Annotated in this window: 117 protein-coding genes, 1 tRNA gene and 8 pseudogenes; 21 read left to right on the plus strand and 105 right to left on the minus strand. The window is 33.3% G+C overall.

The window, feature by feature from the left end; translation table 11 throughout:
* The coding region (locus IGJ04_RS14680; RefSeq protein ID WP_438840360.1) for a replication initiator protein A at positions 1 to 553 on the minus strand (553 nt) is incomplete at its 3' end.
* Between the two features lie 660 nt (positions 554 to 1213).
* Between IGJ04_RS14680 and IGJ04_RS14685 the strand changes: the two genes are divergently transcribed.
* Positions 1214 to 2065, plus strand: a complete 852-nt coding sequence (locus tag IGJ04_RS14685; RefSeq protein WP_438840361.1) for a ParA family protein — start codon at positions 1214 to 1216, stop codon at positions 2063 to 2065.
* A gap of 9 nt (positions 2066 to 2074) precedes the next feature.
* Positions 2075 to 2617, plus strand: coding sequence for a hypothetical protein (locus IGJ04_RS14690; RefSeq protein ID WP_438840362.1), 543 nt, complete (start codon positions 2075 to 2077; stop codon positions 2615 to 2617).
* A 376-nt stretch (positions 2618 to 2993) separates the two neighbouring features.
* On the opposite strand, the pseudogene IGJ04_RS14695 reads toward IGJ04_RS14690, so the two are convergent.
* Together IGJ04_RS14695 and IGJ04_RS14700 are read right to left on the minus strand one after the other, a co-directional pair.
* Positions 2994 to 3293, minus strand: a pseudogene (locus IGJ04_RS14695) (type III secretion system protein PrgN).
* A gap of 257 nt (positions 3294 to 3550) precedes the next feature.
* Entirely contained in the window at positions 3551 to 3637 is an 87-nt protein-coding gene (locus IGJ04_RS14700; protein ID WP_012881081.1) for a type I toxin-antitoxin system Fst family toxin, read from the minus strand.
* A 274-nt stretch (positions 3638 to 3911) separates the two neighbouring features.
* Between IGJ04_RS14700 and IGJ04_RS14705 the strand changes: the two are divergent.
* Together IGJ04_RS14705 and IGJ04_RS14710 are read left to right on the plus strand one after the other, a co-directional pair.
* Positions 3912 to 4823: pseudogene (locus tag IGJ04_RS14705) on the plus strand (ParA family protein).
* A 157-nt stretch (positions 4824 to 4980) separates the two neighbouring features.
* The gene (locus IGJ04_RS14710; RefSeq protein ID WP_438840363.1) at positions 4981 to 5190 is read left to right on the plus strand and encodes a hypothetical protein; all 210 of its coding nucleotides are present in this window, start codon (positions 4981 to 4983) and stop codon (positions 5188 to 5190) included.
* 469 nt (positions 5191 to 5659) lie between these two features.
* On the opposite strand, the gene IGJ04_RS14715 is transcribed toward IGJ04_RS14710, so the two are convergent.
* The 5 genes from IGJ04_RS14715 to IGJ04_RS14735 all read right to left on the minus strand — a co-directional run bounded on the left by IGJ04_RS14715 (position 5660) and on the right by IGJ04_RS14735 (position 8308).
* The gene (locus tag IGJ04_RS14715) at positions 5660 to 6976 is read right to left on the minus strand and encodes a Y-family DNA polymerase (protein ID WP_438840364.1); all 1317 of its coding nucleotides are present in this window, start codon (positions 6974 to 6976) and stop codon (positions 5660 to 5662) included.
* 186 nt (positions 6977 to 7162) lie between these two features.
* On the minus strand, positions 7163 to 7447 hold the full coding sequence (locus IGJ04_RS14720) for a bacteriocin immunity protein (RefSeq protein ID WP_016617332.1): 285 nt from the start codon (positions 7445 to 7447) through the stop codon (positions 7163 to 7165).
* Between the two features lie 12 nt (positions 7448 to 7459).
* Positions 7460 to 7678, minus strand: coding sequence for a leucocin A/sakacin P family class II bacteriocin (locus IGJ04_RS14725; RefSeq protein ID WP_101731860.1), 219 nt, complete (start codon positions 7676 to 7678; stop codon positions 7460 to 7462).
* Positions 7679 to 7776: 98 nt separating this feature from the next.
* A complete protein-coding gene (locus IGJ04_RS14730) occupies positions 7777 to 8088 on the minus strand; it encodes a hypothetical protein (protein ID WP_010818069.1) in 312 nt (103 codons plus the stop codon).
* On the minus strand, positions 8078 to 8308 hold the full coding sequence (locus IGJ04_RS14735; RefSeq protein ID WP_070363756.1) for a leucocin A/sakacin P family class II bacteriocin: 231 nt from the start codon (positions 8306 to 8308) through the stop codon (positions 8078 to 8080). The genes IGJ04_RS14730 and IGJ04_RS14735 overlap by 11 nt, the downstream gene beginning before the upstream one ends.
* Positions 8309 to 8560: 252 nt before the next feature.
* On the opposite strand from IGJ04_RS14735, the gene yajC reads away from it, so the two are divergent.
* Positions 8561 to 8809: a preprotein translocase subunit YajC gene (yajC, locus tag IGJ04_RS14740; protein ID WP_438840365.1), complete on the plus strand. Its 249-nt coding sequence runs from the start codon at positions 8561 to 8563 to the stop codon at positions 8807 to 8809.
* Between the two features lie 22 nt (positions 8810 to 8831).
* Here the strand turns inward: yajC and IGJ04_RS14745 are convergent, their stop codons facing one another.
* The 5 genes from IGJ04_RS14745 to IGJ04_RS14765 form a co-directional block, all read right to left on the minus strand.
* Positions 8832 to 9032: a hypothetical protein gene (locus tag IGJ04_RS14745; RefSeq protein ID WP_438709815.1), complete on the minus strand. Its 201-nt coding sequence runs from the start codon at positions 9030 to 9032 to the stop codon at positions 8832 to 8834.
* Between the two features lie 323 nt (positions 9033 to 9355).
* On the minus strand, positions 9356 to 10024 hold the full coding sequence (locus IGJ04_RS14750) for a hypothetical protein (protein WP_289868199.1): 669 nt from the start codon (positions 10022 to 10024) through the stop codon (positions 9356 to 9358).
* Between the two features lie 225 nt (positions 10025 to 10249).
* Positions 10250 to 10456 carry a hypothetical protein gene (locus IGJ04_RS14755; protein ID WP_431449889.1) on the minus strand — a complete coding sequence of 69 codons (207 nt, stop codon included), beginning with the start codon at positions 10454 to 10456 and terminating at the stop codon, positions 10250 to 10252.
* 1 nt (position 10457) lies between these two features.
* Complete coding sequence (locus IGJ04_RS14760; protein ID WP_438709942.1) at positions 10458 to 10742, minus strand: hypothetical protein; 285 nt, start codon at positions 10740 to 10742, stop codon at positions 10458 to 10460.
* A gap of 16 nt (positions 10743 to 10758) precedes the next feature.
* Positions 10759 to 11379, minus strand: coding sequence for a recombinase family protein (locus IGJ04_RS14765; protein WP_431449887.1), 621 nt, complete (start codon positions 11377 to 11379; stop codon positions 10759 to 10761).
* Positions 11380 to 11582: 203 nt separating this feature from the next.
* Between IGJ04_RS14765 and mazE the strand changes: the two genes are divergently transcribed.
* The 6 genes and pseudogenes from mazE to IGJ04_RS14795 all read left to right on the plus strand — a co-directional run bounded on the left by mazE (position 11583) and on the right by IGJ04_RS14795 (position 15303).
* Positions 11583 to 11813, plus strand: coding sequence for a type II toxin-antitoxin system PemI/MazE family antitoxin (gene mazE, locus IGJ04_RS14770; RefSeq protein WP_000958277.1), 231 nt, complete (start codon positions 11583 to 11585; stop codon positions 11811 to 11813).
* On the plus strand, positions 11813 to 12154 hold the full coding sequence (locus IGJ04_RS14775; protein ID WP_438840366.1) for a type II toxin-antitoxin system PemK/MazF family toxin: 342 nt from the start codon (positions 11813 to 11815) through the stop codon (positions 12152 to 12154). The genes mazE and IGJ04_RS14775 overlap by 1 nt, the downstream gene beginning before the upstream one ends.
* Positions 12155 to 12265: 111 nt before the next feature.
* Positions 12266 to 13204 (plus strand): hypothetical protein, encoded by a 939-nt coding sequence (locus IGJ04_RS14780; RefSeq protein WP_438840367.1) that lies wholly within the window; start codon positions 12266 to 12268, stop codon positions 13202 to 13204.
* Between the two features lie 267 nt (positions 13205 to 13471).
* A complete protein-coding gene (gene fic / locus IGJ04_RS14785; RefSeq protein WP_438840368.1) occupies positions 13472 to 14074 on the plus strand; it encodes a protein adenylyltransferase Fic in 603 nt (200 codons plus the stop codon).
* 694 nt (positions 14075 to 14768) lie between these two features.
* Positions 14769 to 15035: a type II toxin-antitoxin system RelB/DinJ family antitoxin gene (locus IGJ04_RS14790; RefSeq protein ID WP_438840369.1), complete on the plus strand. Its 267-nt coding sequence runs from the start codon at positions 14769 to 14771 to the stop codon at positions 15033 to 15035.
* Positions 15028 to 15303: pseudogene (locus tag IGJ04_RS14795) on the plus strand (type II toxin-antitoxin system YafQ family toxin). Before IGJ04_RS14790 ends, IGJ04_RS14795 begins: the two are co-directional and overlap by 8 nt.
* Positions 15304 to 16251: 948 nt before the next feature.
* On the opposite strand, the gene IGJ04_RS14800 reads toward IGJ04_RS14795, so the two are convergent.
* The 3 genes from IGJ04_RS14800 to IGJ04_RS14810 are packed head-to-tail and all read right to left on the minus strand — an operon-like array spanning position 16252 to position 21547.
* Positions 16252 to 17544, minus strand: coding sequence for a glycoside hydrolase family 125 protein (locus tag IGJ04_RS14800; RefSeq protein ID WP_438840370.1), 1293 nt, complete (start codon positions 17542 to 17544; stop codon positions 16252 to 16254).
* Between the two features lie 19 nt (positions 17545 to 17563).
* Positions 17564 to 20182, minus strand: coding sequence for a glycoside hydrolase family 38 C-terminal domain-containing protein (locus tag IGJ04_RS14805; protein ID WP_192411292.1), 2619 nt, complete (start codon positions 20180 to 20182; stop codon positions 17564 to 17566).
* Between the two features lie 30 nt (positions 20183 to 20212).
* Positions 20213 to 21547 carry a PTS sugar transporter subunit IIC gene (locus IGJ04_RS14810; protein WP_104680790.1) on the minus strand — a complete coding sequence of 445 codons (1335 nt, stop codon included), beginning with the start codon at positions 21545 to 21547 and terminating at the stop codon, positions 20213 to 20215.
* Positions 21548 to 21704: 157 nt separating this feature from the next.
* Here IGJ04_RS14810 and IGJ04_RS14815 point away from each other — a divergent pair, with 157 nt between their 5' ends.
* A complete protein-coding gene (locus IGJ04_RS14815; protein WP_174114384.1) occupies positions 21705 to 22421 on the plus strand; it encodes a GntR family transcriptional regulator in 717 nt (238 codons plus the stop codon).
* 234 nt (positions 22422 to 22655) lie between these two features.
* Here the strand turns inward: IGJ04_RS14815 and IGJ04_RS14820 are convergent, their stop codons facing one another.
* The 5 genes and pseudogenes from IGJ04_RS14820 to IGJ04_RS14840 form a co-directional block, all read right to left on the minus strand.
* Complete coding sequence (locus IGJ04_RS14820; protein ID WP_192411291.1) at positions 22656 to 22928, minus strand: bacteriocin immunity protein; 273 nt, start codon at positions 22926 to 22928, stop codon at positions 22656 to 22658.
* A gap of 24 nt (positions 22929 to 22952) precedes the next feature.
* Positions 22953 to 23237: a bacteriocin immunity protein gene (locus IGJ04_RS14825; protein WP_192411290.1), complete on the minus strand. Its 285-nt coding sequence runs from the start codon at positions 23235 to 23237 to the stop codon at positions 22953 to 22955.
* 113 nt (positions 23238 to 23350) lie between these two features.
* The gene (locus IGJ04_RS14830) at positions 23351 to 24154 is read right to left on the minus strand and encodes a lysostaphin resistance A-like protein (RefSeq protein WP_438840371.1); all 804 of its coding nucleotides are present in this window, start codon (positions 24152 to 24154) and stop codon (positions 23351 to 23353) included.
* Positions 24155 to 24288: 134 nt separating this feature from the next.
* On the minus strand, positions 24289 to 24576 hold the full coding sequence (locus tag IGJ04_RS14835) for a bacteriocin immunity protein (RefSeq protein WP_225624574.1): 288 nt from the start codon (positions 24574 to 24576) through the stop codon (positions 24289 to 24291).
* Positions 24577 to 24707: 131 nt separating this feature from the next.
* A pseudogene (locus IGJ04_RS14840) lies at positions 24708 to 24845 on the minus strand (leucocin A/sakacin P family class II bacteriocin); the annotation flags it as partial.
* Between the two features lie 229 nt (positions 24846 to 25074).
* On the opposite strand from IGJ04_RS14840, the gene IGJ04_RS14845 reads away from it, so the two are divergent.
* Positions 25075 to 25344, plus strand: coding sequence for a preprotein translocase subunit YajC (locus tag IGJ04_RS14845; RefSeq protein ID WP_438840404.1), 270 nt, complete (start codon positions 25075 to 25077; stop codon positions 25342 to 25344).
* 22 nt (positions 25345 to 25366) lie between these two features.
* Here the strand turns inward: IGJ04_RS14845 and IGJ04_RS14850 are convergent, their stop codons facing one another.
* From IGJ04_RS14850 to IGJ04_RS14905, 12 genes are all read right to left on the minus strand, one after another.
* Positions 25367 to 25567, minus strand: coding sequence for a hypothetical protein (locus tag IGJ04_RS14850; protein WP_010709164.1), 201 nt, complete (start codon positions 25565 to 25567; stop codon positions 25367 to 25369).
* A gap of 434 nt (positions 25568 to 26001) precedes the next feature.
* Entirely contained in the window at positions 26002 to 27015 is a 1014-nt protein-coding gene (locus tag IGJ04_RS14855) for a DUF916 and DUF3324 domain-containing protein (RefSeq protein ID WP_438840372.1), read from the minus strand.
* Complete coding sequence (locus tag IGJ04_RS14860; protein WP_104680817.1) at positions 27012 to 27218, minus strand: hypothetical protein; 207 nt, start codon at positions 27216 to 27218, stop codon at positions 27012 to 27014. Before IGJ04_RS14860 ends, IGJ04_RS14855 begins: the two co-directional genes overlap by 4 nt.
* 22 nt (positions 27219 to 27240) lie before the next feature.
* A complete protein-coding gene (locus IGJ04_RS14865) occupies positions 27241 to 27567 on the minus strand; it encodes a hypothetical protein (protein WP_192411286.1) in 327 nt (108 codons plus the stop codon).
* Positions 27568 to 27661: 94 nt separating this feature from the next.
* Entirely contained in the window at positions 27662 to 28234 is a 573-nt protein-coding gene (locus IGJ04_RS14870; RefSeq protein ID WP_438840373.1) for a WxL domain-containing protein, read from the minus strand.
* Positions 28235 to 28313: 79 nt separating this feature from the next.
* Positions 28314 to 28883 carry a WxL domain-containing protein gene (locus IGJ04_RS14875; RefSeq protein ID WP_289868208.1) on the minus strand — a complete coding sequence of 190 codons (570 nt, stop codon included), beginning with the start codon at positions 28881 to 28883 and terminating at the stop codon, positions 28314 to 28316.
* Between the two features lie 30 nt (positions 28884 to 28913).
* On the minus strand, positions 28914 to 29540 hold the full coding sequence (locus IGJ04_RS14880; protein WP_431449891.1) for a SpaA isopeptide-forming pilin-related protein: 627 nt from the start codon (positions 29538 to 29540) through the stop codon (positions 28914 to 28916).
* A gap of 15 nt (positions 29541 to 29555) precedes the next feature.
* Positions 29556 to 32333 (minus strand): leucine-rich repeat protein, encoded by a 2778-nt coding sequence (locus tag IGJ04_RS14885; RefSeq protein WP_438840374.1) that lies wholly within the window; start codon positions 32331 to 32333, stop codon positions 29556 to 29558.
* A gap of 246 nt (positions 32334 to 32579) precedes the next feature.
* The gene (locus IGJ04_RS14890) at positions 32580 to 32735 is read right to left on the minus strand and encodes a hypothetical protein (RefSeq protein ID WP_181034005.1); all 156 of its coding nucleotides are present in this window, start codon (positions 32733 to 32735) and stop codon (positions 32580 to 32582) included.
* Positions 32732 to 33685 carry a hypothetical protein gene (locus IGJ04_RS14895; RefSeq protein WP_438840375.1) on the minus strand — a complete coding sequence of 318 codons (954 nt, stop codon included), beginning with the start codon at positions 33683 to 33685 and terminating at the stop codon, positions 32732 to 32734. Before IGJ04_RS14895 ends, IGJ04_RS14890 begins: the two co-directional genes overlap by 4 nt.
* Positions 33686 to 33804: 119 nt before the next feature.
* Positions 33805 to 34488 carry a LytR/AlgR family response regulator transcription factor gene (locus tag IGJ04_RS14900; RefSeq protein ID WP_430605195.1) on the minus strand — a complete coding sequence of 228 codons (684 nt, stop codon included), beginning with the start codon at positions 34486 to 34488 and terminating at the stop codon, positions 33805 to 33807.
* Positions 34489 to 34926 carry a hypothetical protein gene (locus tag IGJ04_RS14905; RefSeq protein ID WP_431449894.1) on the minus strand — a complete coding sequence of 146 codons (438 nt, stop codon included), beginning with the start codon at positions 34924 to 34926 and terminating at the stop codon, positions 34489 to 34491.
* Between the two features lie 484 nt (positions 34927 to 35410).
* Here IGJ04_RS14905 and IGJ04_RS14910 point away from each other — a divergent pair, with 484 nt between their 5' ends.
* Positions 35411 to 35665, plus strand: a complete 255-nt coding sequence (locus IGJ04_RS14910; RefSeq protein ID WP_104680800.1) for a hypothetical protein — start codon at positions 35411 to 35413, stop codon at positions 35663 to 35665.
* Positions 35666 to 35711: 46 nt separating this feature from the next.
* On the opposite strand, the gene IGJ04_RS14915 is transcribed toward IGJ04_RS14910, so the two are convergent.
* Positions 35712 to 35879 carry a hypothetical protein gene (locus IGJ04_RS14915; protein WP_438840376.1) on the minus strand — a complete coding sequence of 56 codons (168 nt, stop codon included), beginning with the start codon at positions 35877 to 35879 and terminating at the stop codon, positions 35712 to 35714.
* 161 nt (positions 35880 to 36040) lie between these two features.
* On the opposite strand from IGJ04_RS14915, the gene IGJ04_RS14920 reads away from it, so the two are divergent.
* Entirely contained in the window at positions 36041 to 36352 is a 312-nt protein-coding gene (locus tag IGJ04_RS14920) for a DUF3784 domain-containing protein (protein ID WP_258076852.1), read from the plus strand.
* A gap of 115 nt (positions 36353 to 36467) precedes the next feature.
* Here IGJ04_RS14920 and IGJ04_RS14925 read toward each other — a convergent pair whose 3' ends face one another.
* The 6 genes from IGJ04_RS14925 to IGJ04_RS14950 all read right to left on the minus strand — a co-directional run bounded on the left by IGJ04_RS14925 (position 36468) and on the right by IGJ04_RS14950 (position 41095).
* Positions 36468 to 37481: a DUF916 and DUF3324 domain-containing protein gene (locus IGJ04_RS14925; RefSeq protein ID WP_438840377.1), complete on the minus strand. Its 1014-nt coding sequence runs from the start codon at positions 37479 to 37481 to the stop codon at positions 36468 to 36470.
* Positions 37478 to 37684: a hypothetical protein gene (locus IGJ04_RS14930; protein WP_202579669.1), complete on the minus strand. Its 207-nt coding sequence runs from the start codon at positions 37682 to 37684 to the stop codon at positions 37478 to 37480. Before IGJ04_RS14930 ends, IGJ04_RS14925 begins: the two co-directional genes overlap by 4 nt.
* 22 nt (positions 37685 to 37706) lie before the next feature.
* Positions 37707 to 38033 carry a hypothetical protein gene (locus IGJ04_RS14935; RefSeq protein ID WP_438840378.1) on the minus strand — a complete coding sequence of 109 codons (327 nt, stop codon included), beginning with the start codon at positions 38031 to 38033 and terminating at the stop codon, positions 37707 to 37709.
* 97 nt (positions 38034 to 38130) lie between these two features.
* Positions 38131 to 38697 (minus strand): WxL domain-containing protein, encoded by a 567-nt coding sequence (locus IGJ04_RS14940; protein WP_202579671.1) that lies wholly within the window; start codon positions 38695 to 38697, stop codon positions 38131 to 38133.
* Between the two features lie 73 nt (positions 38698 to 38770).
* On the minus strand, positions 38771 to 39409 hold the full coding sequence (locus IGJ04_RS14945) for a SpaA isopeptide-forming pilin-related protein (RefSeq protein ID WP_202579640.1): 639 nt from the start codon (positions 39407 to 39409) through the stop codon (positions 38771 to 38773).
* 15 nt (positions 39410 to 39424) lie between these two features.
* Positions 39425 to 41095: a bacterial Ig-like domain-containing protein gene (locus tag IGJ04_RS14950; RefSeq protein WP_438839919.1), complete on the minus strand. Its 1671-nt coding sequence runs from the start codon at positions 41093 to 41095 to the stop codon at positions 39425 to 39427.
* Positions 41096 to 42296: 1201 nt separating this feature from the next.
* On the opposite strand from IGJ04_RS14950, the gene dltB reads away from it, so the two are divergent.
* Both dltB and IGJ04_RS14960 read left to right on the plus strand, forming a co-directional pair.
* A complete protein-coding gene (gene dltB, locus IGJ04_RS14955; RefSeq protein ID WP_181034001.1) occupies positions 42297 to 43496 on the plus strand; it encodes a D-alanyl-lipoteichoic acid biosynthesis protein DltB in 1200 nt (399 codons plus the stop codon).
* 798 nt (positions 43497 to 44294) lie between these two features.
* On the plus strand, positions 44295 to 44852 hold the full coding sequence (locus IGJ04_RS14960; RefSeq protein ID WP_181034000.1) for a DUF805 domain-containing protein: 558 nt from the start codon (positions 44295 to 44297) through the stop codon (positions 44850 to 44852).
* Between the two features lie 1028 nt (positions 44853 to 45880).
* Here the strand turns inward: IGJ04_RS14960 and IGJ04_RS14965 are convergent.
* From IGJ04_RS14965 to IGJ04_RS14990, 6 genes are all read right to left on the minus strand, one after another.
* A complete protein-coding gene (locus IGJ04_RS14965) occupies positions 45881 to 46480 on the minus strand; it encodes a tyrosine-type recombinase/integrase (RefSeq protein ID WP_192411281.1) in 600 nt (199 codons plus the stop codon).
* Between the two features lie 131 nt (positions 46481 to 46611).
* The gene (locus IGJ04_RS14970) at positions 46612 to 46818 is read right to left on the minus strand and encodes a hypothetical protein (protein ID WP_010818055.1); all 207 of its coding nucleotides are present in this window, start codon (positions 46816 to 46818) and stop codon (positions 46612 to 46614) included.
* A gap of 1 nt (position 46819) precedes the next feature.
* Positions 46820 to 47104: a hypothetical protein gene (locus tag IGJ04_RS14975; protein WP_438840344.1), complete on the minus strand. Its 285-nt coding sequence runs from the start codon at positions 47102 to 47104 to the stop codon at positions 46820 to 46822.
* Positions 47105 to 47117: 13 nt separating this feature from the next.
* Entirely contained in the window at positions 47118 to 47702 is a 585-nt protein-coding gene (locus tag IGJ04_RS14980; RefSeq protein WP_431449856.1) for a recombinase family protein, read from the minus strand.
* Between the two features lie 459 nt (positions 47703 to 48161).
* Entirely contained in the window at positions 48162 to 48821 is a 660-nt protein-coding gene (locus tag IGJ04_RS14985) for an ABC transporter ATP-binding protein (protein ID WP_016632537.1), read from the minus strand.
* Positions 48822 to 48839: 18 nt separating this feature from the next.
* Positions 48840 to 50336 carry an ABC transporter permease gene (locus IGJ04_RS14990; RefSeq protein ID WP_438840379.1) on the minus strand — a complete coding sequence of 499 codons (1497 nt, stop codon included), beginning with the start codon at positions 50334 to 50336 and terminating at the stop codon, positions 48840 to 48842.
* A gap of 141 nt (positions 50337 to 50477) precedes the next feature.
* Between IGJ04_RS14990 and IGJ04_RS14995 the strand changes: the two genes are divergently transcribed.
* Together IGJ04_RS14995 and IGJ04_RS15000 are read left to right on the plus strand one after the other, a co-directional pair.
* Entirely contained in the window at positions 50478 to 51152 is a 675-nt protein-coding gene (locus IGJ04_RS14995) for a response regulator transcription factor (protein WP_207492792.1), read from the plus strand.
* Between the two features lie 4 nt (positions 51153 to 51156).
* Positions 51157 to 52473: a sensor histidine kinase gene (locus tag IGJ04_RS15000; protein ID WP_431449854.1), complete on the plus strand. Its 1317-nt coding sequence runs from the start codon at positions 51157 to 51159 to the stop codon at positions 52471 to 52473.
* Between the two features lie 848 nt (positions 52474 to 53321).
* Here IGJ04_RS15000 and IGJ04_RS15005 read toward each other — a convergent pair.
* The 20 genes from IGJ04_RS15005 to IGJ04_RS15100 form a co-directional block, all read right to left on the minus strand.
* A complete protein-coding gene (locus IGJ04_RS15005; RefSeq protein WP_431449853.1) occupies positions 53322 to 53600 on the minus strand; it encodes a hypothetical protein in 279 nt (92 codons plus the stop codon).
* On the minus strand, positions 53590 to 54162 hold the full coding sequence (locus IGJ04_RS15010) for a hypothetical protein (RefSeq protein WP_431449852.1): 573 nt from the start codon (positions 54160 to 54162) through the stop codon (positions 53590 to 53592). The genes IGJ04_RS15005 and IGJ04_RS15010 overlap by 11 nt, the downstream gene beginning before the upstream one ends.
* A gap of 241 nt (positions 54163 to 54403) precedes the next feature.
* Positions 54404 to 55420 carry a hypothetical protein gene (locus IGJ04_RS15015; protein ID WP_431449851.1) on the minus strand — a complete coding sequence of 339 codons (1017 nt, stop codon included), beginning with the start codon at positions 55418 to 55420 and terminating at the stop codon, positions 54404 to 54406.
* Between the two features lie 82 nt (positions 55421 to 55502).
* Entirely contained in the window at positions 55503 to 56273 is a 771-nt protein-coding gene (locus IGJ04_RS15020) for a Fic family protein (protein ID WP_438840380.1), read from the minus strand.
* A gap of 31 nt (positions 56274 to 56304) precedes the next feature.
* Positions 56305 to 56691, minus strand: a complete 387-nt coding sequence (locus IGJ04_RS15025; protein WP_172689726.1) for a type II toxin-antitoxin system HicB family antitoxin — start codon at positions 56689 to 56691, stop codon at positions 56305 to 56307.
* 39 nt (positions 56692 to 56730) lie between these two features.
* Positions 56731 to 56928, minus strand: coding sequence for a type II toxin-antitoxin system HicA family toxin (locus IGJ04_RS15030; RefSeq protein WP_170965540.1), 198 nt, complete (start codon positions 56926 to 56928; stop codon positions 56731 to 56733).
* 61 nt (positions 56929 to 56989) lie between these two features.
* Positions 56990 to 57739, minus strand: a complete 750-nt coding sequence (locus IGJ04_RS15035) for a DNA-methyltransferase (protein ID WP_113844426.1) — start codon at positions 57737 to 57739, stop codon at positions 56990 to 56992.
* 124 nt (positions 57740 to 57863) lie between these two features.
* Positions 57864 to 59135, minus strand: a complete 1272-nt coding sequence (locus IGJ04_RS15040) for a DNA cytosine methyltransferase (protein ID WP_113844425.1) — start codon at positions 59133 to 59135, stop codon at positions 57864 to 57866.
* 110 nt (positions 59136 to 59245) lie between these two features.
* The gene (locus IGJ04_RS15045; RefSeq protein WP_113844424.1) at positions 59246 to 59707 is read right to left on the minus strand and encodes a transcriptional regulator, ArpU family protein; all 462 of its coding nucleotides are present in this window, start codon (positions 59705 to 59707) and stop codon (positions 59246 to 59248) included.
* Positions 59708 to 59720: 13 nt separating this feature from the next.
* Positions 59721 to 60047, minus strand: coding sequence for a hypothetical protein (locus IGJ04_RS15050; RefSeq protein ID WP_431449848.1), 327 nt, complete (start codon positions 60045 to 60047; stop codon positions 59721 to 59723).
* 132 nt (positions 60048 to 60179) lie between these two features.
* Positions 60180 to 60434 carry a hypothetical protein gene (locus tag IGJ04_RS15055; RefSeq protein WP_014862514.1) on the minus strand — a complete coding sequence of 85 codons (255 nt, stop codon included), beginning with the start codon at positions 60432 to 60434 and terminating at the stop codon, positions 60180 to 60182.
* An 18-nt stretch (positions 60435 to 60452) separates the two neighbouring features.
* Positions 60453 to 61112 (minus strand): DUF2786 domain-containing protein, encoded by a 660-nt coding sequence (locus IGJ04_RS15060; RefSeq protein WP_431449847.1) that lies wholly within the window; start codon positions 61110 to 61112, stop codon positions 60453 to 60455.
* Entirely contained in the window at positions 61102 to 61344 is a 243-nt protein-coding gene (locus IGJ04_RS15065) for a hypothetical protein (RefSeq protein ID WP_113851341.1), read from the minus strand. Before IGJ04_RS15065 ends, IGJ04_RS15060 begins: the two co-directional genes overlap by 11 nt.
* Positions 61345 to 61380: 36 nt before the next feature.
* Positions 61381 to 61695 carry a hypothetical protein gene (locus IGJ04_RS15070; protein WP_113851342.1) on the minus strand — a complete coding sequence of 105 codons (315 nt, stop codon included), beginning with the start codon at positions 61693 to 61695 and terminating at the stop codon, positions 61381 to 61383.
* Positions 61682 to 61936 (minus strand): hypothetical protein, encoded by a 255-nt coding sequence (locus tag IGJ04_RS15075; RefSeq protein WP_438709831.1) that lies wholly within the window; start codon positions 61934 to 61936, stop codon positions 61682 to 61684. Before IGJ04_RS15075 ends, IGJ04_RS15070 begins: the two co-directional genes overlap by 14 nt.
* A gap of 43 nt (positions 61937 to 61979) precedes the next feature.
* Positions 61980 to 62540, minus strand: a complete 561-nt coding sequence (locus tag IGJ04_RS15080; protein ID WP_431449846.1) for a thermonuclease family protein — start codon at positions 62538 to 62540, stop codon at positions 61980 to 61982.
* A 91-nt stretch (positions 62541 to 62631) separates the two neighbouring features.
* Positions 62632 to 63111 (minus strand): single-stranded DNA-binding protein, encoded by a 480-nt coding sequence (gene ssb, locus IGJ04_RS15085; RefSeq protein ID WP_431449845.1) that lies wholly within the window; start codon positions 63109 to 63111, stop codon positions 62632 to 62634.
* 28 nt (positions 63112 to 63139) lie between these two features.
* Entirely contained in the window at positions 63140 to 63484 is a 345-nt protein-coding gene (locus IGJ04_RS15090; protein ID WP_181953466.1) for a hypothetical protein, read from the minus strand.
* 5 nt (positions 63485 to 63489) lie between these two features.
* Positions 63490 to 63858, minus strand: a complete 369-nt coding sequence (locus IGJ04_RS15095) for a hypothetical protein (protein ID WP_202579695.1) — start codon at positions 63856 to 63858, stop codon at positions 63490 to 63492.
* Between the two features lie 47 nt (positions 63859 to 63905).
* Positions 63906 to 64172 carry a hypothetical protein gene (locus tag IGJ04_RS15100; protein ID WP_174115638.1) on the minus strand — a complete coding sequence of 89 codons (267 nt, stop codon included), beginning with the start codon at positions 64170 to 64172 and terminating at the stop codon, positions 63906 to 63908.
* A gap of 118 nt (positions 64173 to 64290) precedes the next feature.
* On the opposite strand from IGJ04_RS15100, the gene IGJ04_RS15105 reads away from it, so the two are divergent.
* On the plus strand, positions 64291 to 64515 hold the full coding sequence (locus tag IGJ04_RS15105; RefSeq protein WP_202579696.1) for a hypothetical protein: 225 nt from the start codon (positions 64291 to 64293) through the stop codon (positions 64513 to 64515).
* Positions 64516 to 64690: 175 nt separating this feature from the next.
* Here the strand turns inward: IGJ04_RS15105 and IGJ04_RS15110 are convergent, their stop codons facing one another.
* The 5 genes from IGJ04_RS15110 to IGJ04_RS15130 form a co-directional block, all read right to left on the minus strand.
* Positions 64691 to 64774 (minus strand): putative holin-like toxin, encoded by an 84-nt coding sequence (locus IGJ04_RS15110; RefSeq protein ID WP_225624570.1) that lies wholly within the window; start codon positions 64772 to 64774, stop codon positions 64691 to 64693.
* Between the two features lie 214 nt (positions 64775 to 64988).
* Positions 64989 to 67316, minus strand: coding sequence for a hypothetical protein (locus IGJ04_RS15115; RefSeq protein WP_113844423.1), 2328 nt, complete (start codon positions 67314 to 67316; stop codon positions 64989 to 64991).
* On the minus strand, positions 67316 to 67615 hold the full coding sequence (locus IGJ04_RS15120; RefSeq protein ID WP_438840381.1) for a hypothetical protein: 300 nt from the start codon (positions 67613 to 67615) through the stop codon (positions 67316 to 67318). Before IGJ04_RS15120 ends, IGJ04_RS15115 begins: the two co-directional genes overlap by 1 nt.
* A 222-nt stretch (positions 67616 to 67837) precedes the next feature.
* Positions 67838 to 67924, minus strand: a complete 87-nt coding sequence (locus IGJ04_RS15125) for a putative holin-like toxin (protein ID WP_219376566.1) — start codon at positions 67922 to 67924, stop codon at positions 67838 to 67840.
* 110 nt (positions 67925 to 68034) lie between these two features.
* A complete protein-coding gene (locus IGJ04_RS15130) occupies positions 68035 to 68514 on the minus strand; it encodes a hypothetical protein (RefSeq protein ID WP_016617536.1) in 480 nt (159 codons plus the stop codon).
* 130 nt (positions 68515 to 68644) lie between these two features.
* Between IGJ04_RS15130 and IGJ04_RS15135 the strand changes: the two genes are divergently transcribed.
* Positions 68645 to 68740, plus strand: coding sequence for a type I toxin-antitoxin system Fst family toxin (locus tag IGJ04_RS15135; protein WP_438840382.1), 96 nt, complete (start codon positions 68645 to 68647; stop codon positions 68738 to 68740).
* A gap of 185 nt (positions 68741 to 68925) precedes the next feature.
* Here IGJ04_RS15135 and IGJ04_RS15140 read toward each other — a convergent pair whose 3' ends face one another.
* The 34 genes and pseudogenes from IGJ04_RS15140 to IGJ04_RS15305 form a co-directional block, all read right to left on the minus strand.
* Positions 68926 to 70497 carry a DUF3991 domain-containing protein gene (locus tag IGJ04_RS15140; RefSeq protein WP_438840383.1) on the minus strand — a complete coding sequence of 524 codons (1572 nt, stop codon included), beginning with the start codon at positions 70495 to 70497 and terminating at the stop codon, positions 68926 to 68928.
* A 63-nt stretch (positions 70498 to 70560) separates the two neighbouring features.
* Positions 70561 to 71805 (minus strand): MobP2 family relaxase, encoded by a 1245-nt coding sequence (gene mobP2, locus IGJ04_RS15145; RefSeq protein WP_438840384.1) that lies wholly within the window; start codon positions 71803 to 71805, stop codon positions 70561 to 70563.
* Positions 71802 to 72245 carry a hypothetical protein gene (locus IGJ04_RS15150; RefSeq protein WP_438760870.1) on the minus strand — a complete coding sequence of 148 codons (444 nt, stop codon included), beginning with the start codon at positions 72243 to 72245 and terminating at the stop codon, positions 71802 to 71804. The genes mobP2 and IGJ04_RS15150 overlap by 4 nt, the downstream gene beginning before the upstream one ends.
* Entirely contained in the window at positions 72246 to 72512 is a 267-nt protein-coding gene (locus IGJ04_RS15155; protein WP_438840385.1) for a 50S ribosomal protein L7/L12, read from the minus strand.
* 310 nt (positions 72513 to 72822) lie between these two features.
* The gene (locus IGJ04_RS15160) at positions 72823 to 73530 is read right to left on the minus strand and encodes a hypothetical protein (protein WP_438840386.1); all 708 of its coding nucleotides are present in this window, start codon (positions 73528 to 73530) and stop codon (positions 72823 to 72825) included.
* 21 nt (positions 73531 to 73551) lie between these two features.
* Positions 73552 to 74663: pseudogene (locus tag IGJ04_RS15165) on the minus strand (lysozyme family protein).
* 6 nt (positions 74664 to 74669) lie between these two features.
* A complete protein-coding gene (locus tag IGJ04_RS15170) occupies positions 74670 to 75251 on the minus strand; it encodes a hypothetical protein (protein WP_438840387.1) in 582 nt (193 codons plus the stop codon).
* Positions 75251 to 77197 (minus strand): VirB4 family type IV secretion system protein, encoded by a 1947-nt coding sequence (locus IGJ04_RS15175; protein WP_438840388.1) that lies wholly within the window; start codon positions 77195 to 77197, stop codon positions 75251 to 75253. Before IGJ04_RS15175 ends, IGJ04_RS15170 begins: the two co-directional genes overlap by 1 nt.
* A complete protein-coding gene (locus IGJ04_RS15180; RefSeq protein ID WP_438840389.1) occupies positions 77181 to 77771 on the minus strand; it encodes a hypothetical protein in 591 nt (196 codons plus the stop codon). The genes IGJ04_RS15175 and IGJ04_RS15180 overlap by 17 nt, the downstream gene beginning before the upstream one ends.
* On the minus strand, positions 77761 to 78042 hold the full coding sequence (locus tag IGJ04_RS15185; protein WP_438840390.1) for a hypothetical protein: 282 nt from the start codon (positions 78040 to 78042) through the stop codon (positions 77761 to 77763). Before IGJ04_RS15185 ends, IGJ04_RS15180 begins: the two co-directional genes overlap by 11 nt.
* Positions 78043 to 78068: 26 nt before the next feature.
* Entirely contained in the window at positions 78069 to 79991 is a 1923-nt protein-coding gene (locus IGJ04_RS15190) for a pLS20_p028 family conjugation system transmembrane protein (RefSeq protein WP_438840391.1), read from the minus strand.
* A 19-nt stretch (positions 79992 to 80010) separates the two neighbouring features.
* Positions 80011 to 81351, minus strand: coding sequence for a type IV secretory system conjugative DNA transfer family protein (locus IGJ04_RS15195; RefSeq protein ID WP_438840392.1), 1341 nt, complete (start codon positions 81349 to 81351; stop codon positions 80011 to 80013).
* Positions 81351 to 82367, minus strand: a complete 1017-nt coding sequence (locus tag IGJ04_RS15200; protein WP_438840393.1) for a type IV secretory system conjugative DNA transfer family protein — start codon at positions 82365 to 82367, stop codon at positions 81351 to 81353. The genes IGJ04_RS15195 and IGJ04_RS15200 overlap by 1 nt, the downstream gene beginning before the upstream one ends.
* A gap of 12 nt (positions 82368 to 82379) precedes the next feature.
* Entirely contained in the window at positions 82380 to 83498 is a 1119-nt protein-coding gene (locus tag IGJ04_RS15205) for an ArdC-like ssDNA-binding domain-containing protein (protein ID WP_438840394.1), read from the minus strand.
* Positions 83491 to 83685 carry a hypothetical protein gene (locus tag IGJ04_RS15210; protein WP_016616835.1) on the minus strand — a complete coding sequence of 65 codons (195 nt, stop codon included), beginning with the start codon at positions 83683 to 83685 and terminating at the stop codon, positions 83491 to 83493. The genes IGJ04_RS15205 and IGJ04_RS15210 overlap by 8 nt, the downstream gene beginning before the upstream one ends.
* 91 nt (positions 83686 to 83776) lie before the next feature.
* Positions 83777 to 85405, minus strand: a complete 1629-nt coding sequence (locus IGJ04_RS15215) for a hypothetical protein (RefSeq protein WP_438840395.1) — start codon at positions 85403 to 85405, stop codon at positions 83777 to 83779.
* Positions 85392 to 85793 (minus strand): hypothetical protein, encoded by a 402-nt coding sequence (locus IGJ04_RS15220; RefSeq protein WP_438840396.1) that lies wholly within the window; start codon positions 85791 to 85793, stop codon positions 85392 to 85394. Before IGJ04_RS15220 ends, IGJ04_RS15215 begins: the two co-directional genes overlap by 14 nt.
* A 9-nt stretch (positions 85794 to 85802) precedes the next feature.
* Positions 85803 to 86465, minus strand: a complete 663-nt coding sequence (locus IGJ04_RS15225; RefSeq protein WP_438840397.1) for a hypothetical protein — start codon at positions 86463 to 86465, stop codon at positions 85803 to 85805.
* 43 nt (positions 86466 to 86508) lie between these two features.
* Positions 86509 to 86727 (minus strand): hypothetical protein, encoded by a 219-nt coding sequence (locus tag IGJ04_RS15230; RefSeq protein ID WP_202576302.1) that lies wholly within the window; start codon positions 86725 to 86727, stop codon positions 86509 to 86511.
* The gene (locus IGJ04_RS15235; RefSeq protein WP_202576300.1) at positions 86727 to 86960 is read right to left on the minus strand and encodes a hypothetical protein; all 234 of its coding nucleotides are present in this window, start codon (positions 86958 to 86960) and stop codon (positions 86727 to 86729) included. The genes IGJ04_RS15230 and IGJ04_RS15235 overlap by 1 nt, the downstream gene beginning before the upstream one ends.
* Before the next feature lie 15 nt (positions 86961 to 86975).
* Positions 86976 to 87578, minus strand: coding sequence for a hypothetical protein (locus tag IGJ04_RS15240; protein WP_438840398.1), 603 nt, complete (start codon positions 87576 to 87578; stop codon positions 86976 to 86978).
* A 10-nt stretch (positions 87579 to 87588) separates the two neighbouring features.
* Positions 87589 to 87864, minus strand: coding sequence for a hypothetical protein (locus IGJ04_RS15245; RefSeq protein ID WP_438840399.1), 276 nt, complete (start codon positions 87862 to 87864; stop codon positions 87589 to 87591).
* Positions 87865 to 88622: 758 nt separating this feature from the next.
* Positions 88623 to 89462, minus strand: coding sequence for a hypothetical protein (locus tag IGJ04_RS15250; RefSeq protein WP_438760890.1), 840 nt, complete (start codon positions 89460 to 89462; stop codon positions 88623 to 88625).
* Complete coding sequence (locus tag IGJ04_RS15255; RefSeq protein ID WP_202579714.1) at positions 89452 to 89733, minus strand: hypothetical protein; 282 nt, start codon at positions 89731 to 89733, stop codon at positions 89452 to 89454. Before IGJ04_RS15255 ends, IGJ04_RS15250 begins: the two co-directional genes overlap by 11 nt.
* A gap of 66 nt (positions 89734 to 89799) precedes the next feature.
* Positions 89800 to 91278, minus strand: coding sequence for a glucosaminidase domain-containing protein (locus IGJ04_RS15260; RefSeq protein WP_438840400.1), 1479 nt, complete (start codon positions 91276 to 91278; stop codon positions 89800 to 89802).
* A 104-nt stretch (positions 91279 to 91382) separates the two neighbouring features.
* On the minus strand, positions 91383 to 91784 hold the full coding sequence (locus IGJ04_RS15265; RefSeq protein WP_137274120.1) for a hypothetical protein: 402 nt from the start codon (positions 91782 to 91784) through the stop codon (positions 91383 to 91385).
* Positions 91760 to 92086 carry a hypothetical protein gene (locus tag IGJ04_RS15270; protein WP_101732215.1) on the minus strand — a complete coding sequence of 109 codons (327 nt, stop codon included), beginning with the start codon at positions 92084 to 92086 and terminating at the stop codon, positions 91760 to 91762. The genes IGJ04_RS15265 and IGJ04_RS15270 overlap by 25 nt, the downstream gene beginning before the upstream one ends.
* A 154-nt stretch (positions 92087 to 92240) precedes the next feature.
* Entirely contained in the window at positions 92241 to 92366 is a 126-nt protein-coding gene (locus IGJ04_RS15275) for a hypothetical protein (RefSeq protein WP_438840401.1), read from the minus strand.
* Between the two features lie 83 nt (positions 92367 to 92449).
* A pseudogene (locus IGJ04_RS15280) lies at positions 92450 to 92623 on the minus strand (DUF1642 domain-containing protein); the annotation flags it as partial.
* A gap of 13 nt (positions 92624 to 92636) precedes the next feature.
* Positions 92637 to 92981: pseudogene (locus IGJ04_RS15285) on the minus strand (hypothetical protein); the annotation flags it as partial.
* A 62-nt stretch (positions 92982 to 93043) separates the two neighbouring features.
* Positions 93044 to 93114, minus strand: a tRNA-Arg gene (locus IGJ04_RS15290).
* 582 nt (positions 93115 to 93696) lie between these two features.
* On the minus strand, positions 93697 to 93930 hold the full coding sequence (locus IGJ04_RS15295; protein ID WP_438840402.1) for a hypothetical protein: 234 nt from the start codon (positions 93928 to 93930) through the stop codon (positions 93697 to 93699).
* Positions 93931 to 94505: 575 nt separating this feature from the next.
* Positions 94506 to 94850, minus strand: coding sequence for a type IV conjugative transfer system protein TraE (gene traE / locus IGJ04_RS15300; protein ID WP_438840403.1), 345 nt, complete (start codon positions 94848 to 94850; stop codon positions 94506 to 94508).
* Between the two features lie 646 nt (positions 94851 to 95496).
* Positions 95497 to 95957 (minus strand): annotated as a pseudogene (locus IGJ04_RS15305) (replication initiator protein A); the annotation flags it as partial.

Below are 95957 nucleotides of genomic sequence, written 5' to 3' on the forward strand. Positions count from 1 at the left end.
CGATTTCAGCATATCCGCTATTATCAATGGTTTCAGACGTTTTTTTTCGACGTGCGATTTCAGCATATCCGCTATTATCAATGGTTTTGTCGTTTGTTTCACGGCGTGCGATTTCAGCATATCCACTATTATCAATGGTTTCAGCTGTTTTGTTTGTTGGCAGGTATAAATCTTCTTTTTCTAACTCTGGTTGTAAGAGATAATATTTGTTTGCTATGTTTTTTCCAGCTTTCGCATCGAAACCTCCTCTGAGTACTTCCAATAAGCCATACTTTTCTAATTCGTCTAGGGTAGATTTAACTTTTCCTTGGTAGCAATTCAGCATTTCCATGAGATCCTTCTGTTGAAAAATCAAATAAATCATTCCGTCTTCGTCAATCCAGTTATTTGTGAGAGCAAGAGAAATTTTGTCTTTAAAAAGCATATAAGCAATTTTAGAACTATCTTTCATGGATTTGTATTTTTCATTTTTCAACAGAAACTGTGGGAATTTCCAAAATAGTTCCGAGTAGCTATTTTGATAACTATACCCACGTTTTTTAATATTCTTCATTATTTTATATACTCCTCTAGTAAATATACTTTAATCACATAGTAAGCAATTTAAAAATATCAAAGACAAAAAACGTTGGCAAGCAATAATAATAGCTATTTAAATTAGTTACCACATTAATTCCAAATATAAACAATTTAGTTACCACCTGAATTGCATAAATAAGTATTTATCCACCACCATTAATATAAAAACAATTTATTTAGTTACTACCTGAATGTATAATTGTCTTCTACTATAAAGTGAATTGCCTACTACCTTTAAAGGGTAATTAGTTACCACTTTAAATTTATTTAATTACCACTTGTTTTTTGTATGGAAATTTATAAATATTGGCAATAACGATAGTTATTAAATTAATTAGTTACCACTTTAAATTTAATTAATTACCACTTTAAATATAAAAATATATGTATTGCCTACCACCTGAAATTTAATTAGTTACCACCTTTTTATAGAATAAAACTAATTTTCTACCACTTTAAATCCAGAGATAAAATAATTAATTACCACCTTTAATTTAATTGAATACCACAGTAATTATTGTTTAATTGGAATTAATTACTACTTTAAATATTTATGGTGGTATTTAAAGTAGTTATATTTTTTGTGGTATGTTATAATATTTATAAAATTGTACTTAGAGAGGAAGTTGCATGTATGGCAGCAAAAAAATATGTAATTGGTAACTTTAAAGGTGGCGTCGGTAAAAGTACTTGTGCTCAAATGTTTGGATTTGAGTCAGCAAAATTCAAAGAATTAAAAACATTAATCATTGACTTAGATATGCAAGGAAATACTTCTGATGTTATGAACTTAACGCATATGAATTTTTCTAAAGAAGAGGGCGGGGGTGAAGGTGAGTTAATCGAATACACAAATACAATTACTGATGTACTTATTTCAAACGTTGATCCACATGATGCTATTTATAAGATTATTGATAATTTGTATATATTACCTGCGGATATGTCGTTTGAATTATACGATGATTGGATCAAAGATAGATTTCCTAATTCAATTGATAAGTTCAAGTACATGGAAGAAAAACTAGCCCCTCTATTTAATGATTTTGATGTTATTTATTTGGATGTACCCCCATCAATTTCTATTTATAGTAAATCAGCTATGTATATAGCTGATTGGGCTATTGTTGTGTTACAAACCCAAGTCAAATCTATGCGTAATGCTATGCAGTATTTGGAGTATATGGACTTCTTTACTAATGAATTTGATACAAATTTAAAAGTTGCTGGTGTTGTTCCGTTTATGTTAGAAAGTGGTGATTCTGTAGATAAAGAAATGTATCAACAAGCACAGGAAATCTATGGAGAGCACTTAATTAAAAACGTTGTACTAAAAAATGCACGTCTTAAACGATACGATGGATCAGGTATCACTACTGAATTAACTAAAAAAGGAAAATTAAAGCAATGGGATAAGAAATGCCACGAATTATTTATCAACATTTTGGACGAAATAGAAGAACATGAACATTGGTATGAAGGGTAGGTGTAAAGAATGGCTGAGATTAAAAATTTAGGTATCTTTGGTAGTAGTAACAAAGGACTAGATAAAATAAAGCAGCTATCAAAAGAGAAGGAAAGTGAAAAAACTATAAGTAATTTTTCTAAGATTAATAGTACTTCTAGAAGCAAAAAAAAAAGTTCTGTGACTCATGAAGTACCTATTCGAAAGAAGAGAAAAGGTGCTCCAATAACAAAATTTGATAAAGTTTACGCTGCAATGCAATCTGTAAAATTATCTGCCCTTACTAACGCTACAGCAAGTATCATGGTTGAAAAGTATGAAACCAATATGAAAAAAGACGAATTATTGCGAAAAGCTTTAAATGAATATATTCGTCTAAATCTTTCTCAAGAAGATAAGAATGACTTGCTGAATTCTGTTGCTCTTGAATTAGATTTGTTTAGAGAGTCCCACCCTATTATTCCTGATGTAGATATTGATAATAATGTGATACGTTCGCCTGAAGAAATAAAACAAGAAACATTTACTGATATAAAGAAACAATGGGGAATCAACGATAAAATAAGAAAATAAAAAAAATACCTACCACTTTAAATAAATATGGTAGGTATTTTTTTATTTAATGATTTTTGTGAAACATATAAAGAGAAGTAAAAATTTTAATACACTTTCTCTACGTATATTAAAATATATTTAAAGTGGTAATCAAATGAAATAAAAGTGGTAATTAAATAAGAAGTAAAACATATTAAATATTGATATATAAGTAATAGAAAGAAACAAAATGCAGAATTTGAAATGGATAAACAGCCAGAAATTTTTCGCCAACTTGTTATTTATAGATAGGTTTGTACAGATAATCCTAAAGTGTAATAATCTAAAAATAAGGATTGCTGTTACTTGGCTTTGATTGATTAAAAAAATAGAAATATTGTTAACCCTTGTTATACTAAACTTTTTCATCAATAATTTTTTTAGTACATCTGTAACGTTCCAGGTGTAGCAAATAATCGTCTTGCAGTTTTAAAAGGTCTGAATAAACCTGATCCATAGTCTTGCTGGCAGACAGAGAAAGAGAATAAATAAATGAGATAGGAAGTGTTTCAATTTTTTTGTTGCGAGTAATCCAAGAAGAAACAGTTCCTTGAGAGAAAGCGTGTAATTCACAAAATTTTTATACAGTAATCCCTAGTTGCTTGATAATGTATGTGTTGATAGGGTGTGGATACACAAAGGTTTTTCTAGACATGGTGGGGAATTTTCCTTTCTTACGTTATTAATGCGTTTGCAGTAATATTGTGCTAAAACCCATGCAATAAGGGAAGGGGGGATCTGTTTCTTTTTTGTTGACCTACTTTAATAATATGTTATACTGAAGGTGCGAAGCGAAATTAGTTCAACAGCATAGTTACACCAAAAAGCCCTCCTATTTGCGGTAGGAGGGCTTTTTTTTGCGCTGTTGCGACTTCAGCGTTGGGGCTAAAAGGCAACTGCTTGGATTATCGACTAATCGTCTAGCCAACGATCAACTAACAAAAGTACTAGCCCCACAAGTAGCGGTGCGATAATCAACGAAATTAGTTTCTCAGCCATAGTTACACCACCTTACTTGGCAGTTGCCGCAATAATTATAACATAAATTCAAAATATCCCTATGTACTTTTAAAACCTTCAGTATTTTATTTCATCTATAAATCTCTTTTCCTAACGTATACGTTTAGAAGGACCTTCAGCAATGTTTAATCGTTCCCAATCAGATCTTTCATTAAATCAAAAATTTCTTTTGATTAGTAGTCTACAAAGTACAAAATTTAGTAATAAAAAAAAAGAGAAAAGGTATTTACAATTTATAAACGGGAGGTAAACAATGGAAAAAAATGAATTATCTTTAAAAGCTATCTATGAGTTCCGAAAAGTGCTTCGGGGACCGTTAACTATTACAGTTGCCAATTCTAAAGGTGGGGTAGGTAAGACAACCATCATTAGATATTTATCTTACGTGTTATCACGTTTAGGATTTAAAGTTCTAGTAGTAGACGCTGATCCACAAGCAAATACAACCAAAACAATGTTACTTACAAAAAACTATTACTCTGAAGACGAAATATTTATAGTGGAAAAGACTATGATGGCTGGCATAGTAGAAAAAGATTTATCTAAACTTGTTATTCCAATTATTTAAAATTTATATTGCATTCCATCACATATAGATTTTAAAAATTTTCCCAAATATTTAACTAGATTATACGGTGATTCCATTGAAGGTTTGGACGACAATTACAAAGAAATCGAAAGCAAAAGAATTAGTGTTCTTAAAGACTTAATTGAACCAATCAAAGGCGAATATGACTTCGTCTTAATTGATACACCACCTACAATGTCTGATTTTACTAGAAATGTGGCTTATGCATCTGATTACATGATAATGGCATTCCAAACACAGCCAGACAGTATCGATGGTGTAACTGACTACATTAACGAGGAACTTACACCTTTAATTGAAAATTTTGATTTAGAAACTGAGATTGTTGGTATTTTACCTAATCACTTAAGTAAAGGGTCCATCGATACAACTGTAGTTAACGACGCAATTGAATTATTTGGGGAAGAAAATTTCTTTAATAATATAATTCCATTTACAAAACGTGTTCAGACAACTCCCCGAACTGGTTTAAATACAGATACTTACTGGGGCGAAAAAGCATACAATGAAGTATTTGAACCGTTGGCACTTAACTTTTTAGAAAGAATATTAATGTTTGAAAAGGGGGAAAACTAATGACAAATGAAAAAAAGCTGGTTTTAATAAAAATAGACGGCCATCAAACGAATATAAGGAAGTTCCTAAGCCGAAGAATACATTCTCAGCAACGAATACTGCTTTATTAAACAATATTACTGTTGAAGAAGCCATATTAAAAACTAACAATAAATCTTTGGGCATCCCTGCAAGTGTCTGGTGTGAATACATGGCTCTACTTGATACTACAGACAATGATTATACCTATGAATTATTAGAAGAATTGATACATGAACGGAAACAACGTTTTTCTTATGAAGAAAATTCTGAATTTGAGCGAATATTGAAGAGAAAACAAGAACAAGAAAGAGATCGTATAGCAAAAAAACTTTCCAAGAAGAAATAAAAAAAGAGAGTGTCTAAACACTTTCTTTTTTTATTTATAATTTACAATTTATAAATTATAAAGTATATTTTTCTACTACAAACTAGAATACTCATATAGAAATTAATAATAAAGAAGAATAGCTTCTAATAACCTTTTCTAAAATCTACTACTATTTAGTTATTCTAACACCGCATTTAATTGCTTTCACCTGTTTATAAATTATATATTATATATTATATATTATAATTTATAAATAAAAAAGATAGAAAGACATGCTTAGTATGCGCATAAACGTGTTTTAAATCTTTTATGTCTAACTTTTCCTGCTAAGAAGAAAATACTACGTAATGATTCGTGAAATGTCCAAATACTATTATAAAAATAATTTTGATGAACGAGCTTAAAGAATTATTGGTAGTCTTCAAAGCACAAAATTTATCAATTAAAAGAAAGAGAAAAGGAGAAATTTCTCCTTTTTTCTTTTAGTTTATCTTTCCAAACCAACGTTACCTCCGGCATGCTCACCAACCAATCCTGCACGATTCACAGCTGTTGCTCCATCTAAAAGAGAAGAAGCATGTATCAATGCTTTAAACCCAAATTTTTGACGTATTTTGTCAATCAAAAAATCCAACTGAGTATCTACAATTTGTTCTTCAGGAATAGAAAAGAGATCTAACTGAAGGGTAGTATCCCAAACCAGCTTTCCAAATGAAACGCCTAAATTACGAATGTCTATTCCAGGAACATAGTTTTCTCGAAAAAGCTTTAAAACATGCTCGGTTAACACTTTTGTATTGTTGCTGCAAGCGATTTTAAGCTGTTTTCGCCAACCAGACCTTCCCAGTCCATCAACTTGTCCTTTAGAATAACCAACAAAAATTGAAACACACTCAGTTTGACAGTTTGCATTCCTCAATCTGGTTGCTACCTGGTCATCAAGTTCCTTCAGTACTAATTCAACTTGATCCCTTCGTGCATAGTCTTTAGGCAATACTTGACTATTTCCAAATGATTTTTCTTTGGGAGTTTGTTTCTTTTCTCCTAAAAAACTTCGATCAATCCCCCAAGAATGAGCGTACAGCTGTAAACCCATGACACCAAAACGTTGCTTTAGAATATAAGGATCTGCATGAGCTAAATCATGAATGGATTGAATTCCAGACATCTTTAATCGAGCAGCCATTCGCTTACCAATGCCACAAAATTCCGTAATAGGAGAGATAGACCAAACTTTTTCTTGAACATCTTCATATCTCCACTCCGCTACAAAACCAGGTGTATTTTTTGCTTCATTGTCTAATGCTAATTTAGCTAGCAAAGGATTATCACCAATTCCAATAGTTACGTACAATCCCATATGATTATAAATCACACGCTGTATAATTCGGGCCAACTTAAATGCTAAATCACAATTAAAGTAGGAGAGAGAAGCAGTAATATCTAAAAAGCTTTCATCTACACTAAAGACAGAATGATCTTCGTCGGCAACGAATCTTTTGTATAAATTATTGATTTCTTGATTCTTTTTCATATACACATTCATTCTTGGTGGTACAACTAATAAATCAGGATGATCAGGGACTTCGTCTTTACGAGTCACATTAGAAATTCCTAGAACTTTTTTTGCCATTGGAGAAGCAGCAAGTACTAATCCACCTGCATTATCAGCCCCGCTCATTACTATAAGCATTGTTTTGAGGGGATCTAAGCCGCGTTCTACACATTCTACGCTCGAATAAAAGGATTTTACATCGATACAGAGAATGTCGCGTCTAGGTTCTTTGGAATAATCAAATTTCATACAAAAAAACCACCTTTCCACTCAACATTATGCGAACTAAAGTTCGTATAACCAAGCGAACAATGTTCATTTTTAATAGTAATATTTTTTATTATATTTCTCAAAGTAGCATAAAAAAAGAACCCCACTGACTTGGTCGACAGTGGGGTGGGGACCTAAATATAAAAAATAACATATTAATATGTTCTAATATCCATATCGAATATTGGATAAACTTGTTATTTTTTTTATTATATCTTTTTGTTTAAGTGATAATTCAGATGAATCATGCTGAATAGCTTTTGCCATTTCTATATTCAGTTGACTTAATAGAAATGGAACAGAAGCTTGTTGCTTATTTAATTTATCTTTATAATCAATCAAAATATGTTTTAACTGAATATTTCGAGAATCATTTAACTCGTTGAGTAGTTCATTGATTAAGGCAGAAACTTGCTTTCCTCTATCCTGACCTCCAGCAAACCATTTCATTTTGCTACCTCCTTAATAATTCCAACCAGCATGTCCACGGGTAGCCCAATTTGCAACTGCATTATTTCCAATAATAGTAATTGCTTTACTCCAGTCTACCCAACATTTTTGCTTATTACAATATAAACCATTTCCGTAATACGTGGCAGCTTCTGCATTTGTTCCTAATGCTGTAAAACCAATCCCAATCATCCCACAAATAACTAAAGCTTTTACTAACTTCTTTTTCATTAGTGTTCACCTCGGAAATAAGAATTTATAACGTTGTTTGTCTAAATTTTGTATACACTAAAATTAAATTATTTACATAAGATTTTGTAGACATTTAATTAAAAAATATACGGTATTGCTTCAAATCCATATCCAATATCATTATCTCTCAATTCTTTTCTACTTAAATTTTGATAATCCTTTTTTATAAAATCCATTAACTCACGAATTTCGGGTATTTTTATTCTTTGCTCTGCTTTTAACTTCGCAAGGTTTTTGTAAATGATAATAATAGATTTAGTATAGTCTTCTTGTTGCAATACTTTTGCTGCTTCTAAAAGCCCATCTTTTACTTCCTTATTATCAAATGTGTACGTATTATATACCCTTGATAACAGTGTAAATAGCTTTTGATTTTTATTATCTTCCACCTATACCACCTAACACTTTCGTAAATCCATTGACGTATGCTTTTACGCCTCTGTCTATAATTTCAGAACGTGCTCTACTCCAATCTACCCAACATTTTTGCTTATTACAATATAAACCATTTCCGTAATACGTGGCGGCTTCTACATTTGTTCCTAATGCTGTAAAACCAATCCCAATCATCCCACAAATAACTAAGCCTTTAACTAATTTCTTTTTCATGAATGTTTACCTCGAAAAATAAAAATTAGAAAACGTCTTCTATATAGAAATTATAGAACTATTGGTATAGTTTTGTAAATGTTAAAACAAAAGAATTTTCCTAATATTTTTGTAAGTTGGTATCCATCAATTTCAATTGTTTTTTACCTGATTATTGTACCATTTCATTCGAAACAAATATTGCCATCAATACTTTCTTTTTATAAAATAACCTTGATGTCTATATATAAATTTTCAAATTAACAAGGAGAAATGAAACCGATGCTTATCATGCTGTTAGTCATTGTTGCTATGTATTTTTATCTGTTTCGTACACAAAAAAAGCAACAAAAAGAACGACAAGATTTTTTTAACAATTTACAACCAGGAGACGCTGTTGTGTCTATTGGTGGGTTACATGGAGTAATTTCTGAAATATCTTCAGATAAAAAGAAGGTAACTCTCGACTGTGAAGGGGCGTTTTTCGACTTTGATCAACAATCTATACGAGCGAAAAAATAAGCAGAAAGGGGTTCCTCTCTGCTTATTTTTTTCTTTTATTTGATAAAGAATAGCCTAACTCTTTCAACTGTTTTTTCGTGACCACATGACGAAATTCTCCATCAAAAACGATCACTGTATATTGATTTATCACTTCAACTTTTCCTTTAATCGTTTGTCCCATAACAGATTGACAATGCACAAATGAGCCAATATTTATTAAATCCTTACTTTTTTTGGCCAAAACACAACCTCCGAAAATAATGATTAAAACCACCTATCTAGTAGGTGGTTTGGAAGAAATAGTCTCTGAAGAACAATTTCAACGTATCAGGCTATAAAAATTTTATCGTATTTACTTTCCTATTTCAATCTTAATTTCCCTAAAAAAATCTTAGTACAATTATTCATGACTTTCATTTAACTAGGAGGGAACCATGAATATACTCTTCTTAAGTATCTGCCTTTTTATATAGCCACTATCTTAACAGGAGTTTATCACTGGCGAAATAACAAAAAGAAATAAAGAGAACATTTTCTTTATAAATCAATTTCTCTATCTGAAGATTAGATATATAATTCATACCCTTTTAGTTTTCCATTTGAGAATGTTAATTTTGCATAATGATCTGTATCCTCTTGATACGTTAAAATTGCAAAACCACTATCTCCAGTGTATTCATCTTTGGGCTCTCCATACATCTCCTTTACCTTCTCGATAGTAGTCCCCCATGTTAAACCACCCGGAAAGAAAACTGTCAAATCTTTATTGGTAGTATCCGTTATATTAATAGATGTCATACTTGACTCTTTAATATCAATTGTTTTATCAGTTAAATTTGAATACGTACCAGAAATAGTATTACCTTTTTTATTTGTTAAATGTGTTCCTGCAACTGAATCTTTTGGGTTTAATACGTAAGAATCTGAATATTTCAATTCAAAACCTAACTTATTCAAATCTTTTAATTCTATAGGCATAGTCAACACTTGGCTATCTATTTGTATTTGATTATCATACCAATTCTTAGATAAATCTTTAGAAATTGCACCATTACTTTGTTTTTCTTCAATAGACGTAGATGTTTCATTCGTACTTAAACTTTCACTAATTTTAGTTGAACTTGTTTTGGTAGTTTCTTGCGTTGATTGTGCTTGTTTTATTTCTTTGGTTCCGCACCCTACTAGCACACTTAGCAAACTAACTCCTACTGCTAACTGATAAAATTTCTTCAAACATATCTCCTCCTGATTAAAGTTTTCTTGTAAAAAGAGACTGTCTCTTTTTTTGTTGTTCATAGTTTTCAATTAGAAGTGAAACTTCACTCTTTTGCAAGGTATATTTCTATATATAAAATTACAAAAAAATAACCTTTTTTTCAATAAGATTAAATAAAAAAACTGAAAAAATCTTTTTATAAATTAAAACCTTTTACTATTTCATCAAGATTTTACCTTTCTTCAATTCTTTTTTGTGCGTATTTCTACATAAGAACCGTTGCTTAATTTATATTCTTTTTTACAGCTACTACACTTAAAATGATTATATTTTCCTAGCTCTCTTCTAGCCAATTGGCCACAATCACAATCAACATAAGCAACTACATTTGTCATATTCCACGTAGTAATTTCTATTCCCCAGTGATCATATTTTTTTCGAACAACCATCTTAAATCTCTCCGTTTCTAAAACTATATCTTGCAACCATTTCTCTATATTCTTGTTTTGTTTTAGGCTGAACTCGCAATACTTCTTCGGCCAACTCTAATAATAGTTTTTCCACTTTTACTGACATTGTATCAAAAATAACCATTGGCTTTTTTTCTTTTGCTACACGCTTTTTATATCTTTGAAAATTTGCTGAATAGAGTCGACCATTTGACATTTTTTCTATTCCATACCCTGAAATCAAAGGATTTTCCAACAACTGAATAATCTTCTCTCTATTTTCCATAATAACTTCTCCTTATCTATTTTTCACTAAGTAATTGTTCTTCTTTAGCTTGTTTTTTAATTCGTTTAAGAGTAGACAAAGAAATGCCTGTTTTCTTTTCTACTTCTCTCATACTGTTTGTTTCCATTAACTCTAGTGCGTGTTTGTATTTATCATTTAGAACTCTTTTCGGACGTCCTTCTCGATAATTTTTATTGTTCGCTCGATGCCACTGTTTCCCTTCTTGCGTTCTCGTCACGATTAAATCTCTTTCAAATTGCGCAAAGCTCCCCAACATGTTCATCATTAACGTTTGCATAGAATCACTTTTGTTTGGCTCAAATGTTAGGGCATTATCTAAGAAGGTGATAGTCACTCCTGACTTGTTCAAAGAAGAAATAATCGAATTTAAATCAACGATACTTCTAGCCAGCCGATCAATTTTCGTCACTAAAACTTTATCACCAGTTTTTACAATAGATAGTAGTTCTTCTAATTCTTTTCTTCCTTCTTTTTTTGTTCCCGTATATTTTTCACTGAAGATTTTTTCTGCTCCAGCTTGTTCTAGTTTTTGAATCTGGGTTTTGTAATCTTGATTACTAGTACTCACTCTTGAATAACCATAAATAGACAAAATTTCCCCACCTTTTCTGAACATAAGTTTTTGACACTTGATAATTCCAAGTATAGCACGAAAAAACAAACAGGTCAAAAACTTTTAAGTATCTGAACCCGACGAATTAATTCTAAAATATCTAATCTCGATTATCTAACTAAATTACACTAAGTTAATTAAATGTAGTATATAATCATTTAAAACTAATTAATTATTTAGTATAATGAAAGACAAGAGGTGATTGTATGTTAACCACAAAATCTAGAAAACAAGGAAGTTCTGTAGTATTGACATTACCATCTAATAATGGACAGAAACCAAAAGCAGACCAAGAATATATAGTGATGTATTCTGATGATGGGACAATTACGTTAGTCCCTAAATTACAAGATCCATTTAGTGGTGGATCAGAAGGGGAGTACTACGAAAAAGATGAATGGTATGACATTGAACCTGGAGGGAGAGAATTATTTTAATGAGTGACGAAAAGAAATATATTCCTAAAAAGGGCGATATTGTATGGATAGATTTCGATCCTTCAGCTGGAAAAGAAATACAGAAAAGACGTCCAGGTCTAGTAGTTTCTAGATATGAGTTTAATAGAAAGACAATGTTTGCAGTAATTTGTCCCATAACTTCTACAATTAAAAATATGCCCACTCGTTATACATTACCTGATGAAATGGAAACTCATGGACAAGTCGTTATTTCCCAATTAAAATCTTTAGATTTTGCAGAAAGAAAGTTAAGCCAAATAGAACATTTACCATTAAAGGATATGGCTAAAATAGATCAAATCATTGAATACATTTTTTAATTATAATAGGAAGAAAGAATACATATAATATTTAATGTTCATGAATTCTTTCTTTTTATAACGTCTATTTACTATAACGTATTATAGTAAATAGACAGAAAGGAGGATAACTTGAACCTAAGAAAAATAGAACATGAAATTGAAGAAATATTGTCTAAGGGTACTCATTCATGGGTGCGTCTATACGAGCTAATAAGAGAAGTAGAATATAGTAAATTATGGCGTAATGAGTATAGTTCTTTTACACAGTGGATTAAACATTTAGCATATGTAACAGGAGTAACTGAATCTCTAATATGGAAAAGAAAAAAAGCAGGAGAAATATACTTTGACTACCAACAACGAGCAAAAAGTAGGGGAGTTAGTGTTCCTAACATAGAGGACGTAGAAGTCAGTCCAGATAACTTTGAATTAGTAGAAAAAATTAGCCAAGGAAACAGCCAAATAAAAGATGAATTAATGCAACAAGTTTTAGCAAAAGATATTAAGAGATCTGACTTGTTAAACACTTGGGCAACTATTAAAACGATACAAGCTAAAGAGGGGGGAGGAATAGTTAAAAAAAATAGATACTCTAAAATTGATAGTAGCGACGAACAAATATTCACCATATCTGATTTCTCGTTTGCATTGTCAGAAAGCTCATGGTTGCAAAGTACTAATAACTCATATCATAAAGGAAAATCAGTTTATAAATTAGTTACCAATTTTTCCTTTTATTCTTCGTTATTAATGAGATCCGTCACTTTAGATTTTTTGTTGCTAGAAAACGTGTCTAGTAAATATACAGAAGAATTAAATACGCATAGCATCGAAATAGTTTTTTCGGATAACAAACTTAACAATATAATTTTAAATACTAAAACTAATTATAGCTGGGTCGTTGTTCCTGAAGATATCTTATTACTTGCATCTAAAGAGCTTCCTGAAGGAATAGGGTTATTAAAAATTTCAGATAAAAGAAAAATTCAAATTATTAAACCTGCGGCACATAATATCGAAACTAGCAAATTAGATATTTTACAAGCGTTCATTGTTAAAAATATCTAAATTAATGTCTTATATGTAATAGAAAAACATTTATTATATACCATCAACTATCTATCATGATGATGTTCCAGATCTAAAAAAAGGGTGTTGAGTTTATTTTCACTATTAGGAAAAAGGAGAATATTACTGGAGAAAACTGGATAGTATGTATCTTTAGCTTTTTGATTGTTATGTAACTTTTGTGCTAAAATACATTGAAAAACTTAGTATGAGAGTTGAAGAGATCATTAAAAAGAAGGACAATAATTAATAGGCGGTGATTTTAATTTGTTAGAGAATAAATTAGGTATTACTAACCAACTTGAGTTAAACAGAGTTGAGGAGCGTGTTAGTAAAGAAAATGCAAAACGATTATATGACTCAAGAGATATTGACAAAGTAGAAGTCGGAACATTCAAGGGGCTATCTTATATCCATAATTATTTGTTTGAAGATATTTATGAATTTGCAAGTAAAGTAAGAAGTAAAAATATTTCTAAAGGAAATTTTCGCTTTGCACCAGTAATGTACTTAGAAGTTGCTTTAGAACATATAGATAAAATGCCACAAAGAAATTTAGATGAAATTGTAGCTAAATATGTTGAAATGAACATCGCTCACCCTTTTCGTGAAGGTAATGGTAGAGCTACAAGAATATGGTTAGACCTAATTCTGAAAAAAGAATTAAAGCAAGTTGTAGACTGGAACTTAATTAATAAGGAAGATTATTTGTCTGCAATGGAAAGAAGTCCGGTCAACGATTTGGAAATCAAATACTTATTCTCAAATGCTTTAACTAATAAAATTAATGATAGAGAAATCTTCATGAAGGGTATTGATATTAGTTATTATTATGAAGGATATACCGAATACAACGTTGAGGACTTATAAATATTAGTTTTGACTTCAACGTGGATTACTTAGGACACTTTACAGCTAACTAAATAAACAAACCTAAAATACTTCACCAGATAAATAGACAGCCGTTTTCCGCCGACTGCCTAAGATTAAGATAGATTTGTAAAGAAGTGAATAATATGCTTCCTACAATAAAATTCTAGCATATTTAACTTTATTAAGCTAAAATTTTGCTAATACTGTATGCAATATTACTTAATATCAAAAATTGAATACATTATTTATTTTACTGATTTTTTTCAAATTAATAACAGTCAGTTTTCTCACAGTGATACATAGCACTGTGAGATTGTTTGAACTCCTATTGTTTTAAAAAGTCAACATTATTTGAAGTTAACTTCAAATAATGTTGAAATAATTTTATAATAGAATTTTACTTCAGCAGAAGGATGAAAATGTTTAAAAGATCTATTTGTTTTAATTAGCTTATTCAGTTTAAAGATTCTGAATTTATTAAGGTTATTACCGAGATTCGTTGTGTAGGAAAATCAGTCTTGTTAATGCTTTGTAAAGAATATTTATTAGAAGAAGAGGTGTCTTAAACTACAACATTTACATAAATCTTGTATCCTTTATAAGATAGAACGTTTGAATCAAACAAACAACAAAAAATGTTGCTTTTAACAACACTATATGTTATTGTTATTCACATAAAGGAGGGATAAAGTTGGCCACTACAAAAAAGAAACCTATACATGTAAATGTTGATGAAAATTTAAAAGAAGAAGCTGAACAATTATTTGATGATTTAGGGTTAAATATGACAAGTGCAATTACTATTTTCTTAAAACAGTCTATTAATGAACAAGCAATTCCTTTTATGATTAATAAGGGAAACAAAAAAACTCTACAAGCATTAAAAGACATTAAAGAGGGAAACGTTCATGGTGGATTTTCTTCCGTGGAGGATTTAATGGAGGATTTAAATGCTTGAAATATTTTACACGAACTAATTCAAAAAAGACTTTAAAAAAGCAAAGAAACAAGGAAAGAATTTAGAGAAGTTAAAAGAAGTACTAGTACTTTTACAAGAACAACAAACATTGCCACCAAAGTATAAAGACCATGCACTAACAGGAAATTATATAGGCACACGAGAATGTCATATTGAACCAGACTGGTTGTTGATTTATAAAATTGATGGTGATAAATTAATTCTAACTTTAGCTAGAATAGGCTCACATAGTGAATTATTCCGATGAAACAGAATTAAAATTAAATTACTAAAATAATGTCAAATACAACTTAATTTCTGAAGACTACATATGATAAATACAGAATAGGTTAGAGCATTTATGCAAATAAAAGAACGACTTAGTAAAAAATACCGCACAATACGTATGGTTTGCTATTAGGTAAAAATTCAAATCAAATAGGATATATTACTTTGGTTTATGCTTGGAGGACTAGATGTTTCTAGTTCTCTTTTTATTTCTTTAATCAAATTTAATGATAAACATCGCTAAACAAACGATTTAGAACAAAAATAAATGTAAATTACTTAAACAACCCGATTCCAAATATCAAAAGTTTTCTAGAAACCTGCAAACAAATTTTACAATTGGTATAAAAAAATAAAACGAACAATACTATGTATACGTAAATAGAAACATGTTATAATAGATCAAATCACGAACTATTGTTATACTAAAACAATTATATGTTGCACTTAATCCTAACATTCGCCCACTTTACACTACTTTGAATAATATATCTTATGTTAACTAGATTATTTATATTATAAAAACCTAATCGATAATTATTTCAAGTTTATTAGTATTTTTTTACACACTATTCCTATCAGAAAAATATCCTTATACTAAATCACCACCTTTTCGTAAATTGCGAACTACTACGTCAATATAACTTATCATATTCATCAAAATGCTTTACTGCCCTGTATCGTTAATATAGTACTTTTTGTTTAAAATTGTTTTGATAGACACATAATCTCCTAGATATATAGATCTTCTCTGTTTAAAACACCATAAGATTAGCTATTTAGCTTAATCTTATGGTGTTTTATTTATTTCTAAAAAAACTCCATTACTCTTGAGTTATTTTCTTTGTGATTAATTATTTAATAGTTTGTGCCAAATAAAATTACAAAAAAACTAAGTTCTTTAAAACATACTAAAGCTTCCCTTATTTTATCTTGTTTGATTTAATTTTAAATAATGAAAAACTAGCTCACAGTACATCATATTTGCCCAAGAAAACCATTCTCTTGTATAGTTTTTAGGATTCTCTACATCAATTCCTTCGTGACATTGCAAAGTTTCTGCATCTGTTTTTGCAATTTGATTGATTTTTTCTCTCACAAAGTCTTTATTTGACGAAGTTAAGCCTTCTACTGCAAGTGAAATTGGCCATACATAATTTGGAGGAGTATGTGGACTACCAATTCCTGCTAAATATTTTCCTGAGTAATAATAGGGATTTGCTTTACTTAGAATCTTTTCACGTGTTTTTTTATAGGTTTTATCATTTTCCTTTAAACAGCCTAAAAAAGGTAATGATAACAAACTAGGAATATTAGCATCATCCATAAATATATGATTTCCTAATCCATCAATTTCATATGCATAATAACTATCGCCTTTTTCATCTTCTAAAATAGCATATTTTTGAATTCCTAACTCTATATCTTTCTGTAATTTAGTTATCTTGTTTCGCAACACTGATTGGTTTTCTTTAAAATTCAATATTAAAAGCTCTTGTAACTGCTCTAATATTGATAGAATGAAGAAATTCCCTGGAATAAAATAGCCATAAACACACGCATCATCACTTGGTCTAAAGCCACTCCAAACCAAACCTGTATAAGCTACTGGAGATCCTTTACCATTTCGAGTCAAAGTATCTGATTCTGGACAATTTGTTCGTTGAAAAAAATATTCTGATGAATTATGATGTTGTTCTTTAATAAATGTATCAATTATTAATTCAGTAACCCTCCAAAATTCATCAGTTAAATGTTTTGTATAACCTACTTTTTTATACAAAGTAATTGCTAAAAAAATTGGTGCACACAAAGAATCAATTTCAAATTTTCTTTCCCAAACCCATGGAGAAATTGGTACATTCGATATATCATCACTGTAATGTTGATTAGTTGCTTCTTTATTAAATGCGTTCGCATACGGATCATGTTTTATATATTTTAATTGTTGTTGTAATACTCCTTGAACTAACTCAATAATTTTAGGCACTTCTTTTACAATTTCTAAATACGGCAATATTTGAAAAGTTGAATCTCTTAGCCACATTGCTGGAATATCTCCTGTTGCTATAAAAATCTCTCCATTGTCTCTAAAAAAAGTTGTATTAGTAATTGTATCAACTAAAGCAAGTTGAAATAATTTTGTTGCTTTTGCATCATTTAATTTGACTGTAGTTGCATATTTTTGAATTTCTTTTATTAGTTCTTGTTGATTTATCACATCATTACTCCATTTCTATTTAATAAAAAATGCCATATGTTCTTATTTCTCCTGGTTTAAATGACTCCATAATTAATACTTCTAAGTTTTCAGCTATTGAAACAAGTGGTTTTCCTTCTAAGTTAAGTAATTTTACTTGAACAGGATGCTCAAACACTAGTGTCCCTGGTGATTTTTTTTCTTCATTGGTTGGATTATATAATCGTAATTCCATACCTGGTTTATTTGCTGTCGCATAAAGACTACTAAATACAACATTCGAATGAACAAGTGTTACTTTCGTGTGAAGCTCTTCGTTCACTTTGATTGGATTTACCGGAAAATATTGAATAGGTGTCGTAAATCTATTTATTTCTTGCGTTTGATAATAAAGTCTCTCTTGGGTTGTTTCTAAATATTTTGTTTGTAATTTTTGTATATCAAATATTGTATCTAATACAATACTACCTTCAAATACAATTGGACCCACTAATTGACTATCTGGTGTAGGAACTTCTCTCATTTGTAGACCAGAAGCATCTCCAGGTCTTCTCAACGTATCTGGTCTCCCTAAATATCCTACTCCTCTAAAAACAGTAATCGCTAAAATTTGCTTATCATTATCAAGAACTTGAAAATCTTTACTACCTCTTGTTAAAAACGACCAACTTTCTTGTTCGTCATGTAAATTGGCTACATGTAACATTGGTCTCATACTTGTTGGCTCTTCTTTATATCCTATTTCTTTCCAATCAGATAAATGTTCATCATTAATTGGACGTTGAATCACCCCGAATGGGGTATCACTTGTGGAAAATGCAGCATTTGTTTCTGTTTCTATCATTAATCTTAGTCGATGATCCAATACCTGATTATCTAGGTTCAGTTTAACATCAATTAAATTTGTATATTTATTTAATTCTAAAATTAATTCATAATTTACTACTCCATCTAATATTTTTTCTTTCCTAGAAATTAAGTTATACGGTACAGTCCAACTACCTTCAATAACCATTCGACTAATTAATTCACCTTGTTCAATAGAAAGGTGTTCGTAATTTTCAAAATCAAGTTGTACTATCCAATCATTAAATGCTGGTGAATAATCATACGTATCTCCTTCATCTCCACCATCTTCAAACCATAAAAAATTATGACACCATTTATCCAGTTCTTTTGAATAAAGACAAATTTGCCCTTTTTTTAGTTGAATAGTATACCATTCGTTTGATATTTCAGTAGCTCTTATACGTTTAGGAGGATTTTCAACTGTTTCTTGAATTTCATAGCATTCATATCCCATTGAAGGTAATGAACATTCAATCGCTATTTCAGTAACAAAATAATGTTCATCTTTCATCATTTTTGTATTTCTTCTTAATAACGCAGCATTTTCTCTTCTCTGATTCAAAATTTCTACGTTAATATTTTTTCCCCTTGAATCAACTAGTGAAAAATTAGACATTTTTGTAGAAATTTCTACTTTACGAATTGTCGTTAATTCAAAAGGCAGTGGGTTCCAAAGGAAAACTTTATTATCCTGTCCTTCATTTAAAGAAATGCTTAGTTTCCGTAATAAATAATCAATACATGCTTGTACTTCTTGTAATCCATTGATACCTCGCATATAAATATCTTGATTCGTTTTATCGCTATTGCAGCCACCAGCACTATCATGAGCTTGTCCTCTCGCAACAACTTTCCAAAGACTAGTAATTAAACCTTGCTTAACAGAAATGCCATAATTTTTAGCTACAACAGATAGTGGCTCTAATTGATACGTTAGTTTACGCTCCAATCGATCATAAATTTGCTTCAAATCATATCTAGAAGAATAAATACCTCGATGTATTTTTGAATCCGAAGGCTCAATAAATTCACCAGATAATTCTGGAAACTCAATCGATTCTTTTTCTAATGCTTTAAAAAAAGCTGGGTAGTTACTTTCTATAAAATGTATATTATCTTTGCTTTCAGCATTTGCTAACGTAATTCGTTGTTTCAAATCAAAATCAACAGCTCTTTGATCTCCACCAACAGGTAATAAATGTGATTCATTAGTTGCTTGTGTACTTATTTTTTCTACTAACTCATCAAATTTATTTTGTTCAATTAATTCTACTCCAGCATAATAGCCATTTTTGATATTAGCCGTTAATACTTTTGAGCCATCATTGCTCGTCCAATAAAAATAACGAGCGTTTGCTTCTTTCGGCATTCCTCTCCAAAATAAAGCATGTTGAATATCAAAGCCTTGATAAATCTTTGGCATATCTTGACCTTGTCCAAAAGAGTCGGGTAAATACCCAACTCGCATTACATTTCCTAAAGCTTTTGCTTCCGAAATTCCTATTTTTAAATTACGAATAATCGATTCACCAGAAGTGGTCATTTCATCAATTTGTGTAAACCATGGTCCAATAAACAATCGGCCTTCTTTTACAAATTTTCTAATCTCCACCTCTTTTTCTGGAAATAACGATAAATAATCCTCAATAATCGACATTTGTCCATCCAGTGTATAAAAATCTAGTTGATTTGTTTCTAATGCTTCTAGAACTTCATCCATATGAAAAATAAATTGTACACGTGCTTCTTGACGTGTGAAATACCATTCATAATCCCAATGAGTATGGGCAACAGTATATATGTTTTTCATGAGTTTGCTCCTTTTCTTCTACAATTAATTTTATGATTCAATTGAACCAGCTGATAATCGTTCTTGTCTCTGATTTAACACAACAAAAGGTGCATACATAAGAACATCAAGAACAACCAATACAAACGTTAAAATTACTGGACTAATGTGAAAAGCTCCTAAAACCCATGTGCTAAGAAAAATTGGTTCATTACCAGAATTTAAAACAACTAATGGTACTACCCATCCTAAAGAAGTTACTATATATGCAATTACTGCATTAACAACAGGAACAACAATCCATGGGATAAACATCAAAGGATTTAAAACAATTGGTAAACCAAAGATAACTGGTTCATTAATTCCAAAGCATCCAGGAACTAATGATAGTTTAGCAACTTCTCGCTCTTTTTCTCCTTTTTTCGTAAAAATCAACATAGCTATAATTAAACCAAATGTAGCCCCTGAACCACCAATCATTGCATAAACATTTGTCATAGTATTTGGTGCTATAGAAATATCTGCAAAGCTTTGTGTTTCCGCAAATTTTGCCACATTTTCTAAGAAAACTGGTAACCAAAAAGCTGAAACTACACCCCAAACAATATTAAATCCATGTAATCCTAAAAACCACAAAATTTGTTGTAACAAAATAACAATAATGATTGCTGGTAATCCTGTTCCAACTGTTAATAATGGTTTAATTAAAACTTCTGAAATCATTTGTAATAAAGATACGTAGCCCAAGGATTGAATAATAATTCTAAGAATGCCAAATATTAGTAATACTTCACTAATAGGTATCAAAGAAAAGAAAGAATCAAATACATTTTGTGGGACATTTCCTGGCATTTTAATTGTAAATTTGCTTCGAGTAAAACGAGAAAAAAGAGCTACTGCAAGCATACCTACAATAAGTGCTGTAAACATCCCTTCATAACTGAAGAAAGAAGAGGCAAATCCTTCAATAATATCTGCCTTCGAATCCAGATAGTTCACATTGTTAGGAACCATTACAAAATAAGCTGACAAAGCAAGTAATGTAGCTATAATCGGATTTAAACGTTCATTCTTTTCTTTATTTTTTAATTCAACTGCATATGAATAGGCAGAAGAAAAGACAACAATAATTGCCACAATACCTAAAGTTGCATTTCCTAAATAACCAAATAGATTACTTATATTTGATAAAATTGCATTTTCAATTCCTTGACTTTTTATCAAAGCATCTATTTGCATTTTAATTAAGTTTGAAAATGATCCTACAACTGTAAATGGAATTGTACGAACAAATGCATTTTTTATGGCTTGTAAAATAGTATTTCCTTCAACCCAAGCAGAAACTTTTAGTAATGGTTCTTGAAGCTTTTGAATATCAAATCTCATAAATAGTACATCCTTCCAAATTTTATAGAAAACGTTTCCTGATTTAATTATATACAAATATCTATATTTGTAAATATTATTCACAAAAATTATATATACAAATTTATTAAGCTGGTGTACAATGTATATACAAATGAAAAGAATAGGAGTTTACAAATTGTATAAATATCGCGAAATATATTCAGACATTAAAAAGGATATTTTAACTAATCACTATCGAGCCGGCACTTTATTACCCACTCAAGAATTTTTTGCTGAAAAATATAACGTTTCTCGAATTACTTTAAAAAAAGCACTCTCATTATTAGAAAATGAAGGATTAATATATAGCAAACAAGGTTCTGGCACGTATATTCGGCCAATTATTGATAATAATACAAGTGAATTATTGCCTTTAGATTTACCGATTGGGGTTACATACTCTCATCGCGATCAAAAAATTGAAAGTAAAATTTTATTTTTTGATGCACGTTTACCTACCAAAGATGAACAACAACAATTATCTTTAAATACACCCGACCCTATCTATGAATTTAAAAGAGTTCGCTTATTAAATGGTAAAGTTTATAGTTTTGAACATGTAATTATGCCTGTGTCAATTGCACCTATTACTAAAGAAATTTTACAAGGTTCTGTATATGATTATTTAGGAAAAGAATTAAAATTACAATTGGTTGATGCGCGGAGAGTTATATACGCAGACAAAGCAACCGAAGAAATTAGTAATTCATTGAATATAAAAAAAAATGATGCCGTTCTTGTTATTGAACAAATTGGATATGATCAAAAAGGTAGGGCATTCGAATTTTCTAAATCTTACTTCATTAACAATAAAAGTAAATTTGTTTTAGATGTTCACTTAAACAAATCATAAATTGTACAGTTATCCATAATATTTAATGTAATAACGAACGTTTAAATATCTTTATTGCATAATTTTACCTAGTAATATTTTTGAAAATAGCTTAGAAGTGCTCTCTCAAATTTACAGTATAGTTAAATTCCACCTATATTTTAAGATTCATAAATATAGTCAAAAAACAACTAAAAAACTCACTGCTCTAATCGACAGTGAGTTTTTGTGTAATACATACTAGTTTATATTTAATTAAAATCCTGACCATCCTTTAAGTGGTTGTATCAGTGTTAGTAATTCTAACAGTTCACTAGGCGTTTGAAAATTATTTCTTAACGTAAATCCACTAATTATTGGTTGTAGCTCTTTTCTAAAATCATAGAATAATTTTCCTGATAAAGCTTCTTTTCTTATTTTCAATAAAAGATCCTTTAAGTTTTTATCTGAAAAAATTTGTGGATTCGCTAATGCATTATTTGTTAATTGAATAATTTTTTCTAGTACTTCTTTCTTTTTGGTATCCATAAACTCTCCTAAAAAAACGATTGTTTAACTCCAAATAGCGATAGACGCCCAGCCTCTATATTTTTGACCCTCTTTAGTCATAAATTTTTGCAATTCAATAATTGATTCAGGCATTTCAAAATGATGTCTTGCTAAATACTCACTATTAATTGCACTTAATTTATAACAAACTTCACCAATATTAGTTTCATTAGTTGTCAATCTTTTGGCACACTCAAATAACTTATCTTTCAAACCCTTATATTCATTTATTTTAGGGGCATTATACGATTTACTAAGTAACTTTAGCAATTCTTGTTGTTTATTCATTTTAAACTAATCCTTCCTATCTAGGAGCCTAGGGCTCATGCTACACCCAACCATTTTTTTAATTTCCCTTGAAGCTTTCAGCTTTTCCTATCTTTTATACAACTTTGTCCTTTTTAAAATAAATAATTCAAATTCTTATTATCTTTATTTAATTGAATTAAGCAAATAATAGACACAATCGCAATTGGTATAAATACTAAAAATATTTGTTCCCAAGACGATGCCGCAGTTCCTTTGTCAATTATTGTTGGCTGAAAATCGATTAAAAAATGCAAGAAAATAACATATTTTAATCCATTAAATCGAATTCGGATTACAGAGAAGCATAAGCCTAAAACTGTTGCATAAAAAATTTGCTGCATGGTTGCTTCAAAAGATTGCGTTGTTAAATTAGAAATGTGCAATACTCCAAATAAAAAGGAAGACGCTATTGAAGCAAAAACTAAAGAATACTTATTTTTTTTAAATATTTCTAAAAATGATGAAAATGCTAATAATCTAACTAAAAATTCTTCAAATACAGCTGCTGCAATAGCTACAAAAAAAGAATTTACTAATAAATTTAGTCCTCCACTGAAAATATCTTCAGTATTTTTTGGAATATTTATTACTATCAATAAAAACAGCACTAGAATTATTCCTAATATCGCTAGCCAGATATTTGTAATTTTACTAGTTAACAATCTATCATTAGTTAACTTAAACGTTCTTACTAATAAATATGAAATCCACGCTAAAATACAGTTAAAACCAAATTGTAAAACAGATTTTAAAACAGACGGATCTTCTATAGGTATATATTCTATACCTATATTACTAATTAAAAAAACTACATATATAACTACTACCATAATAATTTTAAAAAATATCGATTTCTTCATCTCTTTATTATCATACCTTTGTAAAAAAATTTGCATACCTATAAATTTTCATCCACAACTAAATTCCAATATCAGAGTAAATAACTAAAAAGTTACCTAGATTAAAAAAACTACAAAGTTGTCTAGGACAACAAGATTTTGTAATTATTTGATTGAACGCAGAACCATTACTACCTAATAGGTACTTTTTCAGAATAACTATAGAATTGAGACTTGTCTGTGAAATTAGCTTTATATTTACTGTTAATTTCAGCCTTTTTAGATATATCTCCCAATTCAATTAATAACTTTTCATCATTTCCTAAAAAATGAATTTTATTGTCAAATCCAACAATATAGATATAATTCACCATTTTATTTATTAATATTTCTGGATATTTTTCACTATCTATTTTTTTATAGACTTGCAGTAAAACATCTGTAATATCTAATATAGCTTTGGTCTTATCACGCTTCATTAAACTATTATATAGTTCATGAATTATTTTTTTGTTCCCTCAATATCAATCATTTAAATCCTTCCTCCACTAAAACTACCAAACAAATTATCTTCCCAACGTTTAACTCCTTCTGACCAAGCTTGTCCTCAATTTACCCAACATTTTTGCTTATTACAATAGACCCCATTTCCGTAATACGTGCCAGCTTCTACATTTGTTCCTAATGCTGTAAAACCAATTCCAATCATGCCACAAATAACTAAGCCTTTAACTAATTTCTTTTTCATGAATGTTCCCCTCGAAAATAAAAATTAGAAAACGTCTTCTATATAGAAATTATAGAACTATTGGTATAGTTTTGTAAATGTAAAAATAAAAGAATTTCCCTAACATTTTTGTAAGTTGGTATCCATCAATTTCAATTGTTTTTTACCTGATTATTGTACCATTTCATTCGAAACAAATATTGCCATCAATATTTTCTTTTTATAGAATAGCCTTGATGTCTATATATAAATTTTCAAATTAACAAGGAGAAATGAAACCGATGCTTATCATGCTGTTAGTCATTGTTGCTATGTATTTTTATCTGTTTCGTACAAAAAAAAGCAACAAAAAGAACGACAAGATTTTTTAAGCAATTTACAACCAGGAGACGCTGTTGTGACTATTGGAGGGTTACATGGAGTAATATCTGAAATATCTTCAGATAAAAAGAAGGGAACTCTTGACTGTGAAGGTGCACTTTTCGACTTCGATCAACAATCTATACGAACGAAAAAATAAGCAAAAAGGAATCCCTCTCTGCTTATTTTTTTCTTTTATTTGGTAAAGAATAGCCTAACTCTTTCAACTGTTTTTTCGTGACCACATGACGAAATTCTCCATCAAAAACAATCACTGTATATTGATTTATCACTTCAACTTTTCCTTTGAGCGTTTGTCCCATGACAGATTGACAATGCACAAAGGATCCGATATCTATTAAATCTTTACTTTTTTTGGCCAAAACACAACCTCCGAAAATAATGATTAAAACCACCTATCTAGTTAGTAGGTGGTTTGGAAGAAATAGTCTCTGAAGAACAATTTCAACGTAACAGTCTATAAAAATTTTATCGTATTAACTTTCCTATTTCAATCTTAACTTCTCTAAAAAATCTTGGTACAATTATTCATGACTTTTATTTAACTAGGAGGAAATCATGAATATACTCTTCTTAAGTATCTGCCTTTTTTATATAGCCGCTATCTTAACAGGAGTTTATCACTGGCGAAATAACAAAAAGAAATAAAGAGGACATTTAGAAATTTTCCATCCCAAAATAAAAAGGTAACAACCGCAAAAAAATCGAGGTTTAAATTCATGACATTATTATATTGAGGGTGCGATCGTTACCTTAGTTCATTTTACCAATTTTTTTGCTAATTTTAAATCCCTCATTATTTCTTCTTTTTCAATACAACTATAAGAATAATCAACAGTAAGAAAATAATTCCTACTAAGCCAAGTACTAACCACTGAACGTTTCTGCTTTCTTCTTTCTCTGAAACATCTGTTTTATTCAATGCAGTAGCTTTTTCTTCTGTAATTGTAAATGATTTTTTTAATTGCCATTCTTGCTTTTCTGACCTTACGGTCATTTTTAACGTATACTTTCCTGCCTTCATTGCTTGTTTTTCATAATAAATTGGAAACTGAAACAGACTACTAGGCGCTATTTGCATGTCTTCTTTCTTTTCACTTAACACTTCTTTTCCACTAGCATCTGTTACACTTGCTTCAATCGATACTTTATTAATATAGTTTGCCGTTTTATTTTCAATTGCTGCACTAACTACATTCCGACTATTTACCTGTGTAGGGGTTACTTCTTTTAACATAACGGCATTTTCTACAGGTGTTTTGTCTCCATGAACAAGTAACGCAATAGCATAGGCAAATTTATTTTTAAACATCCCTGTTGTTTCATCTGAAGTCTTTTCTTCTGTAACATCCCGGAGAGTAATTCCTCCCGCCACAATGCCTGCATAATCTTTAGTCGGAACAGAAACATTTACTACAAAATCTACCGTCTGTTTAGAGGCAATTGTCTGCTTTTCTTTTTCAAAAGAAGCAACTTTCGTAATATCAAAAGGGACACTCGAAGTAAGTTGATTTTGAGTCTTACCATATTCCACTACACCATTAATATTAGTGGTTGCTGGACTCAATTCTCCTGCCACTTCAATTGCTTCCTCCGAATTGTTTGTTACATGTATAACCAAAGGAACAGCTTCATTCACGGGTAATGACAAATCAAAATATGTTTTGCTTTTATCCACTTGATACGCAGATTGTTCTGCATTTACTGAAAAATCTGCTTGATTTTCTGTCGCTACTCCCGTAAGGGAAAAACCTATTAAACTGAATAGCGAAATGATTCCTACTCCTATGTATACTGCTATTTGTTTCATACTCTTTCATCCTTTCTAATCATTTTAATTAGTCCAACTACTAAAATCATGGGTAATGTATAAACAATTGTTTGCCACCAAGTATCTGTAAAACCACTAAATATAGGCAGTTGTTTATCCAAAGAATAGATTACAGGTAATCCTATAATTGTTGCAAGATAGGAAAGCATAATTGATTGTACTTGTTGCCATCTTTTTTTCACAGTTCATCCCTTCTTTCATTAGTTATACGATTATCCCTTTGTTCTGACGCCATTTATTTAAATAAGATACAGAGACACCATAATAATCCGCAATCTCATGAAGTGTATACCCCAATGCTCGTAAACGCATATATTCTTCTTGACTCATTCTACGAATTTTTCTCTTATCAGAAGTTAATCGTCGTAATTCTTCACTACACGCCATAATTTTCTTATATAATTCACTGGTTTCATCTCTATGCCATTCATCATCTAATGCCATCAAACGTAATAATTCTATTCGTGTCGCTTTAATTTTGTTCTTGTCTTGAAGAATTTTTTCATCATTTATACATCTTGTTTCATACATATTTCTTTACTCCATTTACTTTCTTCCCACTGTTAAATACACCCATTATTCTTTGAAAAAAGGGAAGCGATTTGCTTCCCTTTTTTTGCTGTTATTATGGTGCAGTTGGAACATCTTTTAGTGTCCACGTTAACGTTGCTGTATATTGCCCAGCAGCTTTTGTTGTGGTTCCTGGCACATGCAAAGTTACATCTGTTGCTTGCCATGTTCCTTTGGAAATTCCATTTCCGTTATTTTGTGCTGCACTCATTACTTTTACTTCAGTACTAGGTACTAAAACACTATTAGAAACCGTTACAGTTTCACCATTGTTATTTGTTCCTACACCATTTGTTAGATTAATTTGTGACCCAGTCAATGCTTTCCCTTTCGATTCTAGTTGTGTAGCATTGACTGTAAGTTCCCACCCTGCAGAAGAACCACGTAAATCTGTAACTTGGACTTCGCTTGCTGATTGTGCATTGTAATTCTTATCTTGAGCAGTAATTTGCTGTTGTCCAAAATCAAAGTCAGGTACAGCATCTAATGTTAAATTTCCTGGTATGAAAGTTACTTCCCCTGTAGAATTTTGGTTTTGTGGTGCTGCATTTGCAGAAATTGAAGAGAATCCAATCCCTCCTGCAATCATAGCCACTGTCAATGCACTAGTTAATTTCATTGATTTCATAAATTTTCTCCTTCTTTCTTAAAAAGATTTTATATCAAACAAACATCTGGAATTGTTTTTTTTACCACCTTATATAGCTTTATTGTGTAGGTGCATCTGTTAATGTCCAAGTTAAATCTGCAGTATATTGTTCTGCTGATTTTGTTGAAGAGCCTGGCACAAATAATCTCACACCACTTTCATTCCAAGTAATTTTTGAAATCCCATTTCCAGAGCCCGCTTCTGCAAATACTATTTTAGTTGCTGTTTCAGGAATTAATGTACTCTCATCCACTACATTTATTGCTTCTGTATTGCTATTTGAAGCTTTTCCTCCTTTAAAACTAATTTGCGCTCCTTTTAACTCTTTCCCACTTGCTGCGAGTTTTGTAGATTTTACAGTTAATCCCCATCCGGTTGATGTTCCTCGTAAATCTGTTATCTGAACTTCACTTTTTGTGGTTGTTCCATATAACTTGTCTTGTGTAGAAATCGGCTGCTGACCAAAATCAAAATTTGGTACTTTATCCAATGTTAAATCTCCTGGTGTAAAAGTTACTTTTCCTGTTGTTACTTGTGGATCAACTGCATATACAGAAGTTGATGAAAAGCCAATTCCTCCTACAACTACTGCCACTGTTAATACATTAGTTAATTTCACTGATTTCATAAACTTTCCTTTCTTCCTCATTTTATTCTATTACTTTGTTATATATTTTCGATACATCCCATAAATAGCACTTACCAAAATAAGGATACCTATAATCATCCAAACGGATGACATTTTGACACCTGTTTTTGGAAGGTTTCCTTTTGCTTTCTTAGCTACTTCTTGTTTTTGAGTTACTGACTTTTTATTGCTTGTACTTTCATTTTTGTTCGTGCTTTCTGTAGGTGTTATACCACCTGTTTTTTTACTTTTTTCATTATAAGCGGTAACCTTTACAGAAGTTTGATCAAATCCCACTTCAAATGGTATTGGTGTTTTATCTAATCGATAGCCCTTAGGGCTTTTTGTTTCCACAAACGTATATTTTCCTGGAAACAATCGAGTAAGGTGTATTTCTCCTTTTTCATCTGTCGTCATCGATTGAGCTACTTCTACTACTGTTCCTTTTTCATCTCGTAGTTCAAACGTCGCACCTGATAATACTTCTTTTGTTTCTTTATCCTTTTTTTGCAAAGTTACAGAGACTTCAATTGAACCATCCCCAGTAAAGGTGATTCCAGCTTGACTCGTTTTAGACTCTGCATAAGTAGTAATACCTAAGCAAAAAGTCAAAATCATTAAGCTACCCATTAACAACCATTGATAGACTTTTTTCATCGCTTCTATTCCTTTCTATGGCGTATCGTTTAACGTCCATTCAATTGTTCCTGTATACTCTCCTATACTTGCCTTTCCTTGTTCTACTTTTAACAATAATCCTTGTTGTCTCGTCCAAGAATCAGAAATTTTTGTAACCTCTGAATCTTTCGATGTTGTATAGCTTTTAATTATTTGTGCTGCATTTGAAGAAAGAATCTTTTCAGTACTAGACTCTTTGTAAATCAATGCATTTTCCAGTTTTTTATTAATTGACGTATTCGTTAATTCATTTGTCAATTTAGCTGTCAATTGCCACTTACTTCCACGACCACGTTCATCATAAACAGCTAAAGGATCCCCTTGAACCGTTGCTTTATAATACTGTGTTCCTTTTATTAACTTTTGGCTGCCAAAATCAATGGTATCTGGTACAGTCATATACACTTTTTTCTTCGCCCATCGAGCAGTAAAAGTAATTTCGGCACCATCACCTGGATCTACATTATTAAGGAGTGTTGCAACTGTATCTGTTGAAGTAACCAACTGCCCATTGTAATCCCAGCCAAGGAAATCATAGCCAGGAAAGCTTGCATATCGATTATTCAAACCATCCTTTTCCCAAGTAGTTGAAGTTTTATCAATTTTTGTAGTCCCATCTGGATAGTTGTAATTATAGTTTAGCTGATAATTATTTTGTGTATAGTGAGCTTTGAACGATGCATCGCTTTCAATTCTAAGTTCTGGAAACCCTCCAGTATAGTTTTCTCTTGCCCAATGACTAAAAGTATAGCCCAAACGTGTAGGAGAATTCGTTGGGTAAGTTGCTGTTAGAGCACTTCCATATGGCCCTTCAAGTACATCCTTTTGAAAAATACTGTCATTCCAATCTTTCCACGTAACAGTCCATTGGTTAATATAACGCAAATATTGTTCTACCGACAAAACAGTTTGTCCGTCCACTTTATAATCATAATAAATTGTACTACCGCCTACTCCCCTAGAATCAAAAGTCAAATCCCCTGTTGTCGAATCATAGGTAAAAGGAGTATCTTGTGTTGATACACCATATCTAATTCTAGTAATAGTAATTTTTCTTGGATCAATCCCTGGATAAAGCTCTGTGAGATTAATTGTTATTGTTTTCTCTTGAGAATTATTAACAACATTTCTATCATTTAACACTTGTCTTCCATAATTTATCTTGGGATTAGTGCTTCCTGGTTCAAGATAAGCAAGTTTGTTATAGCTGAATGCACCTGAACTTACCGTTTTTAAAGAAGCTGGAAGTTGTAAACTTTCAACCAACCCATATGAAAATGCTCTATCTCCAATGCTTTCCACACCTTGTCCTAAGTCAATTTTTTTTAAGGTAGGATTATTACTATCTCCCATGAAAGCATTCGCTTCTACTGTTTTGACAGAGTCGGCTAACGTAACTTCTTCTAATGGATTACGTCCAAACGCACCGTAACCAATTTTTTCTGCACTTACTGTCAGTTTTTTTATTTGGTTAGAACTAAAGGCACTTGACCCAATACTCTTAATGCTATTTCCCCAATGAATCGTATGAATATTACTATTTGAAAAAGCTGAGTTTCCTATAGTAGTAAGAGCGTTTGGCAACGTTAACTCTCCAAAATTATTCCCCAAAAACGCTTGTTCTCCTATTGTTTCTACATTAGAAAAATCTATAGTAGATATTTGATTATTCGCAAACGTACTAGAATTAATAGTCTTCAAACTTGTTCCTATTTTCACCGTAGTTAGTTTTCCACTTGCAAACGCAGCATTTTCAATTGTTGTTACACTATTAGGTAGTTCCAATGTTTGAAACATCGAATTTCTAAACGCAGATACTCCTATATAACTTAAACCTTCCGTTAATACTAATTTATTAATGTTTGCATTTTCAAACGCTTGCCGTTCAATCCTCTGAACTGTGGCAGGAACTACTAATTCATTAATTGTTGTTCCAGTAAATGCTCGTTCACCTATCCTTGTAACATTTCCAAGATTAACATTTACTAATGGATTGTTTGCAAACGCCCACGAACTAATATAGCTTACTCCTGATCCAATAGTTACATCCGTTAATTTATTCCAATAAAAAGCATAAGAATCTAGCGTTGTTACGCTATCTGGAATAACCACATTTGTTAAGCCACATTCTCGAAAAGCCCCCATACCAATAGTTGTTAAATTTGACGGAAGCTGAACATTAGTTAAAGCAGGATTATTATCAAAGGCTAATCGATCAATTCTGGTCACTGTGTTAGGAAACGTTACTGAGGTAATGCCTTTGTTTGAAAAAGCGCTGTCCGCAATAGTTGTAATAGGAATGCCATTTATTGATTCTGGAATAACTACATCAGTTCCTCCAAGCGTAGCATCATATCCCGTAATTGTTCCTCCATAAACTGTAAAAGCACCCTCCGGTGTACTCTTTGTCCTAGTTTTATCAGCTACTGTTGATTCAACATTCGTATCATTATCATTTAAAGAAATTGGCGCGGGTGCGGTTTCTTTTTCTTCTTTAGATAAAGATTCGTTTTCTACAATATTTTGGTCACTATTAATAGCTACATTGTCTTGGTTACTTTTTGACAAATCGGTTTCTACATTATCCACAAACTCTGTTTTTCCATTATTCTCTGAACTTTCTCCAGCTACATCTTTTGTTTCTTCCGATATAATTGTACTTTCTTTTTCATTTGATACTTTTAATTCACTATCTTCTGCTATAACTACCGTAGGTAGAAGTATTGAACTAAAAAGAGAAACTATGGTTACTACAGATATAGATTTTTTCATTACTCTTCTCCTTTCATCTACTTTTTATCGATAAAATTATATAAAAAAAGCTAGAACAATTGCTAGCTTATGTTACAAATTACAATTTTTTTTGTCTTAAATTTTTTAAACTACAAATAATTATTTATATCGAAAAATATTTTTCAACTATTACTTTAAATTCTTTACATTTTTTTATTAAATCACTTGAGTTATTTAATGAAAAATTAGAATACTCGTCTTTTTGTATAATAAAGTTCTTTGATACTATTCTTCTACGCTTTTAAAAGATAATATTACATTTGCATTTTCTGGCATACTAGTAATCACTTCTCCTACCCCATCAATATCTCGCAATTTTTTTTTTGAATAAAATTTTGTTACAGATAAAATAGTACAGATAATGATTAATAAAATATTCATCTACAATCCCTTTCTTTTTTATACCAATATAAAATCCTAAAATCTGATATAACTGATGTCCCTAAAAATGAACAAATAGTCAAAAGTATAGTCATTAATATTATATTTAAATTTCGTTTATTTTCTTTAAATATTTCATCTTTCTTTAAATGCTGCTCTGGTTGCTCTGGCTGTTCTGGTTGCTCTGGCTGTTCTGGCTGTTCTGGTTGCTCTGGTTGCTCTGGCTGTTCTGGCTGTTCTGGTTGCTCTGGCTGTTCTGGCTGTTCTGGTTGCTCTGGTTGCTCTGGCTGTTCTGGCTGTTCTGGTTGCTCTGGCTGTTCTGGCTGTTCTGGTTGCTCTGGTTGCTCTGGCTGTTCTGGTTGCTCTGGCTGTTCTGGCTGTTCTGGTTGCTCTGGTTGCTCTGGCTGTTCTGGCTGTTCTGGTTGCTCTGGTTGCTCTGGCTGTTCTGGCTGTTCTGGTTGCTCTGGTTGCTCTGGCTGTTCTGGCTGTTCTGGTTGCTCTGGCTGTTCTGGCTGTTCTGGTTGCTCTGGTTGCTCTGGCTGTTCTGGTTGCTCTGGCTGTTCTGGTTGCTCTGGCTGTTCTGGCTGTTCTGGTTGCTCTGGTTGCTCTGGCTGTTCTGGAATAATATCATTAATTATATAAATAAAAAAAGTAAGTTCAGATTTTACTCCAGCAGTAATACTAGGAAGAGATAATGTTACAGGTACTCCTTCTAAGCTTTCCTCTTTGTTTAAATTCGAAATATCTAGATACATCTCTCCATCATAGTTTTTCCAATTGGAACGATATAAAACTTTTGGATCAGACAATTCTAATATGTATCCTTTTAAATTCTCTTCATTAAGAAACTGAATTTCACTTAAAAAAAGTTTTATATCATTTATTCTCATACAATAATCTAAACTATCCACATGCCTATGTTCTAAGTTGATATTAACTGAATCATTCATATCTACTGATTCTACTTTTTCTATATTTAGCGTCATTATAACAATAGCTACAACGACTATGAAAAAAAAACGAACAAATCTCAAAAATTTCCTCTCCTTTTGTAATAAATACATCTCCCTTAATAAATATTGTTTTTGTATTTTCTTCCTAAAGGTATTACTTCATTATTAGTTAAAATAACTTGATTCGAAGTTACTTTTGCTATATTTTTTTTATTAACTAAATAAGACTTGTGAATACGAATAAAACCTTTATTCGTAAGCTGTTCTTCCAATCTACTCATTGTTGAATAAAATTCAAAAGTACTATATTGCCCATAATGAACACTCACTATTCTCGCACAAATCTCAAAATAAAAAATTTCCTCTAAAAAAATACATTTACTTTTTCCTGCACAAGTTAACACAATAGACTCTCTCATTCTTTTTTCATTACGCAAAATGGCCTTCTTTAAAACACGCTTAAATTTCTCTTTCTCTCCATTGTCTTTTATTATGTAATTTAGTGCATCCACATCATATCCATCTATAGCAAATTTTCCTGTTTTTGTATAAAATACAATTTCTTTATCATAACCTAAAAGTCGTATTCTTTTTATAACTTCCAAATCTCTATCTATATTTATATCTACATAGATTAGATCGATATCTAAAAGATTATCTTCAATAAAAAAATATAATTCATCAATATTTTTCTTAAATGAAAACTTGGCAAAATATTCTGTTTTTTCTAAGCACTCACTAATTAAGTCTTTACAAATTTCAGCGTATTTTTTGTCCGAGTCACAAATTACTATATGCATCTATTCTACATCCTCTCTCTGACACAATTCAAACTTTATTTGTCGTTGTTCCAACATCTTAGATTTTAATAAAGATACTAAGAAATTCCCTTCCTTATGTGCATTACCTAGTTTATAATAATAATCTATTAAATACTCTTGCTGAATTAATGTATGCATATCTTCTTCCATAACAGTTAAATCTACTTCCGAAAGATAGTAACTTATTTCTGACAAAACTGCTTCATATTCAAATAATTTTACAATATTGTTTTTAAAATTATAAAAATCAATATTTCGTTGTAAAATTATGCATTTTTCTGAATATTCATTGTAAATCGATATTAAATCTAATACATGCTTTGGATACTCGTTACCATTCTTTCTAATAACACGTTTATAATATGGATTCATTCTAAATAAAATTTCAGGATTTAGTTCCCAATAACATAATTCCATAAATCTTACTCACTTTCATCTCTTTATAATATTATTTTCAAATGCTATATATCCAAGACTTATTAAATTCAGAATTTCTAAAAGCTTCTTGCAATCCTGAAAAATACTTAAATCTAAACACTTCTTCTATATACACAACAAGATTTTCTAATATATTTATATCATATCAACCATTATTAACTCACTTTTTAACGATTATTTTCGTTTTATTTATCTCTTACTAATAAAAAAATAAAACAGTAACGAGATTCTGCTACAAACAACCGTCATTACCCTTCGTAAATTGAAACAACAAAAAATATTATGCATAATGCTCATGATTTTACAATACACTCTTGATTTTTTTAGCATATTTTATTAAAAACCCGTCGTTTTTTTATTCTTAGAATTATTGAATGATTATTTTGTTGACTTTATTGAATCTTCAAATTATTTTATATGTATAAATCTTTATATTCTTAACTAATCTTAAGGAGGAAACTGTATGAAGAAATATTTAACTGTATTCATTCTTTTTTTAGGAGTAGTAGCAAACCTTTTAGTACTTACACCACAACTATATATTCATTCTCAACAAACGGTAGTAGGACTAATTTTAGGAATTATTGGTTTTATTTTAGCTATTTTCAATTATAAAAAAGAATATAAAACTTACCCAAAAATTGGTTTTATTTTAGGTGGTATTATCAACATTTATCCAGTTTTATATTTTATATTTCTATTTTTTGCGCTTGGTTAATTTTACTTCACTTAAAACACCATAAGATTAGCTATTTAGCTTAATTTTATGATGCTTTATACATCTCTAAAATAAAAAAAGCAACAACCATAAAAATTTGAGGTATTACTTTACGCATACATACTGGCACTATTATATTAAGGATATGGTTGTTGCACACTATTATTTTATCAATTTTACGACTTTTTTCAATTTTTTTTGCAATTTTTCTCATACTTTCGCAAATTTTTAATTTGCTTACTCCTTACATTTTTTCTTTTCTTAAATTTTCTGTAATTATAAGTGTAGTTTGTTACTTTATTATCAAAAAATGATTTTCCTTATTTCATTTCAAAGCTTTAATTTACAATCTTAATAAGAAGAGAGGTGATTTTTATGGTAACAAGTGAAATATGCGTATCTTTTATCATTATTTTTTTCTTTGCGTTGATTGGCATTCAATTATTTCGTGGCAAGTGGTTAATGTTAATCGCAGGTTATAATACCTCTTCAAAAGAAGAACGAAAAAAAATGAATGGGAAAAATTTGGGGAAATTGGTCGCTTGCTTGCTGTTTTTCTTGTGTTTCTTATTAGTTTTACAAACTTTTAATTTACTTTCTCCAGGTATTTTTTCTCTGCTTATATTTAGTGCAACTATTGGCACAATCATTTTTGCCAATACTTCAACTTTGTTTAAAAACAAATAATTTTAAAAGCCTTCTAAGTGAAGGCTTTTTCTTTTATTTTCAGACTGGATTCATAAAATAATCAAAGATTTAACGAGCATAGGTATAATAACTTTTCGAAATGATTAAAAATTACTTATCGTTTCTTTCTCAATACAACTATAAGAATAAACAACAATAAGAAAACAATTCCTACTAAACCAAGTACTAACCACTGAACATTTCTACTTTCTTCTTTCTTTGAAACATCTGTTTTATTCAATGCAGTGGCTTTTTCTTCTGTAATTGTAAATGATTTTTTTAATTGCCATTCTTGCTTTTCTGACCTTACGGTCATTTTTAACGTATACTTTCCTGCCTTCATTGCTTGTTTTTCATAATAAATTGGAAACTGAAACAGACTACTAGGCGCTATTTGCATGTCTTCTTTCTTTTCACTTAACACTTCTTTTCCACTAGCATCTGTTACACTTGCTTCAATCGATACTTTATTAATATAGTTTGCCGTTTTATTTTCAATTGCTGCACTAACTACATTCCGACTATTTACCTGTGTAGGGGTTACTTCTTTTAACGCAACGGCATTTTCTGCAGGTGTTTTGTCTCCATGAACAAGTAACGCAATGGCATAGGCAAATTTATTTTTAAACATCCCTTTTGTTTCATCTGAAGTCTTTTCTTCTGTAACATCCCGAAGAGTAATTCCTCCTGCCACAACCCCTGCATAATCTTTAGTCGGAACAGAAACATTTACTACAAAATCTACCGTTTGTTTAGGGGCAATTGTTTGCTTTTCTTTTTCAAAAGAAGCAACTTTTGTAATATCAAAAGGGACACTCGAAGTAAGTTGATTTTGAGTCTTACCATATTCCACTACACCATTAATATTGGTGGTTGCTGGACTCAATTCTCCTGCCACTTCAATTGTTTCCTCTGAATTGTTTGTTACATGTATAACCAGAGGCACAGATTCATTCACAGGTAACGACAAATCAAAATATGTTTTGCTTTTATCCACTTGATACGCAGATTGTTCTGCATTCACTGAAAAATCTGCTTGATTTTCTGTCGCTACTCCCGTAAGGGAAAAACCTATTAAACTGAATAGCGAAATGATTCCTACTCCTATGTATACTGCTATTTGTTTCATACTCTTTCATCCTTTCTAATCGTTTTAATTAGTCCAATTACTAAAATCATGGGAAATGTATAAACAATTGTCTGCCACCAAGTATCTGTAAAGCCACTAAATATAGGCAGTTGTTGGTCCAAAGAATAGATTACAGGTAATCCTATAATTGTTGCAAGATAGGAAAGCATAATTGATTGTACTTGTTGCCATCTTTTTTTCACAGTTCATCCCTTCTTTCATTAGTTATACGATTATCCCTTTGTTCTGACGCCATTTATTTAAATAAGATACAGAGACACCATAATAATCCGCAATCTCATGAAGTGTATACCCCAATGCTCGTAAACGCATATATTCTTCTTGACTCATTCTACGAATTTTTCTCTTATCAGAAGTTAATCGTCGTAATTCTTCACTACACGCCATAATTTTCTTATATAATTCACTGGTTTCATCTCTATGCCATTCATCATCTAATGCTATCAAACGTAATAATTCTATTCGTGTCGCTTTAATTTTGTTCTTGTCTTGAAGAATTTTTTCATCATTTATACATCTTGTTTCATACATATTTCTTTACTCCATTTACTTTCTTCCCACTGTTAAATACACCCATTATTCTTTGAAAAAAGGGAAGCGATTTGCTTCCCTCTATTTCTTTTATTATTTATGATGCTGGCGCATCCGTTAATGTCCAAGTTAAATCTGCAGTATATTGTTCTGCTGATTTTGTTGAAGTTCCTGGAACGTGTAATTTCACGCCTGTTGTTTGCCAAGTCCCAGTCGTCACTCCATTTCCGTTTCCAGCTGCTGCATTCATCACTTTCACTGACTGTTCTGGTGTCAAAGTCGTATCTGAAGCTGTGACTGTTTCATTACTTGAATTAGCTACTACTCCACTAGCTAGACTAACTTGAGCCCCTGTTAATTCTTTTACTCCAGCTTTCAACTTCCCTGCTGTAACTGTTAGTGTCCATCCAGCTGAAGAACCACGTAAATCTGTCACCTGAACTTCACTTTGTGCTTGCGCATCATAATCTTTATCTTGTGTCGTAATTTGTTGTGTACCAAAATCAAAACTTGGCACTTTATCCAACGTTAAGTCCCCTGCAGTAAATGTCACTTTCCCTGTAGTTTGTTGTGGTGCTACTGCATCTGCAGAAATTGAAGAGAATCCAATCCCTCCTGCAATCATAGCCACTGTCAATGCACTAGTTAATTTCATTGATTTCATAAATTTTCTCCTTCTTTCTTAAAAAATTATTTATATAAACAAAATTCAAATTTTGTTTATTCCACTTGTTTAGCTACTTTGTTATATATTTCCGATACATCCCATAAATAGCACTTGCCAAAATAAGAATACCTAGAATCATCCAAACGTATGACATTTTGACACCTGTTTTTGGAAGGTTTCCTTTTGCTTTTTTAGCTACTTCTTGTTTTTGAGCTACAGGCTCTTTACTGCTTGTACTTTGATTTTTATTCGTACTCTCTACAGGTGTTGTTGATTGCGTTGTACCACCTGTTTTTTTACTTTTTTCATTATAAGCTGTAACCTTTACAGAAGTTTGATCAAATCCCACTTCAAATGGGATTGGGGTTTGATCTAGTTGATACCCCTTTGGGCTTTTTGTTTCCACAAACGTATATTTTCCTGGAAACAATCGGGTAAGGTGTATTTCTCCTTTTCCATCTGTCGTCATCGATTGAGCTACTTCTACTACTGCTCCTTTTTCATCTCGTAGTTCAAACGTCGCTCCTGATAATACTTCTTTTGTTTCTTTATCCTTTTTTTGCAAAGTTACAGAGACTTCAATCGAACCATCACCAGTAAAAGTAATTCCAGCTTGACTCGTTTTAGACTCTGCATAAGTAGTAATGCCTAAACAAAAAGTCAAAACCATTAAGCTACCCATTAACAACCATTGATAGACTTTTTTCATCGCTTCTATTCCTTTCTATGGCGTATCGTTTAACGTCCATTCAATTGTTCCTGTATACTCTCCTATTGAAGCCTCACCTGTTTTAATTTTCAATAAGATTCCTTTTTGAGCATTCCAATTTACTGTTATATCTGTGCTATCTTCCGACTCAGTAGTTGTTTTACTTGCTATCAATTGTGCAGAATTTTGTGTAATAATTTGTTCATCACTTTCTGTTTTATAAATTAAACTGTTAGGAAGTTCTTTTCCTTCATTATTTGTTAACACAGAATTCATTTTAGCTGTCAATTGCCACTTACTTCCTTTTCCTCGTCTATCAATAACAGTAAATTCTTCATTTTCAGAAAAGCGTGGCTCATAATAGCTTGTTCCTTTTTCTAATTCATGTATTCCAAAATCAAAAGTACTTGGAACATTCAATTCCAGTTTTCCTTTTACAGTAACTGTAGCAATTTTTTCAATGCTGCCATTTTTATAAGTTATTGGATATTTTCCTGGCCTTTGATTATCGACATTTCCAATTACCTGTATTTGATCAACAGTCAATGGAGTTCCTGATCTGTCAGTCGCTGAAACAAAATTATCTTCTTTCTTCCATGGATCTCCAACAAAAATCGAAGAATCTTTTACTTCAATACTACTCAAATCTTTATTTACTTGAATAGTATTGGTTACTATCATAGGATTATTTGCTACATTTTGTTGACTCCCAATAAATTTTACTGTGTTTGTCAGCTCTGTAATACCTGTAGAAATTTTCCCTTGGTATTTTACAATTAATTTCATGTTTGCTTCCAAACTATTTAATGTAAAGCTGATTTTTTTCGTTGAATTTTCATGCATTGTTACTTGATTTGTGATGATTTCTTCCCCAGTCACTCCTACTTTACTAATAACTAGTGAATCAGGATCATACTCAAACCCTGTTGGTAATTCATCTTCAACAGTAATATTTTTTACATCAACAGTAGGTTTAGCTACTGTATTATTTAATTCACTTACATATTCAATAGTGTCTCCTTCGTAAAATTTGTCCGAAGAAGTATCACTTAAATTTTTCACTGTTTTTTGTGCTGTTAACTGATTTTTAGAACTAAAATAACCTGTTACACCAGAAACATACGTATTCCCATCCGCTGCTTGTGTAGTAATTCGCAAATTTAATGGAATTTGGGAGTAATCTCCAATAGAAAACTCTTTTATTTGTCCCTGAATTCTTATCGCCGGACTATAATTATTATCTGGCATTAACAACTGATCTGGAGTCAATGAAGCTGTAATTTTCTTATTTTCAGGACTATATATTACATCTTTTCCCCAAGTTAAAGGCTGTGATTTTCCATCTGGAAGAACAACTTGTGGCGCAATAGTTGTATCAATCTCAATTACATCATTATAATAAAACTCAAAATTCACTCTATTTATTTCTTTTTTCAATAACATACCTTCTACATGCAAATCCATTACTACTTTATCATTTGGGCCTACTTTCCAACCACCACTAATAGAAGAGCCATTTTGTGATTGATTCCCCGAGCTTATTGCCGTATTATCAGATATATTTCCAACACCTAAAACAGCAACCGTCTTTCTCAAATAGCCTTGTCCATTATTTTCAGAGTTTTCATTATAGCCATAATATGGCAAGGTGTTCTTATAATCCAACTCTTGTGCACTTGTTGTCATTCCTCCCAGAATAAATAGGATAAACACTCCTAAGAAAAAATTTTTTATGACTAACCAATACATTCTATTCTTAGTCAAACCCTTATCACTCCCTATTACTTTTTGAAACCATACAAAATTTTAAACTTATAGGCTTGATTAAACAGCTATAAAAATTTGACTTCTTACAACGCTGATTACCTCCTCTCTTAAGGGGTAAGAAGAGGTAAGAGCTATTTCTGATTCTGCTGCAAACACACTTCCTCCCTCTTTAATTTTATATAATAAAACTAACTTATCCCTTTAAAAAGCAATTTAGTTTTATCCAATTTTGCTATGCAATGCGAGATAAACACCTTTCCTCTTTTACTATTTTTACAACTTCTCTTAAAGTGATTTCTCATCTTCAGAAAAAAGACTCAAGAATTTTTTGTCTCTTTTGCAAGGAATATCTCTATGTAAAAGATTACAAAAAAATAATATTTTCTTCAATAGGATTAAATAAAAAAAATGAAAAAATACCTTTTTTTATAAATTAAACCCTTACATATCAAACAAAAAAGAATAATAGAATAACAACTTTTTTAGTTTACAAAAGAGACAAAAAATTCTTGTGTCTCTTTCATTGTTTTTTACCTAATAAATAGCTTATACAACAATATCAATTTGTAGTTCTTTAACTTATTTGCAATCATAAAAAAAATAAATACACATTTATTTTATTGACTTTGATTTAAATTTTACATCTGTTGTTATAAACAACCTCCATATAGTGACAAACAACCATATTTTCTATTACCCTATTCAAATATACTCAGTGGTAAGTATATTTTATTAAAAAAATCACAGTATTTTACACTATTCCAACCAATTTTTTTGATAGTGTATTTTTTATTGAGAATTTTTAGTTACGATGCAGAATAATGAACTGTAAGATTCGTTTCTATAAAGAATTCAATACACTACTTTTTACACTCCAATTTTTGGAGCTGATATTCTTATTACTATTTTTTAAGTATATTTATGTAATGCAAAATAGAATTATAACCCTACTGAAAGCAATCGTTTCAGTATAATATTCTTCTTTTCTCACTATTGTTTTTTTAGATATACTAAATGTTACAACAATGTAAGAAAATCGTTAGACTTATATATGGAAATATTTTTTTTATTAACTATGATTAATAGATGAAAAAAACTATGAAAGACTGGTGGAAATATAGTGATGAATTTTCCTCATATGGTACCATATTACACCCCATTTTATTTTGTATTATTGATTATAGCATTGATACCAATAATCTTAACATTAATGTTTAAAGGAGAAAGATGGTCTTGGTATCAAACATTAATAACTTTACTTTTTCTTTATATAAGTTTTGGTGGTCATCGATGGCAACAAGGTATAACTATAATTGTATATACTATCTATCAAACACTATTGACATGGACTTATGCTACTTATCGAAAGAATAAGAATAAAAATAAAATATTTTATCTTTTCATTTTTCTAAATATTTTGCCACTTATCTTAGTAAAAATTTCTCCATTTATGCTAGAGAAAACTCCAATAGGCTTTTTAGGAATATCTTATCTAACATTTAAAGCTGTCCAAGTAAATATCGACTTGCGCGATGGATTGATTAAAGAATACTATCCATGGCATTACATTCAATTTTTACTTTTTTTTCCAACAATCTCTTCTGGTCCAATTGATAGATATCGGCGTTTTGAAAAAGATTTAACAAGTCCGCCCAATACAGAAAAATATTTAGACTTTCTAGATAGAGGTATTTTTTGTTTATTTTTAGGCTTTTTATACAAATTCATTATTAGTTATTATTTATATGAACTTTTACAATATGTTAAAGAAATTGCTTTAGCACAAGATGGTATTTCATTGTGGGCTTTAGGTTATATGTATGTTTATAGCTTATATCTTTTTTTTGATGTTGCTGGATACAGTTTATTTGCAGTAGGAACAAGTTATTTAATGGGGTATGATACTCCTATGAATTTTAATAAGCCTTTCTTAAGTTGGAATATAAAAGAATTTTGGAATCGTTGGCACACGACTTTATCTTTTTGGTTCCGTGATTATGTATATATGCGACTAATGTTCTTTTTAATGAAAAAGAACATGTTCAAAAGCAAAATTGTAGCTTCAAATATTGGATATTTTGTTTTATTTTTAATTATGGGGATATGGCACGGTTTAACCTGGTATTACATTATGTACGGAGTATATCATGCAACTTTGATTTGCTTAACAGATGCTTGGTTACGTTTCAAGAAAAAAAACAGAAAAAAAATTCCATCAAATAAATTGACCCACGCACTTGCAATATTTTTAACCTTCCACGCCATTTGTATTAGTTTTTTTATATTTTCAGGATTTTTAGATCAACTTTGGTTTAAATAGTTCAGTATCAAAACAAAAGAGATATAATAACTAAAATATACTTTTATGGTTAAAAAAAGGGAAGGTATAGTTTTCAATAAAAAAATATTGTAGGCTGTTATCATTTTATTAGGATTTTCTCATTATATTTATCATTTATTGAAATAGAATCAAAATTTTGTTAAATTCTCTTAGTAAATAAATTTAAGGAGGGATAATATGGACACTGTTCGCATTATTTTAAGCTTCATTGGTTTTTTTAGTAGCATTCTACTTTTATTTACATTTAAAGAAAGCTGGAAAGACTTAACTACTATGCAAAAAATCAATATTATAGTACTTGTTTGTTGTATATGTTTACCTTTTACCATAGAGTTTTTCCCAAAATTCTAAAACAACTACATTTACTTACACTATACGCCCTTGTATCTGTTATACAGAGGCGTTTTTTCAACAGACGTAGATGTTTCATTTGTACTTAAACTTTCACTAATTTTAGTTGAACTTATTTGGGTAGTTTCTTACGTCTCTTTCATTGTTTTTTTCTATCTTTAGGAAAAATTATACAAAAAAACTAAAACAATTTCTAACTTGTCATTATAAACAACTTTTTTTCGATTTGTAAATTGAAATTAAATATTACACACCAGTCTTTTGGGTGGATATTCTTATTGCTGTTATTTTTCATATTCTATATATTTTTAAGTATACTTATATAATGAAAAATAGAATTACAACCCTTTTAAAAAATGTTGCACCTCATAATACAATATAGTGAAATCTTTTTTGATAAAATATCTAATTTCAGGAGGGATTATTTTGACTAAAATTGAACAAAAAGGTAAAGTATCTTTTAAACAAGCAATCAAAGACTTTTTTTTAGGGTATTTCGATTTTAAAGGACAAACAACACGTGCAGGTTATTGGTGGGTTATACTTGCATTTATTCTATTAACTATAATAACTTTAATTTTAGGAATGTTTTTCTTTTTTTCAATGTTTGTTTCTTCTTCTGCGGAGGCTTTAAAACGGCTGCTAATTGTAGTCTCTATCTTTATCTTATTCATAATTATTCCAAGCTTAGCCTTAAATGTCCGTCGAATTCGTGATGTCGGTTTGACAGGTTGGGGAACTCTTTGTCTGTATCTTTTAGCTTTTATACTTTTTATGGCTCAAGGAACTTATAGCTATGTTTATAATTTTGATTTCATAGAAGGAAGCAAAGAAAATATTACATTAGGAAACAATATTCTAGTTACATTTTTAGATTTTACTATCAATATTCTTATGCTTCTATTAACCATTTTCCCTACAAATATGCTGACTACGAAAAGCGAAAATAAAATTTTACGTTTCTTTTTCCGATTGGCAGAATAAAAGCTCTTAAAATGGAACTTTGCTTCTAATTTAAACATGTTATACTTTGTCTATTCAAAAATGCATCATTAATACTCCACAAAAACACTAGGTTTTATTCATTTACCTAGTGTTTTTTTATATTAATATTCAGAAAAAAATAGTTTATAATAACCATTTTTATTTACTAAAAAAGAACTAAGTTACTTATCAAAAATAACCTAGTTCTTTTTGTATAATAAATTATTTAAAAATGAGATCTCCTATTATCTAGTATTAGTTTTTAACTAGAACTCAAAATACAATACTACTTTTCATGCACAAAAACTAGAGGTAGGAGTTAAAAAGTTTACAAATTATAAGCCTCTAGTATTCTAGCATGAATTAAGAATGTAAGAAATCTTGTTACCAAGAATTTTATCATCCCTATTTACAAGTATTCAACCTTTTTTATGAATAGTTTCCTATAGATTCTAACTTTTTTAACACCCTATCTCTAAAAAATAATATCGACTATTTTAATTCTTTCTTTAACAAAAAAACTATTGATTTTTGTTGAAAAACCTTTTATATTTTTTTTAGGTTGAACACATAGTGAATTAATCATTCAAGAGCTAATTCACTCTTTTGTTTTTTTCCATTCAAAATAAAATTTAACACTATTTTGGAGGTAACAAATGTCCGATTTCATATACATTTTTTCAAGTTTTATAAGCTTTTTCAGTAGCATTTTATTACTCTTTAGTTTTAAAACTGAGCGAAAAAAATTAACAACGCTTCAAAAAGTAAGCATTATTATACTGGTTTTCTCAATTTGGCTCCCTTTTTTCACTGGTTTTCTTTCAAACATAAAGTAAAAAATATGTTTTATTTTTACTCATAACAGTTCATTTGTTTAGTTCAAAGTCCTGTAAACTGTTACTATTTTTTTAAGACTCTATTATTCATAAAAAACAAAAAAATTGTGATATACATTCATAGAACCACAAAGCAGAAGAATAAAAATTGTAAATATGGTTTTTATTCTTCTGTTTTGTACTTTTATATTTTTATAAGTTTAAACTCATAACAGCTATATCTTTATCTTCTTGTGTAATCCCTATATACCTTAATGTATCTCTTTGGGAAGAATGATTTAATAAATCCTGAATAATTTCTATAGGTACTTTGTTTTTATATAAAAAATAACCAAATGTCTTTCTCATAGAGTGACTACCTATATTTGAGATTCCATTTTCACTTGCTGCACGGTTTAAAATGGCCCATAATGTTTGACGATTCATTGGTCTATCTATCCCTTTTCCACTAGGAAAAAGATAATGCTCTAACTCATCATTATTTACATATTCTGTAAAATTTTTATTGATATAAATCTCAAGTTCTTCTCGTAATTGGTCTGATAATATAACAGAATTGTACTTCCCTGTTTTTTGTTCTTTTAAAGACAATCTATTCTTAATCACTATTTTATTTTCTTCTATCATTGCTACATCTGATAATTTTAGATTTCTCAAATCCGAAATACGATAGGCTGTATTAATTCCCATAGAAAATATAAGCACATTTCGCTCACCATATCTCCCTTTACGCAAACTTTTTTTCATTTTATTTATTGACCGTTTATCTTTTAGAGGAACTACTGTATTCACTGTTCACACTTCTTTCATATTTTTATATTTATCATAAAAAGAATTCAAATGTACCTCTTCTTTTTATTTTCAATAAAAACCATCATGAATTATCTACTTTGATCTAATTCATGATGGTTTTTAAAAGTGTTTTAATTCTTTCCCGCACCTATTTCTATATAAGAACCATTGCTTAATTTATATTCTTTTTTACAGCTACTACACTTAAAATGATTATATTTTCCCAGCTCTCTTCTAGCCAATTGCCCACAATCACAAGCAACATATGCAACTACATTTGTCTTATTCCACGTAGTAATTTCTATTCCCCAGTGATCATATTTTTTTCGAACAACCATCTTAAATCTCTCCGTTTCTAAAACTATATCTTGCAATCATTTCTCTATATTCTTGTTTTGTTTTAGGCTGAACTCGCAATACTTCTTCGGCCAACTCTAATAATAGTTTTTCCACTTTTACTGACATCGTATCAAAAATAACCATTGGCTTATTTTCTTTTTCAACGCGTTTTTTGTATCTTTGATAATTTGCTGAATAGAGTCGACCATTTGACATTTTTTCTATTCCATATCCTGAAATCAAAGGATTTTCCAACAATTGAATGATTTTCTTTTTATTCTCCATAACATCTGAAAAACTAGTGAACATTTGTTTTTCCACTTTTTTCCTCCATTTTATCTAAATAGCGATAAATCGTTGTTCGAGAAACATTCCAACGTTCGGCAATGGTTTTAATCGGTGTTCCACTATCAACTAGAGTCTTTAGTAATTCTAAGTCTTGTGCTTTTAATTTTTCAGGACGACCTCCAAATCGCCCTCTTGCTCTAGCTGCCGCTCGTCCTGCCGCAGATCTTTCTAAAATTAGATTTCGTTCAAATTCCGCAAATGCTGCAAACAAATGGAACATAAGCTGTCCAGTAGAACTTGATTTATCCATTGTTATATTTTCTTGAACACTATGAAAACTAACACCTCGTTCATTCAAGCGATTGACGATTGAAATCAAGTCTTCCATATTTCTTCCTAGACGATCTAAACGCCAAACGACAAGTGTATCTCCAGATCGTACAAAATCAATGGCTGTTTCTAATCCTGGCCGATTACTTTTTGCACCACTCATATGATCTGAAAAAATTTTTTCGCATCCGAATTTATTTAAGCTATCTTCTTGTAAATCCAAATTTTGTAAACCAGTAGACACCCGGGCGTATCCTATTTTCAAAAAAATCACTCCTTTACAAAATCTATTGTAACATAACTTTAATCAACTAGTATATTTGAACATAGATTTTGATATGAGTTTATGAACACGAAAAGGAGTTAAAAATTTAAAAACTAGATAAAAAAATACTGTGTACAGAAACGCTGATTTTATGAACACTTTGTTTTAAAAATAAGAACTGCAAAAATCACTCAAAATAATTGAGTGATTTTCTTAGCGATTAAATGTTTACAGTTGGTGCCGAATAAAATACTGTTGAGAAAAAAATTCCACTCAACCTAAAAAAACGACTATTACTAAAAAAAGAGACTGAATAAAACTTGTCCCAGGATCTTCTGGTATCTCTAAAAACGAATAAACGGAGAGACAAAAGCAGCATCTTGAGAAATTTCTTCATATTCCTTACTACCTTATTCATTTCCTGCTCATTCATACTAGTTACACCGAAATTATGTTTGTTTAAGAGACTTGATTGAATTCTTGATTTTTCAGTTCATACACCACATCGCAGTCTTTAGCAACATCCTGTTCGTGGGTGACTAAAATAATACATTTTTTTTGCTCATGTGCAATCTCTTGGAAGAGTTTAACGATCTCTCTGGAAGTTGCTTCATCCAAGTTTCCAGTCGGTTCATCCGCAACAATTAGATCGTGTTCACAGCATAGGGCTCTAGTGATTGCTACTCGTTGCTGCTGACCACCAGATAGCATCATAACTTTTTTATCTGCTAAATCCTTAGTGATTCCGACTTTTTCTAAGTTTGCTAAGGCGTATGCTTTTTTATCTGTCTGTTGGCTTTGAGCAATCTCCATCGCTGTTACCACATTGTCTACTGCTGATAAATACGGCAGTAGATTATAGGCTTGGAACACAATTGATACATCTTTGCGACGATATTCCCGCAATCCAATTTTTTTCAACGATTTGTCGTCATAGAAAATTTCTCCACTTTTTGGTGTATCTAATCCTGCTATCAGAGATAAAAAAGTCGTTTTCCCAGAACCGCTCGTACCTAAAATTGCGTACATTTTGCCTTTTTCAAAAGTTAAATTAACGTTTTCGAATAATCGTCGGTTATCTTCGTACCAGTAGCCTAAATCTTTTGTTGATAGTGTCATTAAAAATTCCTCCTTTAATTAGGAAATCAATATTTTCTTCGGATTCAGTCGTAGAATTCTTGCTGATGAAAGGACAATTGAGAATAAACTAATCCCCAGCCCAATTCCTGCAAGACTTAAAATTTCGGTTGGTTGCATTGAGATATTTAGTTTTTTAATTTCTTTTGATTGTGTAAATGGATTGATTCCAATTTGACCACCTTTAGGACCACCGTTTCCGCCATCAGGTGCTTGTCCTTGGTTATCTTGATTTGGACCTCTATTTCCTGCCGTATTCGCTTCTTGTCCATCTGGACTTTGCGAAGTTGTTTGCTGACTCAACAACTGATTGCCGACTGCATTGCCAACAACATTTCCGCTAGCTGCAGCAATTCCTAAAGCGAAGATCATGCAAACAAAAATCTCAACGAAAAATTGTAAAATAACTTTGACTCGTGGTTCACCTAATGAAAGTAATACACCAATCTCATATTTACGTTCACGAATCGACAGCATAATAATCAAGGTTAAAATAATAACTCCGGCTACAGCTACTAAAATCACGACATTCTTCGCAAAGCTTGCTACATTATTCAATGGTTGAAGCATTTGCTGATACATTTGATCATTGGTTTCTAAACTGAATGTATCCGTATCGATCAATTTATTCGCTGCTTCTACAAAGCTGTCCATGTCTTTGGGATCATCTAAGTTATACACTGCCGAATCGATCGTTTTTCCTTCCGATCCAGTTAAGGTGTTAACCAGTGTATAAGAAGAAAAAATCGTATTCGCTGGATTCATAAAGTTGAAGCGAGCACTCATACTGTTGCTAGAATCACTTGTTTTGTAAATACCTTTAATAGTAACTTCAATATCTTTATCATCGATATCTTTAATCTTAAATTTATCCCCGACACTTAGATTGTTTGCTTCCGCTAAACTTTGCTCGATCAGTACATTATTAGTCCCTTCATCATCCGAAGTGATTGCCTTGCCTTCAACTAGGTTAGCTGTTCCTAGCGAAAAATCACTGTAAGAATTACTTTCGGAAACACCTTTAATTTGAAAATCCCCTTGACTCATCCCATCGGGGGCTTTCTGTCCACCAAATCCAACAGTTTGTTCATCCGAAGATTCCTCTTCACTATCACTTGAGATCGGTGTAATCCCGGTGCCTTTATCCGCTGAAGTACTTGCTTCAAATGAATATGATTTAACATTCGCTAATTCTGCGATTTTTTTCGCATCACTCAAGTTGACGGATGTAGGTTCAAAACTACCTGGATCTGGACGACTACTTTCGGCATCTGAATCTGAATTCGATTGCTGTTTGAACATTGCCTCTCGGTTCGTTGATAAGGTGACGGTCGCCCCGACACTTTTTTTCGCATTCGTGGTCGCCAATTCAGCTCCGCTGTGAATCGTTAACCCCGCTAATACAAAAATTAATATGGCGGAAAAGACGGTGATCATAATGATACTGCGTCCTTTTTTTGCCCAAAGGCTTTGAAGCGCCCGTTTGATATAGTTCATTTTGGTTCCTCCTTCATTTGTTTGTTTATAGAATAGGCAAGTTGGCTTAACCGAAGCTTAAACGAGATAAAAAAGTTTTTAAGGTTGTTTTAGGAAAGCGTGGTAAAATGAGTAAGTAATAGATGAAGAAGGAGAAAATCAATGATAAACCTTTTAATAATAGAAGATGAAGCTACACTTTCAGATAATATAAAAGAAATCTTGTCGGATTTAGGTGAGATCACACAGATCTATGATGGTGAAGAAGGGTTATTTGAAGCAGAAACTGGTGTTTATGATCTAATATTGCTAGACCTGATGCTACCAGAGAAAAACGGCTACGAAATCTTAGCAGAATTACGGAAAAAAAATATCCAAACCCCTGTGCTGATTCTAACTGCAAAAGATAGCCTAGAAGACAAAATCACTGGATTTCAAAAAGGTGCAGACGATTATTTGACGAAACCTTTTTATCGCGAAGAACTGATTATGCGGGTCAAAGCGTTATTGAAGCGTTCTTTAGGATTGTTTTCTGAGAATCAAATCGTCTATAAAAATATTACCTGCAACCTTGCGACAAAAGAAGTGATCATCGACGATGAGATCTTATCAATTCAAGGAAAAGAATTTGATCTCTTGATTTATTTCATCCAAAATAAGGGCGTGATTTTAACAAAGGAGCAAATCTTCGAGCGGATTTGGGGCTTTGATTCTGATACGACCATTACAGTTGTAGAAGTGTACATGAGTCACTTAAGAAAACATTTGAAGCCGTCAGGTGCAGATCAGTTATTTAAAACACTGAGAAATGTCGGCTACATTTTACAAAAGGATTAATGCTATGAATACCGAAATATCAAGAAAACAACAATTAAAATTTTTCTTCTTAAATATAGTCGCTTTTGCAAGTATCTTCATATTATTAGGATTTATAACTCTACAGCTTCTACAAAGATCTGCCTACCGCCAAACAGACCTGTCACTAACTCAAATGGCGGAAAATGAATATCTTATTCAAATGGAAATCAACCGGTACCAACAAAGCAATCCCTTTCTAGCACAAATGCCGGGCAATCAACTGAGAGAGAATGGACCAGAAGGTAATAATCAGTTCAATACTCAGGTCATTTTATGGTCAAAAGAAGGAACGATTCTCAACAAAGACACGATTGGTGGGCGATTCACTGAATTGGAAAATTTGACCTTAGATAAGAAAAATCTCGATTCTGTTCAAGCATTAAGTTTAAAAAATGCAGGCTATTCTAGCCAAAAACTTTTCTTTCATTCGTATACAATCAAAACAGATAAAGGAGGAGACATCGCCTATATTCAATTTTTAGCAAATACCAATCAAATCGCAGACTCCATGAAAACTTTCAAAACAACACTGGTTATCTGTATGCTCGTCTTTTGGCTGATTTCGATTGGAATAAGCTTTTACATTTCAAAAATGAATATGCAACCCATCATGCTCTCATGGCGCAAACAACAGGAATTTGTTGAAAATGCCTCTCACGAATTACGCACGCCACTAGCAATCATTCAAAACAGCCTGCAGCAATTATTCACCCGACCCAATCACACCATCTTGGAAGAGTCTGAACCAATTGCTCAAGCTCTGAATGAAACACGGCGAATGAAAAGCCTGACTGAAGACCTGCTAACCTTGGCACGCAGCGATTCCAATCAGTTGCTTCTGCAGAAAGAATCAGTTAATCCCAAGGACTTTATTCGTCAATTAGCCCAGCCCTTCCAGAAAATTGCAGAAATAAACGATCAATATTTTGTCTTGGAAAACTTTGCCGATCAACCAGTGATAGTCGACGAAAAACGTATCCACCAAGTTCTAGTTATTCTACTGGACAATGCGCTAAAATACACAGAAGCTAAAGAAAAAATCGTCCTGCAATCTGAAATCTCCAACGATAATTGGCTGATTGAAGTCAAAAATAACGGCCCTTCTATCAACGATGAAGACAAAAAACGAATTTTTGAACGCTTCTACCGCGAAGACCGCTCACGTTCTAAAAAAACTGGTGGCTATGGTCTTGGTCTCGCAATTGCCAAACAAATCATCACTCAACATAAAGGCAAGCTGTCCGTAAGAGACTGGGAACCTAGAGGAGTCGTTTTTCAAATACAATTACCAATGAAATAGATGACAAAACGAATAAAATTTCGATCAGATAACAGAATTTTTTATACCTGTTTATAATTTCTTCTCTTTTGTTTCTATAATTTTTGAGACTGAGCAAAAACTTGTCTCAGTCTCTTCTAGTATCTCTAAAAACGAATAAACATTGAGAACAAAAAGAACTTGAAATCCTTTAGAATTAATTTGACGAACCAATTCATAGGAGGATTCAAGATGTCTTATACTCAGCTTATCAAATATAGCCTAACTATCTATTTCACGGAAAATTATTTAAAGTATCTTAAGCCAAGAAAACAACCTGTGATTCTAAAAAGGTAGTCTTTTGTATACTTCTCTTTTGAAAAATAAGCGTTGACAACCTACTCATAAATGAATAAAATTATTTACTTCATTTTAAATCAAGCGACATAACTAAGAAAAAGAGGGAACTATTTTTTTTAATAGTTCCCTCTTTTCATATCTATCACTTACCCCTTCTGCCCTCCCCATAATCCTTACATCCGATATTTGTTCCTCTTTTTATAATTTTTGTTACTTTTTAAATTTTTCATTCACTTATTTTATAATAGTATTTCAACTACATGGCCACACGTTTTTGAGCCTGTTTAAATAAAAAAATAAACATAAGAATCGAATAATTCAAAAACTTAAAAGTTTTTGACCTGTTTGGTTCATATAAACTGTTATGTAGCGTATGAAGTCAAGGTAGAAATTCCTTCTCTTCGGTCAATCAGACATTTATACTTGACTTCATACGTTTTTGCCCTTTCTCGTCCTGCGCCGATAGCTTGTACTAGATTAACTTCTTAATCCCAATCTATCGCCTTTTCTAGTTTAAGGGCAAAAATGCACTAATCATTGTATTGGACAAAATCTTGAGAAATAAGCTTTACAGATATCACTTTATTATCTATATCAATATCTACACTAGTAAATATCGAAGGAAAACTTTTTATTTTAATAGAATTTCCACTAATCCTAAATAATAAGGTTTGAATATCTCCAAATTCATGACTATCATAAATTACCGCGATATATCCTAATTCATTCGAAGATACAATGATATTAGAACCATTACTAGCTTTAAATTTCCAACCCTCAATTAAATCTATCTCTTCCTTAAACTCCAATTATTAATCCCCCTACTTTTTTAGACGCAGTACCTATACCCCAAGTCGTCTTATATTGAATATTCAAAGTATAAGCTAAATATTGACTTTTACCTTTATAAGTAGCATAAATACCACCTTTATATACATAAGCACCATTAATATTAACAGAGGACCTAACCGTCTTTTTGCCACCCATATCTAAGCCAGCATCCAATTTAATAAAAGGAGCACGTGATGCTGATATAATATATTCAGTTCTAGATTGCGTATTAGAAACCTTTTTTGTAGAACCTGTTAATTTAACAACATTGACAGCTCTAGCATTTATACCTGTAGAATCTAACGGAGATTGCACCGTAACTACAGAAAAATACTCATCAGATTCATCAAAACCTTTACTCAAAAAATAATCTGCTTCTTCTTCAGTAAGATCTTCAAAATTAATAGCATCTTCAGCACCAACAGAAATAGCTGAATTTACTGCTTGAAACTCAGTATCAACTTCATTTGCAAAAGAAACATCATTAAACAAAAACAACGATCCTAAAACAACAGAAACAAAAATAATACACTTCTTCATAAATATGTCCTCCTTAATTATATAATGATTATACAGTTATTATATAACAAAACGTAAGCGTATTCAACAAAGAAATAGTACACTAAATAAGCTTAAATGAACTATTTTTTTAATTCTCTGTTCATGTGTATAAATCAGTTACATTGCATTCGTTTAAATCTCTACAAAGCGTATCAAGATAAATAAATGTTACCTCAATAAATAAAACTTTCTTGTTATATATTGATTAATAAAAATATTTCTAACTATTGTTTTTACTTTTCCATTTGCGATAGTTTTGTTTATCATTAACTATCCAAGAAGAAAACAATTTTTTACTATATTTTTCAAGTAACCCTCTAACAACTCCCATAATAAAAAAAATAAATAAACATATCAAAAAAAACACTTCTATATCCTGAGTATTAAAAATATAAATTGATATTGACCACGACAAAATAATTATATAAAACATAAATTTAATACGTTCAAACTGTATATAAATATTTTCAGAAATATTTTTCCTCTCAATATTATCTATGTTTGTAAACACTCTCAAAACTATCTTCGGTGTACACAAAAAAGTAAATAGTGTTGAAAATATTGAAATAGTACCAAAATTTTCTTTATTAATTATTGAAAATATATACGAGATACTTCCAAATAAAAATAGGTAAAATACTTTTAAACCCATTCGAAATAACCTTTGTTTTAAAGAAAGTTCTGTAGACTGTAACTTTTCTGGTAAGAACACATTCAAAATAGTTAATGTTATTGTTAAATAAAAAAAGATATATATTAACTTTGATAAAATGCTTATAAATTTACCAGTTTCATATAAAAAATGGCTATTATTAACAAAGTAAAAATTATAGGCTAAAAAATTCAATATATAAGTTAGTAATATCTGTAACCAACTCAAAACCATATATAACACTATCAAACAATTCAAAATTAGTAATAATGATATTCCAAAACGCTTACTTTTTATCAGTTTCAAACTCAACCGATATAATGCAAGAAGCAAAACTACTTCTATACATAAAACGCATACACATATAATAAATATCACACCTGTTAAAAATAAGTTATCCGATAAATTAATAAACTTAACCAATGACAATTCTATGAATAATAACATCCCTAAAATATACGGCATCAGCATATAACACATTATTTGTATTAAATCAACTTCAACACTCCCCTTTACTAATTTATCGCAAATATTTTCAAATTTTTCATTCCATAAAAAAGTTTTTATTTGCTGAAAGTATTCCATGTTTATTCACCTTTTGTTATTCATTTACTTTTTAGTTAATATTTTCTTTATCAATTACTGGTTCAGTATTTTTTCATATCGGCTATCTATTATCTATGTTTCTTTTTCTAAGTTGAGACTTTATTTTATACGTCTTTGCACGATCAAATTGTTTTTCTTCAATTGGTTCTCGTAACGCGTGTTCTCTTTCTTTTTTTGAAGGAAGCGTACTTAATAATCGTTTAAATGCTTCGTTTTCTGATTCAGGGGTTTTAGCCTGATAATATCGCATTAAATTTGTAGTGAAATCAACACGATCTAAATCATTGAACGGTAAAGTTAAATAGTTTTCATTTTCAAAAGTATTCATTGCTGCGTTAGCAGCGATTAATGCCGTTCGTTTATTTCCATCTTGGAAAGGCTGTAACTTAGAAATACGTACAAAAACACGCCAAGCATCTTCTTCTTTTTTTCCTGAAGCTTCAAAATCATTTACAATGTTATCCAAATCTGTTCGACTAATTACTTCAGGTGGAAAATAAGCATCTTGGCTTCCTTCATCAATAATAATCGCAATTTGATCATCCGAATTATAATACGCATTTCTTAAATGTCCTGGCATATTTGGCTGTTCATCAGAAATTGAATCAAATTGTTTATTAATCGCAATGATCCCTTCTGTATTAAAACCTATTTCTTTAACTGCAGCGATTCCTTTTAACGTATCAGTAAAAATAGCAATATCATCTTGGTTCTGACGAAGAGGTTTTACTGACTTTTGATCCAACGCTTTTTTTGTCTGAAGAACAGTACTTCCGTAGTTATTTAAACTTCCTAAAGAAGTAATAAATTTTGCTAACGCTGTGTTATCCATAACATTCACCTACTTTTTATGCTTAATGTTTTCAAAGACCTAACTTTTCTATCAAAGCTTCTTTCATGGTACTTGAAAAATTAATTCCTTCTTTTTCCGCTCTTACATTTAACCAATGAGGAATTTTTATTGTTTTTTTATCTGGTTTTGTATCCTGTAAATAATCCGATAAATCTACTGTAACCAATGTCACAAACTGAGTTTCTTTGTTAACTTTCACATCATTTATATCACTTGCTTTCGGTAACGCAATTCCATGTTCTACATTCCAAGATAATTGAATCCCAAGAACATCTGAAGCCATTTCTAATCCTTCTTGAATATCCGCTCCTTGCGTAACTGCACCTTCTACATCAGGAAAATAAATGCCGTACCCTACTTTATCTTTTTCGAACACTGCTGGATAAATTTTTAACATTAGTCATTTTCACCCTTTCAATATTACAGAAAAGGAGTATTACTCCTCTTCTGCTTTTTTCAAGGCTTTCTTTATACTGCTTTCTACAACTCGCGATAATTCTTTTCCATGAGAAGGAAGTGTTATAGGTCTTTCACCAGCTTTTTCAAACTTCCGATGTGAACCTTTACCACCTTTCACTTCAAAAAATCCTATTGAATTTAACAGCTGTTCCGCCTTACGTACTGTCATTGGCATGTGCACTATACCTCCTGACACTTCAATTATAGTACGCCCAGTACGTGTTGTCAATTATTTATCAAAACAATTCTACTTGCGTCACATTGGTTTTTATCCGTTCCAAAGACTGTTTATAATATTTTTCATTCGTTTCAAAACCAATAAACTGTCGGTCTGTATTCAAACAAGCAATCGCTGTTGTCCCACTTCCCATACAATTATCCAAAACAATTTCTCCTGGTTTTGTGTATGTTTTTACTAGATATTCTAATAACGCTACAGGTTTCTGTGTAGGGTGAATGGTATATTTTGTCGCATCTTTTGAAAAACGCAAAAGATTGTTAGGATAACCTGTTACCTCTTGTGTGTAGGTCTTTCCAGAAAGCCTACTAGAATAAACATTATCATCATATTCTGATCGACTAGCTACACGCTTATTTTTTAAGGGAATTAAGCCTTGCGGATAATAATTAGGTCTTCCTTTTGAAAAAACAGAAATCGTTTCTATGCAACGCATTGGTTGTGTTTTCGCAAATGTAAAACCAGTCACATTATTTTTCAACCAATACCAGTCATATTTATAAAGTTTGAAATTGCTCATACGTAATGCAGTAGAAAAAGGTTCTGCCCCGAATAAAACAATAGGGGTATCTTTTTTAGCTATTCGCAAATAGGATTCCCACAACTTATCCCAGGACAATACCTCATCCCAGGAACAAGCTGTAGTACCATAAGGCAAATCACAAATAATCGCATCTATTGATTCATCCGGTATTTTTTTCATTCCTTCTAAACAATCTTCAAAGTAAATCGTATTGTATTCCATCATAAGTTACTCCTTATGATTTAGGCCTAAATCGTTTATTATTCAAGTCTTGATACCTTTACTTTACTGATTATTTGTTTGAAAGGTTTTCTAACAAATCTTGAAAAATGTTGCTAAAAAGTCCTTTTTAGAACCTTTTAGCAATATCATATATCACTGCCACTGTAACTGAATTCCCCGCTTGTTTATACAAACTACTATCAGACATTTTTTGCTCATACTCACAATGATAATGATCTAACTTATTCTCAATAATAATTTTTGCTATCTTCCTACTTCCAAATTTTGCTGCTAAAAACGCTTCATCTGGAAAAGCTTGTAGTCGCCAACATTCCATTGGAGTAAGTCTTCTTATCTGAAAATCTTCAGTAACTACTGCTTGCTGATCACCTGTTAACAACGTATGTGCGTATTTTTTACCTACGCGCCCTCTTCTTTTCTTTGAATTTGGAAAGGCAAAATTAATGCTATCACCTGGTCCAGCTTCACTATAACCTTCTTTTGTTGCTTCTCGAACCAAAATTTTAGGTTCTTGGCCACCGCCACCCATCGTTGTAAGAGTAGGAGAAAGCCCGTTAACTGAAACAACCGCTGAGGAAGAGCGAAACTTATTGTCTAACAATCCTTCAACAATAATTCTTTTTTCCACCTGCGTTGTTTTTGATTGAGTAGGAACCATTATTTTACTTCCTTCCCCATTATTGCAAGTAATTGTCGGACTTATAGCATCCGAGGAAAATACATTTCCGTTCATTCCTCTAGCACTTGGATTCACATTACCAACAACTTGTTGTTTTCTTCCTTTTGAATTTATTTTTGCTGATTTAAAATTAATTTGGCTTTCTTCTCCTGTGATAGGAAATATTTGGTTGGTACTTGCTCCTCTAAGACGTCCGATAATAAAGACACGTTCTCTATTTTGTGGGACATAATTCTTGCTGTTAAGCACTTGCCATTCCACGTTATACCCCAATTCATCCAAAGTTCGTAAGATTGTCTCAAACGTAGCGCCTGAATCATGGTTGAGGAGTCCTTTAACATTTTCAAGGAATAGATACTTGGGCTGCAAAATATGTGCGAACCGTGCAATTTCAAAAAAGAGAGTTCCTCGAGTATCTCTGAAACCTTTTCTTTTTCCTGCAACACTGAAAGCTTGGCATGGAAATCCGCCTGCGATAATGTCCACACGTCCGATTCCTCGAACAAATTCATCTGATATTGTTGTAATGTCATGCATTTCTACCTCATTTTCTGTATTATGAATTGCTTTGTAACTTTCTCTTGCTTTGGCATCAATTTCACAAAAACCTATACACCGATGTCCTGCTTTTTCTAACCCTAATCGAAAGCCTCCAACTCCTGAAAATAAATCTAAAAACGTTAATTGTTGCTTTGTCATGAGAAAAACTCTTTCTCACAGCGCTGTGGTCGTTATTCAAGCTTGTACCAGAAGTATAACGATTATTAGGTTTACAGAGAGTCGCTTCTTTGTTGCCAAAAAGTTGTTATTTAGCGATAAAACAACAAATCTAAAGCCAAAGCAAACTGAAGCATTGCCATTTTGGAATCATCAATAATAATATTTTTTTGATAGTTAATCCGTTCACTCACAGCAACTACAGATAGTCCATAAAAATAACGATAAAAAAATACACGCCGTCGTCGTTCCGTTATTTCTGGACGATACGGGTGCATAATCGCGGTAAATGCATGAGTAAAACATGCTTCTGTTTTTAAGTATTCTTTTTCATGTTCAGATAAGGAAAGTCCTTGTTGCTCTTTTTCCCTGATTGGGTCGTTTTTTACAACTAAAAAACACTCACTCGTTAACTGAGGATAGACAGTAAATCCCATTCGTTCTCGATTGATTTTCATTGTCTGTATAAAAATCCCTACAGCCTTTTTTGTTTTCGGCCAATCAATAAATTCAAACGGTGGCAATGTGTAGTCTTTAATATCAAAAAGACTCAAAATTTCACCTCTTTTATGCTATAATCAGTACGTTACTGAAGAAGGCTTCTTTCAGTGACAATTGTGGAATGGCCAGAGCGATTGCTCTGGCTTTTTCTATTTTTTGTTTTAAAACACTCATTCTCAGACTTTTCAATCGATACCTGGAATAAAAATAAAGTTGCCAAGTTTGTACTGGGTAAAGTATATATGCCTGTTTATTCATCAAAGCTTCTTTTTCTTGCTCAATGATCTTTTTAGCTGCTATATTTTTTGAAAAATATAACTTTTCTATTTCCTGTAATTCTTCTAAGCGTATGTGAAACAAGTAAAGTCCTGCTGTTCGCTTAATGTTTTTCATCATTCTTTTCTCCTAATTTTTATACCAAATAAAAAAGCTCTCTATCAACTAGAGAGCATCGTCAAAATTGAGAAATATAATGACCTTCTTAATGAAAATCTCTTATTATTTTATACTATGTTTTTCCAAAATTCAATCTCTCATAATTACTTTTTCTTTGTAGGAAAGAAAAAATAATTGATTTGTTTTTTCAATATATTGATAGATTGCTACCTTCAATGTGTCTGTTAGCCCTGGTATCTGATTAATTATTTCTTTCACTTCTGTTTCATTGTATTCAAAAAAATCCCCCTTCCATATCAACGTTACTGTTAATTCTACGTTCCGAATTTGCAAAAAATACGTACAACCAAACGTGTTGCCACACTCACGGCCGTAAATAAACATGTTGCTTTCACTCTTTCCTTATACTAATCTTTCTCTTTGACTAAATTGTTTCCCTTCTTCAACGCCTTCCTGAAATGCTACTAGGTCTTTTGTTTTATGAGAAGTATCTTTTCCTGGCACTAGTGATAATTGATCAAACTCTTTTTGCACGTGCTCTGGAACTTGTAAAGCCATTTCGTACCCTTTTGTTTTTACTTGTTCCTCAAATTGTTCCTGCAATCCTACAAGATAACCTTGAATATAATCTTGTTTTAATTGCCATTTCCGCTTTCTTTTTCGTTTGATTTCAGGCCGTTGCATGAATCTCCTTGCACTATATGCAATACTTCCCTTTGCATAATGAAACGTAATATCCGCAATTTCTACATCTGTTTTCGTTCCTAGAAAATGTAATTCTACAGGTGTTCCTGCTACATAATAAAACTTTACTCGAAAATTCCAAGCAATAATTCCTGCTAATCGATATAGCCATTTCTGTGGCTTTCCTTGATATACAACAAAATCAACCACTTTCTCTTCAAAAGAAAATTGTTTATAGTCAAATACTTGTTCCTCAGATACTCCGTAAGCAAGCATTAGCTCTTGTGCTTTCGCTAACGCGCTCATAGATTCTTCATCATTTGCATCATTCGCTAAAGCTAAAAGCTTTTGAATTTTTATAAATCTTTTATTTTCCATTCTTTTCCCTTCCTCCTGTTCCAAACGCCTTCATTATTTGATAATCTGCTCGAATCATTCGTTCCATTGTGTGAGCAGGATAATAGCGCTTTTCGCTCATCTCTTTATCTTTTGCCACAATTTCTTCCCACATCTCTTTTACTTCTCGAGAAACTAAACAATCAATTCGTGCTTTTTCCTCCACATGTGGAGCTGTTAGGTTCACATGTGGACCTGATTTATTTTGTTTCATGCCGCATTTCCTTTCTTTTTAAACAAATTTTATTTATCATTCATAGATAACTGTAACTCTCCGACTAGAGAACGCCTCTCTATATATTGTTCTTCTAACATATCTATTGCCAGTTTCTTCAGAAAGTAAATATGTTATAATATATTTCTTTTTCGCTCCCTTTGCATCAGTCTTTTCAACTATAACATCTTCTATTTTGCCGCGTTTTTTCACTGTTAGTATGGCTTGATCCAAGTTTTGTTCAAATAAATACTCATCACACTTTATTACAAAAAACCAAACACCTACATACAAAATTGCATGGACTACTATTATCAATAATTTTTTTGATGTAATTTTATTTTTGAACATTTTGCACCCTTCTTTCTCTCACTGAACATTGATATTTATACTCATCCCAAGTAGTAAACAAATAGATAAATAACAAAAAGAAAATAACTAATTTAATCAACAACGGTAAAAATTGCATTAACATACCACATAAAATCATTGCGACCACCAATCGTTTATTCATCTTGTATTCACGTCCTTTTTTCAGTAAAATATAGTTAGCTTTTTTATTTTGATCCCTTTGTTTTCGGTACTTGTTCATTTATGACAAGTACCGTTTTTTCTTTAAATCCAATCTATTAGCACTAGTTACTCCATATACCTAAATGTTGTTGCTGCGCTAATGCTTGTTTTTCTTCTAACTGTTCTAAGTATTTTGCTTCTTTATTTTTCACGTAAGCGACTTTTGCTAACCCTTCACTTACTAAGGTTTCCTGCAACAATTGACCATCTACAAACACATACGCCAATAATCGACCATAGCGATCTGTTTTATTCGTTTCATCAAATTCTAGTTGGATTTCTTTTGCATTACTCAACAATGTTTTTGTTCGATTACTTGCCTCTTTACCAAATGGTTGAACAGGTGTGTTCAGTTTTACTGTTTCAGGAGTATCTATCAACAAATACCTTACTTTTTGTTCCTTGCCATTTACAAGAAACACACTTGTATCACCGTCTACATGTCGAACAAAGTCTACAGCTACTCTTTCTGAAGAAGCTTGTTTTTGCTCAATTTGTTGTATTGATTGGTGTAGTTCTTGCGTTAATCCACCGATTATTTCTTGTGTGCTACAGCCCGTCAATAAAAGAAAGCTAAGACAAGAAACAAAAAAGAAGCCTATTTTATTTAGTCGTTTCCTCATTTCTTCTTCCCTCTATAATTTCTTGCTCCATGCCTGCGTAGCATAGAGCAAGACTATTTATATTTTCATAAAACATTACTTAACAAAGCTCTCAGAACGGCAAGTCATCATCTGAAATATTTATTGGATTTCCATCAAATGGATCATCATTTGGCATTGGATTATCTGCTGAAGAATGATTGCCTATATTGTCTACAGTATTAGATGGGTTCTGATTCGTTGACGTCCTTTGTTCTCTTTCTTCTGCTTGAGAACGTGATTCTAACAACTGAAAACTTTCCACGATTACTTCTGTTACATAAACACGCTGACCTTGTTGATTTTCATAAAATCGAGTTTGAATTCTTCCTACTATTCCAACCAACGTTCCTTTTCTAACATAGTTCGCAAACGTCTCCGCCGGCTTACGCCAAATCACACAGTTGATAAAGTCTGCTTCACGATCACCATTTTGGTTTTTATAATTACGATTTACAGCTAAAGTAAACGTTGCAACAGCTATTCCACTAGCTGTATAGCGTAAATCTGGATCTTTTGTTGCTCTTCCAATTAATGTCACATTATTTATCATTTATAGTTCCTTCTTTCCTATTTTTTGATTATTTAGCCATATTTTGTCTAATCTTAGTTTCAGCCATAGCTATTCCTATTTCTTCTTGTAAGTAAATAAATTCTTCTTGTTGCCGTTCATAAGCCTCCCACATTTCATTTTCTATTGCTATTAATCTTTTTGCTTCTTCCTCTTCTTCAATCAGCCGTTGCTTTGTTTCTTCTTGAGCTTTTTTTATGTCTTCAATCTTTGTAAAGTCATATTTTGATTGTAATTCTTCCCAAAATTCTTCATCATCCAATTCCATAATATTTTCTTCTAATTCTATATAAGCTTGCTTCAATCGTTTTTCTTCCAACCAGGAATTTGCTTTAGTATCTGTTTGTAATAACATATAATTCACACCTTTATTTTATTCTTGTTTTTTCTAACTATTTTTAAACACTGCTTTTTAAGCATTAAATACACAATTACTATAGCTGCTATTGTAAGTAATCCTTTCATCAATACAGATAGGAGAGGCACGAAAAAAATAAGTATAGGCACAAAATATATCCAAAAATAATAAAACGCCGTCAAAAGAAGCGCACACAAACTAATAAACGCCAGAAAATAACAAATTCTTTCTACTCCATGCGTTTGACTAAGCCCTTTCATCACATGTAGTATTGGCCAACCAATCATACGAATAACCAACGACAACAGAAAATCAATCCCTACACTAATCAAATCATATAGATTCTCAAAAAATAAACGGATTATTTCCATAGAAATTCCTCCTCTCACTGGCACCTTTTATCATTGGAAAGGAGCAGCTACGCTGCCCACTGTTCCAATCGTTCAATTGCTTTTTTATCATGTTCGAGGTCGGTTGTAGTGTACCATTCAGGTAATTCCTTCTCAGAGAATAGACTATAGAGAAATGTTAATATTTCCATACTTTCTTTAGCTTTACTGACAGATCCGCATTGATTCACGTAAAATCGAACTTCTTGTCTTAACCTATCAACATAAGAATAATGAAATGTTTTATTTTCTTTTATCATGTTTTTAAGTCTGTTTTTTTCTTCTTTTGTTAGCATTTTTTCGTTCTCTCCTCTGTTTTCTTTATGATTATATTATAGCATATCAACTATAGTCTTACAACTATAAATTGATTTTTATATAGTACTTATGCTATAGTTAAAAAGGAGGGATATTATGAATACGCTGCATGAAAAAGAAATTCAAGAATGGATATATAAAAACTTAGTAGATAAACATAAAGGTGCAGAAATTACCGGACAATCCGTTAAAGGGTTTGAACAATCTGTTCGCTTAAAATACATTACGCCTTTTTATGAAAATGAAGGAGCTGGACCTGCAAAAATACGTTTATATAAAAGATCTGATTTAGAAGAGTATGCTAAAACAAAGAAAAAATAAAGAACCTTTATATGATAAAGGTTCCTCACTAGTATTTATCCTATAGATATGTTAAAATATACATGAAAAGAGAGCTGTGCGCTAACACAACTCTCTAGTGTAGAACCGTTAAAAAGACGGTGGCAGTTTAATAGTTTTTACTTAAACCATCTTGCTGGCCAAAGCGAAAGATGGTTTATTTTTTGTTATTGTCATCTTTGATAGCTAAGACTAACATTGCAAATGCAATCATCAGACTTAAAGCTTCATAAGTTGACAAATCAGGCTCTCCTTTCTCTAGACTTGATACTTACGTTCATAAGCATCACCTCCTAGACTCTAGATTGCCACCATCTTTTCACTTTTCTACTAAGCTAGTATATCATATTTTTTTTAGTCTATATCAAGTTTTACCGTGGTTAGATAAAAAAGCCCCCAAAACCTGATCAGAGTTTTTTTTGGGGGGTGTGGTATTATCGTAAAGATTTACTTAACTATTTTAGTAATTCATACTCAAATAATTTACTTTCCAATTCATCCGAGTAATAGTTAGCCAATCTAACTTTTAATTCTTTAAGTTTGGTATTAACCTTTTCATTGTTATAAATTTTTTTGTCGTTCGCATCTTTATAGGAGGTATTAATATCTTCTTCAATCTGATATGTTCCATAATTATAACAAGGATTGTATTCTTGAGTATCTTTAACAAGATCCAACAATTCATCAAAAACACCTAATAACATGAGATCTGCTCTATCAAGTTTTCCATATTTCTCTTGTTCAACCAGCTCTTTACGTACTAAAGAATTTTCGTCTAAACACATTTCATTATTGTAAAAACGGCCATCTGTACCATAAAAACTTATACAATGATTTTTATGAGAAATGCATGTCCATAAAGTAGCCTTTCTTAAAAAATCAATATCTTTTTTGTACATTTCTCCTTTATCGGCCGTTGTATAATAAATGTCCTTTTCAAACCAGTTTTTTTGAGGATATTGTTTAGCTACAAACAAAGCTGTTTGTTCAGCATAATTAGAGATTCTCACTTGACTTCCATATCCATGATAGGTGGAAATCCTTGTCATACGAACATCTTGAGCAGTCAACCCAAATCCACTAGCTTCAAGATGGGCTAAAATATCTTCATTATACACCGGTTTAAATTTTTTATTATTTCTTATATACGTTTCTCGGCCGTCATATCCTACAACAGAAGTAGCAGCTTTATCAGTAGATAATTTTTTTGAATAGAGTTTAGAAAGCGTTGTATGAACTTTTTTGATAGTCACAAGTGCTACGTCTTTAAGAATGGCATCTTCAGGAACATCAATTACAGCAATTCCTTTCCCGGTTCCCCATTTTTTGTTGTCTTTCCAGATTTCTTTAGCCACAACAGAAATACTTTCTGTTGAAGTATCCTTTTCGTTTTTCCACAAAGCAACCAATAAAGAACTTTCTTGTGCTTTGAAATTTCCTCTATTAGCTAAAAAACCATCAACAAACACTTTAGACATTAACCCTACAGATTTCCAATATTTTACTGGTGCAAACAATACATATTGATCATTAGGATCCCGCATAAAATATTGTTCAAATGACCAGACAAACTGGTTAAGTAGATCCTTCGCATGGTTACTATCTCCTGCAAATTCAGCAGACATTAATCTGCGAATATAGCTAAATTTATCTTTCGTTTTAACATTTCCTTCTTGTGCACGTGCCAATTCACTAGAATATGGCGGATTTTCTAAACCAATAATAATTACATCGTTATCATCAATGATTTCTTGTAGTGTCGCATGTTTTCCATCCGTTTCCATAGGAATGGTTAGAAACTCTTCTGCTAAAGCATCTCCACTTGCCACTAAATTTCCTTGATTCGACCGTACAACTGCTAGTGGGGGGATAATTGCTCTTACTTTCCCAATATATTTATTATACAAAACCAGCCATTCTTTTATTTCATAAGTATTCAAAATAACATGACTTAATTCCTCATCCGTTAAATAATGTTCTAATGCTCCAGTACCTGCGCATCGATCCAATATAACGTAATCCTTACCTTTTGGAACATTATTAATTGCTTTCCTAACAAGTTTAGTAGCTTCTTTTACGTAAGGTAATGGTGTATAAAATGCGCCCAAATCTTTTCTATTCGTCGGATCATTTAAAACATCCATAACCGTATCAAAATCAGTTTCATTTCCATTCCAAGGTAAAATATAATTTTCAACTATAGAACTTTGAGGATTTCTTAGCATGTTAAACATTTGCGATTTTGTAACAGTTCTATCACGATGATAAATATAATTTGCCCAACCCAAAATATTCGGAAAATTAATAGCAAACTTTTGATAACTATAATTTTCAAAAAGTGCCAATAGTTCTTTATTTTTAGGGCTATTAGGTTGAAATACTGTAAAATCAAATTCATTTTCAGGCTTAGTTGAATTTTTTAATGTTAATTTTTTTACATCTTTTGAAGCACTATTAACATAATTTGTTTCTATTTCAGAACGATATTGTATTGCATCGTAAACATATGCATGGTCTTTACTAATATCTACAAGGACAATTTTACTAGGGATTGGAATGCCACCTTTATTTCTCAATTTCGAAAGATAGTGGATTGCTTGAACAAGTACAGCATTTAGATCCGCTATATTATTTTTGAATTCAAATAACGTACCATTCACAAGCCCATCAGTATTTTCAATTAAGACATCTTTTTCGTTAAAACCAAATGTCCTCCAAAAAAACAGATTATCTGCTCTTTCATTTCCAGATTGCCAACTTCTGTCTATTGAGAGAGGTGACACTATGCCACCTCTTCTCTTTTAGCCACCAAAAATAGACATCTTTGAGGAACAAAGACGTCTATTTTGCTGGCTATTTTTATTTTAATGTACGACAAATAAGCACGTATATTTAGGTTAACGTGCTGTGCTGTGCTGTGCTGTGCTGTGCTGTGCTGTGCTGTGCTGTGCTGTGCTGTGCTGTGCTGTGCTGTGCTGTGCTGTGCTGTGCTGTGCTTAAGTATAGCATTTGTTTCTCCTCTGTCAAGTTTTTTCAAAAAAAATTTTACATGATGAGTACTAAAAATACAATATTTTTTCAATTCAAAAATTCCTCCAAAAATATATTTACAACTAATCAATAAAAAAATAAAGAACCTTTATATGAATAAAGGTTCTTTACTAGTATTTATCCTATAGATATGCTAAAATATGCATGAAAAGAGAGCTGTGCGCTAACACAACTCTCTAGTGTAGAACCGTTAAAAAGACGGTGACTCAAATAAATGTTTTAACCATCTATCCTCTGTCAAAGTGTTAGATGGTTATTTTTTTGTGTTCGTATGATCTATAATCAGCAAAACTAACGTTGCGAATGCAATCATTAGCGATAATGCTTCAAATACAGACATGCTTACTCCCTTCTAGGGATAAAGCTATGAACCATAGGCATCACCCCTTTATTCAAGAGATTAGCCACCATCTTTTCACTTTTCTACTAAGCTAGTATACCATATCTTTTTTAGTCTATATCAAGTTTTACTGTATTCATCACTTGCACAAGTAAATATCTTAATGTTTCTATATGTTTTTCTAATTGATAAATAGAATATACTGTAAGCATTGGAATTTTGATTGAGTAACTAACCCAGCCTACACCACGTTTTTCTAATTTTATTGAAAAAGGAGAACCATAGCCAATTGATATAATTTTTTGCAAATTTTCTAATCCTGAAACATTATATATGCTATGACACACCCCAATCTCAAATTGATCATCGTCAAGAACGTTTATATCAATTACAATATTTCTACTACCTACCGTATAACTACCATCTTTATTCAACGTAAAATCATTGTATCCATTGTACTCTAAATTCGGAGTGTTCAAATTCAATAGAAATCTATAATCTTTCTCATCTGCTTCTGGATCTAACCAAAGAAAAGTACCTAATTTTTTCAATCTTTCCATCAACTCTTCATCACTAATTCTGTTGCTCATAATTGTTATTCCTTTCTAAATTTAATCGTAAAATAGCAAATAACCGTTTAGAATTACTGTCTGCTTATCAGCGTTGTTTTTGTTTGTTATAATAAAAAAGGCAACTTGCCTCGAAAGTGAGGTGTTACCTATGAAAGATTTACTCTCTTTAGTTATCGCACCTATTTTTGTGGGGCTAGTCATCGAACTAGTTTCTCATTGGTTAGATAAGAAAGACGATAACTAGCAAGTTGTCCTAACTCATACGCTCGTATTCGCAACGAGCGAAAAAAGAACCCCAAATCTCTGACCAGATTTGGGGTTCTATGGTGTTACCTTAAAGATTTACACTCTTTTCGCACTTTTATTATAACAAGCATCTGTGTGTAAATCAAATAAAAAATCCTACTAATTCAATGAACAAACGTACTTTTACACGCGAGCCATTTCTTTTGCTTTCGCATATTTTCTTTGGTCTTGTTTATCTACTGCTTGATATCCGTAATTTTTAATTAAGAAGGCCATTTCATGCGCTGACTCTGCCTCATAAAATCCAACGGTCTGTTCAAACCGTTTGCGGGTTGCTACAACCGTCTGTTTCCCTTCTTTTTGCTGCATTGTTACTTCTAAGTGTTCTCCGTCTTTTCGCTCATAACTTTCTTCCAGTAATTTTTGTTCAACACTCCGTGCTGTTCGAACTTTTAAAACGTCGTTCCAGTCCTTATAAATGACATCCATCGGCTTGTAACGTTCTTCTTTATATTGTGTATGATATGTGGTTATTTTCGATTCTAGGCGACGTAACGCTTCGTCTGTTATTTCTAGTTGTGGCTTTCTTAAAAAGGCTTGAAGGTCGATATAGCCTGTGTTTGGATTACGAGACTCATTCAACGCCTTTGCCACCTGTATAGAAGTTGCACGCACGTCTATCTCATGATCATTTCTTTTTTCTGGGTCTTTTGCCGCATAATAGCCACGATAGTTCCAGCCATTGCCCACTGTCGTTTTATTAGACATATTCGTCAATGCTTTATGAACCCCTGCAATCAATTCCCACTCTACCGCACCATTTACGGCAGCCGATGCCGCTTGATAGTGCTGAATGTTTTCTTTTAGTATCCAATGGTCCAAAGGAATAAGGGAATGAAAGTGTTTATATTGACTCATTCGATCCCAAAACTCATGGCCTGTTGGATCATTATCCAGACCAAAATAAACACCTGCCGTCGGTCGCGTTCCTTTGGTTTCTTTCATGTATTTCATCGCAGATACAACCGTTTCAATATTCATGCCGTGCCGACCGTCTAAACAGAACAACATACAATCTTTTAATCGGTCTTTATTTAACGACCAATACGACAAAGCATCGATAGGCGCTTCAAAAAATAAAATCCTATCTGGGTTCTTACCAATCGTCACATTAAAGCCAAAGTGTTTTTGCGAATTTTTAGCAATTTTCTTTACTACGCCTCGTGGCTCATTCTTATCTAGTGCAATGCCTTGAACAGTGGCACCTACGCGTCTTCCTGCATCATTCCAAACAAAAATGGCTTGGCCTAACACGTCTTGTTGAATCATTCCTTTTTTTATTAGTCCCCGAACAATCTCTTCATCCAAACCACGCTTATTGATTAAATAGTTCTCTACTTGTTCTGTTGACGGAGCGTGTTTGAAATAATAACGAAACGGTTCTTTTTTCTCTTCTTTGATAGTGGCTTTGGGAAATTCTGTTTGTGTTAATAGCGCCACACACTCTTTAAACGAACCTAACTGTAAATAATGTTGCGCAAAAGAAATCGTATCTCCGCCCAGCGTCTTACCGTCTGAATTGACCACTGAATTTTGCCACCACTGATTGGTGAACTTATTAATACGTAAACTATCATGTGCAGCGTCCGTTGCCCACTTGTTCCCTAAGTCAATAATTTCTACTCCTTGGGCTCGGGCAAAGTCGACAATCGACACTTGTTTCGCTTTTTCCTTCAATTCCGTAAATGTTGGCATCGGTCTTCCTCCTTTAATTTTCATACACAAAAAGCACAGCGTATATGCCTTACGCTGTGCTTTTTATCGACTATTTTCTTGTTCTTGCTCACGGAGTAATTGTTGATAGATTCGTTGGTTCCGAGAATGTTCAACCTGTCTATCTAATCCCCGCTTAATTTTATTTAGTTGTTTCTGACTCACTAACGGTTTTTGCTTAGTGGTCTTCTCCCACTCCTCTTGATTCGTTTCATACTGACGAGGAGCACGCTTCTTTCGTTCCTGGTCTTGTTCCTTCATATCTCGCAATAAGGAATTTCCTAACCGCGTATACAACTCATGGTATTTATTTTTCCGATAATCCAGAATTCGTTTGTACTCTATATCCCCTGTTCCGTATGCTCGTTCCCGAACATCCATTTCTTCTTGTAACTGCTGGTCTAATTGCGAAACTAAATAAGGTTGATACTCAGACAAGTACCGCTCAATGTATTGATCAATGAACGGACGCGCTTCTCGTAATACGTGATTGTTATACTTCCATAAACGTCGATCGTTTGGTAAGCGATCATAAATTTGTGTGTACAATTGCCGATACGGTTCTTCCCGTAACGCTGCTTTCCACGAATAACCAGGTCCTGTAATTTCTTTCCGTATTAAAGTAGAAATTTTTGCTAACGATTGATCACGGTCTAAGAGATTACTCACCATACGACTTCGCACATGGTCCAAGGTCTTTTTGTGCCAGCTCCCCTTTCTAGCCTGATACGTTTCTCCTGTTTTTCGATTCGTATAAATCCCATAGGGGCGTGTTGGTTCTGGTTCTACAATCGCAAAATGGATATGAATGTTATCCGTATTGTAATGAATAGAAGCCGCCCAGTTCGCCGAGTCTGCCAACTGTTCTTCCACTAACGTTTCTTTCATCATATGTCGAAACGCATTTTTTATATCGTCTGCTTGTAACTGCTTCGTCCGAGGATTCCAAAAACCATAGTGGGCTAACCAGTCATTGTCAAACGACACCACCCCTTGCCACATAACCGAGTCTTGTTCTTGTGCCTGTTGAAAGACTTCTTTAATCGATCGCCGTTCTTTGGTAGTTAATTGATCCTTATTCGCAGTGAACAGCCCATCGCTTTTTTCAGGGTTGCCCATGTATTCTAAGTACCCCTCTTTGTCTTTGGTTGCGGCATTGAATTTCTCAAAGTGTTCATTACGAACAGCCTCGTCTCGGTCCAAATAATCCACATACGTTTTAAAGGTTTCTGCTTTTCCTGTGACGTATTGAAACGCAAAGACCACACCTGGTCGTTTCTTCTCGATCATTCATTCCCCTCCTGCGGCCCCTTGTATCGTTCACGGTTTAACTTCTTCGTTCGATACGCGGCAATCTCATCACTCACTCGTTGGATTGCTTGCTTCATTGGCTTAGCTACCAAGTCACTCATACCACCTAGAGAAGAAATCCCCTCTTTGATTAACCGACCATTCTCAATCTCCATCAGCACACGCGTATTTTTATCGATGTATCCTGTCCGAATACGTATCGGGTCCAGCTCTTTTTTTACGTCTTCGAGGAGTTCTTTTTTTAATTGTTGTAAGGTCTCAAGCTCTTCTTTCATTCGTGCATGTTCTTCAAAAATCATCGTAAGTAGTTCAGCGTTTTTCTTCCCTGGGTATTGTTCCGCATAGCGTTCAATGTAGGATAGCCCAAACGGACTATCCTCATTCGTGAACCTCGCTTCAAATCGTTGAACAGAATCCATTTACACACCCTCCCCAAATTCTTTGAGGAAGCGATCAATGACCGCATCCTGTTGTTGAATGATACGCAACGCTTCAGACAAAACCCGCTCGTGGTTTTTGACCAGCGCCTCCCACTCCAAACGTTCGCCGGTGAACTCGGCGCCTGCCACGTGAGAGGCAAGCACAGTCTTTGCGTAGGCTTCTCGGCTGACGCCTTTTTTTGTCGCTAGGTCGTCCAGACCCGCCAACGTTTTTTTTGAGAGCTTCCTTAATAAAATATCTGCCATAAGTGTCTTCCTTTCGTTCAAAATATCAAGCGAAGCACGATAGAGGAAGCGGAGCTTCCTGCTATCGCGTTACAGAGAGTCTGTGGGCTTGGCCACAAGTGCACAGACTCTTTGTAAGAGCATAAGGGGAACCTGATATCAAAATTGATATAAACCGCAGTGCGGTTTGGTTTTAGCGTGATATCACTTTTTTTGTGAATACCGGTAAAATTGCCTGTTTTACCGGTACTTTCTTAACGGTAAAACTATGGTTTTTAACGGTAAAATCATTTTTACCGTTAAAAACACCCAATTTACCGGTAAAAAAACCTCAATTTCCCTCTAATTTTTTAGCTAATTTTTGGTACTGAACCATCATTTTTTCCTGTTCATCCACTCGTTTTTGCTCTTCCTCTATGCTATGAGTCAACGAACGAATCTTGGATTGGTTCTGAGAAATTTTCCCTTCGTCCGTTTTTTTAGCTTCTTTCTGCGCTTCTTTTTCTAGAAAAACATACAAGGTTTTCAAGTAAGCCTCCTCTGTTTTTGGCTGGAATTTCTTCTGATGGTTCGCCTTTTTTACTGAGACCGGGAAGAGCTCAGAACCACTAATCAAACTCTTCTGTTCACTCTTTGTATACATCACCGCAAGGACAAAATCTCTGTCTTTTTTAACGGATTTAACGAACAGTTGATAGTAATCGTCTGTGATTTTTTCCACCTTGACGTCTAGCTTACTCAACATGTTTTTAGTCTTTTGGACAACGGGTTGAATAGGGTCTAGCGGGTCAATTTTGTTGACCTTAAAGTACACACCTAGCTGTAGAAGCTCTTGGTCTTCGTAGTAGTTGGCTTCCACTAACTGAACCACATTTTGCCCTTGCTCAATGTCCTCTCCAATCTTTACTCCTTTGTCTTTTTCATTGCCTGAATAGAAAAATAAACTACCAAACAAAACAAAGAAAATCGTTAAAAGGACTCCACCCATTCGCCGATATTTCTTCACACGTCCATCCTTTAATGACAGTTCTGGAATCATGGTTTCTCCTCCTCTCACTCATTATTTTTTACGCACCAGGCTCGTTACAATTGGGTATTCTTTTCCCCAAGGTCGAGTGTATTTTGCCGCTACACGACCCTGCTCTGCGTTCTGTTCATAGGTGGTAAGTTGACCGTTTCCGTCAACGCTGGCTACCACACCGGTATGGCCATAAACTTGGGGGGCATACCCACCTTGACCAAAATTAATAACGTCTCCGGCACGCACATCATTGTAGCTAGGATTCAAGATAACTTCCCATCCATAGGCAGCCCAATCATAGTCTGTTCCTATCTGTGAGGCATACCATTTATTGGATCCCATCAATTGCGGACCACCTAATTGTGTGACATAGTAAGCCGTGAGCCCGTAACACTCTCCATTGTTCAAAGTTTGACCTAAAACACCATCAAGCGTATTAATCGCACCTGTACTTCCTTCTTGTTGTTGCGACGTCACATAGCGTTTTACCTTGTCACAATAAAAGAAGTTCCCGCCATTCAAATAGAGGTACCCACCATTGTACGCAACAGCGATTGGATCATTGTAAGTGTATCGTTCTCCAGTAGTATTTCCTAAAGACGGCGCCACCACCGTTAACGAATATTTATCCGCCAACTCTGTCGAGTGCTTCTTACCATTTTGAGAAACAAACACATTGTAATTACTCCCGAAGTTATACGATTGAACAGCCGTCCAACGGTCATTGCCTAACGCTCGCGCTTGGTTCAAGCACTGCTTGTAATACCGAACCCCTTGTCGTATCGACGACTCAGAATCTGCCAACGCAAACTGAGGCAAGCCTGCCGACTCACTACTCTGCATAGGGTCAGGTTCTTTCCCTCCAGACTCCACCATCATGATGGCCAATAAGACGGGAACTTCTTCAGAAATGTTTTCCTCTTTGGCGTATTTTTCAACGATGGCTTTTTTTGCCAACACTTCTGGACTAAGGTTTTGATTCCCCAAAACCCCTGAAACATTTCCTCCTTGTCCGCTACTTGCACTGTCTGCTTGTGCTAAAAATAAAGCGCCTGTCGCAAGAAGAATCACCGAGAAAAAATAGCGATCGTGAGAAAAAAACTACCAGGAAGAAGCCAACATAATAACTTATGCTTTAGGAGTTTTTTCACTAGGCATTACCTCTTTTCTTCAAAAGAAACCTCTTCAATTTTCCAGTCATTCCCACTTTGGCCAAACAATAATTTTCCAGTCATTAATACGCCTCGATTCTGTTTATCTACACTCATAAAGGAGTAAATCAATTGCTCTTTTGCCCCATAATGAACCACTTCTTCCTTCTCTATGTTTTGAATAAACTGATAAAGAGGAATCTGTCCAGAAGCCAATTGTTTCTGGACAGATTCGCTTGTAATGGCCTTGATTGCTGGGTCTTTTTTCACGTCTGGGTTCATTAATGAAACGATAAATTGCGTGCCTAGCGCTTCTAATTTACTAATCGTATCCAAAGACGACGCATTCCAATTGGCTTGGTCTACAGCACGTTTAGAAGGCTCTTTTTCTACTGAAGAGGACGACGTTTCCATTGACTCAGACGAACTGTTAATCGTTGAAGCATCTTCTTTCATGGTGGAGGAAAGAACATATTCCTCAACGTCCCCTTTTCCTTCATTACGGAAGAAAAGCGAAACCATACCTATAAGTAAAAACACGACAAAAAAGCACGCAATAAACACCCGAAATTCTTTTGGCTGTTTCACTACGCACCACCTCCAAAGATATGCAATTCTTCTTTAGAAACTTCTATTGTCATTAGTAGATTTTCTGCACCATCAATACAGAGAAGTCCTTGGCCACTCTTAAAATTAGGCAATAACTCATATTGACGTTCGGTAATACTGTCCCCAAACAATTCTCGAATAATCTTTAAAGAAACTTGACTATGCTTCAATAAGAAACGATACTGACACAACCCATACAATTGTGAAATATCATTCGCAGCTTCTGCCATGTCTTTGTCTGACACCTGATCCATATTTGGAAACATTCGCTCCAACCGTTGGGTTGCCAACCAAATGCCTCCAAACAACTTCCGTGCTTCAGACATCATGGTCATAAAGAACCGTGTAACGTAAGACTTCGTTGTATTGATCCAGTTGTGGCACTCGTCTACCGCTATCACAAAATGTCGAGCCAAATCAAGCGCTTCTTCTGAATCCATTTTCTTTATCCGTTCATTATACAGATCAAATTCTTTCAACCCTTGACGCATACATGCTTCATGTGTTTGGTCAATAGCGTTGTACATTTGTAAGTCTTGAATTTCTCCTGAAAGCTGTCCCAAAGTATTCGTGTTATAACAAACAACCTGCACATTGCTTAAATCTTTGAACGTCGTATGGCCATTAAACATATTGCCATACTGCTTTCTTAATTTGGTTAACGAAAGAAGAATACTTGAATAATAGCTTTGATACTCTGGATCACTTTCTTCTTCCTTTCGTTTTTCAAAATAAGTAATTACGTCACTTAAAATAGGATACTCTTCCACTGGAAGCGACGTGACAGGTTGTGTTTGTCGTTCCCCAATCAACCCAATGTCTTCATAAAAATCATGAAGAGTATTCGTATAAAGGGTTACTACGTCCTCTTTCGCTTCTTTGTTAAACATACGATACTTAATTCCTGCTTTTGAAATATGTTGCTGAAAAGACGCTTTTTCGTCCACCGTGCCGTCCTCACGGACGACCGTTGGAAATACTTGATACATATTAATCATGCCGTCTGTGCCATCTAAATTAACGACTGCGCCCTGAAACAAGCGAACCAACGCATTGGCTTCCTTCGTTGTGCCAAAAATACGAATCAAATCACCACGCATTGCGCGATCAAATAACATCGCTTTTAATAGCGTTGATTTTCCCGCACCCATATCTCCAGATAAAAACACATTGTAGTAAGTGCGTTTGTCTGTTTTCGCAAAAAAATCAATGTATACCGTTCCACCAGAAAACGTCGTACCATAATAGCGCCCTCGTCGGTCATTTAACGCTGTTTGGTTATGAGAAAAACCTAACCCCATGACTTCACCAGGCAAAGGCAAACTTTCCCTGGAATTAGATAGTTTTTCTTGTTCATGAATTGGTAAAAACATCGAACGGTATTCATCGTCGTTTTCATCCATGAATACCGTTCCTGTATACCCATCACTACCCAAAGTCTGCATAATCGTATTGACGCGCTTTTCTAGCCCTTCTAATGTGGCATCATACACAAAAATTCGTAAATGAACTTGTTTGATTTGTTCTCCTGTCTGACTCAATGCCAAAGACCATTCCCGTGAAATCTGCTCTTCTGCCGCTAAATCATCCGCTGTAGTTTGATTAGGGGCACGTCGTCTTTGAGAGGCAATTTCACTGACAGAATCAGAAATTGCTTTTTTATAATCCTTATCTTCAGGCGTATAATAATCCACAATTAACAACGTATGTGGCATTACTAAATTTTTAATCCAGGTATCTGTAAACAACGTGGGGCGATCCACCACATGAATACACGTATTGTAACTATCACCAAAACGCAAGAAAAATTCATGTGCAGTAGATACGCCACCTTTTGGTTGCGTATCATAAATCAACTGAAGATCTCTTCGTGTTTGTTGGGTATGTTCTGTTTGATCTTTTATCTGTTTATTCTTCTTCCACAAGTCGAATCCCTCCCGTATTATTCATTAGTTGTAAGACCAACACTTTATCTTGTTCAGAAATTACCTGATAGTCATATACTTTGTACTTCTTAATTTTGCTTAAATTATTTTCTAACTCTTTGATGGTATCTCCGAAAAAACACGTAAATGAGGTGAATCGCATCACATTTTTTTCTAACCACTTTAATTTTTCTAATTCCGTGTGTAAGAGTCGTAAATGAACGGGATCTGTCGTTGAATCAATCATTTTTTTATAATATTGTTGTTGCGTTTGATTTCGTTCAGGGAAATTCATATACACTTCTTTGACGGAACGTTTGTATTCCCGCATAAATTCCCACGCATTCTCTTCAATGTAATCTAGTTCATCATAAGTTAGATAATCCAAATCATACTTTTTAGGCACTGTAATTTCTGCATACAATTCCCGGTAACTATTTCTTAACTTGATGTACCCTTCTGGTGTCATGCCTGCAACGGGATACAATTTCGTTAATTCCAAAATCCGCTTTTGATTTTTCTTTGCTTCTCGGGTTTGTTTTTTCTTTCGTTCTGCAATCGCATCAATTCCCATGATCTTCCTCCTCTGCTTTTGGTGGGTGAATAGGGTGATAGACCCCGCGTGTTTTATAAAACGCGCGGAGAATCACCTGAAAATTCTTTTTGTTGTGTACTTCAGACGGACTAATCAAAAAATAAACCGTTATTGGAAACAAAATCAGCACAATCACTTTGAATATCCCTACAAAAAAAGTAGATAGTAAAAAGCCAAAAGGAATAGCTAAAACCGCAAGAAGAGCGTCTTTTAAGCTTAATTTTTGATTGTATTTTTCTTTTTCAATCAATCGTTTTGGCACAGGAATTTGTCTTCTCATGGTTTATCTCTCCATTTCTCTCCTGTATTTTTTCCTAATTCATAACTTCGTACGCCACCGCGTACCAGTTTGGTTTGTGCAAGGTTTTGTCGTGTAGAAATGTATTTATCTACCATAGCGTCTTTGAATGTATCGTCAGAGCTTGGTGTAGATAGATCTCTTTCCAATCTTGCTCTTGCCTCTTTAGCAGCCATTGGTAAGGTTGCTGGATTAGCCTTCGGTTCTGGTTGTTCAGCTAAATTGCCTGCTTGATACGCAGCTAAATGTCCTGGAGAAACCGAAACTTGTTTTTTCACTCCATTTTTGGAGAAATCGTTTGCCGGTGTTGCTTTTCCAGCTTTTTCTCCAATAGCTTTTCCTAACTCAGGAGGTGTGAAAGTACTATCTGATTCAGCTCCAGTTAAATCATTTAGTAAATTAGCTGCTTCTTTAGGATCCGTAATCATTGGTGGGGTAGGTTGTTCACCATTGCCTCCTGAAGGTGTACCCTCTTCCCCAAAGCCATTCGCAGAAAGATTGGTTTTTGGTTCTGGCGAATGATTAGGGTCTGTGTTTTCTTTGTTTCCTGCTGTTGGTGGGTTGTCTTTTGTGCCATTTGTTTGAGTAGTCTTTTCAGGTTTAGCTTTTGGCCCTGTGGAAGCTCCACCTTCTGGAAGAGGGCCTCCTTTAAAGCCTTTCAATAAACCGCCTAGACCTGCACCGGCATTCGTTGCGCCTCGTACAGTTTTTCCTCCAACAGATTTTGCCGTCTGCATAGATTTAGATACACCACTTGCCATGGCTTTTCCTGCACTGGCTGCGGCCATACTGCTTTGTGTAAAGCCGACTAAACTTCTTCCTACAGAACTTAAGCCCGCATCAATGCCAAATAACTGTTCCACAATATTTGGACCATCAATTGCGGCCATTGCACCGGCAAGAATCGCAATAATATCCCATGGTTTTTCTAACGACAATTCTTTTACCGCAGTCATATACAAAACAAAAATGTTCAATAAAACAGAAAGCAAGTACAAAACAATAAACGAATCTCTGATTTTAAACAATAACGTCTTGTTTCGTTGCCCATTCTCTAAATCCGTTAGTGTCACACCATAACTCAACACCCGCATAGCACCAATCTCATAACAAATTTTTCCTGTTTTAAAAATGGTAAACACTAAAACAAGCCCATAAGCAAGCAGTTCTAAGAAGATATACCAAGGGTGCCAAGAATAACGGTAATAAGCCTCGTCCCACTTGAAAACGCCTTTCATTTTGGCAAGTTTGGCTTCACCATTTACTTCTAGTACTTTCTTCGTTAAAATTTCTTTTCCCTCTTTCGATAGTGGCGATTCTTTAAACAAATGTAAGTCGGTATCTACTTCTTCAGATATATCCAATAGATTTAAATTTTGTGTTTTTTGAATATCATTTACGCCTACATCATTGGCTGGATATTGCCACCCTTGTTTGTCAATGGTATACAAATCCGTAATATTGTCTTTAAAGATTTGTAGCGTTGCTTCGGAAGGCTGTTGTAGTCCTTCTCGACCAGCTGAGACCAATTCTCCCGCTTTGCCCATAAAAAAAGGCAATCCTACAAACATTAGAATTGCCATCAATATATTATTCACGATTTTTTGTTTGTCTTTTTTAGGGTCACCGATTAAGCGAAAGGCGATCCATAGCATCGCCAACGTCATTAACGAAATAACTACCGGACGATACGGATCAATAAAATTTCTAACTGCTTGGCTGTCCCAAAAATTCATTAATTGATACATTTGGGACACACCTTCACCTAAAGCATCCACAAACCCTTTAATACCAAACAATAGATTGAATGAGATATCTCGCGCAGCACTGACCCAAAATTTCGAGATATTCAATAACGGGTCAAACTCCAACAATCGAGCAATGATTTCTTCATTGGACATCGATTCCTATTCCTCCTTCCTAGCGTTCTACCATACTGTAAAATAGTTCTTGAACCTCAGGAATATCGAAATAAATCAACCAATTTTCTACTTCTTCCACTGTATCTAAAGAAAGAAAACGATCGTATTGGTCTTCTTCCACGGAACGTTGAACAATGGCGCGCATCAAAGTTAATTGATCCTCACTAAACACGTTGGTTAATAAGGTAAACGTGTCATGAATAGGTTCTAACTCTTCAATCATGGTAGAAACTTCTTCTGGCAACGTTTCTTTTGTTGTCCCATGTATATACTCCACTTCTTCCACCTCCCTTGGCTCTTCTATTTCATCATGAGAAATTTTTGGTTGTGGATCTTTTGTATAAACCCCAGTATCTTCTATATCAACCGTATCAATCTTAAAGTCGATAATTAACTCCTCCATGCAAAGATACGCATGTGGACTTGGTTCTCCATGTAATTCCTCAAAAGTCATTGGGTGATCAAATCGAGGCATTAAATACTCATAGCGGTGCAACATTTTGGTTCCCTCTGCTTCACACGCTCGAATCGGTCGTGGCTCAACGCCATTCCCTTTTAAGTCTCTACGCATTTTCGTCCGATAAACAATCCATTCTCCAGGCTTCAATAACCGTAGCTCTTCTTCTTTTAACAATTCTCGTCCGTCTTCTGATTCACCATAACTTTTATCCATGCTTAATGGATCCCCATGTCGGCTAGTAGAAATAACCGTTGTTTCCCCTAACATACTACAGAAATACTTCGCATCGTCTTCTCCGTCTCCCATAATATAAATCTTGTTTCCACACGCATTTATTAAGGCACGGGCGCCTTCTTTTCCATAGTTTTTGTCTAATTGCAACATTGATTGGGTGATCAAGTAATAAATCATTCCACGCTCTAAGCCGACATTCATATGGCGTTCTAAGCCTGGTACAGCTGGAAAATTGGCTACTTCTTCCATGACGCTTTTTACTCTACGCGGCAATTTAGAGTCTCTAGATAAAGTTGCGCATTTCGCCAACACATAATTCATTTGTGTTAAGAAGGTGGAAATTAACGCATAGTTGGAATCGTCGTAGTCTGGATAAACAATAAACAACGCTACTGGTTTTTCCCCATACGCCAATTGTTCAAAAGCAAAATTACTTTTAGCCGTTAAACGACCAATACTATCAAAGGTAAAACTCTTTAGTTTTGCCATTGTACCTGTATAAATCCCAGAACGGGTAATTCCTTGAGAAAATCGAATTGTCGAAAATTGAAGTTTCGCTGGATTCGTTGGCTCTAAATCACTGAAAAACGCGTCCAAAGACGTCATGCCATTTTCGTCTGGATCTTGGCCCAATTCACTCAACATTACCGAAACGGTATAATAGTAACTTTTTCAGGTTCGTCTTTCTCTTTACAAAGAAAACATACTGCTAAAATTAGCGCATTCACTAGCGCAATAGACGCTTCTTCCCACATAGGGTCTGAATGAGAATGTTCGTTATGAAACAAGGAGTAAGTGAACGTGTTACATAACAATTGCGCTGTATCGTAATCGCCTTCCCAATATGCTTTTTTGATTAATTCTAGCGGATTATACCCCATTGAATACTCTGGCTTTACTAAATTTAAACACCAAACGTCATAGCCAAAACGCTCAAACTCTGCTTTGGTATTTTTAATCATATTCCCCTTTAAATCAGTGATAATCACCGAATCTTTTTCTTTTGCACGCATAATCAGGTCTAGCGTTGGATAAGTATACATTTCTGTTTTTCCAGATTGTGTTCCCGCGTCTACCCAGGCATTAGTCTTATTTCGGTCCATAAACACATACCCCTTCGAACAAAAAGGCAGTGAAAATCCTTGAAGCTTCCATAAAGAATACCACACAGGCGACAAATTAAAATGAAGAACCGGAATCCCGCTTTCTCCTTCATATTCTTCCTCATTCAACGCCACGATTGGATATTGTTCAAGCATTTCTTTAAAGGTTGTCCATCGAGCAACCCCTTTTGTGCCTTTATTCAAATCCCGATAAGCAATCCGCATTTGGTATAGTTTTTTTGGTACAAGCAATAACCAAACAAGCAAAACTGCTAGTGGGAAAAAGCGCATGTACGCACCGAACAAAGGCGCTGGTTGTAACGGAGACGTTTGTAAGAGATAGGTCCATAATTGTTGCCCAATAGACGGACCGTTTTCCATCAGTTCTGGTGAAATCCCTTGATTTTTTATCGTAACTAACGCAGATAAGCCTACATAAAGAAGTTTTGTGAGAATATTTAATCCTATAAGCAATGCAAAATAAGAGGCTACACCAACAAAAGCAATCGCCAAAGGATGGGAAAGAATCACTTTCCATTGTTTATATTTCTTATGCATGAATCTCCCTCCTTAACGACCAAGACCTTGCGTCCTCTTTTTAGCAGCCGGTGCATGTTCTTTTCGTGTACTAGAAGGGGTCTGTGTTTTTTCTTGTTCATTGGTCTTGGCTAAGCTTTTTTCGTACTGTTGATCAATTTCTTGTATAAATTGTTTACATGTTTTTTGAATATCTCCTAAAATAGCCACTTGTTCTTCTGCGTTTTCCTCATAAAACATTTGGCCATTTTTCGTCCAATTAGCAATGTAAGGAATCGCATGTTCTTTCGTATCTATCCCATAATGATTTGAAACAACATAAGACACCATTTCTGCTTGTAATTCCTTGATATTGGTCGTTTGTGCCGTCACTTGTTTGGTAGACCAGTACGAATTCGGCTCATTTTGTCGCGTACGATCATGTAATTGCGCATGGGCCAATTCATGTATCACAGTAGCCACTTCTTCTGTTGGCGTGTTTCTTGGATTGAGTACAATTTCTTTTTGTTTACCGTCTATACTTGTCGCAAAAACGCCTTTAGCCAAACCCAACTCCCGAAAACCCAGACGAGACGTTTGCGGCGTACGAATAGGCACCTGCATTTTTTCTGAAACATGGTGCAACGATTGTTTTAAAGCAGCTAAATCGGTTGTTTTTTCTGTTGAAAAGGCAAACCGTTTATTAGGAAACAACTTAGGATAATCCTCAGGTTTCGCATTGGTTTGCGTAATATCAAATACAGTTGTTGGAGAAAACGAATAAATACTATGTTTCGTTAATTCTCCTGTTTGAATCTTTTCTTTTTGTTCTTTGTTGGCTTTCGATAAAGGAATACATTGCCCATTTTCTCCTTTAATGTATTCAAAAATATTGGGCTTTAAAATACGAATCCCTTTCTCGCCTCGTTGAACAGAGAAGCCCATTTTTTTGAAAAAGGCAAAGCTTCCTACTGCCTGAGCACCTTCAAATTGCGCCTGAATCAATGCTTGATTCCGAAAAGAATACTCATAGAAACGATCCATAAACCGCAATAACTCTAATTGATCTTCAATTGTTTTGGTATGGTTTTGAATGTAGGTCAAGCTTTTTTCAGTCATTTGTTGGACTTCTTGTTCAATTTCTTCTTTTGTCTGTTTTTGCCACTTAGCCATTTAGAAACTCCTCTCTAGTCATAAAGACCCCTTCGCCAAATTGATGTTTTTCTTTTAGTATTCGTTGGAAATCTTCCGCAATCACTTCGTCTACTTCCAACGTTAATTCTTCTTTTGTTTCTAAATCTTTCGCGTATAGCCGATTAGGCTCCACCTTTGTGATTCGAACTAGCTTATTTTTATTCATTTGTTCCTCCTAAAAACGTTATTTTTAGATACAAAAAAAGTCCCTGCAAATAGGCAAGGACTCTTTTATTCATTACAATGTGTAGTTCATGTTATACCTCTACTAATGCCGCTTTCGCATGTTGTAGCGCACTTACTGCGTCATTTACTTGTTCTTGTGTTGCTTGTGGATCTGCCATTACTTGATTAGCTGTTTGCAACGCTTGAGCCAATGTTGCCCAACTATCCGACGTATAGTTTGAAGCTTCTAACTGAGCAACTTCTTGAATCAGCTGTGTTAAGACGGTCTTATCTGCTTTTTTTACCAATTGCTCTTTGGCTTGTTGTAACGCTGCTAATTGTGCTTGTGCTGCTTCTTCTGTTACTTCACCACTAGAAACAAAGGCTTTCGCTCTAGCCAATTCTGCTGTAAATACCACTACTGATTGTTCCGTATACTCGGTTAAATCCATTTGTTCGCAAACTTCAATCAAACGCGTCAATTGTAATAGACTATAATCTGGTTCTCCAATCGTTTGTAATTGCGCTAACGCTGCTTGAACCAATTGAACACTTTCGTCCACTTGGGCTTGTGTAGCATCCACAAATTGCAAGACTTGTTGCGCTTGACCTACCGCTTCGTCTAATACTTGTAAACTTTCAGCTGTATACAACGCACGATCAATGCCTTTGGCTTGCTCAACAATCGCTTGAAGCGCTGCTTTTTCTCCACGTTCTACTAAGTGCATAATCGCTTGATTCAACTGATTTAATGCTTCATCTATACGTTCTTGTGTCGCTTCACCTTCCTGGATCAACGCTGTTGCTTGTTCATACGCTTGATCTAAGCGTTGGGCACTTTCTGTCGTATAATTTTCTCGTTGAATGAGCTTCACTTGCGCGACTAACTGCTCTAAATCAGAAAAATTGCCTCGTAGTACCAATTGATCAATGGCTGCTTGCAAGGCTTCTACTTGTGCATTCACTTGAGCTTGCGTTGCTTGTCGCTCTGCCAACATGGTTTTAGCTACCTTCAGTTGGTTTTGCATCGCTTGATAAGAAGCTGTCATATAAGCAGAAGCTGGTAAGCCTTCCGCATTTTCAACTAAGCGTTCCAATACTTGATAATCCACAATCGCTACAGGTGGCTGCGGATCAGGTTGTGGCGTTGGTTCTTGCGGTGTTTCTGGTTGAACAGGTGGCAATGGAACAACTGGTTTGTCCGTTTCTTCGCTTGGTTTTGTTGGTGTATTATCCGTTACTGGTTTTTGCGGAGATTTTTCTGGTTTAAAAATTGCTGGTTGTTGCAATACTTGGTCAAGGATTGTCGGCTGTTTTGTTGCTTCCTTGTCTTTGATTGATTGTGCAACAGCGACCAGTTCTTTCGGCGATAGGGAGGACTTCGTTGTTCCTTTATTGTCTGAATCTTTCGCTGTTTCTACCAAGCCAAACCGTTCAAAGACATCCGTTGAAACATCTGTGGTTGTTTTGTTTTTCTTTGTTTGACTTTTCTTAGTCGTAACACTTGATTTTTTTCGACGATCTTCAGGAATAATCCAAGAATCAGTTTCTTTTTCTTTCTCTCCAGAAAATTTTTCAGTTGCTTGCTGCTTTGGTGGGGTAAATGCTTGGTAAGTCGCATAACCAACCGTTCCCGTACAAACCGTCACAGCGGCTACAATACCTAATAATTTCTTATTTTTTAATAACTCCTTGTCAAAAATTGGCTTATTCATTTTCATAATAAAGCTCCTCTCCTAATTGTGTTAAACGTTGTTTCCACAGCTTTTCATTTTCTGAATCTTTCTTTTCCCGATAAAGAGCGATCATTTCTTGACATGTTTTTCCCGTCTCGATCAATTCCTTTATTTCTTCACTTTTCAAGCGCTTATTGATTGATTCAGCTTCTGAAAATGATTCTTTTCGAATCGCTCGAATGGCTTTTTTTGTCCAAGCTTTCTTTAATTCTGTGGCTAATTGGGCACTTTTTAAGGTTTTATTCAAGATTTCTGCTTCTTCTAATTGATCCAGTTGAATATACGCATAGGCCAACATTACTTTTCGATCCGTATTTAATTCTGACCCTTCAGTTTGAATGACCTTTTTCCATTCTTTTTGGTAGAAAGCCAAATCAAAGGTTCACTCATCAGTGGAAAATTGCGCATTAAATGTTTTCAACTCCTGAAACGCTTGTTGTTCCACTAAATATTGTTCAATGGCTTCCCGTTTATCAGGAAAGGCAACAGCTGCTTCCGCATATTTTTCTTCTTTTAACAATTGTTCATAGGTTGGCTTGCTTTGTACGTCTTGCTTTGAAAAAGAACTTACCCAAAAACCACCTATTCCAAGAAAAACGAGAAGAAGTACCCCTAGGATTATTCCTTGAGTACTTCTTACTGAAAAGGTTGACAAAGAAAAAGAACGCTTTGACGCGTTCACTGCGGGCTTACGATTCCTTTTTTCCTTTGGTTTTGTTTTTTTCTCTCGTTTTTTTGGTTCTTCTAAAGTATCTGGTGCTTCTAATGCTTGTTGGATACTGGTTAACAGCTCTTGACATTCGTCAGAATCTGTCCGTTTGTGTAACGTGGTAAATGTATGTTGGACAACTAAAAGAAGGTTGCGTGAATGACCTTCTCCTATTACACAGTCATCCCGAAAAAGAATGTCTTTGTCTTCCATAATTGTTAATCGGATCGTATCTTTTTTTCCAGTATCTTCTGCAAACGTTTCTAACTTTTGCAAAAGCAAGTTGGCTTCTTTCACCGTTAATCGTTTTCTTTTAGAAGGGAGAAGTGTCTTCACCTTCCTCCCTCCTGTTATCTGAACATACATAAACTTCCCTCCGTTACGCGCTCATTAGCCAAGAAACAATCGCTGCTCCCGCTACAGCAATACAAATCCCTAATACAATGTGTTCCATATGTTCTTTGGCTTCTTCTACTTTGCGTTGATTTTTACGCATCATATTCCAAGCCGCCATCAACAGCTGTAACGTTGCCCAAGAACCAACTAGACCTGAAACACCACCAATAATAAAGGTTAAAACTGTTTGAATTCGTTCCATTAAGCTTGTCCTCCTCCATGATTTTTATGATTAGAATAAAAAGACCCTGATGTTTTTTCCGCTTGTGTTTGTTTGGTCATCATCGCTAACGCTTCTGTCAACGTGTCTTGGTTCGTGGAGATATATTGTTGATACAACTCCCCCAACCACGTATCATGGTCTTCTTTTTTTGCTGCCATGATTGCTTTTGCTAATTTTCGCCGATTGTTTAATTCGGTTTGTGTAATTTTCATTTGTTTAAGTGCCTCCTAATAACTTACTTTTCGTTTATTTCGTTTTAATTGCTTCGCTTGTTGTTTCTTTTCCTGACGTTCACTTCCAAATGTCGGGGTAAAGCGTTGGCCAATCAAACGCAACTCATGTAAAAATGCTAATTCCTCGTTATATTGACCTACAGGAACTTTTTTCACCCATTCTCTTTTTCGACCATAGCCTTGCCAGATATAGCCTGCTTGGTAAAGAGCTTGTTTACAATGAAACCCTCCTGAAACGCCGATATAGTAATGCATACACAAAAGTGCTTCAACGGGTCGCAAAACACTTATTTGACTCATTGGAAACTGTTGCTTTAGAAAGGCTGCTTCTTGTTCCGCTTCTTGCTTTGTTGGAAATTCCTTTTCCCAAGCTTTACCTAACGTAAAGTAGCGGTAACTTCGATTTTTTAATAGCATTCGTGCCTCGTAACTATTCGTTACATGGACGGTAAAACCATTGTTTGTCGTTTGATTGGGCAACTCCCACGAAGAAACCTTTCCAAATCGTTCCACTAGTTGATCATATTCTTTCACTGCATGGATAAGCAGTGTGTCTTCTGTCAACAAATCCATCGCCATAGCCGTACTTACCAACAAATAGAAACGTTCAAAAAAACACGTCTTTTTGTTTCAGCTCTCCTTCATCCATGAACAACACATGACGTGTCAATTCTCGTAACAGCGTTAATACCGTAGCTTCAGGAGACTGAGTAAGGGTAAACAGTTCAATTTTCCGATCATTCGGCACATATTGGGCCTGCCTACTTTTTAATTCCTTTGGAACAATGGAAACAGTAAAATCCAAATAAGGCGTTGCGTCTTCATACGTATTGGTTAATACCGTACACAACAAGTGATGCAAGGTTTGTTCTTCTCCAACCATTCCTCTCACCTCCCTTCAAAGCAACAAAAAAAAGCAAGTAAAAACTACTTGCTTCAAAAATTGCTTTATGTTATAAAATAGTTATAAATATCACCAATCTTTATGGTGTTGTCACTAAACAAACTCCTTTAAAGTCCAGTATTTGCGGTACTGGACATTTTTCTTTTTTTGCTTGAAATAACAAATAAACTTATGGTATAAATGAAGAAAGAATGGCGATTCTTTGTCACACTCGAACGCCCGTTAGCGGAAACTAGCGGGCGTTTCTTTCTGGTTTAATAGTCTAATTATTTATAAAAATACCCCGTCAATCAGTGGTCGATTGGCTGGGTATTTTTTATATTGACTGTTCCTCTTTTTTTTATATAATAATAATTAACTTTGTATTAACTACCATCACATTTTTCACTGTCTCAACTACATTTATTGAGGCAGTGAATTTTTTATTGAAAAATTTTTAAATTTTTGATATAAAGTAGTTAGGCCAGTAAACTCAAACATATAGTGTAATCCTTAGTAAATTCAACGCATCGAATTTACGACTGCCAGTCTAAAAGACTGGTATTTTTTATTGAATTTTAAAAAAAAATATGTTATATAAATAACATACTTACCTCAAAAAAAAAAATTAGAAACTATTTTCTAAAACGCTGTTGAAGCAATCAGTCATGATTGCTTCTCTTTTTTATTTTCTTTACTCAAAAGCTTCTTGTTTTAGAAACTATTAGCTTTCCACTTTTTAACTGTCTCTTTACTTTTCATCCTCGTTCACCAGATTCTTCTAAAGTGACTGATGAATCAGTCTCAAGCACACATTCTTGCACCGATAAACTTTTCGGTTCGATAATTGACCACTTCAATTTCACAGTAGCAAATGTTTCTCTTAGATATTTTTCTACATGAGTATAAGCAGATTGTCCTTCTATATAAGCAGGTTGGTTTTCAAGCTCATGTTCAACTATTTTGAAATCAACTGGAACAAAAATCTGCTTAGCATAATCCGATAAAATAACTTGATCTTGAATATGTTTAGGAATAGAAGCAGCCTCTCTTTTTTCTCTATAATCTGTAATAACAGCTAAATGGTTTCTTGCTCTTTTCCAAAAAAGGTGAATCGCAAGGCTACTTAAAAGAAACGTTACTAAATTGGAAAAGAAGGTAACAACAAATTCCCTTGGAATATCATCCAACGTTTGGATATTTGAAATTTGTCCTTGCCAATCAGAATAAACTCTCAATATACACCAACAGACAATGCAAGATTTTACAAAACGGCATAACCGCTCTCTTTTAAAGTCTGATAGTCCCAAAAACATAAATTGAACAAAAACCACAAAAAGTAAAACACTACTTATTGTATCTGCTACGTTTGTAAACAGCTGTTGTTTAAAACTTTTGTCTAATTCAAAACAAAGTAGACTAAAATTCAAAGAGTACAATAGACATTCTATCTTCATAAAATACCTAAAAAAATAATTAAGATTTATCAATTGAACATGATAAAACGAAAAACTTGTTAGGATTGCTACACACTTATTTTTTGTTTCTTTCATTTCCCTTTTTAACTCGTGGAACATTTTTTTAGCATCATTTTTCATTTGTTAAACCTTCTTCCTTCATAAATTCTACAGAGTGACTGTTTGCTTGTCGCAACGCACGATTTTGTGAACGTAATTCTTCATTTTCTAGTTGAACTCGTTGTATTTCATCGTTGAGCTGCTTTAAAAAGTCCAACGACTCTTGAATTGCTTTTAACTTTTCAAATTTAGCATCACTTTTTTCTATTTCTTTCATAGTAAATTTTGATACACAAAAACCTAATAGCGTACAAACTACTAGATATCCAAGTGAAATAAATAACACATCCATTTTTCAAAATCCTTTCTCGTAGAAACAAAAGAAAAGCAGACACGTTGTCTGCTTTTCTCTGTTTCTTTATTTGGGCATGATATAACTCAACATACTTGTTTGAGTTGCTGCAATTGTACGAGTAGATACGACGTTTAAACCTTGTACATTCATTTCAGAAATGTAAATAGAACCGTCTTGGTTCACTTTTTCTACAAATGCGACATGACCATACACTGGATCTGCGCCTAACACACCCGCAGGGAAAGAAACAGCTGTTCCAGCTTGTGGTGTGCGACTCACTTCATACCCTCGAGCTAGACCAGTCACTCCCCAATCTTTTCCATTGCCCATCGTTAAATCAATGTGTTTGCCTAATTGAGTGATTCGATTATAGACATATTGCGTACAATTCCCCCACGCATAGCTGTTTGCCGTATCATAGTTTTCCCCGTTATACGCTGGAAAATCAGATCCTGTCATTTCTACTGTCGCTTTCGGATGATCATACATGGTTAAATCGTAGGTTTCAATTAAACCATTTAATTTCTGATTGTACTGACTATCTGTCGCATAACATCCTGTCAAATACTGAGTAGCTTCTTGATAGGTTTTCGCTTTACTTTTCCAGACACCTTCATAAAAAGAAGCATTACCTGCCAACCCTTCTTTTAAGAGTTTCGCATAGTCTTTCAGGCTCTCTTCGTAGCTCTGATATTGTCTAAAGGTTGCTTGGGTAGTATAAAGCGTTCCATTGCCTAAATCCTCTTGTGTCGCAAAAGAGACCCCTTTTCCGTTATGTGTCCCTTTGATGCCAAATAAATTATAATTTGGTGCTTTTGATAGTAAACTTTGACCACTAGCAGATTCTAAAATTGCTTGTGCAATCATAACGGAAGCATACAAATCATTTTCTTGGCCCACTTTTCTAGCTGCTTCTCCAATTTTTTGAATAAACTGTTCCACACTTTCATTTTTTTCAAAATGAATGGTTCCATCTGAAGAAAGCATACTTTCTGGCACTAACTCTTGAATAGGCGCTGATGGAGCTTGGTGGTATTCTTTGACTTCGTCTACAACAGGTGCTGCTGTTTCTTGATTTGTTGTGCTTGTTTCTGTATTAGTAGAAACACCAGATTGAGTGGATACATTTGGCTGATTCGTCGGCGTTTCTGTCGGCTTTTGTGGTGTTTGTGTCGTTGTAGAATCCGTTGGCTTAGACTCTTCCACAGGCTGATTTTCTTCTGGTTTTTGTTCGGGTTCTACGGGTGTCGTTTCTGGTTTGCTTGAATCTGGCACCGTAGGCGTTTCTGGTTCTACTGGCTGTTCAGGCGTAGTCGGTTGTTCTTCCGCGGAAGAATCTGTTGGTGGTGCTTCTGGCGTTGTTTCTGGTGTAGAATCAACGGTTTCTTCTGTTTGTCCTCCAGTACTTCCTTCTTGAACCGTCGCAGATTCTGAAGAAAGTGTCGGCGACGTAGGTTCTTCATTTGCAAAAACTGCTGGTGTATAACCAAATACTTGGCTAACAACTAATAATGCAGACAATAATTTACTTGTTTTCTTCATGACTTTTCCTCCATTTATTTCATTTTTTTCTTACCAAACAGAAGTATATACATCTGTTTGTGAAAACTTTTTTAACACATTATAAAATTTTTTTAAAATTCTGTTTAAAGCAAGTCGTTTATTTGTGTTATATACTTGGTTAACTGCGGGACTTTCTTAAAAAAGTTTACCAGTGTCTGTTTTGAAAAAGTAGGTTTAAAGTAAAATGCAAAAGGGTGATTCTCCTTGATAGGTATCAAGACGTCAAAGGAATAAACTTCCATTGCTTGATCTTTAACTTGGTTAAGTAGTAATTCTTCAGGATCGGCAAATTCTCCTATAATGTATCCTTTATTTGTTTTAAAACACAAAACTAAAGAATACTCTCTTTGATTTTTGTCTGTGGGTACATACAAATCTGGCCAATAAGGTTCCATCCATAATGAGTTATAATCAAATAGATAAAACTGATTGCATTGATACGCCATGATACCTTCTCCTTCTAATTTTTTACTTTCAGGTGCCACTTGTTTAATTTTCGTTTCTTTATTTTGGATGATTTTGGTACGTCAAATCCAAACAAATCTTTCCAAACACCATGGCTTCCTTGTACAATCGGTATCGGCAAACACTTGCCTGAATGTATCAAAATTATCTGGGTATATGCCCTCAACTGATCTGGCTTCAACAAACCATTCTTCTGAAATTCCAACACTTTATTTGGTAAAAGTGAAATCCGAAAAAGATAATTATTTTCATCATAATAAAGTTTTACATCTGTTTCTCTCACTGCCAAAGCTTTTCCTTCGGCTTTAAAAATACTTCCCATAAAGTTCCTCCTAAAATTTTCTCAATTATTATAAGTAAAAACAGTGAACATCACTGTCAAAAAATACTATGTTACTCAACGTGTAAAGCTAGATAACTTAGAAATACACCTAAGAAAAGACCAACAAGTAAGCCACAGGCAAAAAGAATGCCACTCATTTGTGTGCTTCTCCTTCTATTTTCTTATCATTTACAAACAACTCTGTTCCATCTTGGTTTACACGTACTTTTTGATTATTGGTTGTAATTCCGCTTAACTCTCCTGAATACAAAAAGTCCACTTGATACAAATCAATAGCATTGTCTGCAAGTTTTTTAAATTGTTTATTTAAAGGTCTCTTAACGTTAGATATTTATCTGCTAACTTTTCTAACTCATCAGCAACAAATTTCGGCAAAACAACTTTTTTCGGTTCGTCTAGTTGTTTTGCTAAGCTAATTGCTCTTTCATTTGCATAGTCAGCACCTTTCAAATAATCAAGGCTACACGTAGAAACTTCTAAGCATTCTAACTCTTCAATCAATTCTTGTTTATCCATCGCTGTTTCCTTCCTACAATAAACCGCTATCGATTAACAATACTTCGCCGTTTGCTTCAAGATTTTCTAACTGATTGAAAGCTTCTTCTGCGCCTAATTCTCTACCATCTTCAATATGATTTTTAGCAAGCATTTTGAAGGCTTCGTATTTATCAATTGTTTTCATATCATCGAAAAATTCTTTTTCGTCCTCTACATCGCAAACAACCTCATTGTAAAGTTTTAAACATTGTTTTTCGTCTTCAGCAGCAATTAATGCATAATAAGGGGATTTAATTTCATAAAATTTCATGTGTTTTTCCTCCTTAGTTTTCACTCTAAACAAACGACCTTCACCAGTTGCTTCCTCTACATTTCCATTTTCTTACTTATCAGAATATCTAACACAGTTTTTCATCCTTTCAAGTTCAATATTTTTTGTTGGCGTGGCAGGAATCGAACCTGCCTCTTATCTCGCTATACGCTCGTTGCATCCCAGATGCTACACGCCAACGAAAGGAGCGACCTTTCACTATTCGCTATTTTCCACAATATCCTGGCAAGGATTGTAAACACAGAACAAATTTGAACATATAAGCACAGAATTATTCAAATTCGCCATTAACACATTTTTTTGCACATTCAGTTACACATTTAGCAGCTTAGCACAAGTCCACTAAATAGTTTATTTTTCTATTTATTAGCACAAAAACAAATAAACAAAAAACTTTCCATTAATAAAATGATATTCAGTTCTTTTTTGTTAAACATCTATTGCCATCAAAACTAACCGAAAGGTTGTGTTCACATCCTTTCTTTTTATTATTTTTTTAAGATTGGCCAATCTTAATATCGCTGGAGTGGGATTGCACCACTCATGTACTCACCCTAGTTTTGTACAAGGTGCAATAGTGCGCATCACGCTTTCTATCTTCACCTTTGCGTCTATCTACTTCCGCCACAGCGATCGTTTCTTTTAATTTTTATAAGATAAACAACATACAAAACAGTCGTTTATGAAATCTTCAATATCTCTTTCTAATTCCTCAGTTAACATTTTTCGATTCCTCCTGTAAAATTCTTTCATGCTTTCTCTAAACAATTTTTTTGAAAAAATCATATTTCCTTACTAAAATAGCTTTAGAAACTAAATCGAAAGGACGAACGACCATGCAACTAACTGTTTTTATTTTATTTCTTGCATTTTTAGTATTCGCTGTTGCCTTTTTATTACATAAAATCAGTTTAGGCGTTTTCTTGCTATTTTTCCCTGTAGCTCTGCTTCTATGGTTTAGCCTTCCAGCCATAAAGAAACATAAAACAGACAAAAACACGCACTGATTTTTCACTTTGTCTTCTTGGACCCACTTAAAAATTAATTTCGACTAGTTTATGGCGTCCGAAACTAGAAACCCTAATAGACAACGGTAAATGTAATGTCCTGTTTTTCATTACAAGTGTCTATATGTAGTGCAGCACACAACCTACCTTTTCCAGATAAGCGCTTCCCCATTACGAGAAGCCTTTTCTTTTTTATCAAAAGAAGTGTCAAAGCCTAGATCCCTTAGTAGCTGCTCTGATAAATCTAGGCGCTATAGGTTACTTTCCTTTTGGCATCCTTTCTACGTGCTCCAATTGTTTACCAAGAATCGTCATCATTCTTGTTCATTTACAAAAGTTATTCGCAAGCGTGTACTTCTATGCACCAATTCGTTGTTGTACATAGACTAAGAACGACCTTCGTTCATTCTAAAAAGGACTGGCAATCGTTTGCCCTAACTTTAACCGCTGATCGCTCACGCCACCTTCTTGTGTCCAACATTTCTCTTTTTCACATCACAGAAATCAACCAAAAGTTCCATAACATTTTCAAGCACGTCCAAGAAGACAAATCGTTTTTTATTTAGTTTTCATAACGTAAAAATTTGCTCATTCCTTTTCCCGTAGGTTTTAACGGGGCACCACGTTGAATTCTACGACCAATCAAAATACCGTTATGATCATAGACATGTTTAATTTCAGGATAAACATCTTTTAACAAAATTCTCGCCCTTTCTCTTACTTTTTTCTTGGTTCCTTCGAAATAATGCTCTACTTCAATCGCTTCTAACCCATCAATCCGATAGTTTTTACTGCTTTTTTGCGTTTCAGAACGTGTATTTCTTAACTGGCGTTTTTCCCTAGACGAAAATGTCGTCACTCTTGCGCCATAATACCCAATATCCTCTTTACGTAAGACTTTAATCACTGAAATTCCTCCTTAGCATCATCATGAAAAGTTAGCACGCAACAAAAAAAGGGGAGATTGCGCCAAATTGCACAATCTCCCCTTTGAAACATCCTACATACAGCAAAAACAGATTATACCAAAATAAGCGTCCCAAAATTCAGTTTCTCAAATGAGAAGAGAAAAAGAATTCAAAGGAAATCAAGAAAAAATGTTTTTCTTTTTGCGCATAAATTGATATAATACAGTTTGTTGTAACGCAGGTTGCAACAAAAGAACCGAGGGCAATTCATACGCTTTGGAGAGCTGAATTGTCTTAATCTCCCGCTAGGACTGCCAATCCTATGGAGACGGTTCTTTTTTGTTGCCTGCTAGCTTCTCATGCTTACTTTTAAGCTGGAAACTCAACAAACATTGCATTTATTTGAAGGTGTATTCTTTAATTCTAATAATTTCAAAAAAAGAATAGCATACCCTTAAAAATAATGCAAATAATTTTTTAGATTTACTAGTAAATTGTAATTAACACAAAAATCAACAGCACAAAATCGAACTCGTGTTCCCTTTTGTGTTTGTTTAGAATATACCATTAGCAAAATTTAGTGTCAATATTGATAAACAAATATGCAAATTTGCATACAATATAATCGTGATTGCTTGAAGCAGTTTAAACCCAATTATGGGTAGTTATATCTGGCAGATTCTCAATTTTATTTGAATTTAACTGGTTCTTTTTCTCAATTGCACATTCAACGAATAAGTTGTAAAAAGATTTATAAAATAACCCTTTAGGATTTTTTACAGTAGAATCAGTTTTAATTTTATGCATCACTCTTCGTAAACATTTGTCAATTTCTTCTTGATAATCTTCGCCTAACAAGACTGTATCATACTCCTTTTCTGCTTTATTTTTAGCTCGAATAATTGTGCCAACTTTTTCATGAGCTTCTTGAATTGTATTTGAAAAAAGAGCAATATATTTTAAGCTGGACTTGTTTAAAAATGTTTGTTCTTGAACTTCATGAAACTGATCTAATAAAATTCGTTGGCGCATCTGCTCTTTATCCGTCTCTTTTGTATCTAATGTTTCTAAAGAATTATTTATATAGATATTATCTTTTACTTGTG

Source organism: Enterococcus sp. AZ050, from assembly GCF_051715085.1.
Classification (GTDB): Bacteria; Bacillota; Bacilli; order Lactobacillales; family Enterococcaceae; genus Enterococcus; species Enterococcus faecalis.

Bases quoted from the DNA above. Each gene is read 5' to 3' on its own strand.
- IGJ04_RS14685 (WP_438840361.1), top strand. From the start codon at position 1,214: ATGGCAGCAAAAAAATATGTAATTGGTAACTTTAAAGGTGGCGTCGGT.
- IGJ04_RS14690 (WP_438840362.1), top strand. From the start codon at position 2,075: ATGGCTGAGATTAAAAATTTAGGTATCTTTGGTAGTAGTAACAAAGGA.
- IGJ04_RS14700 (WP_012881081.1), bottom strand. From the start codon at position 3,637: ATGGCTGAGAAACTAATTTCGTTGATTATCGCACCGCTACTTGTGGGG.
- IGJ04_RS14715 (WP_438840364.1), bottom strand. From the start codon at position 6,976: ATGAAATTTGATTATTCCAAAGAACCTAGACGCGACATTCTCTGTATC.
- IGJ04_RS14720 (WP_016617332.1), bottom strand. From the start codon at position 7,447: ATGAAATGGTTTGCTGGAGGTCAGGATAGAGGAAAGCAAGTTTCTGCC.
- IGJ04_RS14725 (WP_101731860.1), bottom strand. From the start codon at position 7,678: ATGAAAAAGAAGTTAGTAAAAGCTTTAGTTATTTGTGGGATGATTGGG.
- IGJ04_RS14735 (WP_070363756.1), bottom strand. From the start codon at position 8,308: ATGAAAAAGAAATTAGTTAAAGGCTTAGTTATTTGTGGGATGATTGGG.
- yajC (WP_438840365.1), top strand. From the start codon at position 8,561: ATGAAACCGATGCTTATCATGCTGTTAGTCATTGTTGCTATGTATTTT.
- IGJ04_RS14755 (WP_431449889.1), bottom strand. From the start codon at position 10,456: ATGGTTGTTCGAAAAAAATATGATCACTGGGGAATAGAAATTACTACG.
- IGJ04_RS14760 (WP_438709942.1), bottom strand. From the start codon at position 10,742: ATGGAAAATAGAGAGAAGATTATTCAGTTGTTGGAAAATCCTTTGATT.
- IGJ04_RS14765 (WP_431449887.1), bottom strand. From the start codon at position 11,379: ATGTTCAGAAAAGGTGGGGAAATTTTGTCTATTTATGGTTATTCAAGA.
- mazE (WP_000958277.1), top strand. From the start codon at position 11,583: ATGTTAACCACAAAATCTAGAAAACAAGGAAGTTCTGTAGTATTGACA.
- IGJ04_RS14775 (WP_438840366.1), top strand. From the start codon at position 11,813: ATGAGTGACGAAAAGAAATATATTCCTAAAAAGGGCGATATTGTATGG.
- IGJ04_RS14805 (WP_192411292.1), bottom strand. From the start codon at position 20,182: ATGAAAAACATATATACTGTTGCCCATACTCATTGGGATTATGAATGG.
- IGJ04_RS14810 (WP_104680790.1), bottom strand. From the start codon at position 21,547: ATGAGATTTGATATTCAAAAGCTTCAAGAACCATTACTAAAAGTTTCT.
- IGJ04_RS14820 (WP_192411291.1), bottom strand. From the start codon at position 22,928: ATGGATACCAAAAAGAAAGAAGTACTAGAAAAAATTATTCAATTAACA.
- IGJ04_RS14825 (WP_192411290.1), bottom strand. From the start codon at position 23,237: ATGAATAAACAACAAGAATTGCTAAAGTTACTTAGTAAATCGTATAAT.
- IGJ04_RS14830 (WP_438840371.1), bottom strand. From the start codon at position 24,154: ATGCAAATTTTTTTACAAAGGTATGATAATAAAGAGATGAAGAAATCG.
- IGJ04_RS14835 (WP_225624574.1), bottom strand. From the start codon at position 24,576: ATGAAGCGTGATAAGACCAAAGCTATATTAGATATTACAGATGTTTTA.
- IGJ04_RS14855 (WP_438840372.1), bottom strand. From the start codon at position 27,015: ATGAAACAAATAGCAGTATACATAGGAGTAGGAATCATTTCGCTATTC.
- IGJ04_RS14865 (WP_192411286.1), bottom strand. From the start codon at position 27,567: ATGTATGAAACAAGATGTATAAATGATGAAAAAATTCTTCAAGACAAG.
- IGJ04_RS14870 (WP_438840373.1), bottom strand. From the start codon at position 28,234: ATGAAATCAATGAAATTAACTAGTGCATTGACAGTGGCTATGATTGCA.
- IGJ04_RS14875 (WP_289868208.1), bottom strand. From the start codon at position 28,883: ATGAAATCAGTGAAATTAACTAATGTATTAACAGTGGCAGTAGTTGTA.
- IGJ04_RS14880 (WP_431449891.1), bottom strand. From the start codon at position 29,540: ATGAAAAAAGTCTATCAATGGTTGTTAATGGGTAGCTTAATGATTTTG.
- IGJ04_RS14885 (WP_438840374.1), bottom strand. From the start codon at position 32,333: ATGAAAAAATCTATATCTGTAGTAACCATAGTTTCTCTTTTTAGTTCA.
- IGJ04_RS14890 (WP_181034005.1), bottom strand. From the start codon at position 32,735: ATGAATATTTTATTAATCATTATCTGTACTATTTTATCTGTAACAAAA.
- IGJ04_RS14895 (WP_438840375.1), bottom strand. From the start codon at position 33,685: ATGAATGATTCAGTTAATATCAACTTAGAACATAGGCATGTGGATAGT.
- IGJ04_RS14900 (WP_430605195.1), bottom strand. From the start codon at position 34,488: ATGCATATAGTAATTTGTGACTCGGACAAAAAATACGCTGAAATTTGT.
- IGJ04_RS14905 (WP_431449894.1), bottom strand. From the start codon at position 34,926: ATGGAATTATGTTATTGGGAACTAAATCCTGAAATTTTATTTAGAATG.
- IGJ04_RS14910 (WP_104680800.1), top strand. From the start codon at position 35,411: ATGAAGAAATATTTAACTGTATTCATTCTTTTTTTAGGAGTAGTAGCA.
- IGJ04_RS14915 (WP_438840376.1), bottom strand. From the start codon at position 35,879: ATGAGAAAAATTGCAAAAAAAATTGAAAAAAGTCGTAAAATTGATAAA.
- IGJ04_RS14920 (WP_258076852.1), top strand. From the start codon at position 36,041: ATGGTAACAAGTGAAATATGCGTATCTTTTATCATTATTTTTTTCTTT.
- IGJ04_RS14925 (WP_438840377.1), bottom strand. From the start codon at position 37,481: ATGAAACAAATAGCAGTATACATAGGAGTAGGAATCATTTCGCTATTC.
- IGJ04_RS14935 (WP_438840378.1), bottom strand. From the start codon at position 38,033: ATGTATGAAACAAGATGTATAAATGATGAAAAAATTCTTCAAGACAAG.
- IGJ04_RS14940 (WP_202579671.1), bottom strand. From the start codon at position 38,697: ATGAAATCAATGAAATTAACTAGTGCATTGACAGTGGCTATGATTGCA.
- IGJ04_RS14945 (WP_202579640.1), bottom strand. From the start codon at position 39,409: ATGAAAAAAGTCTATCAATGGTTGTTAATGGGTAGCTTAATGGTTTTG.
- IGJ04_RS14950 (WP_438839919.1), bottom strand. From the start codon at position 41,095: ATGACAACAAGTGCACAAGAGTTGGATTATAAGAACACCTTGCCATAT.
- IGJ04_RS14970 (WP_010818055.1), bottom strand. From the start codon at position 46,818: ATGGTTGTTCGAAAAAAATATGATCACTGGGGAATAGAAATTACTACG.
- IGJ04_RS14975 (WP_438840344.1), bottom strand. From the start codon at position 47,104: ATGGAGAATAAAAAGAAAATCATTCAATTGTTGGAAAATCCTTTGATT.
- IGJ04_RS14985 (WP_016632537.1), bottom strand. From the start codon at position 48,821: ATGACACTATCAACAAAAGATTTAGGCTACTGGTACGAAGATAACCGA.
- IGJ04_RS14990 (WP_438840379.1), bottom strand. From the start codon at position 50,336: ATGAACTATATCAAACGGGCGCTTCAAAGCCTTTGGGCAAAAAAAGGA.
- IGJ04_RS14995 (WP_207492792.1), top strand. From the start codon at position 50,478: ATGATAAACCTTTTAATAATAGAAGATGAAGCTACACTTTCAGATAAT.
- IGJ04_RS15000 (WP_431449854.1), top strand. From the start codon at position 51,157: ATGAATACCGAAATATCAAGAAAACAACAATTAAAATTTTTCTTCTTA.
- IGJ04_RS15010 (WP_431449852.1), bottom strand. From the start codon at position 54,162: ATGAAGAAGTGTATTATTTTTGTTTCTGTTGTTTTAGGATCGTTGTTT.
- IGJ04_RS15015 (WP_431449851.1), bottom strand. From the start codon at position 55,420: ATGGAATACTTTCAGCAAATAAAAACTTTTTTATGGAATGAAAAATTT.
- IGJ04_RS15020 (WP_438840380.1), bottom strand. From the start codon at position 56,273: ATGGATAACACAGCGTTAGCAAAATTTATTACTTCTTTAGGAAGTTTA.
- IGJ04_RS15025 (WP_172689726.1), bottom strand. From the start codon at position 56,691: ATGTTAAAAATTTATCCAGCAGTGTTCGAAAAAGATAAAGTAGGGTAC.
- IGJ04_RS15030 (WP_170965540.1), bottom strand. From the start codon at position 56,928: ATGCCAATGACAGTACGTAAGGCGGAACAGCTGTTAAATTCAATAGGA.
- IGJ04_RS15035 (WP_113844426.1), bottom strand. From the start codon at position 57,739: ATGATGGAATACAATACGATTTACTTTGAAGATTGTTTAGAAGGAATG.
- IGJ04_RS15040 (WP_113844425.1), bottom strand. From the start codon at position 59,135: ATGACAAAGCAACAATTAACGTTTTTAGATTTATTTTCAGGAGTTGGA.
- IGJ04_RS15050 (WP_431449848.1), bottom strand. From the start codon at position 60,047: ATGAAAAACATTAAGCGAACAGCAGGACTTTACTTGTTTCACATACGC.
- IGJ04_RS15055 (WP_014862514.1), bottom strand. From the start codon at position 60,434: ATGTTTATTTACGGCCGTGAGTGTGGCAACACGTTTGGTTGTACGTAT.
- IGJ04_RS15060 (WP_431449847.1), bottom strand. From the start codon at position 61,112: ATGGAAAATAAAAGATTTATAAAAATTCAAAAGCTTTTAGCTTTAGCG.
- IGJ04_RS15065 (WP_113851341.1), bottom strand. From the start codon at position 61,344: ATGAAACAAAATAAATCAGGTCCACATGTGAACCTAACAGCTCCACAT.
- IGJ04_RS15070 (WP_113851342.1), bottom strand. From the start codon at position 61,695: ATGTTCAAAAATAAAATTACATCAAAAAAATTATTGATAATAGTAGTC.
- IGJ04_RS15075 (WP_438709831.1), bottom strand. From the start codon at position 61,936: ATGAACAAGTACCGAAAACAAAGGGATCAAAATAAAAAAGCTAACTAT.
- IGJ04_RS15080 (WP_431449846.1), bottom strand. From the start codon at position 62,540: ATGAGGAAACGACTAAATAAAATAGGCTTCTTTTTTGTTTCTTGTCTT.
- ssb (WP_431449845.1), bottom strand. From the start codon at position 63,111: ATGATAAATAATGTGACATTAATTGGAAGAGCAACAAAAGATCCAGAT.
- IGJ04_RS15090 (WP_181953466.1), bottom strand. From the start codon at position 63,484: ATGTTATTACAAACAGATACTAAAGCAAATTCCTGGTTGGAAGAAAAA.
- IGJ04_RS15095 (WP_202579695.1), bottom strand. From the start codon at position 63,858: ATGGAAATAATCCGTTTATTTTTTGAGAATCTATATGATTTGATTAGT.
- IGJ04_RS15100 (WP_174115638.1), bottom strand. From the start codon at position 64,172: ATGCTAACAAAAGAAGAAAAAAACAGACTTAAAAACATGATAAAAGAA.
- IGJ04_RS15105 (WP_202579696.1), top strand. From the start codon at position 64,291: ATGAATACGCTGCATGAAAAAGAAATTCAAGAATGGATATATAAAAAC.
- IGJ04_RS15125 (WP_219376566.1), bottom strand. From the start codon at position 67,924: ATGTCTGTATTTGAAGCATTATCGCTAATGATTGCATTCGCAACGTTA.
- IGJ04_RS15130 (WP_016617536.1), bottom strand. From the start codon at position 68,514: ATGAGCAACAGAATTAGTGATGAAGAGTTGATGGAAAGATTGAAAAAA.
- IGJ04_RS15135 (WP_438840382.1), top strand. From the start codon at position 68,645: ATGAAAGATTTACTCTCTTTAGTTATCGCACCTATTTTTGTGGGGCTA.
- IGJ04_RS15140 (WP_438840383.1), bottom strand. From the start codon at position 70,497: ATGCCAACATTTACGGAATTGAAGGAAAAAGCGAAACAAGTGTCGATT.
- mobP2 (WP_438840384.1), bottom strand. From the start codon at position 71,805: ATGATCGAGAAGAAACGACCAGGTGTGGTCTTTGCGTTTCAATACGTC.
- IGJ04_RS15150 (WP_438760870.1), bottom strand. From the start codon at position 72,245: ATGGATTCTGTTCAACGATTTGAAGCGAGGTTCACGAATGAGGATAGT.
- IGJ04_RS15155 (WP_438840385.1), bottom strand. From the start codon at position 72,512: ATGGCAGATATTTTATTAAGGAAGCTCTCAAAAAAAACGTTGGCGGGT.
- IGJ04_RS15160 (WP_438840386.1), bottom strand. From the start codon at position 73,530: ATGATTCCAGAACTGTCATTAAAGGATGGACGTGTGAAGAAATATCGG.
- IGJ04_RS15180 (WP_438840389.1), bottom strand. From the start codon at position 77,771: ATGGGAATTGATGCGATTGCAGAACGAAAGAAAAAACAAACCCGAGAA.
- IGJ04_RS15190 (WP_438840391.1), bottom strand. From the start codon at position 79,991: ATGTCCAATGAAGAAATCATTGCTCGATTGTTGGAGTTTGACCCGTTA.
- IGJ04_RS15195 (WP_438840392.1), bottom strand. From the start codon at position 81,351: ATGTTGAGTGAATTGGGCCAAGATCCAGACGAAAATGGCATGACGTCT.
- IGJ04_RS15200 (WP_438840393.1), bottom strand. From the start codon at position 82,367: ATGCATAAGAAATATAAACAATGGAAAGTGATTCTTTCCCATCCTTTG.
- IGJ04_RS15205 (WP_438840394.1), bottom strand. From the start codon at position 83,498: ATGGCTAAGTGGCAAAAACAGACAAAAGAAGAAATTGAACAAGAAGTC.
- IGJ04_RS15210 (WP_016616835.1), bottom strand. From the start codon at position 83,685: ATGAATAAAAATAAGCTAGTTCGAATCACAAAGGTGGAGCCTAATCGG.
- IGJ04_RS15215 (WP_438840395.1), bottom strand. From the start codon at position 85,405: ATGAAAATGAATAAGCCAATTTTTGACAAGGAGTTATTAAAAAATAAG.
- IGJ04_RS15230 (WP_202576302.1), bottom strand. From the start codon at position 86,727: ATGGAACGAATTCAAACAGTTTTAACCTTTATTATTGGTGGTGTTTCA.
- IGJ04_RS15235 (WP_202576300.1), bottom strand. From the start codon at position 86,960: ATGAAAATTACACAAACCGAATTAAACAATCGGCGAAAATTAGCAAAA.
- IGJ04_RS15245 (WP_438840399.1), bottom strand. From the start codon at position 87,864: ATGGTTGGAGAAGAACAAACCTTGCATCACTTGTTGTGTACGGTATTA.
- IGJ04_RS15250 (WP_438760890.1), bottom strand. From the start codon at position 89,462: ATGAAAAATGATGCTAAAAAAATGTTCCACGAGTTAAAAAGGGAAATG.
- IGJ04_RS15255 (WP_202579714.1), bottom strand. From the start codon at position 89,733: ATGGATGTGTTATTTATTTCACTTGGATATCTAGTAGTTTGTACGCTA.
- IGJ04_RS15260 (WP_438840400.1), bottom strand. From the start codon at position 91,278: ATGAAGAAAACAAGTAAATTATTGTCTGCATTATTAGTTGTTAGCCAA.
- IGJ04_RS15270 (WP_101732215.1), bottom strand. From the start codon at position 92,086: ATGGGAAGTATTTTTAAAGCCGAAGGAAAAGCTTTGGCAGTGAGAGAA.